Raw genomic sequence first — 105,739 nt, 5'->3', positions numbered from 1 at the left:
GTCGCCGCGAGCGGACTCCGCGGCGGGCCACTGTGCGCCGCGCCGATCCCGGCCGTGCGGCCGATCGCGGCGGCCACCTCCGCCGCCCGCACGCCGATCCCGGCTCCCCGGCTCCGATCGCCGCCCACTCCCGCCGGGACCGCGCCGACCGGGCTCGTGGCCGACCGGTTCGGACTCGGCAGCGGGCGCCAGCTCGACGACGTGCCGTATCCCATCACCGTCCACCGCGATCACCAGATCGGCGCCGGGCGTCCACCGCCGGTCCGCGATCCCGTCCAATGCCCCCGCGACCGGTTGCGGGCACCGCAGATCCGTGATCACGTCGGTGCTGCGATAGCGGTGCACGCCCGGACGTCCGCTGGCGTCGACCGCGAGGCGCACGCGGGTGCGCCACCCGCCGATCGCGTCGCCGGGCCCGATCGGCTCCACCACCACTTCCCGCTCGATCCCGGCCAGCCGCCGCAACTGTTCGGCCACCACCGTGGCCTTCAGCGCGCGCTGGGCCACCGGCGTGGCGAAGGAGAAATCGCAGCAGCCCGCGCCACCGGGGCCGGACACCGGACAGGTGGCCCGCACCCGATCCGGGGACGCCTCGAGCACCTCGACCGCGTCGGCACGGCAGAACGAGCCGCCGCGATCCTCGGTGACCCGGACCCGTACCAGCTCGCCGGGCAGGCCGTGCCGGACGAACACCACACGTCCCTCGTGCCGTGCGACACAGAAGCCGCCGTGACCCGGCGGCCCGAGCCGCACCTCGAACGTGGCGGTCGGCCGATCGCTCATCCCGAATGCTCCATGGACGTCACGTCCGATCCTCGTACCCGCGCCGCACCGCGCCCGGCGCGTTCACCACCCCCGGGGTCCGCGCCCGCGCGGACGAACTCAACTGCCACGGCACGCTGGTCACCATCACGCCCGGCACGAACAGCAGCCTGCCCTTCAACCGCAGCGCGCTCTGGTTGTGCAGCACCTGTTCCCACCAATGGCCCACCACGTACTCCGGGATGAACACGGTCACCACGTCACGCGGGGCGTCCTTGCGCACGCGCTTCACATAGTCCAGCACCGGCTTGGTGATCTCGCGATAGGGCGATTCGATCACCTTGAGCGGCACCGTGATGTCGCTGTTCTCCCACTCCCGGACCAGCGCCCTGGTGTCGGCCTCGTCGACGTTCACCGTCACCGCCTCCAGCGTGTCCGGGCGGCTGGCGCGGGCGTAGGCGAGGGCGCGGCGGGTCGGCAGATGCAGCCGGGAAACCAGCACGATGGAGTGCGAGCGGCTGGGCAGCACGCCGTCCCACTCGTGTTCGTCCAGCTCGCGCGCGACCGAATCGTAATGTCTGCGAATCATCTTCATCACGACGAAGATCGCCACCATGGTGCAGATGGCGATGTAGGCGCCCGCGAAGAACTTGGTGATCAGCACGATCACCAGCACCGCCCCGGTCGCGCTGAGGCCGACCGCGTTGATCACCCGCGAGCGCTTCATCCGCGCGCGCTGCGCCGGGTCGGTCTCGGTGCGCAGCAAGCGGGTCCAGTGCCGCAGCATGCCGGTCTGGCTGAGCACGAACGAGACGAACACGCCGACGATGTACAGCTGGATCAGCTTGGTCACCTCGGCGCCGAACAGCACCACGAACGCGATGGCCGCGCCGGACAGGAACAGGATGCCGTTACTGAACGCCAGCCGATCGCCCCTGGTGTGCAGCTGGCGCGGCAGGTAGCGGTCCTGCGCCAGGATCGAGCCGAGCACTGGGAACCCGTTGAACGCGGTGTTGGCGGCCAGCACCAGGATCAGCGCGGTCACCGTCGTAATGAAGAAGAAGCCGAGCGGGAAACCCTCGAACACGGTCTCGGCGAGCTGCGCGATCAACGTCTTCTGGTGGTAGTCCGACGGTGCGCCGGTCAGGTCCTCGACGTTGTGCGCGTACACCACCCCGATCTTCTGGGCGAGGATGATGATGCCCATCAGCAACACGATCGCGATCGTGCCCAGCATCAGCAAAGTGGTGGCGGCATTGCGCGACTTGGGTTTGCGGAACGCGGGCACACCGTTGCTGATCGCCTCCACACCGGTCAGCGCGGCACACCCGGAAGAGAACGAGCGCGCGATGAGGAAGGCGAACGCCAGCCCGTAGAGGTGCTCGTGCTCGGCGATCAATCCGAAACCGGCCGATTCGGCCCGCAACTCCTCGCCGAGTACGAAGATCCGGAACAGGCCCCAGCTCAGCATGAGGAACATGCCGATGATGAACGCGTAGGTCGGAATCGCGAATGCCGTGCCGGACTCCCGCACACCGCGCAGATTCATCGCGGTCAACACAGCGATGGCGACGACGGCGAACAGCACCTTGTGCGTCGCGACGAACGGGATGGCCGAGCCGATGTTGGACGCGGCCGAGGAGATCGACACCGCGACGGTGAGCACGTAGTCGACCAGCAGCGCGCTGCCGACGGTCAGGCCAGCGTTCGGCCCCAGATTGGTGGTGGCCACCTCGTAGTCGCCGCCGCCGGACGGGTAGGCGTGCACGTTCTGCCGGTAGCTGGCCACCACGACAGCCATGACGAAGGCGACGGCCAATCCGACCCAGGGGGCGTACAGGTAGGCCGTGACCCCGGCGGCCGAAAGAACGAGGAAGATCTCCTCGGGGGCGTAGGCGACCGATGACATGGCATCGGAAGCGAACACCGGGAGCGCGATTCGCTTCGGCAGCAGCGTGTGGCCGAGCGAGTCACTACGGAAAGGCCTGCCCAGCAGCACTCGCTTCGCTGCCGTCGTCAACTTGGACACTGGAGCGAGCATAGGCCCCCGCACGGTGGATCGCGCGCGTGGCTCGCAGGTTTGCTCGCCGGCTGGAGGGGGAACGTGGCCGGTGGAATCATTCGGCGGGTAGCGTTCGACCGAAAAGCGAAGCAGACCGAACACCACGGTTCCAGGAACGAGGTTGCACGGTGTACGTAGTGATCATGGGGTGCGGGCGCGTCGGCTCGTCGCTGGCCCATGCCCTGGTCCGCGTAGGTCACGAAGTCACCGTGATCGACCGGGACTCCAGTGCCTTTCTACGCCTGGGATCCGACTTTCCTGGCGAGCAGGTGACCGGCGTCGGTTTCGATCGAGATGTGCTGATAAAGGCGGGGATCGAACGGGCGGACGCGTTCGCGGCGGTCTCCTCCGGCGACAACTCCAACATCATCTCCGCCCGGGTGGCCCGGGAGATGTTCGGCGTGGAGCGGGTCGTCGCCCGCATCTACGACGCCAAGCGCGCCGCGGTCTACGAGCGGCTCGGCATCCCGACCATCGCCACGGTCCCGTGGACCACCGACCGCTTCCTGCGCGCGCTCGTCGGCGACACCGGCACCACCACCTGGCGCGACCCCACCGGCACTGTCGCTGTGACCCAGCTGACGCTGCACGAAGAGTGGTACGGCCGCACCGTGCGCGATCTGGAGCAGACCGTCGCCGCCCGGGTCGCGTTCATCATCCGGTTCGGCCGGGCAGTGCTCCCCGACAGCAAGACGATCATCCAGGCCGACGACATCGTCTATGTGGCCGCCGCATCCGGCGCCGTGGGCGAAACCGTCGCCCTGGCCGGGAAGCCCCCAGCGAGCGAGGACTGAACATGAAAGTGGCCATCGCCGGAGCAGGCGCCGTCGGCCGATCGATCGCCAGGGAACTCTTGCGCGGCGGGCATCGGGTCATGCTGCTCGAACGTGAACTCGAGCACATCGATGCGGCCGCGATCCCCGACGCGGTCTGGGTGCACGCCGACGCGTGCGAACTGGCTCTGCTGGAGCAGGCCGGTCTGGAGACCTACGAGGTGGTCATCGCCGCTACCGGCGACGACAAGGCGAACCTGGTGCACAGCCTGCTGGCCAAGACCGAGTTCGGGGTGCGCCGGGTGGTGGCGCGGGTCAACGATCCGCGCAACGAATGGCTCTTCGACGCTTCCTGGGGTGTGGACGTCGCGGTGTCCACACCCCGGCTGCTGGCTTCCCTGGTCGAGGAGGCGGTCTCCGTCGGAGATCTGGTGCGACTGATGACGTTGCGCCAGGGCCAGGCGAATCTGGTGGAGATGACGCTGCCCGCGGACACCGCGCTGGCCGGTAAACCGGTGCGCACGCTCATCCTGCCGCGCGACGCCGCACTGGTGACCATCCTGCGCGGCGGGCGCGTGATCGTGCCGCAGCCGGACGACGCGCTGGAGGGCGACGACGAGCTGCTGTTCGTGACTTCGGTGGAGGCCGAGGAGGACCTCCGGCTGGAACTCGCCAACCACGGCATCAGACCGTAACTCCCCGTGACACGGCCGGACGCGCGTTCTCGGCGAAGCGCTGCCGGAAGCCCTACGCGGCCAGCTTCAGCTCCGCGCGCAGCTTGTTCAGTGCGCGGTGCTGCATCACCCGCACCACACCCGGGCTGGTGCCGATGGCCTCGGCGGTCTCCGCGGCCGACCAGCCGAGCACGATGCGCATCACCAGCACCTCACGGTGCGCGGGGGCCAGCACTTTCATGAGTTCCCTTGTGGCGGCGCGGCGTTCGGAGGCCAGCGCCCATTCCTCGGGACCGGCGGCGCAGGACGCGGAGTCCGGGACGTCGGCCACCGGGTAGGCGGGGTGCTGCTGGGAGCGGCGGAACGCGTCGGCGACCTTGTTGGCCGCGATGCCGTAGACGAAGGCCAGGAACGACTTGCCCTGGTCGCGGTAGCGCGGGATGGCGTTGACAGTGGCCAGCAGGATCTCCTGGACCACGTCGTCGGCGGTGACCTGCAGATGGGCCGTGTTGCCCAGGCGGGCGCCGCAGTAACGCCGCACCAGCGGATGAACGATCCGGATGATCTCCGAGACCGCCCGGCGATCGCCCCCGGCGGCCGGACCGATCAGCTTGTCCAGCTCGGCCGAGATCCGCCGGCTCTCCGAGAGCGCGGGGTTGTGGTTGACGGGCAGTGCCGCGGTGTTGTGCTCGGTAGCCACGTCCGAGTCCTTTCTTGCCGATCAGTGCGTGTTTTTCGGTACGCATAGATCGTCTGATGAACTCGGAGGACCAACCAGGCACCCCAGGGTGGGGAAGCACCCACCTCGGCGGTGGCGATCTCCCCACCCCTGTGGTTTTCGCCGGATGGCGGCGGAAGGTTAACGGCTCAGGCCGGTTCGGTCGCGCGCACCGACTTGGCGGGCAGGTGACCGGCCCGGCGCACGGCCCAGATCGTGACGGCCAGCGCCACCGCGGTCAGCGGCCAGCCCATCGCGATGCGGGCGAAGGCGAGCCAGCCGGTGCGGTCGGTGTCGTAGAGCTGCGACTGCACCAGGTAGCGCGCCCCGAACACGAGGATCCAGGTGGTGGTGGCCAGGTCGTAGAGCCGCACCGAGCGCGGGTCGGACCGCCAGTCGGAGCCGTGGCCGTTCAGCACGCCCCAGATCACGCCGACCAGCGGCCTGCGGATCAGGATGGACGCGAGGAACACCCCGGCGTAGACGAGGCTGGTGTAGATGCCGAAGAGGAAGAACCCTTTGGCCTCGCCCATCCGGTAGGCGATGAAGGCGCAGATGCCGACGCCGAAGAAGCCCGAGATGGCGGGCTGGATGGGATCGCGCCGTACCAGGCGCCACAGGAGGATGGCGGCCGCCACCCCGAGGGCCGACCAGATCGCGGCGGCCAGCCCGGCGACACTGTTCACGGGAACGAACACGACAACGGGAAGCGTCGAGTAGATCAGGCCGCTGAAGCCGCCCAGTTGTTCGAGGAGGGTCTGCTCGGCACGTTCCTCGTCACGGTCGGGCGAGGGGAGCCCGGTGCGGTCGTCCGATCCTGCGTTGTCGTTGCTCGAAGGCATACGTCAGCTGTTCCCGCGCAATTCGTAGTAGGGGTTGAAGATCACTTTGCGGCCGTCGCGGTCGCCGACCCGGCCTCGGACGAGGATGCGCCTGCCCGGCTCGATGCCGGGAATGCGCCTGCGCCCGATCCAGACCAGCGTAATCGCGTCGGTGCCGTCGAAGAACTCGGCCTGGACGCTGGCGCCCGCCGACTTGGGACACGCTTCGACGCTACGGAGCCTACCGAGCATGGTCGCCTCGTCACCGCGCCGACACTCCGACGCGCGGCACGCGCCCGATGCCTCGGACGTCTCGGCCAGCTCTTCGGCATCCAGCTGATCGATGTCTTCGGTCAGCCTGCGGCTCAGACGTCGAAAATACCCTGAGGCTGCGGATGACATTGTGCACGCTCTCCTGCATAGAGCAGATGGCGTGGGTCGCACACCATCGTGAGGGATCCGATCCGCACGGCCTGCGGCGGCCGTACAACGCCACTGTAGATGGGCCGGGCCACCCCCGCTACGCTCGGACCGATGTTCGACTCCCCACACCCCGCTCGTGTCGTGGCACTGCCCGGCACCGGGTCCGACGCCGATTTCGCCAGGCGCGCCTTCGGTCCCGCGAGCGCCGCACGCGGCCTGGATTTCGTCGCGGTGGAACCCGACCCGCGCCGGGTGGTGGCGAGCTGCCACGCAGCGCTGGATGCGGCGGCGGATTCGGGCCCGGTGCTGGTGGCGGGCATTTCCCTGGGTGCGGCGATCGCACTGGAGTGGGCCGCCGAGCACCCCGAACGCGTCGTGGGGGTCGTGGCGGCACTGCCCGCCTGGACCGGGCCCGACACCGCGGCGTGTCCCGCCACGCTGAGCGCGGCGGCCACCGCGGCGCAGCTGCGCGTGGACGGTCTGGACACGGTGATCGATCGGATGCGGGCGAGCAGCCCGCGGTGGCTGGCCGACGCGCTGACCCAGTCCTGGCGGGCACAGTGGCCGGAACTGCCGCGGGCGCTCGAGGAGGCCGCGGACTACAAGTGGCCCGATGCCGAGCTGCTGTCGGCATTCGAGCTGCCGCTCGCGGTGGTCACCGCGGTCGACGACCCGGTGCACCCGCGTGCGGTCGCCGAGGAATGGGCGGCGCTGGCCCCACGCGCGCACCTGTACCGGATCACGCTGGACGAGCTCGGCGCCGACCCCGCGATCCTGGGACACACGGGTATCGGCGCCTTCGGGTGAGATCTTCCGCTCAGTTCAGGCCGAGTTGCTGCATGGCCGACCCGTCCGCGCCCCGGCGCGGGCCCTGCGGCATGCGCGGCACCACCGGTTGCGCACCGGTCTGCGCCGCCACCTGCGCGGCCATCGCCTGCTGCTGAGCCTCCACCTGCTGCTGATGTGCCGCGGCGAGTTGCTCGGCCAGCTCCTGCGGCAGCACCACCGGAAGCGGGTCCCGCACCGGCAGCGGGTCCTCGCCGCGCCGCACCACGGTCTCGCTCAGGATCGCCCGCGCCGCCTTGACCAGAGGGCTGCCGTCGTTCGCCGCGCCCGAGGGGCCCGCCGCGACCAGCCGCACCATCCAGCGATAGCCGTCCACGCCGATGAAACGCAGGTCCGCGCCTTCGGTCAGGGCCAGCAGTTCTCGGCCCCACGGCCCGTTCTCGACCGACACCCTGGCGCCGTCCTTGCGCAGCGAGTCGGCGAGATCCGCGGCGACCAGCCGCCACTGGCCGGAGGTCTTGGGCGCGGCGTAGGCCGCGACGGTGATCCGGCCGTGCTCCGTGGCCAGGTGCACCGCCTGCGGCTGGCCTTCCGGGGTCATCTCGACCTGCAGCTGACCGCCCGGCGGGACCGGCAACAACACCGACCCGAGATCCAGCCGCTGCTCGGACACCGAATCCAGCAGCTCGGCGACCTCGTCGTAGTCGTAGGGGCCGGGCCGGCCGTGGGGCCGGTCGACGTCCAGATCCACGCCCTCGTACGAGCGCTCGTCGGTGGGGGCGTCGTCGTAGAAATCGTCGTCGTACTCGCCCTCGTAGGCGGACTCGTAGTCGGCGTAGTCGTCCGCCTCGTCGTACCGGTCGTCCGCGGCCTTGCTCGAGTTCTTTCTCTTTCCGAACATTCCCGTCATGCCTCCTCGCCGGTAGCCCGGCCCGCCCCGTTCGTCTGTGCGGTCAAGCTCGCGTGACCGCCGCTGGAGCCATAGCCGCCCGCTCCCCTGGTGGTCTCGTCGAGCGAGTCGACCTCCACGAAATCCACCAGCTCCACCCGCTGTACCAGCAGTTGCGCGATCCGATCACCGCGCCGCAACTCGATCGGCGTGCGCGGATCGTGGTTGATCAGGCACACCTTGATCTCGCCCCGGTACCCCGCGTCGACCGTGCCGGGGGTGTTCACCACCGACAGCCCGGCCTTGGCCGCCAGACCCGAGCGCGGATGGATCAGGCCGACGGTGCCGACCGGTAGCGCGACGGCGACGCCGGTGCCGACCAGCACCCGCTCCCCCGGCTCCAGGATGACGTCTTGCGTGGTGCACAGATCCACGCCCGCGTCACCCGCATGGGCGCGCGTGGGCAGAGGGATGCCGGGGTCGAGCCGCAGCAAGGGTATGGGTGAAAGTGCGCTCACGTTGGACGAGCCTACGCGTAGGCTGTTTGCCCTCGTGACTTAGTGTTGACTCGTGTCGGACCAGCCCAACCCCATGACCGCGGACGAGAAAGCGCAGCCTGCGCACCGATACCGGGAGCGCCTGTGGGTGCCGCTGTGGTGGTGGCCGGTGGCGTTCGCCGTCACCGGATTACTCGCGGCGGAGATCCATATGGGCGCGCCGGGACTGCGTGCCTGGCTGCCCTATGTGCTGCTGTTCCCCGTGCCGGTCTGGGTGCTGCTGTGGCTGAGCCGCCACCGCGTCGAAGTGGCGCCGGACGCGAACGGCACACCGGAGTTGCTCGCCGATCGCGCGCATCTGCCGGTGAATTTCGTTGCTCGCGCGGCCGCCGTCGCCCCCACCGCGAAAAGCGCGGCGCTGGGTCGCCAGCTCGACCCCGCCGCCTATGTCCAGCATCGCCCCTGGATCGGGCCGATGGTCTTGCTCGTGCTCGACGACCCGGACGATCCGACGCCGTACTGGCTGGTCAGTACGCGGCGGCCCGAACGGGTCCTCGCCGCGCTCGGTCTACCGAGCGCGGGCTGACACTGTTGTTCGATCTCGTCGAGATCAGGCGGCGCAGTCCATGCAGATCATCTGACCGCCCTTGTCGCTGGCCAGCCTGCTCCGGTGATGGACCAGGAAACAGCTGGAACAGGTGAACTCGTCGGCCTGCTTCGGGATCACCCGAACCGTCAGCACTTCCTCGGACAGGTCGGCGCCGGGAAGCTCGAACGACTCCGCGGTATCGGATTCGTCGATATCCACGACGGCGGACTGTGCCTCGTTACGACGAGCCTTCAGCTCCTCCAGCGAATCCTCCGACACATCGTCGGATTCGGTGCGCCTCGGTGCGTCATAGTCGGTTGCCATGTCGTCTTCCCCTCGTCCTAACTCCGTATATCCCGGACCGGTCCGCTCACACCCGATTCCTGCCGGAATCGCCGCGACCGGTACCGCCCCGCCGGTGGTGCACGTCACACGTACACCGGTCGCCTATCAGGGCGGATCATGCCGATCCACTCCTGATAGCGCTGGGTAAACGCAGGACATGCCCTTCTTGTTCCCGCGACCGACCACTGATTTCCGCACCGGCGATTCGATCTGGGCCGCCAGACAATAGCGGACCCCGGAGCAAAAGTCGCAATCAAAACACAGCCGAGTCGAAAATGAGGGGCAATCGACACCGATCCTGGAACGCACCGAGACCTTGCGACGCGACCGCCCCACATTTTCGTAGAGTGTGCTGGTGGTTTCACTGATCACCGAAGGCACCGCGACGGATTCGCAAGGGCAACCGTACGTGCGCCGCCGCCCCCAGCCCTGGCTCATCATGCTCGGCGTTCTCGCCCTGATCTGCGGGATCGTCTGGGTCAAAGCCCTCACGACGCACGACACCGACCACACCGCGATGGCGTGCAATTCACCGAGTCCGGCCTCGGATCCCGGTGCGCCGCAACCGACTCCGCTCGGCCAGCGGGTCGGCGCAGGCCGGCTGCAGGACGTGGAACCCGCACCGCTGGCGGCGAGCAAGGTGCGCGTGCTGAATGCGAACAACCAGCGCGGCCAGGCCGCGCACGTCGCCGCCCAGCTCGGCGACCTCGGTTTCGCGAGCGCTCCCGGAACGCAATACGGCAACGATTCGGTATACGTCAACGGCGACCTGGAATGCACCGGGCAGGTCCGCTTCGGCGTCAACGGCCGTCCGGCCGCGGCCGCCGTACAGCTGGTCGCGCCGTGCGCCGAGCTGATCGAGGATCAGCGCGGCGACGACACCGTCGATCTCGTGCTCGGCTCGCTGTTCCGGGACATCCGCCCCAGCAACGACGCCGAGGAAGTGCTGCGTTCGCTCAAGAACCCGGCGCCGGGCAACTCCACCTCCATCGACATCAAGCTGCTCGACGCCGCACGGCAGGCCCGCTGCTGATCAGCGGTCCGGAATCGGCTCGGTAGCGCCGACCCGGGCCAGCAACTCCCCCAGCTCGTCGGCGATGCCGGGCGCGGCGGCCACCACCAGGTCGCCGTCGCTGCCCGGCGCCGTCGCGGGCGGCAGCGTCAGGCGCGCACCCGCCTCGGCGGCGATCAGCGCTCCCGCGCCCCAGTCCCAGACGTTCAAGCCGTGCTCGAAGTAGGCGTCCACGCGGCCGGCGGCGACATGACACAGATCCAGCGCCGCCGCACCGAAACGGCGGATGTCGCGCACGTGCGGCAGCACCTGCGCGATCAATTCCGCCTGCCTGCTCCTGCGGTGCCTGCCGTAGGCGAATCCGGTGGAGACCAGCGACATCGCCACCGATTCGACGGGCGTGCAACTCAAGTGCTCCACCACGCCGTCGGCGTCGACGCGCAGCGCGCCGAGTCCGAGACCCGCGCTGTAGGTGGCTGCCCGCGCCACGTCCACCACGGCGCCCGCGACCGGACGGCCGCCGCGCAGCGCGGCCACCGACACGGCGTAGCCGGGAATGCCGTAGAGGAAGTTGACGGTGCCGTCGATCGGATCAACCACCCAGTGGACGGTGTCCGCGCTCGCGTCATCGATACTGCCGCCGCCCTCCTCGCCGAGGATCGGGTCGCCGGGGCGTTGTTCGGCGAGCAATCTTCGAATCAGCTCTTCGGTCTCGGTGTCCACGATGGTGACCGGGTCGGTCTCGTGGCTCTTGGACCGCACGGCGCCTTCGGCGTGCACGCCCGCGGGCCCGAACACCTCGGGACGACGGGCACGGACATGGGCGGCGGCCGTCTCGGCGAGGTCGACCGCGACGCGGCGCAGGTCGGCTTCGTCGCCACGCGCGACGATCGAGACGAACGAGTCGGGGGTGTAGTCGGACACTGACGATGAGGTTTCCGGCACGCCCACCATCGCATCACACATCCTCGCCGAACGCCCAGCCTCGTGCTCCCATTACTCTTGTCGTGCACGACACAGCGCCGTCGTCGGGCATCCCGTTCGCACGCCCGCCATGGGCGTCCCGGGCCCCGTGCAGCGCTGTCATCACACCGGCCAGCACAGGGAGACGAGGGGTTAGTCATGTCCGCTCGGGGGCACGCATTCGGCATCGATATCGGCGGCAGCGGCGTCAAAGGCGCCACGGTCGATCTGGCCACCGGGGAGTTGGTCCACGAGCGGATCAAGATCGCGACGCCGCACCCGGCGACACCGTTCGCGGTGGCGGAGGCGGTCGCCGAACTGGTCGACCAGGCCAAGTGGACGGGGCCGGTCGGCCTCACCCTGCCCTCGGTGGTGATCGGCGGCGTGGCGCGCACCGCTGCGAACATCGACAAGTCCTGGATCGGCACCGACGCGCGGGCGCTGTTCTCCGCCGCGCTCGGCGGACGTCCGGTCACCGTGCTCAACGACGCGGACGCCGCGGGCATGGCCGAGGACCACTTCGGCGCGGCGCGCAATTTCGCGGGCTTGGTCGTGCTGCTGACCTTCGGCACCGGCATCGGCTCGGCGTTGCTCTACCACGGCACGCTGGTGCCCAACACCGAACTGGGACACCTGGAGATCCAGGGCATGGAGAGCGAGCACCGCGCGGCGGCCTCGATCAAGGAACGCGACGGCCTGAGCTACGAGCAGTGGGCAGCGCAGGTCAGCCTGGTGCTGACGGGGATGGAGAACCTGTTCTTCCCGGTCGTCTTCGTCGCGGGCGGGGGCATCAGCAGGGAAGCCGAGCAGTGGATTCCCCTGCTCACCAACCGGACTCCGGTCATCCCGGCCCGCCTGCGCAACACCGCGGGCATCGTCGGCGCCGCCATGGCGATCGCGGGGGGCGTCGCACCATGAGGCGCGCGGGAACCGCGAGGATGCCGTTCCCGGCATCGTGCCGTAGGTACCCTGGTTAGATCGTTACAATGGAACGTGCCCGGCTGAGCCGGAGAACCCCGACCGGCCCTCCGCCGGTGAAACCCGACAGATCGCTCCGCCGGAAACTCACTCTGGCGTGACGCCGCACGAGACCGTCACGAAAGGGCGTACGTGGTAGCCACGAATACCCGTCAGACCGCCGAATCGGCCGATGCCGACTCCGCAGATGTAACCGCAGCACGGCCGGTCCGTAAGGCTGCCGCGAAGAAGGCTCCGGCGAAGAAGGCCGCCGCCAAGAAGGCGCCTGCCAAGAAGGCCGCGAAGGCGGCCAAGGCTCCCGCGAAGAAGGCCACCACCAAGAAGGCGGGCCCCGACGGCGAGCCCGGCGCCGACGAGGCGATCGAGGACGAGTCGCTCGATCTCGACGATCTCGGCGATCTGGAAGTCTCCGAGGAGGACCTGGCCGACGGCGACGAACTGGTCGACGTCGCCGAGGACACCGAAACCGAGGAAGCCGAGACCGAGGCCGACGAGCCGACGGCGGCCGACAAGGCCTCCGGCGACTTCGTCTGGGACGAAGAGGAGTCCGAGGCGCTGCGCCAGGCCCGCAAGGACGCCGAGCTCACCGCCTCGGCCGACTCGGTCCGCGCCTACCTCAAGCAGATCGGTAAGGTCGCGCTGCTCAACGCCGAGGAGGAGGTCGAACTCGCCAAGCGGATCGAGGCGGGCCTCTACGCCGCGGAGAAGGTGCGCGAGTTCGCCGAGCAGGGCGAGAAGTTGCCGGTCGCCATGCGCCGCGACTTCAACTGGATCGTCCGCGACGGCAACCGGGCCAAGAACCACCTGCTCGAGGCCAACCTGCGCCTCGTCGTCTCGCTGGCCAAGCGCTACACCGGCCGCGGCATGGCTTTCCTGGACCTGATCCAAGAGGGCAACCTGGGTCTGATCCGCGCGGTGGAGAAGTTCGACTACACCAAGGGCTACAAGTTCTCCACGTACGCCACCTGGTGGATCCGGCAGGCCATCACCCGCGCCATGGCCGACCAGGCCCGCACCATCCGCATCCCGGTGCACATGGTGGAGGTCATCAACAAGCTCGGCCGCATCCAGCGCGAGCTTCTCCAGGATCTCGGCCGCGAGCCGACTCCGGAGGAGCTGGCCAAGGAAATGGACATCACGCCGGAGAAGGTGCTGGAGATCCAGCAGTACGCGCGTGAGCCCATCTCGCTGGACCAGACCATCGGCGACGAGGGCGACAGCCAGCTCGGCGATTTCATCGAGGACTCCGAGGCCGTGGTCGCGGTGGACGCGGTGAGCTTCACGCTGCTGCAGGATCAGCTGCAGTCGGTGCTGGAGACGCTGTCGGAGCGGGAGGCGGGCGTGGTCCGGCTGCGCTTCGGCCTCACCGACGGCCAGCCGCGCACCCTCGATGAGATCGGCCAGGTCTACGGGGTCACCCGCGAACGCATCCGCCAGATCGAGTCCAAGACCATGAGCAAGCTGCGCCACCCCAGTCGCTCACAGGTCCTGCGCGACTACCTCGACTAGGTCGCATCGCCTCGACGCCCGCATTCGTCGTCCGCTCGATTCCTCCAGCGGCCGGTGAATGCGGGCGTCGCGCTTTTCCGCGCCGGGCCGCAGACGCGACGGATGAAACGGCGCCACGACGGGGGCACTTCGCCGCGCTCGGCTTCCGCCCGGCAGACTTGCGGGGTGGTTGCCTCGACCTCGACTTCGAGCTGGCTGCGGTCCCCGTGGACGCAGACCGTCGACCTGCGCGCCGAGTGGCGCGACGTGCAAGCCTGGCTGCGCCGTCCCGGGCTGCCGCGACGGCTCCTGCCCGCGATCCGCGCGCACCTGGGAGCCGCCCCCGCCAGCACCGCCTACGCGTTCACGCTGTTCGTCACCTGGTGGACGCTGCGCGGGGTCGGTGACTCGGTGGAGCGCAGATTGATCTTCTCGGCGTCGACCAACCTCTACAACATGCGGCACAACCCGGTTCAGGTGCTGGTCGCCTCGGCGTTCTGGACCGACGGTGGCTTCCCCTGGACAACCATCGCCGGTTTCCTGATCGTCATGGCATATGCCGAGCGCTGGCTGGGCACCGCGCGCTGGATCCTGCTGTTCGCGACCGGGCACATCGGGGCGACACTGTTGACCGTCACCGGTATCTCACACGCCATCGACCGCGGCCTCATCCCGCTGCGGGTGGCCGTCGCCGCGGATGTCGGGACAAGCTACGGCTTTTCGGCCGTGCTGGCGGCGCTGGCATTCCGATTCCGCGGCAGGGTGCGGCTGGTGTGGGCCGGTACGCTGCTCGTGACGCTCGGCGTGGCGCTGTGGATCGAGCCGACATTCACCGACTACGGCCATCTCTGTGCCGCCGTGATCGGGCTGGCGGTCGGGGCGATCGCGAGCCTGTTCTGGCATCGGCTGGAACGGACCGCAGGCCGTAGAGCCCGCACGGCCCCGGCCTGATCAGTAGACCTGGGGCTCGCGGCGGCCGCGGTTGGTCAGCAAACCGACCATCGGCTCGACCACCCGCGCCGCGATCGGGCCCAGCACCGCCATCAGCAGGACGTAGGTCGAGGCGAGCGCCGTGAGCTGACCGTCCATCGCGCCCGCGCTCACGGCCAATCCCGCGATGACGATGGAGAATTCGCCCCGCGCGACGAGCGCCGCGCCCGCTCTGGCCCGGCCCATCTGCCGGATGCCCTCGCGCGCGGCGGCCCACCACCCGGTCGCCACCTTCGTGACGACCGTGACCGCCGCCAGCGCGATCGACCAGCCCAGCACCGGCGGGATCGCTCGCAGGTCGGTGTTCAACCCGAAGGCCACGAAGAAGATGGCCGCGAACAGGTCGCGCAGCGGTTCGAGCATCTTCGCCGCCGCGTGCGCGGTCGAGCCGGAGATCGCGATGCCGAGCAGGAACGCTCCGACCGCCGCCGAGACGCTCAGCGCCGAGGAGACGCCCGCGACCAGCAACGCCGCGCCGAGCAACGTGAGCAGGAAGACCTCACGGTCGGCGCTGGCCACGACCGCCGAGACGTACCGCCCGTAACGCAGCGCCACCACGAGCACCAGCGTGATGGTGATCAGTGCCACCGCCAGGGCGCGCAGCCCGCTGAGCCAGCTGAGCCCCGCCAGCACCGTGGTGAGGATCGGGAGGTAGACCGCCATCGCCAGGTCCTCGAATACCAGGATGGACAGGATCACCGGGGTCTCCCGGTTGCCCAGGCGTCCGAGGTCGTCGAGGACCTTCGCCACGATGCCCGACGAGGAGATGTAGGTGACGCCCGCCATCGTGATCGCGCCGTCGACACCCCAGCCCAGCATCAGCGCGACCGCCGCCCCCGGTGACGCGTTGACCACGATGTCCACCAGACCGGCCGCCCAGGAACGACGCAGGCCGGTCACCAGCTCCGCCGCCGTGTACTCCAAGCCGAGCAGCAAGAGCAGCAGCACCACCCCGATCTCGCCCGCGATATGGCCGAAGTCGTGCGCGGCCCGGAGTTCGATGAGACCACCTTGGCCGAAGGCGACACCGCCGAGCAGGTACAGCGGAATGGGCGACATACCGACACGGCCGGCGACACGCCCCAGCATGCCGAGAACGAAGAGAACCGCTCCGAGCTCGATCAGGGCGAGCGCGGTGTCCGTCACGGCTCAGCCGTGCGTCAATATCTTCGCGGCGGCATCCAAGCCCTCCGGAGTGCCGACGACCACGAGCAGGTCGCTCGCGGTGAAGGTGAAATCGGGGCCGGGCGAGGGATGCAACTGCCCGGCCCGCATGACCGCCACGATGGAGGCCTTCGTGCGGGTACGCATCTCGGTCTCACCGAGGGTGCGGCCGTCGTAGGGGGAATCGTCCCCGATCGGGAGCTGGCGCGTGGTGATCCCGGGCAGGTCGCGGTGGTCGTCGTTGAGCTTGGCGACCAGTTGCGGCGCACCGAGCAAGTTGGCCAGGACCGCGGCCTCATCGGTGGTCAGCGGGATCTGCGCGGCACAGGCGTCGGGATCGTCGAGTTTGGAGACGATCAGGTCGATATCACCATCACGGTGGGCGACCACGCCGATTCGGCGACCGGATCGCACTTCGAAGTCCTTCCGGACACCGATCCCGGGTAGTGCGGTGACGTCGACGTTCACGCCCTCCAGATTAGCCGGATCACCGCGTGCGCGAACGGATCGGTCATCACTTCGGCCGATGGCGCGTCGCGGTCGCTGTGCTGTGATGGAGGCGTGTGGCGGTGGGCGGATGTGCCGGAGCGGGCACGGGACGCGCTGGGCGCCGTGATCGCGTTCGCCGGCGGCGCGGCGCTGTACCTCGCCGGCTTGTCCACCATGACCGAGCGGGGCGAGCAGGCGTCGTTGTGGGTGCGGTGCGGTGTGCTGGCTTTACTGTGCCTGGCGACCTTCCGCCGGCGCCGGATGCCGGTCGCGGCCATGCTTGCCGGGCTCCTGCCGCTGGCCGTGGACATCTGGCTGGGCGCCACGGTGCCGGTGTGGATCGTCTATGCCGACTTGATCTACGCGGCCGTGCTCTACGCCGGGCGCCGGGCGTCGCGGATCACGGCGCTGTCCTGGTCGACGCTCTCCGTCGTCGTGGTGGTGCTGACCCTCGCCTTGACCGGCGACCTGCGCGCGGTCGCGCTGGCTCTGGTGGCGGTGTTCAGTTTCGTCGCGACGCCGATCTGGTGGGCGAACTCGGTGCGCACGCACAAGGAGGTCGCGCTCGCCGAGCGCACCCGCGCCGAGGCGCTGACCTTGGTCGCCGAACTCGACCGGCGCGCGGCCATCGCCGACGAGCGCACCACGATGGCGCGCGACCTGCACGACGTGATCGCCGGGCACCTGTCGGCCATCGCACTGCACTCGGAGGCGGCGCTCGGCGTGCTGGCCCGCCGCGACGCCGACCCGGCGGTGGCCGGCATCATGCGCTCCATCCGCGCCAACAGCGTCAGCGCACTGGAGGAGATGCGCACCATGATCGGATTGCTGCGCAGCGACGACGGCGCGGCGGAAGTAGCCGCGCCGCGCACCCTCGCGCAGCTGCCGATCCTGGTGGACGCCGCACGCGCGGCGGGGATCTCGGTACGGGTGCGCGATTCACTGGACGGCGCCGCGCTGCCCAGCGCCGTCGACCAGGCCGCCTATCGCATCGTCCAGGAGGCTTTGACCAACGCCATGAAACACGCCCCGGGACAGGAGGTCTCCATCGACGTGCGCGCGGAGCAGGAGAGACTGACCATATCCGTCCGCAACAGGACCACGCCCGGGCGGCCCCACCGGGCCGTGGACCGGGCGGGACGTCGGGGTCTGGTGAACATGCGTGAACGGTCTGCGGCACTCGGCGGAAGCTTGCGCGCCGGAACGGATTCCGGCCACTGGGAAGTTCTGGCCACCCTGCCGCTTGGCTGCGTGGGCGCCGCATGACGATTCGGGTGGTGATCGCCGACGACCACGCCGCGATCCGCGCCGGCCTGCGGATGATCCTGGACGTCGAGAACGATATCGAGGTGGTCGGCGAGGCCGCCGACGGCGATGTCGCGGTGGCACAGACCAAAGCGCTGCGGCCGCAGGTGGTGCTGATGGACGTGCGCATGCCGGGGGTGGACGGGATCACCGCGACCGAGCGGATCACCGCGGACGGCTTGGCGAAGGTGCTGATCCTCACCACGTTCGACTTGGACGAGTACGTCTTTCGCACGCTGCGTGCGGGCGCCTCCGGGTTCGTGCTGAAATCCACGTCGGGCCGGGCGCTGGTCGAGGCGGTGCGCGCCGTCGCGGCCGGGGACGGCGTGCTGGCTCCGGAGGTGACGCGTGCGGTGATCTCGGCGTTCGCCGCGTCGAATCAGATTGCCGCGCAACCGGCTCTCGCCGGATTCGGCGAACTCACCGAGCGGGAGCGCGAAGTGCTCGATTGCCTCGGCGACGGCCTGTCCAACGCGCAGATCGCGAGTCGGCTGTTCATCGGCGAGACGACCGTCAAGACACACGTGTCCCGGGTGCTGACGAAACTCGGTGTGCGGTCGCGGGTTCAGGCCGCCATCGTGGCGCGTGAGATCCGCGACCGGTAGTCACGCCGGGAGTGGGGCGAATGTCCCGTCCGCCGCGGGCAGGTACTCTACGACCCCCGTGACCGCGGCCACCGGCAAGGGGCCGTACAGGTGCGGGAAGAGCATCGACTCCGGATCGGTCGGGACGCCCGGCTCCCACTTGATCGGCGACCCGACGCGGCGGGAGTCGATCCGCAGCAACACCAGATCACGCCGTCCCGCGAACAAGCGATTCGCGGGCAGGTGCACCTGTTGCTGCGACGAGAGATGGATGAACCCCGCCTCGGCGAGGGAGGGCGCTCGGTACTCCCCCGTTTGCCGCGCGGATAACCATTCATCCAAAGTGCATAGGTGAACAAGCGTGTGAGTGTCATAGGTCACGGGTAATCTCCCGGTAGACAACTGGATCGGCCGATCGAGAGTGTGACGCAGTGCACATCCACGACAGGACCAGCGGCGTTCGCCCGTAGCGAAATCCCTGGTCGTGTTATCGAAAACACACTGCTTCATCCGCGGGAACAAAGTCCCCCGTCCCGAACGTCTGACAGAGTAGTCATACCCCTGCTGGGAAGTAGCGGTAGCGAGCTCGTGGTGAGTGACCACGGGCCCCACACCAGGTGAACGGTCGTCGGGACCGGGAGCCAGGACGGAGGAGTCATGCCAGGAACCCTGACAAGCACCCCACTGACCGCGGTCGATCGTTGCGACCGCTGCGGGGCGGCGGCCCGTGTGCGCGCCGTACTGCCCGCGGGTGGAGAGTTGCTCTTCTGCCAGCACCACGCGAACGAACACATGGATCGGCTGCGTGAGCTGGACGCCGTGATCGACACGGAGTCCGCTCCCGCGCTCTGACCCGCTCCTCGCGTCCTGACACAACAGCATCGAACAACAGAACACCGTTTCCACGGCAGCGGGCGACCCACAGGTCGCCCGCTGTCGGTGTGTCCGCGGCGCGCTCAGTCCGTGCCGAGGATGCCGTCCAGCAGTCTGGCCAGGCCGTATTCGAACGCGCCGTCCGGGTCGGCCGGCGCCTGGTACAGCTCACCCACCGCCGCCCCGACACGTGCGGCGAGTGGGAATCGGCTCGGCGGCATGACCTCGCTCAGCAGCGGACCGTGCACTTCCCACCACTGCGCGTCGCTCATTCGCGCGGTTTCGCGGGCCGCTGCCACCGCCATGCGCGCGTTTCCGGTGGCGAACTCCGACAGCACGGCGATCGCCCGGTCCATCGCCACGTCCGGCAAGCCGAGCCCGTCGATCGCGGCGAGCTGCCGCTCGTAGCGACGCATCCGCCCCGGCCCGAGCACGAGCCGCCACGGCGACACCTCGAGCAGCCAGGGGTGCGCGAGGAGTTCCGCGCGCACCTGGCGGGCCACCGCGGCGAGGCGCTCACGCGGCGGCAGATCGGCGGGAACCGGCGCGTCCTCCTCGGCCACCGCGTCGACCATGAGCACCGTCAGGGCGTCCTTGCTCGGCACGTACGTGTAGAGGCTCATCGGCCGCAGCCCCAGTTCGGCGGCGACCGTGCGGATGGAGACCTTGTCATAGCCTTGCCGGTCGGCGAGCGCGACGGCCGCGGCGACCACCGCGTCCACGCTGACCGCCTGCTTCGGACCACGCCCCGCCGGACGCGGCGGAAGTTCGTGCCGCCACAGCAAGCTCATCAGCCGCCTGGCCTCGTCGGATGTGACGTCGTCGCTCATTGGCTCCTCGGAACCGATCCGGTACGGTGTCCGTTGTCAGGTTACTCCGTACACCATACGTTGATTCAAGGGGTGCGCTCTGCCCAGCACACACGCCACTTATCTACCGGATCGGCACATGTTCGCGCTCTGGACCTGGCTCGGACACGCCACCGGTCCGGCCCCGACCGGTCCAGGTGACCGCGAGACCCTGGCGCTGGCCGTCCCGATCGGCGTGGACGGAGCCCTCGAGGTCGTCGACGTCGATGCCGCCTTGCTGGATCCCGAGACTTTCGCCGACTCGAGCCTCGAGCACCCGGGAGAGTCGGTCCTGGTCTGGCAACAGGTGGTGCGTTCCGCGCTCGGCGACCCCGCCGGGGAGCCGCCCGGCCCGGACGCCGATGCCCTGCCCATCGCCGCGCACGCCGTGCCGGACGCGTCCCGCACGGCAATCGTCTCCGCGCGACGGGCACTGGCCGTCCTGCGCGACACCGAGGCGGTCACCGCGGATCTGCGGGCCAGCCTGAAAGCCCGGCTGCGCCCCTATCAGGCCCGCGGGGTCGGCTGGCTGCGCGAAACGGTGGCCGCGCACGGCGGCGCGGTGCTCGCCGACGAGATGGGGCTGGGCAAGACCGTGCAGACCATCGGCTTCCTGCTCGACCGGGCCGAGGCCGGTCCGCAGTTGGTGGTGTGCCCGACCTCGCTGGTCGGCAACTGGGCGCACGAGATCGGCCGGTTCGCGCCGGGGCTGCGCGTGGTCGTGTGGCGAGGCGGCGCCGTCGATCCCGACGCCGCGACGATCGTCGTCGCCGGTTACCCGACGTTGCGGCTACACGGGCAGCTGCTGGCGCAGCGGAGGTGGGCGACGACCGTCTTCGACGAGGCGCAGGCGCTGAAGAATCTCCGAACCCAGGTCGCCAAGGCGGCGCGCGCGATCGACGCGGCCGCCACGGTCGCACTGACCGGCACGCCGGTGGAGAACCATCTCGATGAGTTGTGGGCCCTGCTGCACCTGGTGGCACCCCGATTGTTCGGGCACCGGACGCAGTTCCGGCGGCGCTTCGTGCGGCCCGTCCACGAGGGTTCGGCCGCCGCCGCGGCACGGTTGCGCGACACCATCGAACCGGTGGTGCTGGCCCGCACGAAACGTCAGGTCGCCGCCGCCCTGCCCGCGAAGATCCACAGCGACCTGCTCTGCGACCTCACCGCCGAACAGGAACAGCTGTACGACCAACTGCTCGACAAGGCCGTGGACGACGGATTCGGCGCGGGCATCGAGCGCCACGGCCGCGTGCTCGCGGCGCTGACCGCCCTGAAGCAGGTGTGCAACCATCCCGGCCTGATCACCGGCGAACTCGACGAGCTCGCCGGCCGGTCCGGGAAGCTCGACCTGTGCACCGACATCGTCGCCGCCAATCTCGAGACCGGCAGTCCGACGCTGATTTTCACGCAGTACCGGCAGACCGGTGACCTGCTGGTACGGCATCTCGCCGAGCAGTTCGGCGTGGATGCGCCGTTCTTCCACGGCGGCCTCTCGCAGGCCGAGCGCGCCGAAATCGTCACCCGGTTCCAGGCCGAGGACGGGCCACCGGTGCTGGTGCTCAGCCTGCGCGCGGCGGGCACCGGGCTCACGCTGACCCGCGCCGCCGACGTCGTCCACTTCGATCGCTGGTGGAACCCGGCGGTGGAGGCGCAGGCCTCCGACCGGGTGCACCGGATCGGCCAGACCCGTACGGTCACCGTCACCACGCTCACCTCCACCACCACCGTGGAGGAGCACATCGCGGGCATGCACGACCGCAAGGCGGCGCTGCGCGACCTCGGCGACGCTGCGGGTATCGCGGCGCTGGCCGCACTGGACGACGCCCAGCTGACCGAGATACTGCGCCGCAAGAGGGAGAACTGATGGCGGACAACGAATTCGGCTACACCGCGTGGGGCATGGACTGGGTCCGGCTCGCCGAGCCGCTGCGCCAGACCCGCCCGGACCCGCTGCTGCCCCGCGCGCGCAGCATCGCGCGCAACAACGGCGTGCGGGCCACCGTCGAAGGACAGCTTGTGCGGGCCACCGTCCACCGGGGCGGTCAGGCGTCGGTGACGCAGGTGGAGGTGGCCCCCCTGTCCCGGACCGCCGTTACCGCGATCGCCGGATTCGTGCCGGACCCGCCCGTACCGACCGACGATGTGCACCGCGCGATCAGCGCGGCCGGGGTCTCCCTCGCGCCCGTCCTCGCGGGTACCGACTGCTCGTGTCCCGCGCGCAAGACACGATGCGTGCACCTTCTGGCCGTCTTCTACGAGATGGCGCGGCGAGTCGACGAGGATCCGCGACTGGGCTTGGCGATCCTGGGTTATTTCGCCGCCGCGACGCAGGACTCGGACGAGTCCGCACCGGCGACGCGGTGGACGCCGATCAGTGCGCTGGACCCTCGGCGATTCTTCACCACGACGCCGCGCTGAACCGCCGAACCACCTCGCAGTATCCGGGCCACCGATCCCGGCCGCATCGTTGCCGCTGCTCTGCCACGGGCATGCCGCTCGCGCGGGTCGCGAGCCGATCGGTCCTGCGACGCCGAGCGCGTACGTCGCGGCGTTCCAGCGGGCGGTCGCGGTCCCGCGGCGGCGGCATCTCGCCGGGTTGATCAGGCGTTGGTACCGCTGTCCACGGTGAGGAACGCGCCGGTCACGCTGCGACCGGACGGCCCGGCCAGGAAGGCCACCGTCGCCGCCACATCGTCGGCGGCGCCGAAGCGCCCGAGCGCGGTCAGGGCGCGCTGCCTGCCCGCATGCGCTCCGTCGCCCGGATTCATGTCGGTGTCGGTGGAGCCAGGCTGGACGAGGTTCACCGTGATCGCGCGCGGGCCCAGTTCGCGCGCCAGCGCCTTGGTGAAGCCGTTGAGGGCGGACTTGCTGAGGTTGTAGAGCGTCACCCCGTCGAACGGCGCGTGATCGGTCAGGTTGGTCCCGATACTGATGATCCGCCCGCCGTCGGTCATGTGCGCGACCGCGGCCTGCGCGCCGACGAACGCGGCGCGCGCGTGCACACCGAGCGCGTTGTCGATCTCCGCGACGGTGAACTCCTCGAACGGCTTCGCCGGGAAGATCCCCGCGTTGTTGACCAGGATGTCCAGCCCGCCGAGCTCGGACGCCGCGCGGTCCACCGCCGTGCGCACGGCGGTGGCGTCGGCGCTGTCGGCCTGGATGGCGACGGCTCGCCGCCCGAGCGCCTCGACCTCGCCGACCACCGTCTTCGCCTGCCCCTCGGCGTGCTGGTAGGTGAGCGCCACGTCCGCGCCCGCCGCGGCGAGGCGGCGCACGACCGCCGCCCCTATCCCGCGGCTACCCCCGGTGACCAGTGCGACCTTGCCCGTCAGGTCCGGCATCGGTACTCCTCCTATTTTTGTGTCGATCAATACATAAATAGCCAAGCGCATCCGCCGCCGCGGTGTCAAGGGGTATATTTAACGATCGACACAGAAAGGTCCGGCATGGCTGAACGGGGACGACCGCGCGCCTTCGATCGCGCCGAGGCCTTGCGCCGCGCCATGGAGGTGTTCTGGGAGCACGGCTACGAGGGCGCGTCGATGAGCGACCTCACCTCCGCGATGGGGATCAACTCACCCAGCCTGTATGCCGCGTTCGGCGGCAAGGAGGCGCTGTTCCGCGCGTCCGTCGACCTCTACGGGCACACCGACGGCGGCTATACCGCCCGTGCGCTGCGCGAGGAACCCACCGCGCGGGCGGCCATCGAGGCGATGCTGCGGGACAACGCGGTGGCCTACACCGAGGAGAACAAGCCGCACGGGTGCATGGTCGTGCTCGCGGGCTCCACCTACACCACGCGCAATACCGGCATCCGCGATTTCCTGATCGAGAAGCGCCGCGCGACGACCGAAGACATCCGGCGACGACTCGAGCGCGGCGTCGCCGAGGGCGATCTGCCGCCCGGTACCGACAGCGCGGCGCTCGCCGGTTTCTACACGACGGTCCTCTACGGCTTGTCCATCCAGGCACGGGACGGCGCGGCGCTGCCGGAACTCACCGCGTCCATCGACTGCGCCATGGCCGCCTGGCCCGCCCCGGCCGGCTGAGGCGGGCTACTTCCGGCGCAGCGCGGCGATGCGCTCACCGAGTTGTTCGGCGGTGGCCAGCGCGGTCGGCGGCCCGCCGCACTCGCGGCGCAGCTCGCCGTGGATCACGCCGTGCGGTTTCCCGGTGCGATGGTGATGCATCGCCACCAAGCTGTTGAGTTCGCGCCGCAGCTCGCCGAGCCGATCGGCGGTGGCGACCCGCTCCGCGGCGCCCGCCACCTGTGGACCGGGATCGGGGACGGGCGCGGACACGCTCCGATCCGCGACCTGTCTGGCCTGCCGCTCACGCAATAGCGCGCGCATCTGCTCGGCGTCCAGCAGGCCCGGAATCCCGAGGTAGTCGGCTTCCTCGTCGCTTCCGGCGAAGGTCGCGGTACCGAAGGAGGATCCGTCGTAGATCACCTGGTCGAGCTCGGCGTCGGCGGCCAGCGCGACGAAGGACTTCTCCTGCTCGCCCGGTTCGTCCTGCTGCTTGTTCGCCTCGATCAGCAAGTCGTCGTCCAGGCCGTTCTTCTCCCGGTGCGGCTTGCCGATGACGTGGTCGCGCTGCAACTCCAGTTGCGCGGCCAGATCCAGCAGCACCGGCACCGAGGGCAGGAACACCGTCGCGGTCTCGCCGGACTTACGGGCACGCACGAATCGCCCGATCGCCTGCGCGAAATACAACGGGGTGGAGGCGCTGGTCGCGTACACCCCGACGGCGAGGCGCGGCACGTCGACGCCCTCGGACACCATGCGGACCGCGACCATCCAGGGCTGGGTGCTGTTGCTGAATTCGGCGATGCGGTTGGAGGAGGCCGGGTCGTCGGACAGCACCAGCGCCGGCTTCTCACCCGAGATGTGTTCCAGCAGTTCGGCGTAGTCGCGGGCACGGTCCTGGTCGGTGGCGATCACCAGACCGCCCGCGTCGGGCATGCCGGAGGCGCGCTTCTGGCGCAGCCGGATGTCGGCGGCGCGCAGCACGGCGGAGATCCAGTCGCCGGCCGGGTCGAGCGCGGTGCGCCAGGCACGGGCGGTCTGCTCGGCGTTCAGCGGCTCGCCGAGGCGGGCGGAATACTCCTCGCCCGCGCTGTCGCGCCAGTGCGCTTCGCCGGAGTAGGCCAGGAAGACCACCGGCCGCACCACGCCGTCGGCGAGCGCCTCGGCGTAGCCGTAGGTGTGGTCGGCGCGGGACTTCGGGAAGCCGGACTCGTCGGGTTCGTAGACGACGAACGGAATCTGGCTGTCGTCGCTGCGGAACGGGGTACCGGTCAGGGCGAGGCGGCGAGTCGCGTCGCCGAACGCCTCAGCCGTCGCGTCACCCCAGCTCTTGGCGTCTCCCGCGTGATGGATCTCATCGAGAACGACCAGCGTCCTGCGATTCTCGGTACGCACGCGGTGGCGCGAGGGATGCGCGGCGACCTGCGCGTACGTGACCACGACACCGTGATAGTCACCCGAGGTGCCACCGGTGGAGTTGGAGAACCGCGAGTCCAGCGCGATACCGGAGCGCGCCGCCGACTGTGCCCACTGGTGCTTGAGATGTTCGGTGGGCGCCACCACGGTGATCTGGTCCACGGTGCGGTCGGCCAGCAGTTCGGCGGCCACGCGCAGCGCGAAGGTGGTCTTGCCCGCGCCCGGGGTGGCCACGGCTAGGAAGTCCCGTGGTTTGGTGGCCAGGTACTTCGTCAGCGCACGTCGCTGCCAGGCGCGGAGGGAACCGCCGCTGACGGCGGGGCCGATCGCTTTCGAATCGCCCGGCGTCTCTGCCTCTCCCGCCACAGCGGCGCCACCCGACCCAGTCACGCAGACGACCCTAGCGGCCCGGCACGGTGTGTCGCCAAACCGACGCGGCGGGCGCGACGGGCATCACATGGCCACCAGCCAGGACGCTGGGAGTTCACCCGATGCCCACCGACACGTCGCGCGCACACTCCGATGCGGATCGCCGAAGTGCGCGATGCTGTAAGCACGATGACCGAGCACCACGCCATTCCGGGGGATCCACCGCGGACCGACACACCGTCGACCCGCGCCGCCGCTGCGCGCCCGCCCACTTGGGCCGACCGCGCGAGCGCGCGCACCGCGGTGTTGAGCAGACGGGCCGCCGCGCTGATCCTGCGGGTGGCGCAGAAGGCGTGGACGGATTCCATCTTCGCCAAATCGGCCGCGGCCGCGTTCTGGCAGACGCTCTCGCTGGCGCCGCTGCTGCTCGGCCTGCTCGGCAGCCTCGGTTACGTCGGCGGATGGTTCGGCCCGGACACGGTGCAGATAGTCGAGTCCAAGATCATCGCGTTCAGCCGGGAGCTGTTCAGCGCCAACGTGGTGTCCGATCTCATCGAGCCCACGGTGCAGGACGTCCTCGGGCAGGGGCGGGGAGCGGTGGTGTCGGTGGGCTTCGTGCTGTCGCTGTGGGCCGGATCGTCGGCGATGGCGACCTTCGTCGACTCGATCGTGGAGGCCCACGACCAGCAGGACGCGCGGCACCCGGTGTGGCAGCGCATCTTCGCGCTGTTGCTGTACCTGCTGTTCCTGGCGGCGTCGGTGTTCATCCTGCCGCTGGTGGCGCTGGGCCCGACGCTGATCGGGCGGGTGCTGCCCACCGCGTGGCGGGCCACCGGACTGCAACTGCTGGACTTCTTCTATTACCCGGGCGTCGGCCTGCTGCTGATCGTCGGGCTCACCACCCTGTACAAGCTGGCACTGCACACCTCGTTGCCCTGGCACCGGCTCTTCGGCGGGGCGCTGGTGGCGGGCGTGTTCTTCATGGCGGCCAGCGAAGTGCTGCGCCGCTACCTGTCGTGGGTCAGCCGCACCGGCGTCACCTACGGCGCGCTGGCGACGCCGATCGCGTTCCTGCTGTTCACGTTCTTCCTGGGCTTCGCCGTGATCCTGGGCGCGGAGTTCAACGCGGCGGTACAGGAGTTCTGGCCCGCCCGCGCGACGCGCATGGAGCAGGTCAAGGAGTGGATCGCCAATCAGGTGCGCGGCGAGAGCGGAACCGACGCGGACACGACGGATCGCGACGAGGCCGCGGCGGGTCCGGACGACGCGGACTCCGACGGCCTGCGCGCCGTGCTCGATCTGCGCGCGGCGCGGTCCTCGTCCGGCGAGTAGATCGTCGCCTCAGTCGCCCTTGCGTAGGCCGTCGTAGACCTTCTTGCACTCCGGGCACACCGGAGAGCCCGGCTTGGGCGAGCGGGTCACCGGGAAGACCTCTCCGCACAGCGCGACCACGTGGGTGCCCAGCACGGCGCTCTCGGCGATCTTGTCCTTCTTCACGTAGTGGAAGAACTTCGGGGTGTCGTCGCCCGTCGTCTCGTCGGTCGTCGTATCCGGGCGAACCATGGTGTCGGTGCTCACGCACTCCATGATGCCGCATCGCGCGACAACCCCGCTGACCATGGCCTCACCTCGGTGTCGCGTCACCGGCCCCCTCGAGCAGACCCGACCCCGTTCCGCTCTCGCGTACCGATGCCGGCTACCGCTGGAAACGCACCACCTTGCGGATGAACCACTCCGGCGTCGCCTACCTCGCCGCCATCAACGGACCCGCACTCGGCGGCGGGCACGAAATCGCGCTGGCCTGCGATCTGCGCTACGCCGCACCTCGGTGTGTGCGCGGATGGACCACGAGTGGAAGACTCGGGGTATGCAGCAGAACGGCGATTCCCCATCCGCCGACGGCCGCGACCGCGAAGAGCACCCCGACGTGACGATGCCGACGCAGCCCCGCCGTTCCTCCGGATACTTCCCAGGCACCGACGACAAGCACCCCGCGTTGATCACCGAGGCGGCCCCCTCGCTGGACGATCAACACCGGGCCCGGGTGCGCAGATACACGATCATCATGGCGTTCCGCATCCCGTGCCTGGTCCTCGCAGCGGTCGCATACAGCGCGTTCGGTAACCCGCTGCTGTCCATCCTGATCATCGTCGCGTCGATTCCGCTGCCCTGGATCGCGGTGCTGATCGCCAACGATCGCCCGCCACGCCGCAAAGACGAACCCAGCAGGTGGGACCGTCCGCGCACGGCCATCGAGTCGCGTCCGCACAACGCCATCGACGGCTGAGTCCGCCGGTAAGACCGGCTCACCGCGCCGCTGCCGGAGGCCTGCGGACGACGGCCGACATCACGGCGGCAGCGCCGCACAGAGCGCCCGCCAGGTACCAGGCGAGGTCGTAGCTGCCTTGCAGGTCACGGATCACGCCCGCCCCGGTGGCCGCCACCGCCGAGCCGATCTGGTGCGAGGCGAACACCCAGCCGAACGCGACGGGGCCGTCGGCGCCGAACAGTTCGCGGCACAACACGACCGTCGGCGGCACCGTGGCCACCCAGTCCAGGCCGTAGAAGACGATGAACACCCACAGGCTCGGTTGCGTGTCCGGACCCAGCAGCGCGGGCAGGATCAGCAACGACAGACCGCGCAGCGTGTAGTAGCCGATCAGCAGGTACCGCGGATCGATCCGGTCGGTCAGCCAGCCCGAGGCGATGGTGCCCGCGACGTCGAAGACGCCGACGACGGCCAGCAGGCTCGCCGCGGCGGTCGGCGGCATGCCGTGATCGTGCGCGGCACTGACGAAATGGGTACCGACCAGCCCGTTGGTTGACGCGCCGCACACCGCGAAACCGCCTGCGAGAAGCCAGAATCCGGGACGCCTCGCGATCGTCCCGAGCACCGTGAGCGCGCGCGACGCGCCGCCCGCGGCGGGCACGCGCAGGCCCGCCGTGCTGTCCGGCTCGGCGCCGTAGGCTCGCACGCCGAGGTCGCTCGGATAGTCCCGGATGAACAGCACCACCAACGGCGCCACGGCCAACGCCGCGCCCGCGACGATCAGTGACGGCAACCGCCAGCCGTGGGCGTGCGCCAGCGCCGACACCAACGGCAGGAAGACCAACTGTCCGGTCGCGCCCGCGGCGGTGAGCACGCCGGTGACCAGACCGCGCTGCCGCACGAACCACCGGCCGGTGATCGTGGCGACGAACGGCATGGACATCGACCCGACGCCGACACCGACCAGCAGGCCCCAGGTCAGCACGAGGTGCCACGGCCGGGACATGAGCACCGTCAGCCCGCTGCCCGCGGCGACCAGCAGCAGCGCGCAGGCCACCACCCTGCGGATGCCGAAGCGATCCATCAGTGCGGCGGCGAACGGCGAGATCAGGCCGTATAGCAGCAGATTCAGTGAAACGGCCGTCCCGATGGTGCCGTGCGACCAGCCGAACTCCTCGTGCAACGGGTCCATCAGCACGCTGGGCACGGAACGGAACGCGGCCGCGCCCAGCAGGGCGATGAAGCCCACGCCCGCGACCAGCCACGCCGGATGCAAGCGCAGGCGCGGCGCGGTAGCCAGGGAAACGGGAGTCGGCGTCTGCAGTTCGGTCACCCGATGAGCCTGCCCGAACCATGCTCACGCAACGAGTGGCTGAAATGCCACATAACATTGAATTCCTGCCAAATATGGCGGCGCCGGTATTTTCTCGACAAGGCGGGCACGCGTCCCTAGGGTCGCATGAGGCCGCACGCACCACGATCACCGGCCACGGTTTGTTGCGGGCGACAAGGACAAGACAGGAGCGAACATGATTCGGTGGATCTGGGTCTTCCTGGACCGCCCGGCGCAGCGTTTCGACGACTGCGCGAAGTTCTGGTCCACGGTCACCGGCACCGAGCTCTCGCCTCGGCGTGGCGCGAACGACGAGTTCCTCACCCTGTTGCCGGACCCGGCGCTGTTCGCCGCGGCGAGCGTCAAGATGCAAGCGGTGACCGGCCTCGGCGGCGTCCACCTCGACCTGGACGTCGACGACATCCCCTCCGCCGTGCGCACCGCGCTCGACCTCGGGGCGGAGCTGGTCGCCAACCATCCCGGCTACGCCGTGCTGCGATCCCCCGGCGGCCAGACGTTCTGCCTGACTCCCAGCGGCCGCGCCACCAGCACCCCCGCGCCCGCCGTCCGGGCTCCGGACGGCGCGCTGTCGCGCCTGGACCAGGTGTGCCTCGACATCGGCCCCGACGACCACGAGGTCGAGACCCGCTTCTGGACGCTGCTGACCGGCTGGACCCACCAACCGGGCAGGCGGCCGGAGTTCGCCCGGCTGCGCTCCGAGGAACGGCAGCTACCCGCGCAGCTGCTGTTGCAGCGCCTCGGCGAGAACCGCCCGACCAGCGCGCACGTCGATCTGGCTGCCACCGACATCGACGCCACCGCCGCGTGGCACGAGTCACTCGGTGCGACCGTGGTGGAACGTCACGAGCACTGGATCGTCCTGAGCGATCCCGGCGACGCGTTGTACTGCGTCACCGGACGCGACCCCAGCGGGGTCTGACCGACTCGGGCGACGGCCCGGGGTGGCGGCGCGGCGCCACGGAGCACAGCGGGCACCTGATCCACGCCCGGTGGTCGCGGTGGCAGAGTACCGGTGTGCCTACGAACCGATCGACGACCACCGGATCGCTGCTCGCCGCGCTGTGCCCGGATCTGCGGACCGCGCTCACCCGGGTGGGCTACGACGCCGACACCCTGCTCGAGGTGCTCGGCGACGCGCACGCGGCGCTGGGCCGGTCGGAGCCGGTGCCGGTGCGCCGCGCTGCCCGAGCGGCAGGCGAGCTGGGCACCCTCATCCGTCTGCTGCTGCTCGGCGACGCGCTGCCCGAGCGGGAGGTGGCCGCGGCGCTGGCGCCGGTCGAGATGGATCGCGCGGTCGCCGCGGGCCTGCTGGAGCGCGAGGGCGACGAGGTGCGTGCGGCGCTCGACCTGCGGCCGCTCGACACGGGCGCGGGCACCCGGTGGGTGCTGTCGGACCTCGACGACTCGATGCGCAGGCGCACACTGACCGAGGATCACGTCCTCGGCGTCGGCCACGCCTCCCTCTCGCTGCTGCGGGCCACACCCACCCGGCCGGTCGGCACGGTGCTCGACCTCGGCACCGGCTGCGGTGTGCAGGCGGTGCACGCCGCCTCCTACGCGCGGCGCGTGACCGCCACCGATGTCAATCCCCGCGCATTGTGGCTGGCCGAGGCCACCGCCGCGCTCAACGAGCTGGACATCGAACTGGTGGAAGGCTCCTGGTTCGACCCGGTGCGGGGCCGGCGCTTCGACCAGGTGGTGGCCAATCCTCCGTTCGTGGTGGGCCCGGGGCGTGTCGAGCACACCTATCGCGATTCCGGCCTCGCGCTGGACGGCGCGAGCGAGTTGGTCATCTCGCAGGCCGCCGACTTGCTGGCGCCCGGCGGTACCGCCGCGATGCTCGCCGCGTGGGTCCATGTCGACGACGAGGACTGGCGCGGGCGCGTCGCCTCCTGGTTGCCCGCGCACGGGGTGGACGCCTGGGTGGTGCAACGTGACGTGGCCGACCCAGCCCTGTACGTGGGCACCTGGTTGCGTGACGCGGGCGCGGACCCGCGCGATCCCGCCACGCAGGCCCGCGCGGAGCGCTGGCTGGACGCCTTCGAGGCAGCCGAGGTGGCGGGCATCGGGTTCGGGTTCGTATACCTGCGCGCCATCGATGGGCCGACCGAATTGCTCGCCGAGGACCTCACCCACGGCTTCGATGATCCGCTCGGCGAGGAGGCCTTCGGGTATTTCGAGCGCTCGGCCTGGTTGCGGGCCGTCGCCGGCGACGAAAATCTCGCCTGGTCTTCACGTTTCGTCGTGGACCGGGCGACGGCGCTGGAGCGGGTGTATCTGCACGACGCCGCGGGATGGGCGCCGGAGGTGGCGCGACTGCATCGCGGCGACGGCCCCCGCTGGCAGCACGAAGTGGATGAGGCGACGATCTCACTGCTGGCGGGAATGCACGCCGACGGCCTGCCGTTGTACGACCTGATCGAACTGCTGGCGCTCGCCCATGGATCCGATGCGGTGGGCGCCGAGTTCGCCGCCGACGCGTTGTCCGTGGTCACCGGCCTGGTACGGCACGGATTGATCAAGCCCGTGTGAGGCAACGGCAGCCGCGCGCCGACCGATGCAGGTCCTGGCCGGGGATCGTCCCCGCGCTGCGGCGCTTCTCAGGAACTTCTCAGACGAGAAGGGCGAAAACCGCTGCTCAGAGCGGTTTATGCCAGCCGTAACGGGGAACTTTCTCCCTGTCGGGTCCGTTTATCGGAGTGAGACACCACCGACAGGAGGCAAGTCATGACAAGCCCCGCCACCACTCGTGTGCGCACCAGCGATTCGGACCTCGACGCTCAGAGCCCTGCCGCCGACTTGGTACGTGTGTACCTGAATGGAATCGGCCGCACCGCGCTGCTCACCGCTGCCGACGAGGTCGAGCTGGCCAAGCGCATCGAGGCGGGCCTCTACGCGCAGTACCTGCTGGAAACCGGCAAGCGACTGTCGGCGTCCCGCAAGCGTGATCTCGCGATCGTCGTGCGCGACGGTCAGGCCGCCCGGTCTCACCTGCTCGAAGCCAACCTGCGCCTTGTTGTCTCGCTCGCCAAGCGGTACACCGGCCGCGGCATGCCGCTGCTCGACCTGATCCAAGAGGGCAACCTCGGGTTGATCCGTGCCATGGAGAAATTCGACTACGCCAAGGGCTTCAAGTTCTCCACCTACGCCACCTGGTGGATCCGGCAGGCCATCACTCGCGGCATGGCCGACCAGAGCCGCACCATCCGCCTGCCCGTCCACCTCGTCGAGCAGGTGAACAAGCTGGCCAGGATCAAGCGCGAACTGCATCAGCAGCTGGGCCGCGAGGCCACCGACGAGGAGCTGGCCAACGAATCCGGCATCCCGGTCGACAAGATTTCCGATCTGCTCGACCACAGCCGCGACCCGGTGAGCCTGGACATGCCGGTCGGTAACGACGAAGAGGCCCCGCTGGGCGATTTCATCGAGGACTCCGAGGCCACGTCGGCCGAGTCCGCGGTCATCGCCGGTCTGCTGCACCACGATGTGCGCAGCGTGCTCGCCACCCTGGACGAGCGCGAACAGCAGGTCATCCGGCTGCGGTTCGGCTTGGACGACGGCCAGCCGCGCACGCTGGACCAGATCGGCAAGCTCTTCGGTCTCTCCCGCGAGCGGGTGCGTCAGATCGAGCGTGAAGTCATGGCGAAGCTGCGCAAGGGTGAGCGGGCCGACCGGCTCCGCGCCTACGCCAGCTGATCGTCCGGCGCCGGCCGCCCCGAGACGGCGCCGGCGTTCGGCTCGGTGGCCCTTCCGCCGGGGTCACCTTCCCGCGCCGACCGGTATGCGCGCGCCCGTCCGCTCCGGGCGTCGCGCGGGCCGGTCGGCGGTGTCGTATCCCCTTCTCCGCGCCGCGTCGGCTCAGCTCTGGTCCACCGCGATGTCGTATTTCACGGTGTCGCCTTCCACCGAGGTCACCGTCAGCGTCACACCGAGCGTGTCCCCGGCCGCGGTGAGCGTGCAACGCATGGTGGTCCCTTCTTTGCCCGTGAGATCACCGGGGCAATCGATCGCGTCGGGTTCCTGCCCGGCCTTCTCGGTGAGCGAGTCCTTCACCGACTTCTCCAAGTCGGCCTCCTTCACCTTCGGGGTGCCGATTGTGACGGAACACGCGGTGAGCGCCGCCGCAAGCAGCGACAAGACGGCAACACTGCGAATCTTCATGGCGAGCAGGCCTTTCTGACGGACGAACGTGACATCCCCAGATCGCGGCAGAAGCGATCGTCCGTTATCGGACATTTCGCGTGTGACGTGTGCGAGCCGATGTCTCAGCCATGCCACGCGACGGGCTGGGCGTGCTGCGCGGCGCATTCGCCCGGCGGATCCGCCGAGGCTCAACCCAATCGGCGCGGACCGGTGTCGAAACGGCTGGGCTGCGGGCCGATCCGGGCGCGTGCGTACAGGATCTCCGCCGATGTCGGCGAGGCCAGCACCGGATCGAAGGACAGTTCCCGCATCTCCGGCAGGTCGTCGAACAGCGCCGAAATGCGCTGGGCCAGTTCGGCGAGGGCCGCTTTGTCCACCCGGGGACTCGCCGGCGTACCCGACAGCAACGGTGCGGCTCGCGGCGCGTCGATCAGGGCCGTCGCCTCGTCGGCGGTCAAGGGCAGCGCCCGATAGGCGCGGTCGCCGAGCAACTCGATGATCAGCCCGGACAGGCCGAATTCGATCACCGAGCCGAACGACGGGTCGTCCTGGACGCGCAGGATGCAGCCGACACCCTTGATGGCCATCTTCTGGATGTGCAGTAACGGATCACCGCACAACTCCGCCAAGTCCGCGTATCCCTGCCGCACCGCTTCAGGGCGCCACAGATCGAGCCGAACGCCGGTGAGATCCGGTCTACGCCGCCACAATTCGCCGGTCGCCTTGGCCGCTACCGGATAGCCGAGTTCTTCCGCGGCGGCGACCGCTTCCTCGGCGTTGCGTACCTCGCGGAACTCGACCACCGAGATGCCGTAGCAGGCAAGCAGTTCCACCGTTTCCAGATCGGTGAGCCACCGACCGCCCGAATCGGCCATCCAATCGGCCACCAATTGACGTGCGCGGTCGGTGTCGATGTCCTCCGGCCGCACCACCGGTGAGACCGGCCTGGTTCGCCATTCGGCGTATCGCCGCACCCGGGCCAGCGCTCGTGCCGCGCGTTCCGGATCCGGATACGACGGGATCGAGCCGTGCGCCGCGGTGGCGCCGGGACCGCGCACCGCGAGCAGGTTCGGGATTCCTTGCTCGGCGACGAACGTGGTGAGAATCGGCTTCTTCGCCTCGGGCACCGCTGCCGCCGCCGCTCGGATCGCGTCGGCGAAACCGGCGGTCGGCAGCGGCACCGGAGGTGCGAATACGACGATCAGGGCGTCCGTCTCGTCCGAGCGCAACGCCGCGACCAGGGCGTCCAGATATGCGCCCGGTGTCGCCTGCGGGCCGAGGTCGACCCGCTCGCCGACCTCGAGGCCCTCCCCCTGCGCCGCGTCGACGGCCAGCCAGTTGAGCGCCGCGCTGTTGCCGACGACCGCCAGCCGCGAGCCGCGCGGCAACGGCTGATAGCCCAGCAGAGCGGCGCAGTCGAACAGTTCGGAGATCGAGTCGACCTGGACGATTCCGGCTTGCGCGAACAGATCCCGCACGATCGACCGGTCCATGTCCCCCGCGGGCTGAGCGACCGAGCGGCCGCTGCTCACCGCGACGATCGGCTTGGTCCGGGCCACCCGGCGCGCGATCCGGGAGAACTTGCGCGGATTACCGAAGCTTTCCAGGTACAGCAGCACCACATCGGTGTCCGAGTCGCTGTCCCAGTACTGCAGCAGGTCGTTGCCGGAGACGTCGGCACGGTTACCGGCCGACACGAACGTCGACAAACCGAGATTGCGGGCGGCCGCCTCCCCGAGGATGGCCGCGCCCAAGGGCCCGGACTGGCAGAAGAAACCGATACGTCCGCGACCGGGCAACACCGGGGCGAGGGTCGCGTTCATGGCGACCGCCGGATCGGTGTTCGCGATGCCGAGCGCGCTCGGCCCGACCACGCGCATGCCGTGCCCACGAGCGGCCGCCACGAGTTCGCGTTCGGCCGCCGACCTCCCGGCGCCGGTCTCACCGAAGCCCGCGGTCAGCACGACGAGACCTTTGACCCCTTTGGCCATGCAGTCGTCGAGCACCGAGCCGATCGCCGCGGGCGGCACCGCGACCACGGCGAGATCGACCTCGTCGGGAATCTCCCGAACCGTCGCGTACGCCCGCACCCCGCGCACCGACTTGCGGTTCGGGTTCACCGGGAACACCGGCCCCTGGAACAGACCCGACAGCAGATTCGCCAGCACCGCCCCGCCGACCCGCCCGGTCGCGGGGGTGGCGCCGATCACCGCCACCGATCGCGGCGTGAGCAGATTGCCCACGCTGCGCGCCTCCGATGCGCGTTCGCGCGAATCACGCACCGACAGCAGCGCTTCGGTGGGGTCGATGGCGAACTCGAGATGCAGGACCGACCCGTCCCGGCTGCGCTCGACCTGGTAACCCGCGTCGCGGAAGACCGTCACCATGACGGTGTTCTCCGCGAGCACCTCGGCGACAAAGGTCTCGATCTTGTTCTCGGCGGCGGCGCCGGCCAGATGCTCCAGCAGGATCGAGCCGAGCCCGCGCCCTTGATGGCCGTCGGCGACCACGAACGCGACCTCCGCCGCCCGCGGCCCGTCCCGCTCCAGCAGTTCGTAGCGGCCCACCGCGACGATCGCCTCGCCGAGTTCCAGCACCAGGCCGACCCGGTCGTGATAGTCGACATGCGTGGTGCGATACAGGTCCTTCGGCGAGATCCTGGGATACGGGCCGAAATACCGCAGATACCTGGTGCGGTCCGACAGCGCGCCGTGGAACTCCTGCAGCCGCTCGGCGTCGTCGGGAGTGATCGGGCGCAGTCGTACGACGCCACCGTCGGAGGCGAGCACGTCGGCGAACCAGTGCTGCGGCGGCGGGGGCGGGATGGCGGGAGTGTCCGCGGTGTCGGGAAAGTCAGTCACGAGGATCCTCCGGGTCCAGACCCAGCAACCCGAAAGTCGCTCGGCGGGTGGCCAGCACGGCCATGTCGACGGCACGTTGGGCGCGATCGACCCGTACGTCACCGGTCTCACCGGTGCCGCCGGGGCCGTCCCATGGACGGTAGGCGACGTCACCGCCGTCGCCCATGGTGCGCGGCGGGTCCACCCGCGGCACCGCCGCGCCGATCAGGTCGATCCAGTCCTGCGGGATCGCCGTCGCGGGATCGATGGTGCGATCCAACGCGGTGGCCAGCAAGTGGGTCCAGGCCCGCGGCACCACCCGGACCAACCCGTATCCGCCACCGCCGACGGCCAGCCAGCGTCCTTCGGCATAGCGGTCGGCGAGTTCGCGCATGGCGCGGAAGGCCGCACGCTGTCCGTCGACGGTGAGTTCCAGGTCGGCCAGCGGATCTTCCCGATGGCTGTCCACCCCGCACTGGCTGACCACGATCTGCGGACGGAATGCCTCCACCGCGCCCGGGACAACGGCATGAAACCCTCGCAGCCACTGAGCGTCCCGGGTGCCCGGCAGCAATGGCAGGTTGATCGACGTGCCCTCCGCCGCGCCCACGCCGATCTCCTCCGGCCAACCGGTGTTGGGCCACAGGGTGGCCGGATGCTGGTGCAGCGAGATGGTCAGTACCCGGGGGTCGGCGTAGAAGGCCCGTTGCACGCCGTCGCCGTGGTGCACATCCACGTCGATGTAGGCGATCCGGTCGAAACCGTGGTCCAGCAGCCAGGAAATGGCCACCGCCGCGTCGTTGTACACGCAGAACCCCGCCGCCGAATCGGCCATCGCGTGGTGCATGCCGCCGCCGATGCTCACCGCCCGCTTGGTGCGGCCCTCCGCGATCTCCCTGGCCGCGGCCAGCGTGCCGCCGACGATCGTGGACGCCGCCTGGTGCATGCGCGGAAAAACCGGATTGTCCGGGGAACCGAGACCGAAGGGTGGAGCGGCAGGCGAACCCACCGGCGGCACGGCGCGTTCGACCGCGTCCAGGTAGTCGGGCGTGTGGACGCGCAGCAGATCGGGGCGTTCCGCGGCGGCGGGCTCGAGCACTTCGACGCCATCGAGCAAGCCGAGACTCTCCGCCAGCGCCATGGTGAACTTCAGGCGCGCGGGCTGCATCGGGTGCCCCGGAGTCCAGCGGTAATCCAGGAACCGCTCGGTCCAGACGACGGTTGCGGGGCGGCTCGTTCCGGGCGAAATCGGCGCCCGAGGTTCGCCGCGCGGTGCAGTGGCCATGATCGCAACGCTAGCGGGAAGCAAGGAACCCCGCGAAACGTTCCTATGCAGTACAAATACAAGAAAGTATGCTCACGGCCGCCTGCCGTGCGCCGATCACGTTCCCGCGATGCGGCCGGAGATGTCGTGCGCAGCGTGGAGCGACACGATCCGGCACACGGGGGTGCCGTCGTGCGTGGGTAGAATTCGTGCCGACGAAGGGGTAACAGGTGAAGGATCTGGTCGACACCACGGAGATGTATCTCCGTACCATCTACGACCTCGAGGAGGAGGGCGTGGTGCCCCTGCGCGCCCGGATCGCCGAGCGCCTCGAACAGAGTGGTCCCACCGTGAGCCAGACCGTCGCGCGCATGGAACGTGACGGTTTGCTGCTGGTCGCCGGCGACCGTCATCTGGAACTGACCGAGAAGGGGCGCAGCATGGCCGTCGCGGTCATGCGCAAGCACCGGCTGGCCGAACGGCTGCTGGTCGACATCATCGGCTTGGACTGGCAGAACGTGCACGCGGAGGCCTGTCGCTGGGAGCACGTGATGAGCGAGGACGTCGAGCGCCGTTTGGTCGAGGTGCTCAACCACCCCACCACCTCCCCGTACGGCAACCCCATTCCCGGCCTGGACGAACTGGGCATCATTCCGCCTGTCGCCGCCGACGAGACGCTGCTGCGCCTGTCGGATCTGCCGAACGGCCAGCAGCACGCCGTCGTCGTGCGCAGGCTCGCCGAGCACATCCAGACCGACCCCGAAGTCATCGGCCGGCTGCGGGAGGCGGGCGTGGTGCCCGACGCCCGCGTCACGGTGGAGACGAGGCAGGGTTCGGTGATCATCACCGTGCCCGGCCACGACGGCTTCGAACTGCCCGACGAGATGGCGCACGCCGTCCAGGTGAAGCTGGCCTGACACGTGAGACTTCTCGTCACTGGTGGCGCGGGCTACGTCGGCGGCGTCTGCGCCCAAGTTCTGTTGGAAGCCGGCCACGAGGTGATCGTGGTCGACGATCTGTCCACCGGCAATCCCGAGGGCGTGCCCTCCGCCGCCCGGTTCGTCCAGGGTGACGTGGCGGTCGCCGCGCCGGAACTGCTGGCCGCCGAACCCTTCGACGCTGTTCTGCATTTCGCGGCGCAGTCGCTGGTCGGCGAGTCGGTGCAGCAGCCGGAGAAGTACTGGCACGGCAACGTCGTGAAGACGTTCGAGCTGCTGGAGGCGATGCGGCGCACGGGAACGCCGCGGCTGGTCTTCTCCTCCACCGCCGCGGTCTACGGGGAACCGGAGCAGGTGCCGATCACCGAGGATGCCCCGACCCGCCCGACCAATCCGTACGGCGCGTCGAAGCTGGCCATCGACCATGCCATCACCTCCTACGCGATCGCGCACGGGCTGGCGGCGACCAGCCTGCGGTACTTCAACGTCGCAGGCGCCTATGGCGGACTGGGCGAGAACCGAGTGGTGGAAACTCATCTCATCCCGCTGGTCCTGCAAGTCGCGGCCGGGCACCGCAAGGCGATCTCGGTCTTCGGCACCGATTGGCCCACCCCCGACGGGACCGCGGTCCGCGACTACATCCACATTCGCGACCTCGCTCAGGCCCATCTGCTGGCCTTGACGACCGCCGAGCCGGGCACCCACCGGATCTACAACCTCGGCAGTGGCACCGGATTCTCCGTTCGCGAGGTGATCTCGGCCTGCGAGCGCGTCACCGGTCTGCCGATCGCCGCGCAGGACGCGCCCCGCCGTCCCGGCGACCCGGCGACGCTCATCGCGTCCAGTGAACGCGCCATCACCGAGCTGGGCTGGCGTCCCGAGCACAACGATCTCGACGAAATCGTCACCGACGCTTGGGCTTTCCTCCGATCGCTCGGCGCCCGCGCGCACAGCGCGAAATAGCCGTCCCATTACCGCCCTGGAACCACGACGCAGACCATCGGTTCTCACGGCGTCGGCTCCTCGAGGTCGACACCGAGACCAGCGGCGGTCCGGTAGCCGCTGCGCGCGAGGCGACGCAACTGTTCCGGGCGCATGCCCAGGCGCAGCGAGGTGTCGAGCAGCATCGCCATCGGATGCCCCGGATCCGCCTCCAGCGCGGCTTCCAGCGCGATGCCCGCCAGTGGTCCGTCACCGCGGACGTAGGCGCTGTAGCCGAGCAGTGCGGCGGCCTCGGCACGATCCGCGCCGGTCAGCGCGCGGGTCAGCGCGGTCCACACCGCCTCCGCCGCGTCGGCGTGGTCGCCAACGGCCAGTGCGAACATCGTGTCCCGCACCGCCCGATCGCGCAGGGCCGCGGTGATCTTCGCGAGTTCGGGCGCCATCAGCGCCGCGCCCGAGGCGGTGTTGGCGATCTGCCACAGCACATAGTCCAGCGCTTGCCTGCTGTATCCGATCGGATCGCCGCGACGCGCGGCCCGTGCGTAGCGTTCGCCCGCGCGCGCGACCGCATCCGGCAGGTGCGCCGCCACCTCGGCACCTGCGAGCGGATCGGGCGCGACCAGACCGGTGAGTTCGGAACGCGAACCGCGGATCGGCCTGCCTTCCAGCACGTGGGTCAGCGTCACCAGAGAGGCCGCCGGATCACGGAGCACTCCGCGCCGCCGCGGTCCCGTCAAGGTCCACCACTGCTGCCCGGCGGCGATCGCACGCACCGCCCATACTCCGGCCAGCGAGATATCACACGCTGCCAGCCGCCTGCCGAGCGAGCCGACCAGCGCGTCGAATCGTCCGGCCGCGCATCTCGACCGGTCGGCGTCGGGCTCCACGGCGCGTTCGTCGACGACGACGGCCATGACCTCGGCCGCCTGGTCGTGCGCGCAGATTCGCGCGACCGCGGCCGCCAGCGTCGCACCCCGCACGCGGCGGCCGCCGGGCGAATCCAGATCGAAGCGCACCACCGCGTCGACCGTCGCACCGCCGGCCGTCCCGTGCCGCAGGACGAGCACGACCACCGACCGTTCCGGGGTGAATCCGAGCATCGCGGGCACCGCGGCGATCAACTCCGCCGGATCATTCACGCACACAACATGTTCCGGAGCACCGTGGAACTGCGGAGGATCTTCGCCGCATCGAACGTGCCGAGGTCGGCCACCGGGAGTCCACGCGCCTGTTCCGTCCTCCGCCGCGCGCGAATGCGAGTGCGGGGCGGCGATCGCTGCGGGAACGGCGCGTGGCGCGGTGTCGGAGCGACCGCCGCACCTCGATGGATGGTTGCGGCCGGAATCCGGCCGCGATTCGTCGTCCATGCCTGCATGTCCGGCATCGACCGGTTCGGGGGCTCGAAACGGGTTCGCGGAAGTGGTCATGCTTCGACCATGCGACTCGGTGGCCTCCGGTCTTCGACGCCGACCTGGCGATTCCGCCGCCCTGGGGAATCCGCTTCGCGCTGTGCACGACTCGACCGACCCGACAGCGGTATCGCGATTCGTGTCGGAGGCGCCTGCTACCGTGCCGCCCGCGCTACCTTTCGCGCACCTTGCGCACCGCCGTGGCGAACAGCGCATCCAGCGCGGGGGTATCCGGTTCGCCCTCGGCGAACGACATGTAGGTCACCGAGATTCGCACGTCCCCCGCCTGCGCGACGTGCGTGCGCATGGTTTGGGTCAGCCGGGCGCCTCCCGACTCCGGCCGCACTGTCCTGCGCAGCGAGAGGGTGTCGTCGGCGTCGATCGGCGGCGGCGAGTCCAACTCGGACGTCACGGTGGTAGCGGCGCCCGCTCGGTTGACCCGCACCGATCCGCACTGCTCCAGCCGGGCGCGCAGGGCGGCCAGCGGCTCGCCGCTGCGGGTCAATTCGACGGTCAGCGTGGCGCGGGTCGCGTCGTCCGTGCCGACCGCCATCACGGTGCGATCGGGCCCGAAGTCCTGGTTCGGCGGGACGCACCGGCTGGGCTGGACGTTCGCACCGCGGCCCATGCCGTCCAGGTCGCCCGCCGCTCGAGCCACGGCGTCCTGGGGCAGCACCACCGCCGCGTACGGCGGTGGGAACTGGTTCGGATCCGGTAGCAGTGTCGGCAATTCCGCGCTGACGTGCCGGGTCACCGCGGTCGGCGCCGACGAGACCGGTCGCCCCGCTACCGTCGACCCGCATCCTGCGAGCAGCACCGCGCAGACGACGGGGGCAACCCGGCCCAGCCGCACGCGCCTCGAATCCGCCACGGTCACATCCCCACTGTGCCAAACTCCTCGTGTCCGGTCGGCGATGCCACGCCGCCGGGCCGGGAATGCGCGGCCCACCGATGCTGTTGGCTCGAAGTACGGGTCGGTGTCCGGCCGTGCGCGGCGACCGCCACGGCATGGGGGACAATGGACAGTGGTCCCCGGTTCGGACGACTGCTCGTCTCGTACCACCGGGAGTGGCGAACGATCGGGCAGGCAATCACACTGGCGCGTGAGGCACGCGTCCGGGCCGCAGGAGCCGCGCAGGAAGGAGTACGCGATGGACTACGAGTCGCGAATGTACGAACTGGAGTTCCCCGCTCCGCAGCTGTCGTCCGCCGACGGCGCGGGCCCGGTCCTGGTGCACGGACTGGAAGGCTTCACCGACGCCGGGCACGCGGTGCGGTTGGCGACCACGCACCTGCGCGAAAGCCTCGAAAGCGAACTGGTCGCCTCGTTCGACGTGGACGAGCTGCTGGACTACCGGTCGCGGCGCCCGCTCATGACGTTCAAGACCGATCATTTCTCCGATTACGCCGAGCCGGAACTCAACCTCTGGGCATTGCGCGACACCGCGGGGACCCCGTTCCTTTTGCTCGCGGGTCTGGAACCGGACCTACGCTGGGAGAAGTTCACCACCGCGGTGCGGCTGCTTGCCGACCAGCTGGGCGTGCGGCGCAGCATCGGCCTGAGCGCCATCCCGATGGCGATTCCGCACACTCGCCCGCTGGGCGTGACCGCGCACTCCTCCAACCGCGACCTGATCTCCGAGCACCAGCGGTGGCCGGGCGAGCTGCAGGTTCCTGGCAGCGCGTCGTCGCTGCTGGAATTCCGCATGGCGCAGCACGGTCACGAGTCGGTCGGCTTCTCGGTGCACGTGCCGCACTACCTGGCACAGACCGCATACCCGGAGGCCGCGCAGACGCTGCTGGAGAACGTCGCCGACAACGCGGGCCTGGAGTTCCCGCTGGCCGCGCTCGGCGAGGCCGCCGCCCGGGTACGCGAACAGGTCAACGAGCACATCGCGGGCAATGCCGAGGTGGAGACCGTCGTGCACGCGCTGGAGCGGCAGTACGACAGCTTCGTCACCGCGCAGGAACGCCAGTCGAGCCTGCTGGTCGGTGACGGCGAGTTGCCGAGCGGCGAGGAGCTGGGCGCCGAATTCGAGCGATTTCTCGCCGAGCAAGGCCGTTACACCAGCGACGACGAGGGCGAACAGGACTGATCCGCCCGGCCGCTTGGTCCCGATCGCCCCTGCAAACATGCTCACGGGCGAGGCCGTAGGGTTGTCGGAGTGGATCTGACCGAACTGCTCGACATCCCGGGGACCGACGCCGACGCGCTCTACGAGTCGTTCGGCATCTGGGCCGCCGAGCAGGGCACCCCGCTCTACCCCGCGCAGGACGAGGCGCTGCTCGAGCTGGCATCCGGATCCAACGTCATCCTCGCCACCCCAACCGGTTCCGGAAAGTCACTCGTCGCGGTCGGCGCACATCTGTTCGCCCTCACCCAGGGCCTGCGCACGTACTACACCGCTCCGATCAAGGCGCTGGTGAGCGAGAAATTCTTCGCCCTCTGCGAGGTATTCGGCGCCGAACGCGTCGGCATGGTCACCGGCGACGCCGCGGTGAATCCGGACGCGCCGATCATCTGCGCGACCGCGGAGATCCTGGCCAATCTGGCGCTGCGCGAAGGCGCGGACGCCGCGGTCGGCCAAGTGGTGATGGACGAATTCCACTTCTACGCCGACCCCGATCGGGGGTGGGCCTGGCAGGTCCCGCTGCTGGAACTTCCCCGCGCCCAGTTCCTGCTCATGTCGGCCACCCTCGGGGAGGTCGATTTTTTCGCCCGTGACCTGGAGCGCCGGACCGGCCGCTCCACCGCGATCGTCGCGGGCACCGAGCGCCCCGTGCCGCTGAGCTTCTCCTATGCCCGCACCCCGATCACCGAGACGCTCGAAGAGCTGGTCACCACCCACCAGGCTCCGGTGTACGTCGTGCACTTCACGCAGGCCGCCGCGCTCGAACGCGCGCAGGCGCTGACGAGTGTGAATTTCGCGACGCGCGCCGAGAAGGACGCGATCGCCGACGCGCTCGGCGAATTCCGGTTCGCCGCCGGATTCGGCAAGACGCTGTCGCGGCTGATCCGGCACGGCATCGGCGTACATCACGCGGGAATGCTGCCGAAGTACCGGCGACTGGTGGAGCGTCTGGCCCAGGACGGCCTGCTGAAAGTGGTCTGCGGCACCGACACCCTCGGCGTCGGCATCAACGTGCCCATCCGCACGGTGCTGCTCACCGGGCTGACCAAATTCGACGGCGTGCGCACACGCAGGCTCAAGGCGCGGGAGTTCCACCAGATCGCGGGCCGCGCGGGCCGGGCCGGTTACGACACCATGGGCACCGTCGTCGTGCAGGCTCCGGAGCACGAGGTGGAGAACACTCGGCTGCTGGCCAAGGCGGGCGACGATCCCAAAAAGCAGCGCAAGGTGCAGCGGCGCAAACCGCCGGAAGGCTTCGTCTCCTGGAGTGAGGAGACCTTCGACCGCTTGGTCGCCGCGCAGCCGGAGCCGATGGTGTCGCGTTTCACGGTCACCAACGCCATGCTGCTGAATGTGATCGCCAGGCCGGGCAACTGCTTCACCGCCATGCGCCATCTGCTCGAAGACAACCACGAGCCGCGGCCCGCCCAGCGCAGGCACATTCTGCGCGCCATCCGGCTGTACCGGGCGCTGCGCGACGCCGGGGTGGTGCAGCAACTGCCCGAACCCGACGCGCAGGGCCGCCGCGCCCGACTGACCGTCGACCTGCAGCGTGACTTCGCCCTCGACCAGCCGCTGTCGCCGTTCGCGCTGGCCGCGCTGGAGTTGCTGGACAAACAGTCCCCGAGTTATACCCTCGACGTGGTGTCGCTCATCGAATCCACGTTGGAGGATCCGCGCCAGCTGCTGATGGCCCAGCAGCACAAGGCGCGCGGCGAGGCCATCGCGGAGATGAAGGCCGACGGCATCGACTACGACGAGCGGATGGAACTGCTCGAAGAGGTGACCTGGCCCAAGCCGCTGGCCGAACTGATCGAACCGGCCTTCGAGACCTACCGCGCCGGACATCCGTGGGTGTCGGAGTTCGCGCCCGCGCCGAAGTCGGTGGTGCGCGACATGATCGAGCGCGCCATGACCTTCGCCGAGCTGATCTCCTTCTACGAGCTGGCCCGATCCGAGGGCGTGGTGCTGCGCTACCTCGCCGACGCCTATCGCGCGCTGCGGCGCACCGTGCCGGAGTCGGCGCGCACCGAAGAACTCGACGACATCACCGAGTGGCTCGGAGAGCTTGTGCGCCAAGTCGATTCGAGCCTGCTCGACGAATGGGAGCAACTGACCAACCCGGGCGCGGAGACCGACGCCGACCAGATCGCGTTCGGCGCCGAAACCGTGCGCCCGATCTCCGCCAACGAACGCGCGTTCCGGGTGATGGTCCGCAACGCGATGTTCCGCCGGGTCGAACTGGCCGCGCTGCGGCGCTGGGACGAACTGGCGGCGCTCGGTCCCGGCCCGGACTGGGCCGAGGCACTCGCGGACTACTACGCGGAATACGAGCGCATCGGCACCGGACCCGACGCCAGGGGACCGCAACTGTTCCAAATGGAACGAAGACCCGGATTCTGGCATGTGCGGCAGGTGCTGGAGGACCCGGCGGGCGACCACGGCTGGTCGATCGACGCGGTGGTCGATCTGGCCGAGTCCGACGCCGCGGGCGAGGTCGTCTTCGACGACGTCACCGTGTCCGCCGGCTGAGCCCGCATCGCCTACCGGCCCCCTGTTCCCGCAGGTCAGCAGCTCCATCGCGGCCTGATGAGCGGGTTGCGCCACCATGGGGCGAATCCAGGTTTGGACGGATTCGTTGCTGGGTAGGGGCCGCTGATACTCTCTCCCCCGCTGCCGAAGCGAAAGATCAACTATGCCCGAATCGCCGTACCTTGTCATCCATCCCGAGCGTGTCCGCCAGAATTACCGCGCGCTCGACGCCGCCCTGTCCGCAGGCACGGGCGCCGCGACGAGGATCCGTTTCGCCGTGAAGGCGAGCCCGGTGCCGGAGATCGTGCGCCTGCTGGACGAGGAAGGCGCGGAATTCGACGTAGCCAGCATCGGCGAGATCGACCTCTGCCTCGGACTCGGTGTGGCGCCGGAGCGGCTGTGCTACGGCAACCCGATCAAGAAGGTCGCGCACATCGCCCGCGCCTACGCCCTCGGGGTGCGCCGCTTCGCCTTCGACACCGAGGACGATCTGCTGCGCATCGCCGAGCACGCGCCCGGCTCCGAGGTGGAGTGCCGCTTCCTCGCCTCGGCGCCGGAATCGCGCACCCCGTTCGGCACGAAGTTCGGCTGCAGCCCCGGCGAGGCGTTCCGGCTGCTGGTCCGGGCCAGAGATCTCGGGCTGGTCGTCGCCGGACCGTACTTCCACGTCGGCTCTCAGCAACTGGATCCCACCGCGTGGCGGATCGGCATCGAGCAGGCGGGCCGGATCGCCGAGGCATTGGCCGACAAGGACATCGCGGTCGGCTCGGTGAACATCGGCGGCGGGCTGCCTATCTCCTACGCCGACCCGGCGCCCGCGCTGGGCGAGATCGCCGCGGTGGTGAACCACGCGGCGGCCGAATTCCTTTCCGGGAATACCGGATTGGTCGTCGAACCGGGCCGCGCACTGGTCGGTTCGGCGGGCACGATTCACGCCGAGGTCGTCGGCGTCCGCACCGCGCCGGACGGCCGGCGCTGGGTGTATCTCGACATCGGCCGCTACAACGGCATGGCCGAGACCGAGAACGAGTACATCGCCTACCGGTTCGTCACCGATCGCGACGGCGACCCCGTCGACGAGGCGGTGGTGGCCGGTCCGACCTGCGACGGCGACGATGTACTGTATCAACGCACGCGAGTCCTCCTACCGACCACGTTGCGAGCCGGTGATCGCGTTCGAATCCTCGACACCGGCGCCTATACCGCGAGCTATTCGTCGGTGTCCTTCAATGGTTTTCCGCCCTTGACCGTTCATGTCTCGGGCGCTGAGCGAGAGTGAGTTTGCCCATGACGGCGGAATTCACCGGTTGGCATGTGCTGGCCGAGTTCGGTGGTGTCGACGCAGCACTCTGCGACGATCTCGAACGACTCGAATCGGCGTTGCGTGAGTCTCTGATCGCGGCGGGCGTCACCATCTGCGATGTCGTACACAAGAAGTTCGAACCGCAGGGGGTGACCGTCCTCGCGCTGTTGTCGGAGTCCCACGCCTCGATTCACACCTATCCGGAGTCCGGCGACATCTTCGTCGACGTCTTCACTTGCGGCAGCATCGGCGCGGGCGCGTCGAAGGCGGTCGAGCTACTGCGGGACGCGTTGGCGCCCAAGGATGTTCGGATGCAGGTCATCCGCAGGGGACACGGTAGCCAGCGGATCGAGGAGCCGGTGGGCGCGGGCCTGACCCGTATCTGGGACCTGCACGACGTGATCGTCGACACCCACACCCCGTTCCAGCACATGATCATCGCGCGGACCGAGCAGGGCATCAGCCTGTTCTCCGACGACGACCGCCAGTCCACCGAGTTCTCCCAGGTCACCTACCACGAGGCGATGATGGTCCCCGCCTTCGTGCTGGCCGAGAAGCTGGACAAGGTGCTGATCATCGGTTCCGGGGAAGGCGTCGCCAGCCAGATGTCGGTCGCCGCGGGCGCCACCCTCGTCGACCACGTCGACATCGACCAGCTCGAGGTCGAACTGTGCGCCGAGCACCTGCCCTACGGCTACACCAGAGATGAACTGGCCGCCGCGGTCGAGGGTGAAGGGCCGATCAAGGTCCATTACGCCGACGGCTGGGACTTCCTGGCCGAGGCCGAGCGGGCGGGCACCCGGTACGACGTCATCGTGATCGACCTGCCGGACGAGCGCGTCGAGGACGCGCAGCACAACCGCCTCTACGAGGCGGAGTTCCTGTCCCGATGTCGTGCGCTGCTCGCGCCCGGCGGTGTGCTGTGCGCCCAGGCGGGCTGCGCGACGATGTGGCGCAACGAGACCCTGAAGCGGTCCTGGCAGCGTTTCCACGAGCAGTTCGGTACCGTGGTGCACTACGGCAGCGACGAACACGAGTGGTCGTTCCTGTTCGGCCTGGTCGAGGAGATCGACGACCCGGTCGGCGGGATGACCGATCGCCTGGCGCTGCTGCCCTACAAGCCCGAGACCATCGACGCCAGGGCGCTGGAGCGCGGCGCGATCGAACCGCACGCCCTGCGGGTCTAGGCGACGGCACCCGAATGCGCCGGTTCCGAATCCGGAACCGGCGCATTCGGCGTCTAGTGTCCGATCAGAGCCGCGCCGGGTCGACCGGCGGCTGGTCCCGGTTGGTTCAGGAGCGCTGCTGCGCGCGCCACTGCTCGACGTCGACTCCGCCGACGCCCCAGTTCGACAGCGCGACCTCGTCGATCACGACGTAGGTGCTCGCGGGCGATTTGCCGAGCACGTCCTGCAGCAGATCGGTGACACCCTTGATCAGCCGCGCCTTCTGTTCGCGGGTCACGCCTTCGTCGGTGACTTTGATGTTCACATAAGGCATTTCAGGCCGCCCTTCCAGAGATGAACCCGCCGTCGACGGGGAGGATGTGTCCGGTGGTGAAGGCCGCGTCGGCGAGATACAAGACCGCGGCCGTCGTTTCGGCGACTTCGCCGATGCGGTTCAACAGCGCGAGTCTGCCCGACGCAGGTTCGTCGCCGTCGCCGAACAGCGGTGTGCGAATGATGCCGGGAGCGACGGCGTTGACCCGGATACCCTCGGCGGCGACCTCAGCGGCGAGGCTGGTGGTCAACGCGTGTATGCCGCCCTTGCTCACCAAAGCCGCGGTGGCGGGCAACCCGGCGAGGGCGTGATCGATCAGCACGGTGCCGATGTTCACGATGCTGCCGCCCCTCGCTTGCGTCAGGAACTGCCGCACCACGGCCTGCGTGGTGAAGTAGGTGCCTTTGAGGTTGCCGTTCAGATAGACGTCCAGATCTTGCTCGGTCACCTCGACAAACGGCTTGGCTCCGAAAATGCCCGCGTTGTTGACCAGCACGTCCACGCCACCGAATCGCTCCACCGCGACGCGCACCAGGGTCGCTGCGGTCGTGGCGGCGCCGATATCGCCCGGTACCGTAGCCACACGCTCCGGCCCACCGAGTTCGGCGGCCACCCGGCTCAGCTTTTCCGCGTCGCGGCCGTTGAGCACCACGTTGTCGCCGCGTTCCAGGAACGCCCGTGCGATATCGCGACCGATTCCGCTCGAGGAACCGGTCACGATGACAGTCTTCACCATAGTGATCCTTTCTTCTATACGACCGGTCGTCTTGGAACGGGTAGCGAAAGACGCCGGACAGGTGCGCCCCCCTGGAATCAGGGCAGGAAGTAATCGCCCAGCAGGCGATCGAGGCACTTGTGCAGCGGCGCGAGGGTGCGCTCCATCTTCATCCTGATGACCGCCCCTTCCCAGGCTTCGAGCAGGAGATCGGCCAGTTCGACCGCCTCGATGTCGGCACGGATCGTGCCGAGGCGTTGCGCCTGCGCGAGTTGCTCGGCGACCCGATCGCGCCACGCGCGCCAGGCCGCCGACAGCGATTCCCGCAACAGCTCACTGCCTTCCAGCTCGCCCCCGAGATTCGCGATGAGGCACCCGCCGGTGAAATCCGCCGCGACGAAATCGTCCATCAGCCGTCCGAAGAACGCCCGCAAGCCGCTCACCGGGTCCGGAGCCGCGCCGAACGCCTCGGTCAGATTGCGCTGTACGCAGACCGAATGGTGCTCGATGATCGCGCGCCCGAAGCTCTCCTTGCTGTCGAAGTAGTTGTAGAACGAGCCCTTCGGCACCCCGACCTTGTCCAGGATCTGTTTGATCCCCGTGCCGTGGTAACCGTTGGCCAGAAGGCCTGCGGCGCCCTCTTCGACGAGAAGACGCCGGGTGTCCTCGCTGCGTCGCGGTCGTGCCATGCGTGAAATATACGACCGGTCGTCTTGGAATTGCAACAGCCGCACGTACGGCCTCACGCCGAGGGATCCGGCCACCCGGGTCCAGCCGAGTCCGAGAAGCTCGCGGGGTCCTGCCGCCACCGCGCGGACCGGACGGCGAAACGCGCGAGATGCTCGGCGGCGAACCGGTCCCGTTCCCAGTCCGCCGAGTCCGCCGCCACCGTCCAGACGTAGGTCCACACCGGAGCGTTCCGGCCCTCGATGCGCACTTGGCACAGGTCGTACTCGTCGTCCTCGAACGCGTCGAGAATCGTCCACTCCGTCGCGCTGAGACCAGTCAGCACGGCACCGCGGGCGCGCCCGTGCGCCGCGGCGACCAGTCCCGGATACAACCGCCGCGGCAGCGCGGCGGCGCGCCACCCGATCAGCTCGGCCGGTTCGAGCGACGGCACTCGCCCGAGCAGCGTCGTCAACACCTCGGGGAACTGCAGGGTGCCGTAGACGAACAACGCATGGTCCGATCCGGACAGGCGGCCGAGCCGCCCCTCTCCCAGTGCCGCCGACGCCAACTCGCCTCTCCTCTCACCGGTCTCCACTGTGCCCGGCCGGGGCGTTCGACGCAGCTACATCGGCCGCTGAGCACGGATGATGGCGGCCAGGTATTCGTAATCGTCGGCGCGGGCGCTGGACGTGCGAAAGACCAGGCCGATGGTGCGGCCGGGCGCGGGAGCGGAGAAGTGCGCCACGTCCAGCGTGCCGCGCGCGGTCTCCGCCGCGACCGCCATCTGCGGGATCAGCGTGACACCGAGCCCGCCCGCCACGCACTGGACCACGGTGGACAGGGACGCGGCCCTGGTGTCGCCGACGGCGGCGGGATGCACATCGGCCGAGCGGCACGCCTCCAAGGTCTGATCGCGCAGGCAGTGCCCCTCGTCCAACAGCAGCAGCGGCTGGGCGTCCAGCACCGACGCCGCCAGGTCGCCACGCCCGGCCAGTTCGTGGCCGCGCGGCGTGACCAGCACGAATTCCTCGGAGTACAGCGGAATCTCGACCAAGCCCGGCATCTCGGTGGGGACCGCGAGCAGCGCGACGTCCAGCACGCCGGTGCGCAGCCCGTCCAGCAGCCGGGCGGTCTGGTCCTCGATGATCTGCGGGCGCAGTTCGGGCAGCCGCTTGCGCAATTCCGGCAGCAACCCGGGCAGCACATAGGGGGCGACCGTCGGGATGATGCCCATCCGCAGCGTGCCGCCGAGCCCGTCACCGGTGGCCGACGCGACGAAACGGTCGGCGGCCTCCAGCGTCGCCATCGCCTTGGGCAGCAACCGCATCCCGGCGGCGGTCACCAGCACGCGCCGGGTGCTGCGTTCGATCAGCTGGAGCCCGAGCCCATGTTCCAGGGCGGCGAGCGCCTGCGATAGCGTGGGCTGACTCACACCGAGACGGGCAGCCGCGGTGCCGAAATGGCGGTATTCCGCGATCGCCACGAACGCACGCAGCTGTGACAGGGTGGGCTGATAAGTCTGATCAGTCACCCCTATCAGTGTAGTGCGACTGATCACCTTTACCTTTTACCGCCCCTTGGGCAAGATCGCCCATGAGCTTTTCACCCGCGGTGTGAGTGCTGGATCCGAGTCGGTGGCCGGCTTTCACGGCAACGGTTCGGCAATACCGCAGAACACAGTTGGCAATCAAATGACGAGGAGACGAGCATGGCCCTGCTGACCATCGGCGACCAATTCCCGGCATACAACCTCACCGCGGTCATCGGCGGTGACCTGTCGAAGGTCGACGCTCAGCAGCCCGACGACTACTTCACCCGGATCACCAGCGACGACCACGCGGGCAAGTGGCGGATCGTCTTCTTCTGGCCGAAGGACTTCACCTTCGTGTGCCCGACGGAGATCGCCGCGTTCGGCAAGCTCAACGACGAATTCGAGGACCGGGACGCCGTGGTGCTCGGTGCGTCGGTGGACAACGAGTTCGTGCACTTCCAGTGGCGCGCTCAGCACGAGGACCTCAAGACCCTCCCCTTCCCCATGCTCTCGGACCTCAAGCGGGAACTGGCCGCAGCCACCGGTGTGCTCAACGCCGACGGCGTCGCCGACCGCGCCACCTTCATCGTCGACCCGAACAACGAGGTCCAGTTCGTCTCCGTGACCGCGGGTTCGGTCGGACGCAACGTCGACGAGGTGCTGCGCGTGCTCGACGCCCTGCAGTCCGACGAGCTGTGCGCCTGCAACTGGAAGAAGGGCGACCCCACCATCGACGCGGGCGAACTCCTGTCCGCCAGCGTCTGAAAACCGCAGTCGCACCCGGACTTCCGTCCCAACCCCACACCATCGAGAACCGACCTGGTCCCGGACGGGATCGCTTCGAGTAGAGGAATCGCCGCATGAGCATTGAGAACCTGAAGAACTCCCTTCCCGAGTACGCCAAGGACCTCAAGCTCAATCTGTCATCCATCGCGCGCACCACGGTGCTGAACGAACAGCAGTTGTGGGGCACCCTGCTCGCGTCGGCGGCCGCCACCCGGTCGACGACCACGCTGCGCGAGATCGCCGAGGAAGCCGCCGACGTGCTGTCGGCGGAGGCGTACAACGCCGCGCTCGGCGCCGCCTCGATCATGGGCATGAACAACGTGTTCTACCGGGGCAAGGCGTTCCTCGGCGGTCGCTACGACGACTTGCGGGCCGGGCTGCGCATGCAGATCATCGGCACGCCTGGCGTCGACAAGGCCGACTTCGAGCTGTGGTCGTTCGCGGTCTCCTCGATCAACGGTTGCGCGCACTGCCTCGAGGCGCACGAGCACACGTTGCGCGAAGCGGGCGTATCCCGCGAGGTGATCTTCGAATCGCTGCGCGCCGCCGCCATCGTGGCCGGTGTCGGCCAGGCGGTGCAGTCGACCGAGGCCCTCACCGCGGCCGCGATCTGATCTCGCTGGGAAAGAGGCCCCTGTCCTGCGGTGGGGGCCTCTTTCGCGTTCCATTGTGGTCTGCGCTACAGCTCGCGCCCGCGGCATCCGAGTAGGCTCGGCGAGCATGAGCACACAGGTCGATGTGGTGCGAGTGTTCACCGACGCCGCCGGACGGTTCGGCAACGAGCTCGGTATCGCGCGGGCGGCCGACGTGGCCGCGGCCGATCGGCAGGCGCTGGCCGCCAAGGCCGGATACAGCGAGACCGTGGTCGTCGAGGAGCCGGTGGACAGCACCGCCGCGGTGCGGATCTACACCCCCACGATGGAACTTCCGTTCGCCGGGCACCCCTCGGTGGGGACGGCGTGGTGGTTCGCGTCGCAGGGCATTCCGGTGCGGACACTGGACGTCCCCGCGGGCCCGGTGGCCGTGGAGCTCACCGAGGGATTGACTTGGATCACCGCTCGCGGCGAGTGGGCGCCCGCGTTCACCTTCCATCAACTGGAGGACGCCGAGGAGCTGGCCACCTTGCGGCCGGAGGAGTTCCCCGGTGGTCCGCATTACTTGTGGGCATGGACCGACGAGCATCGCGCCGCCCTGCGATCGCGCATGTTCGCGCCGACCATGGGCATCGCCGAGGACGAGGCGACCGGAGCCGCGGCCGTGGCGTTGACGGCGCTGCTGCGCAAGGGACTGGTCATCACCCAGGGCAAAGGCTCGCAAATGTTCACCCGGTGGGACTCCGACGGCTGGGTGCATCTGGGCGGCCGAGTCGCCGCCGACCAGCCGGTGGAGATCTGACGCCGCTCAGGGCAGGGTCACGCCCACGATCGGGTTGCCGCTCGGTGCGTCCGAACCGCCGTCCGGTTCGACGCTCACCGCCAGCACTTCGCCGGACCGGAAACCGGTGACGAACGGCCGCTCGGCCGACGGCACGTCGCTCAGCAATCCCGCCGAGCGCGGTTGCCCGTCGGAACCGACCAGCCACACCTGATACACCCGGCCCAACGGCGGCGGAGCGACCCGATCGAAGACGACGACCGCGCGTCCGAGTTCGGGTGAGGCGTCGACGACGAGCAGCCCACCCCCGGCGAACGATCCGTTCACCGTCCGCATGTGCACCCGATCGGCGGCGGCCGGGTCCGAGTGGGAGCCGAGGAGCTGCGCGGTCACCACGCTGCCACCGATCACCAGGCACAAGACGGCTGCGAGCGGCGCCACCCAGCGCAGCGAGCGCCGCCACGATGCGATCCGCGTGCTCGACCGCTCGGCGCGCTCGTCGGGCAGCTCGGCCAGGATGCGGCGTTCCAGCTCCGGCGGCGGCGCGAGCTCACCGAGCACGGCCAGCCGCCCCATGACGTCACGCACCTGCCACACGGTGTCGGAGAACGCCTGGCGCACCTCCGGGTCCGCGGCCGCCAGACGGGCATCGATGTGCCTGCGTTCGATATCGGCGACCGCGTCCAGCGCACAGGGGTAGGCGAGGTCGATGAGGTCCGCCTCCGAGCGCGGCGAGGTGTCAACCATCGCTGCCTTCCCCGGACAAACACTGCTCCAATCGTTTCAGCCCGTCGCGGATGCGGGTCTTGATCGTGGGCAGCGGCACCGAGAGACGATCGGCGACCTCCCGGTAGGTCCACCCGCCGTAGTAGGCCAGCACGATCGCTTCGCGCTGCGTGGGTGTCAACCTCTCCAGGCAGCCCGCCACTTGTTGCTCCTCGATGCGCTGGGTGACCGATTCGGCGACGACATCGTGGGCGCGACCGAGCTGCTCGTGCGCGTAGACGAGGTCCCGGCTGGTGGCCGAACTCTCCGCGCGAACCCGGTCCACCGCCCGGCGATGGGCGAGCATCATGAGCCAGCCGACCGGACCGGCCAGCGTGGCATCGTAACGATCGGCCATCGACCAGACCTGGAGGTAGACCTCCTGGGTCACCTCCTCCGCGGCGGCATGACTGCGCAGGACTCGCACCGCGAGCCCGAACACCCGCGGACTGGTCAGCTGATAGAACTCGGTGAACGCGCCACGATCGCCCGCGCCGGCGGCGGCGAGCAGCGCCGCGAGCTCACGGCTCGCGCGGGTCGCCCCTGCTCGGTCGTAGCCGGTGGGCAGCGGGCACGCGAGCGCCGGGTCATCGGTTTCCTCGCGCGCACGCGCCGGACCGCCGGAGCGATGGGGTGAAGCAGAACCGTGTTCGTTGCTCATGGCCGAATCCCGTGCCTGCATGCACAGGGGTTCGGTATGCGCGGGAAACCGGATTGGTCACGGTCAACGAATGATCACGGCCACGAGCATGTAAGCGGTGCCCGCGTCCATCACCACATGCGGCACCGCCGCCCACGGTTTCGCGGGACCGGTGAGGGCGGCGACGCAGCCGCCGGAACGCACCAGCAGCCCCAGCGGCCCCGGCACGTGCGCCCGGGTCCAGCCGGTACAGGCGGTGAAGGTCACCAGAAGCGCGTCGAGCAGGAACAGGATGGCGAGAACGAGCGCCGGTCCGGTGGACGGACCGCCCACATGGCCGAAACCCGTATGGCCGGACATCGCGTAGAGCATCGCCGCGGCGGCGACGATGTGGTAGCCGAGCGGTACCAGCCGGTCGATCGGCAATGGCCGCCCCTGGGTGGCGTGCTCCACGGCGCGGATCGTCAGCAACCCGGCGAACACCACGGCCATCGCCATCAGCACGCCGCGCACCGCATGCGGGCTCGCGCCCGAGGGAAACACCAGCATGCCGAGCATCACCAGGCACATCACCAGGTGGGCCGCATCGGATTCGGAGTGCCCTGCCGAGGCGTCCGACGGTGGCCGTGTCTGCGCGACGGACCCGGTCGACGCCGTCGCGGCCGCCGCCACCCGCGACAGCACGATCCCCGCGGCGATCACGAACGCCGCCACCATCATCCACCGCAAGACGGCATACTCCTGCACGAACTGCGCCACACCCCACCACCTCTCAGCACGGCGACCACGGTCGTCGCCCTTCCATGCTCGCATCCCGGAGCGTTCGGGGTGTCATTTTCAAATCGCGCACCTCATGTATGACGCCGAGGGAAGCCATACCTCAGCGTTTCGATCGCATGCCCTCGTGGCCGAGCTCCGGCGCGCGCGTCGCACCGCGGATTCGGTAACCGCATGGGATGGTGCGGCCCTCGCCGGATGCGCCGCGGCGAAGCGCCGCGACGACGACGGCTCTACGCCGCCAACGGCTTCGCCACTGCGCGCCGTGCGGTGACTACCGCCCTGACCCGCACAGCGTCTTCATGAGCCTCTGACGTCAAGCATCGTTCAACGCGCGGGTGAATCCCTCGACGAGCTCGGCGACCTGGTCGTCGGTCATGACGAAGGCCGGGGAGACCTGCATTGCCCCTTGGCCCGCGGCGCGACCGGAGATGCCGTGCCTGCGCAACGTCTTGACCAGTCGCGGCCCTTCGGCGGGATCGGCGAGCTGGATGGCCGCGACGGCGCCGAATCCGCTGCGCACCTCGGCGACCCTGGGGTGTTCGGCGAGCACCGACAGCTGATCGTGCAGGCTGGATTCCAGGCGCAGAGCGGCCGCGAGCAGGTCTTCCCGCTCGACGATGTCGAGATTCGCCAACGCGGCGGCCGCCGCGCCCGCGTGGCCGCCGTAGGTGTAGCCGTGCCGCCACCAGACGCCGCCGGCGAAGAACGGCTCCGCCACGCGCGGGGCGGCGAATACCGCGCCCATCGGGAGATATCCGGAGGTCAGTCCCTTCGCGGTGGTCATCAGATCGGGTTCGAGCGCGAGCCGCGACGAGGCGAACCACGCTCCGCCGATGCGGCCGAAACCCGTGACCACTTCGTCGGCGACGAACAGGATGTCGTGGTCGCGGCAGATCCGGCGCACCTCGGCGAGGTAACCCGCCGGTGGCGGATACACGCCGCCCGCGCCGATGACGGGTTCGCAGAAGAACGCGGCGATCCGCTCGGCGCCGACCTCCTCGATGAGGGCGAGCAGTGCTTTCGCGTCGTCCCATGCCACGGTGCGCGCCGCGGGCATCAGCTCGCCGTAGCCTTCGCGGTTTCCCGGGAGGCCGCCGAGCGCGGTGCCGCCCACGTGCATGCCGTGATAGGCCATCCGCCGCCCGACCATGATCGTCTTGCCCGGCTGCCCTAGTTCGTGCCAGTAGCGGCGGGCGAGCTTGGTCGCGGTGTCGACGGAGTCGGAGCCGCCCGAGGTGAAGAAGATCTTGCTCCCGGGAACCGGCGCGAGCCCGGCGAGCCGCTCGGCGAGTTCCTGGGTGGCGGGCTCGGTGATGTCGCCGAAATTGGAGTAGTGCGCGATCGTGCGCAGCTGGGCGGCCACCGCGTCGGCGATCTCGGCGCGCCCGTGGCCCACGTTGGCGAACCACAGGCCCGCGGTGGCGTCCAGGTAGCGGTTGCCCGCCCGGTCGAAGACGTAGGCGCCCTCCCCGCGGGCGACCACGAACGCTCCGTCCCGCTCGACGGCGCCCATGTCGGCGAAGCCATGCCATAGCGCGTTCATGTCTTCCACCTTTACCGGTTCCCCGGCCACGGTCCATACCTCCGAACACCGCGGCCGCTCCGCGAACCGGACGCAAGCACCGCGCGCATCGGCGCTGAACAGCGCATATCCGGGCGGGACACCGCGCCGATCGCACCCCGCTGGCTTACTCGGCTACCGGACGCACCGCCTGGTGGAAAAATTCGCTGGCGGATTTCGCTAGGCTGGTCGATGCAATGACCAGGACAGCCGCCACCGATCTCCGCGACCTTCGCACCCGCCTGGCGAATCTCTCCCTTCGCGACGAACACCGGTTGCGGCGCAGGCTCGACAAAGCGCGCGGCGGCGACCTGGGCGAGGTGGAGACCGAGATCACAGCGGCCGAACTGCGCGTCGAAGCGCGGCGCGCCGCGGTGCCGGAGATCCGCTACCCCGAGCAGCTACCGGTCACCGCCCGTCGCGAGGACATCGCCGCGGCCATCGCCGCGCACCAGGTGGTCATCGTCGCGGGCGAGACCGGCTCCGGCAAGACCACCCAGATCCCGAAGATCTGCCTCGAACTCGGCCGCGGCATCCGTGGCACCATCGGGCACACCCAGCCCCGCAGGCTCGCCGCGCGCACCGTGGCCGAGCGCATCGCCGAGGAGCTGGGCACCGAACTCGGCGACGTGGTCGGCTACACGGTGCGGTTCACCGACCACGCCTCCGAAACCACTCTGGTCAAGTTGATGACCGACGGCATCCTGCTCGCGGAGATCCAGCGCGACCGGCTGCTGCGCCGCTACGACACGATCATCATCGACGAGGCGCACGAACGCAGTCTCAACATCGACTTCCTGCTCGGCTACCTCAAACAGCTGCTGCCCCGCAGGCCCGACCTCAAGGTGATCATCACCTCGGCGACCATTGATCCCGAGCTGTTCGCCCGGCATTTCGCGGATGAACAGGGCACGCCCGCACCTATCGTCGAGGTCTCCGGGCGCTCGTACCCGGTGGAGATCCGCTACCGGCCGCTCGCGCTGGAGCTGCCGAGCGCCGTCGAGGACGAAGACGACGAGGACACCCGCATCGTCGACCGGGACCCGGTGGACGCCATCGGTGACGCGGTGACCGAACTGTTCGCCGCGGGCGACGGCGACGTGCTGGTGTTCCTGTCCGGCGAACGCGAGATCCGCGACACCGCGGACGCGCTGCGCGATCTGAAGCTACCGCGCACCGAGATCCTTCCGCTGTACGCCCGGCTGTCCACCGCCGAGCAGCACCGCGTGTTCGCCCCGCACACCGGCCGCCGGGTGGTGCTCGCGACGAACGTCGCGGAGACCTCGCTCACGGTGCCGGGGATCCGGTACGTCGTCGACCCGGGCACCGCGCGGATCTCGCGCTATTCCATGCGCACCAAAGTGCAACGGCTGCCGATCGAACCAGTGTCCCAGGCATCGGCGCGGCAGCGATCCGGACGTTGCGGTCGCGTCGCCGACGGCATCTGCATCCGCCTGTATTCGGAAGACGACTTCGAATCCCGGCCCACCTTCACCGATCCGGAGATCCTGCGCACCAACCTCGCCGCGGTGATCCTGCAGATGACCGCGCTCGGACTCGGTGACATCGAGAACTTCCCGTTCGTGGAGGCGCCGGACCGCCGCGCCATCCGCGACGGCGTCGCCCTGCTCGAGGAGCTCGGCGCACTCGCGCGGCGCGACGGCGGGGCCGGAGCGAGTGGCGACGACGCCGCACTGTCGCTGACGCCGATCGGCCGGGAGATGGCCCAGCTCCCCGTCGATCCCCGGATGGCGCGGATGCTGGTGGAGGCGCAGCGCACCGGGTGTCTGGCCGACGTGCTGGTCATCGTCGCGGCGCTGTCGATCCAGGACGTCCGCGAGCGGCCCGCCGATCAGCAGCAGGCCGCCGACACCAAGCACGCGCGGTTCACCGTCGACGGCTCCGATTTCCTGGCCTACCTGCGATTGTGGGAATACCTCGGCGGACAGCGCAAGTCGTTGTCGTCCAATCAGTTCCGCCGTCTGTGCCGGGAGGAGTTCCTGCACTACCTGCGGATCCGGGAGTGGCAGGATCTCCACGGGCAGCTGCGCACGATCACCAGAGGCCTCGGCTGGTCGACCCGCGCGGAGCACGCGGAGGACGGCGCGAAACCGGACCGAACCGAAGCGGCGGCACCGGATCGCAAGTCCGGCAACGGGTCACGCAGGGGTCGCGGTGGCGACGGACGCGCGGGCTCCGAACGTGGCAGGTCCGCCACCGCGGCCATCGTGGACGACGGACTCCCCTGGGATGCCACAGCCATCCATCAGGCGCTGCTGGCGGGCATGCTGTCGCACATCGGCGTCCGCGAGGCCGAAACCCGGGAGTTCCTCGGCGCCCGCAACGCCAAGTTCATGATTTTCCCCGGTTCGTCGCTGGCCAAGAAGCCGCCCCGCTGGGTGATGGCCGCCGAACTGGTCGAGACCTCACGGCTGTGGGGCCGGATGGCCGCGAAGATCGAGCCCGAATGGGCCGAGCGACTGGCGGGCGACCTCGTCAAGCGCACCTACTCCGAACCACACTGGTCGGCCAAGCGAGGCGCGGCGCGCGCCTACGAACGCGTCACGTTGTACGGCATCCCGCTGGTCACCGGCAGGCCCGTGGATTACGGCCGCATCGACCCGGAGCTGTCACGCGAGTTGTTCATCCGCCATGCCCTGGTGCAGGGCGAGTGGCAGACTCGGCACGAGTTCTTCCACCGCAATCGCGCGCTGCTGGACGATGTCGCCGACCTGGAGCACCGCGCCCGCCGCCGCGACATCCTGGTCGACGACGAGGTGCTGTTCGAGTTCTACGACAAGCGCCTGCCCGCCGACATCGTCTCGGTGCGGCACTTCGACAGCTGGTGGCGCGCCGCACGCCGGGAGGACCCGGCGCAGCTGGACTTCTCCACCTCCACCGTGGTCAACGAGGGCGCGGCCGCGCTGGACCCGGCGGCGTTCCCCGACTCCTGGCGGCAGGGCGAACTCAGTTTCCCGCTCTCCTACCAGTTCGAACCGGGCAACGAGGACGACGGCGTCACCGTGCGGATACCGGTGGAACAGCTCGCCCACGTTCGCGCCGTCGGTTTCGACTGGCTGGTGCCGGGCATGCGCGACGAACTGGCCGCCGCCTTGATCAAGACGTTGCCGAAGACCTTGCGGCGCAGCGTTGTTCCCGCCCCCGATTTCGCGACCGCCGCCTTGTCGGCGCTCACCCCGCGTGCGGAGCCGCTGCGCGCCGGGCTGGCGCGCGAGCTGTCCCGGCTGGGTTCGGTGCCGATCGCCCCCACCGACTTCGACATCGCCGCGCTGCCCGACCACCTGCGCATGACCTTCGCGGCCGTCGGCGGCGACGGGGCCACGCTCGCGCGTGGCAAGAGCCTCGCCGCGCTGAAAACGCAGCTGGCCGAACAGGTCTCCGCCTCGGTCGCCCGGGCCACCGCGGGCGCCGAACGCCCTCCGGCCACGGTGTGGACCTCCGAATCGCTCGGCACCATCGCGCCGACGGTGCGGCGCGAGGTGGCGGGCCAGACCGTCACCGGATATCCCGCGCTCGTCGCCGAAGAGGACGGCGTGGCGCTCCGGGTTCTCAGCTCCCCCGCCGAGCAGGCCGCCGCCATGCGCCTCGGCACCAGAGCGTTGCTGCTGCACGCACTGCCGACGTCGGTCCGCTCGGCCACCGCGGGGCTGCCGCCCGCGGACCGCCTCGCCCTGAGTCAGAATCCGTACGGCTCGCTGGAGGCGCTGCTCGAGGACTGCCGCGCGGCCGCCGCCGACGAACTGCTCGCGGCCGCGGGCGGGCCGGTGCACGACCCGGCGGAATTCGACGCGCTCGTCGCCCGGATCCGGCCCGACTTCGCCGCTACCGTCGCTCGTTTCGTGCGCTTGGTCGTGCCGATCCTCGCCGGCGCACACCAGGTCTCCGCGGCGCTGGAGCGAACGAGCGAGCGCGACATCGCCGATGACGTCCGTCATCAGCTCGACAACCTCGTGTTCCGCGGCTTCGTCTCCGAGACGGGCGCGACGAGGCTGCGTGAGCTGCCCCGTTATCTCCAGGCCGCGGTGGCGCGACTGGAGGCGCTGCCCGGCTCCGCCGTTCGCGATCGGCAGGGCATGGCCGAACTCGATCGGGCGCTGGCCGCCTACGACCGCCTGGTCGCGTCGCTACCGGAGAACCGCAAGCATGCACCCGCGGTCACCGAGATCTGGTGGATGATCGAGGAATTCCGGGTCAGCCTGTTCGCGCAGAAGCTCGGCACCCCATTTCCGGTGTCGGCCAAGCGAATCGAGAAGGCGATCGCCGCTGTGCGACGCTGAGTCAGTCGGCGGCCGACAACGCTTCCGCACGCGCCCTGCGCATCTCCCTGATCTCGCGCTCGAAGTCGTCGGCCGAGGTGAACGATCGGTAGACCGAGGCGAAGCGCAGGTAGGCCACCTCGTCCAGATCCCGCAGCGGGCCGAGAATGGCCAAGCCCACCTCGTGACTGGGCACCTCGGGAGAACCCTTCGCCCGCACCGCGTCTTCCACCTGCTGGGCGAGCAAGTTCAGCGCGTCGTCGTCGACCTCACGGCCTTGGCAGGCCCGGCGCACGCCCCGGATGACCTTCTCACGGCTGAACGGCTCGGTGACGCCGCTACGCTTGACCACCGACAGAATGGCCGTCTCCACCGTGGTGAACCGCCGCCCACATTGCGGGCAGGCGCGACGGCGACGGATGGCCGCGCCTTCGTCGGCCTCGCGCGAATCCACCACCCGAGAGTCGGGGTGTCGGCAGTACGGGCAATGCATCCGAGAAATCCTTCGTCGATGCGCGTGCTCGCGTCCGGACCGGGCACCGATCGCGGCGATCGGTCCGGCGAGCCCGTGTACAGAGGTCTATACCCCGGCACCAGGTATTCCTCGTGCGACACGCGGAATACCTGCATAACACTTCGAGGATACCCGTCCGAGTTTCCGGTTTGTCGCACTCACCCCGGCGATCGGACGCTGCTCGGTCATCCGGAGATCTGCCAGTGCGCGGTCAGGTCCGCGAGCAGCTCCGGTAAGCGGGCGGCCAGGCGACCGCGCGCCAGCTTGTTCCAGAACGCCTCGCCGAGGACGGCGCCGGCCGAGACGGGATCGGTCTCCATATCGATGTGGCGGGGCACCAGGTCACCGGTGATGTAGTTCCATCGGGTGTCACGGTCGGCCCAGTTGAAGCCGGGCAACGGGACGCGCAGCGCGAGGCCGCGGCCTCCGACTTCGGCGCTCACCACCGTCGGGGCGAACACGCCTGGCGCGCGAACGCCCGGGACAGCGGGTTTACCCGCGATGGTGCTGACATAGGTGAGCACGCGGCCGATCGGCGCACGACCCGCCGACGTCTCATCCCACTGGTCGGCCACGACGTGGTTCTGCTCCCGATCGGTCATCCGGACCAGCGCGTCGATGTAGCCGTCCCGGGTGCCCGAGTCGATCGACCGCCAAGCGGCGTGGATGTCGTCGTCCAGCACACCGGCCGCGTACATCTCGTCGATTCCGCGCATGCCGAGCGCGACGTAGGCCTCGTGCATCGGCACCAGATCCGTGAAGATGTGCTTCTGCATGATCATCAGGCGTGTCTGGTACCAGGCGACGTCCGCCGCGGTCAGCCGAGAACCCTCGGTAGCGAGCAGCCGGATGTCCTCCGGCAGCGCAGCCGCCAGTTCCGGTGGAGTGGCGCGCAGGAGGTCGGCGCCCGTGTCGCCGAGTCGATGGATGCCGGGCAAATCCAGGAAGACGCCCGCATCGCTCATGTCGAAGAATCCGGAGGCGAACGATCCGCCCGCGATTCCGGCGAGTCCCGCCCAGAAGAACTCCGGGTGCTGGGTGGCCAGCCGCAGATAGTTGACGTACACCTGATTGAAAGTGCGTTCGTTCGGGCGCGGGCCCCGACCGGGATCCCAGGCCGCCAGGTCGATGTCGGCGTTGCGGGTGGCGACCACCAGCCAGTACTGGTGCAGCAGCGTCGCATATCTGCGCGGCGGCACTCCGTCGGCCCGTGCCTGCCGCAACGCCTCCGCCAGGTCGAATTCGCTCAGTGGGAGCAGCGGATCGAGTCCACCCGGCCCCGCACCGTCGCCATTGACGGACGGGAGATCGAGATACGCCGCGTAGGCGGGCTCCGCCCTGGCGATGGCTGCCGCGCCGAGCCCGAAGACCAGGCAGAGAGACAAGGCGGCAAGGCGGGTGAAGACGCGAACCGAGCGCCCTGCGGTAAGGAGTGTCATGTGCTGAGAAGTCCCGACATCGTTCGGGCGACGTCGCCCGGATCATGTTTTCAGCACGGTAACAACACGTTCTAGTTTTCGATCAACAATTCCGGCCGCCCAGGGTGGCCGATTTCCCTTGTGCTCAGCGCGAATTGCCGTCGATCGCCACGCTCGGGCCATCCACCACGGCCGGCACCGGCCGGCCGGACCCACCGCCCCACTCACCCGCGCGCACATGCGACAAAGCGATCAAGCCCACCACCGTCGAAGCGGTGAGCAGGGCGGCGACGGCGAGGGCGGCGAACCCGATCTGCGCCTGCTCGACCCGGCGCATGGGATGTTCGCCACGAGGACGACGCCGCGCGAAAGTGCTTACGCCGCGGTCATAAGCGAGCATGCCCGCACCGGGACGCGCGCCGGGTGGGCGCCGATCGACCGCGGATCGATGCGCGGGCGTCAGCGTGCGCGGGCGCGCACCGCCGCACAGCAGCCGCCGGGCAGTCTCGTACCCGAGATCATCCTGTGCCGGGGCCGGATCGGCGACGCGGCGCTCGGCTTCGGCCTCCGCCGCGGCGATCGAAGGGGTGACATGGCTGATCGCAGTGCTCATCGGACAAACCTCCGTAGTGGGTGCTCCGTTGCCGGTCGAGCCGTTCGAACACGCGTTCCGCGCTCATTCGCTCACATGTTCGAAGAACTGGTGTTCGATTTCTACCACGCCGCGACGACAAAGTCAGCAGGAACACCCGACATGCGTCGAACAGATGTTTGATCCAGCGGCGGTACCGGACTAGATTCGAAGGACCGAAGACACGACAGGCCGAGAAGACACATGCCGGGCGCGGACCGGCCTGGCACAGCAGGAAAGGGCGGTTGCGGTGAGGCAGACGGACGACACGGGTGACGAGACCGAGAGCGGCGCCGACGCGGCGGGTAGCGGGGCGGATCTCACCGTGCGTCAGCGCAAAGTGCTCGAGGTGATCCGCACCTCGGTGAGCGAGCGCGGCTACCCGCCGAGCATCCGGGAGATCGGTGACGCCGTCGGCCTCACGTCCACCTCGTCGGTCGCGCATCAGCTGCGCGCCCTGGAACGCAAGGGCTACCTGCGCCGGGACCCGAATCGCCCGCGTGCCGTGGACGTCAGGGGCCTGGACGAAGTGGTGCGGTCGGTGACCAGCTTGCCGGTCGCCGCGGTCGACGACGGTGAGATCACCGTCGACGTCGACCGTCCCGTCCCCACCTTCGTTCCGGTGCTCGGCCGCATCGCCGCCGGTGGCCCGATCCTGGCCGAGCAGGCCGTGGAGGACGTCTTCCCGCTGCCGCGCGAGCTGGTCGGCGACGGTTCGCTGTTCCTGCTGAAGGTCGTCGGTCAATCCATGATCGACGCGGCGATCTGCGACGGCGACTGGGTGGTCGTGCGGCAGCAGAACGTCGCCGAGAACGGCGACATCGTCGCGGCGATGATCGACGGTGAGGCCACGGTGAAGACCTTCAAGCGCACCGGCAAGGACGTGTGGCTGATGCCGCACAACCCGGTCTTCGAGCCGATCCCCGGCAACGATGCCCAGATCCTGGGCAAGGTCGTCACGGTCATCCGCAAGATCTGACGGCCCCGGCGCGACGATCCACCGGCCGGCGGGCCGCGTGCCCGTCGGCCGGTGAACGTCCGGTACTCACAGCTGATTGCCAGGATGCGCGCAGGAGATTCACCAGGACGCTTGCGAGACTCCTGCGGTGACAACGATGCCCGCCGAGGCCGCCCTGCCCGATGCGAATCCGATTGCCACCCGTCCCGGGCCGGGCGGATTACCGCCCGCGCGGCTATGGGAGCGCGCAGGGCTGGCGGCATTGCTGCTCGGGACCGCGGCCGCGTACTTGTGGCACATCACGGTCAACGGCATGGGCAACGGCTTCTACGCCGCGGCGGCCTGGTCGGGTGCGCGGGACTGGAAAGCGGTGCTGTTCGGTTCTCTCGACCCGGGCAACTTCATCACGGTGGACAAGCCGCCGGTGTCGCAATGGGTGATGGGTGTTTCGGGGCAGCTGTTCGGATTCGGCAGCGCGAGCATGCTGGTGCCGCAGGCGCTGATGGCTGTCGCCGCGGTGGCATTGATGTACGCGATGGTCGCCGGGGCGACGACCAGCCGGGCCGCCGGACTGCTCGCCGGAGCCACGCTGGCGGCAACGCCGGTGGTGGCGTTGATGTTCCGGTTCAACAATCCGGATGCCGTGATGGTGCTGCTGATGACCGCGGGCGCGTACTGCACGCTTCGGTCGGCGCGGCAGGCGAGCGCGCGCTGGCTGATGCTGGCGGGCGTCGCGCTCGGGTTCGCGTTCCTGGCGAAGATGCTCGAAGGTCTCATGGTGTTGCCCGCCTTGGCGCTCACCTATCTGATCGTCGCGCCTACCTCGGTGCGAAACCGGTTGCTGCACTTGTCGGCCGCCGCGGCGGCACTGGTCGTCTCGTCCGGCTGGTATGTGCTGCTGACGGCGCTGTGGCCCGCCACTGCGCGGCCGTACCTGGCAGGCTCGACGGACAACACGTTCATGGATCTGGTGCTCGGCTACAACGGGTTCGCTCGCTTCCTGGGACAGAACCACCACGGCGGCAACAGATTCGCGCTGCCTCCGGGGTACGAGATGCCTGCCTCCGCCGGGCACACCGGCGGCGGGTTCGGCGGCTTCAGCGGACCAGGCCCGGCTCGCCTGTTCACCGGTGAGATCGGTTTCGAGATCTCCTGGCTGCTTCCGGCCGCCCTGCTCGCCTTCGCACTGGTGCTCGTCTCCCGTCGGGGTGCGCCACGAACGGACCCGGTTCGTGCGGCCGCGCTGGCGTTCGGGCTGTGGCTGGTCGTCGACGGCGTCGCCTTCACCGTGATGCGCGGCGGCATGCACGCCTACTACACGTTGGCGATCGGTCCGGCCGTGGCCGGGATGTTCGCGGTCGGGGTGGCCGAGGCGTGGCGGCGCCGGTCGGAGGCGTTCGGTCGCATCGGCGCCGCCGCACTGGCGCTGACGTCGGGACTGTGGGCGTTCGTGCTACTGAACCGCAATCCCGGGTGGCTGCCGCCGCTGCGCTGGACGCTCGTGGCGATCTCGCTGGCGGTGGCGCTCGGACTGGTCGCCGCCGCGATCCCGGCCGGGGCGCGACGGGTGCGAGCCAGGGCCGTATCGGTGCTCGTCGCCGTGGGCGTGCTCGCCGGGATCGGCGGATCGACGGCATACGCCGCGGCCACTCTGCCCCAGGCGCACACGGGCGGCAGTCCTACCGTGGGCCCGGCACGGCCCACGACGGCGGATCCGTCGAACGACATGCGCCGCGAGGTGACCGCGTTCGTCGACGGGGAGGTCGAACCCCAACTCGCCACGCTGTTGCGCGACACCGCCACCCCCTGGTCGGCCGTCGTGGACCGGTCCTCGGTCGCCGCGTCGCTGGAACTCGCCACCCACACCTCGGTCGTCGCGATCGGCGGCTTCACTTCCGACGATCCGGTGCCCACCCTCGATGAGTTCCAGACCATGGTGCGCACCCATCAGGTGACGTACTACCTCGCGCAGGAGGTGCGGCTGCCCGATTCGTGGCGGGTGCGCGACCAGCCCGCCGGGGCCGGCCGGACCGACGCCCCGGACAACGGATGGTGGCGGCCGGCCGGGCACAAAGACATCGCCGACTGGGTGTCGGCGCACTACAGCGCGGTACACATCGGCAACGTCGCGGTCTACGACCTCACTGCCCCGGCCTGCGACAGTACACAACCCTCGCCGCCCGCGGCCTGCGCGAAATGACTGGCTACCCTCGCCGGCGCGGCCACCCACCGGTGGTGCTCGGCGGGGACGAGAGGTCAGCTGCCGACGCCGAGCGCGGTCAGGAACACCAGCACGACGGTCGTCACCGCGAAGACGCCGTGAGCCGCGACGACGGCAACGGGAAAGTGCCCTTCGGGCGGTTCGGCCGTTCCCGTGGCGGAGCGGCGTTCGACCGTTCCCGCGGCGGAACGCGCTCGATAGGCGGGAATCCAGCGCACCAACATCGTGAATCCGAGCAACGCGACCGGGATCAGCAGCACGAAGGCGATCCATGCCCACGCCGTGTTGTCGACGACGAGGTACACGATCCACACGATCAGTCCGGCCACGGCGAGCAGGAAGTGCCCGAACAACACCGGCGCGGGCAGCTGGGTCGAATTCGGCTGGCGCGTGCCGCCCTTGGCGATCCAGGTGCCGAGCAGGAAGAAACCGCCGCCCGCGGTGAGCAGCCAGAAGATCAATGCGGCGATGCCCATGGTGTGCCTCCTGACGTTGGGAAGGGATTCAGCGCTTGAAGCCGCTCGCCTGGGTGGCCTCGTCGGCGACACGTACGCCGTACCGGTAGGCGAGCTTGCCCCCGAGATACCCCGACATCGCCAATGCCACCAGGGCCGCCACCGACAACGCCAAGGGCCCGGCCGGAACCGCGCGTGTGGTGTCTGCGCCCCGCCGCCAGACGAATCCGACCGCGTAGGCGACGGTCACCAGCAGATTGAGGGCCAGGTGCAGCAAGCCGGTGCGGAAGGCGGGCGTACCGGTCGGAATCGCGAGCAGGTCGAGGAACCCGATCGTCGCGGCGGCCAAGGCGCCGAGCACGCCGATCGCGATCAGCCACAACGACCCCTTGACCAGGAACTCCGGATCGTCCACCACTCGGGATGCGAGGTCGAACACCAGACTGGCGACCCATGCGCCGATCGGGACGGTGACCAGGATCGGATGGAAAGGGTGCCCGTACGGGCCGGCCAGCGCGGCGCTCACCGGCCGCTTCGCCTGCCGCGGATCCACGGTCATGGCGCACCTCCATCGAGGTCGATCGCCTTCGCATCCGCCGACCGGCCGCGGGGCCGAAGCTCGGCCACGGTCCGCCGAGTCATTTCACTCCGCCCGCGCAGATGGCCGGCGGATTCCACTCTCTTGTCTACGGGAATATCGCATCGAATACGGTAGGCCACAAAGGGGATGTACCACCGTACGAAAATTGCACACCTCGTTCGGAAAAGCCGCACCCATCGCCTCGACGCAGAATTGTCGGACGCCTGCACAACTGCGGTTTTCCGGCTTGTGGGACGGCTACTACATCATCGGAAGCATCGGCATCGGCATGCCCGGGAACATGCTGTTCCACATGTCGCGAATCATCCCCATCATCTGATCCAACACTGTAGTTCACCTCCCTTCGGGTGTCCGGAACGCGGATCAGCCCGTCGGGCACGATGGCGGAGGACGCGCCGACACACCGGACGAATCATCCGGGAATAGTTCGGAGTTTCGCCGGACGACTATCGGTGAAATACACGTGTCGCTCCCCGAGATCGGGCTCGACAGCTATATACAGGATACGCGCACCTAGGTGAGCCAAACACGCCTCGCAGGTCTGCCGAATTCGCGAACCGTCGAGTTCGCCACGATTGACGGGGATCGAAACTTTCTCATCGGCAACCGCCGCGGCATATCGGCGCAGTAAGCAAGCAGCCCGCCGCCTCGGTGTCGGGCGTGGACGACCGGCAACTCACGTGCTCGTCAGCTGATCGCTGGGCTCCCTTGTGCGGCCAGTCGTCGGTTGGTGAGCTCCAATTGACGCACCGTGCCCACCTCCAGAGCACTCACCTGGGCGTCGTCCAAGCGCCCGCACAGCCGCCCCCAGTGCACCGCGACCCGCTCCCCGACCGCGACGTCCGGCAGCGCCGCGTACCCGTCCACCCGGATCGGCACCGACCGCGCCGTCTCCGCCGACAACGCGAGACGTTCGCCGTCCCAGCTCAGCGCGCGGCAGCGCAACACGACCTCGCCGCCGGCGCGGTCGAGCACCGTTCCCCAGCTGATCCGGCAGTTGTCGAGCACGTGCAGGGGATGTTCGTTGCCGTGTCCGAGCAGCCGCGACCAGGGGTACACACCGAAGACGTGGAAGCAGTGGTTGGCGGCCGCCTCCTCGGCCAGCCGTGGCGTCAGGTACGTCCAATACCCGCCCGCGACCGGGCCGAGCAGATCCAGCAGTTCGGCGGTGAACTCGCGGGCATCCAGTTCCGCGCCGACGCCGCCGCCCAGCCAGTAGGCCTCGACGAGCCTGCGGTCCAGCGGGTCCGCTATGCCGGTCATGCGCGCCATCACGCGCAGGTACGGCCACGCTCCGGTGAACCGGCGCGCCACCGCCCGCACCTGCTCGTCCGAGCCGTCGCGCAGGGCCGCGGCATCGGGCGGCCCGCAGTGGCCGAGCCGATTGGGCGCGTAGGCGTACCGGGCGAACATCTCCGCTCCGCTGCCCGCCATCAGCACGGCCCTCCGCCCGCCCGGCCGGGAGACCACCGCTGCTCGATCCGGCCGAATCGCCACACTCCGACGGCGACCGCCCAGGTGAGCAGGAACAGTCCGGCGATCACGAAGCCCATGGCCCCCAGATCCAGCCCGCCGACCCACGCGAGCGGTCCGTCGGCGATGCCGAATTCGTCGGCCAGCAAGGAGATCATCTCCTGCGCGCCGATCAGCAGCGCCACGGCCACCGACAGACCGGTGACGACGATGTTGTAGTAGACGGTACGCAGCGGTCCGGCGAACGCCCATCCGTAGGCGTAGTTCATGAACGCGCCGTCCAGCGCGTCGAACAGCGTCATGCCCGCCGAGAACAGCACGGGCAGCACGAGGATCGCGTACCACGGCAGGTCGGTCGCCGCCGCGCCGCCCGCGATCACCAGCAAGCTCACCTCGGTGACGGTGTCGAAGCCGAGGCCGAACAGCAGCCCGACGAGGTACATCTGCCACGGCGCGCGCACCGCCCGGGTCAGCGGCCCGGTCACCCGCTGCAACGCGCCGCGGTCGTGCAGCCGCTGCCGCAACGCGGCCTCGTCGTAGCTCCCACGGCGCATCGAACGGAACACCCGCCAGATGCCGATCAGCGAGACCAGGTTCAACGCCCCGATGGCGAGCAGGAAAGTGCCGGAGATGCCGGTGCCGAAGAGGCCGGTCCAGCGTTGCAACCCGGAGTGCTCGTCGCGCAGGTTGCCCGCCAGCGCCTTGACGCCGAATGCCAGCAGCGCGACGAGGGCGAACACGATGGTGGAGTGCCCGAGGGAGAACCAGAATCCGACCGAAAGCGGCTTGCGGCCGTCCGCGACCAGTTTGCGGGTGGTGTTGTCGATCGCGGCGATGTGATCGGCGTCGAACGCGTGCCGCATGCCGAGCGTGTAGGCGGTGACGCCGAGGCCGACGCCGAACACCGCACCGTCCACCACGTATCCACCGGGGACAACGAGCAGCAGCAGCGCCGACCACCCGAGGACGTGCAGGACGACCACGACCGACGCCATCCCCGCGACGCCGCGCCGCTGCCGTCCGTCCAGCGGGGCACGCGACGCCGCAGGCGTCTCGGCGATCCGAACGATGATCCACACCTCGCCTTCTGGCTCGGGACCGATATCGGTCCCCCGTCAGCAGATCCGCGGCAGTTGCTCGCCCGCGGGCAGATCCACCACCCGCGTACCGCCGAGTGCAGTGCGGGCGACCACCATGCCGGGATGCTCGGCGACGCATCGGCCGATCACGGCGGCCTGCGCGCCCAACGGGTGCTCCCGCATCGCCGCCAGCACGCGTTCGGCGTCCTCGGGCGCGACGAACGCCAGCAGCTTGCCCTCATTGGCCACGTACATCGGGTCGAGGCCGAGCAGCCCGCACGCGTCGCGCACGCCGTCCGGCACGGGAAGCTGCCGCTCGTCCAGGGCCACGCCGACTTTCGCGGCACGGGCGATCTCGTTGAGCGAGGCCGCGACGCCGCCGCGGGTGGGGTCGCGCAGCACGTGCAGGTCGGCGCCGGTGGCCAGCATCGCCGCGACCAGACCGTGCAGCGGCGCGGTGTCGCTGAGCACGGTGGTACCGAACTCCAGGCCCTCGCGGCAACTGAGCACCGCGACACCGTGCACCCCGATCTCGCCGCTGACCAGCACGACGTCCCCAGGGGTCGCGCGTTGCGGCCGGATGTCCACCTCGGGGGGCACCACGCCGATGCCCGCGGTGTTGATGTAGATCCCGTCACCGTGCCCGGCGTCGACCACCTTGGTGTCCCCGGTGACCAGCTGGACTTCGGCCGCCAGCGCGGCGGTCCCGACCGCCTGCGCGATGCGTGCGATGTCGGCCAGCGCGGTGCCCTCCTCCAGGATGAACGCGGTGGACAGCACCATCGGACGCGCACCGGACATGGCCAGATCGTTCACCGTGCCGTTGACCGCGAGCTCACCGATGGTGCCGCCCGGGAAGACGAGCGGCTTCACCACGAACGAATCGGTGGAGAAGGCCAGCCGCGCGCCATCGAGCGTGACGACCGCGGAATCGGTCAGGTCCGCGTTCGCGGCGGAGCCGAAGGCGGGCAGGAACAGATGCTCGATCAGCTCGCCGGACATCGCGCCACCGCCGCCGTGGCCCATCACGATGTTCGGCGAATCCCGCAGCGGCATCGGGCAGACCCAGCCCTCATCGATCGTCACGGGCGCGGCGCCTTCATCACGCATGAGCCACCTCCGCGGGCAGATCCAAGCGCCGGTACAGGTAGTAGGCGGCGCACGCGCCTTCGGAGGACACCATGGTGGCGCCCAGAGGATTCCGCGGCGTGCACTGCTTGCCGAAAGCGGCGCACTCGTTCGGTTTGATCAGCCCTTGCAGCACCTCTCCGGAGCGGCAGATGGTCGATTCTTCGGTGTGCAGGTCGCCCACGGCGAAGCGGTGCTCGGCGTCGAACTCGCGATAGCGCTCCGACAGCCGCCAGCCGCTGCGCGGGATGACGCCGATGCCGCGCCAGGCCCGGTCGGTGACCTCGAAGACGTCCTGCAGCATGGCCTTCGCCGCGGGATTGCCCGCAGCGGCCACCGCGCGCGGGTAGGCGTTCTCCAGTTCGTGCCTGCCGGACTCCAGTTGCAGCACGGTGCGGCGGATGCCCTCCAGGATGTCCAGCGGCTCGAATCCGGTGACCACCATCGGCACCCGGTACTGCTCGGCCAGCGGCGGGTACTCGTCGGTGCCCATCACGGTGCAGACGTGCCCGGCGGCGAGGAACCCTTGCACCCGACAGGTCGGGGACTCCATGATGGCGGCGATGGCGGGCGGGACCAGCACGTGCGACACCAGCAGCGAGAAGTTCCTGATCCCCAGCCGCTTCGCCTGGTAGACCGTCATGGCGTTGGCCGGAGCCGTGGTCTCGAATCCGATGCCGAAGAACACGACCTCGCGGTCGGGATTCTCCTTGGCCAGGTTCAGCGCGTCCAGCGGCGAGTACACCACTCGGACGTCACCGCCCTCGCTCTTCACCCGGAACAGGTCCTTGGAACTGCCCGGCACGCGCAGCATGTCACCGAACGAACAGAAGATCACGCCCGGTCGCGCGGCGATCTCCAGCGCCTTGTCGATCACCTCCAGCGGGGTGACGCAGACCGGGCAGCCGGGGCCGTGGATCATCTCGATCTGGTCGGGCAACAGTTGGTCTATGCCGTGGCGGATGATCGAATGCGTCTGTCCGCCACAAACTTCCATGATCGCCCAGCGGCGGCTGGTCGCGGCGCGGATTCGATCGAGCAGGTGCCGGGCCAGCTCGGGGTTGCTGAACTCGTCCAGATATTTCATGACTTCGCCTCCGGTTCCTCGCGGGACGGCTCGGCGGCGGGATTGTCCAGGCCCGCCTGCTTCGCGGCGATGGCGAAACCGTCGCCGAATTCCTCGTTCAGTACGCCGAGATGCTCGAACTCGGCCAGGGTCCGCAGCGCGGACTCCTCGTCCAGACGCTGGATCGCGAAACCGACGTGGACCACGACGTAGTCGCCGATCGCCGCGTCCGGGATGTATTGCAGGCACACGTCCTTGTGCACGCCGCCGAAGTCGACGACCGACATCAGCGTGCCGTCCCGCTCGTGCAGGCTGAGCACTTTGCCTGGTACCGCAAGACACATCGTTGCTCTCCTTCGCTCATCCCTCGCTGCACGCGAGGAGTTGCCCGAACGCGAGGCCGCCGTCGTTGGGCGGCAGCCGGTGGTGGGTGATCACGGGGAACCCGTTGTCGCGCAGCAGCGCACAGGTTCGCGCGAGCAGCAGGGCGTTCTGGAACACGCCGCCGGACAGGGCGACGACCGTCCCCGGTGCGGCGTACCGCGCCGCGAGGTCGAGCACCAACCGAGCGACGGCGGCGTGGAAGCGCGCGCCCACCACCTGCGGGGGCGCGCCCGCGCGAACGTCGGCGACCACGTCCGCGATCACCGGCGCGGCATCGATCCCGGCGGGATCGCCGTCCGGGAGTGGGAATCGGTAGGCGGCGTCGCCTTCGGCCCCCGCGCGTGAGAGCCCTTCCAGTTCGATCGCCGCCTGGGCTTCGTAGTCGACGACGTGCCGCACGCCGCACAGCGAGGACACCGCGTCGAACAACCGGCCCATGCTGGACGTGGGCGCGCAGCCCAGTCCGGTCCGGAACTGGTGGGCCAGCACCGAACGCTCGGCGGGCGGACACGCCGCGACCGCGGGAATGTCCTCCGACCAGTCGATCCCGGCCGCGCGCAGATGAGCCAGCGCCATGCGGTAGGGCCTGCGCACGGCGAGATCGCCGCCCGCGAGCGGCACGTACTTCAGGTGCGCCAGACGCCGGTAGCCCTTGTAGCCCGCCAGCAGCACCTCACCGCCCCACACCGCCGCGTCCGGTCCGTAACCGGTGCCGTCGAAGGCGATGCCGACCACCTGCTCGGTGGCGCCGAGCCCGTGCTCGCCCATGACGGCGGCGATGTGCGCGTGATGGTGCTGGACGGTGTAGACCGCTCGCTCGCCCGCGTGCCTGCGCGCCCAGGCGGTGGAGCGGTAGCCGGGGTGCGCGTCGGCGACCAGCTGCGCGGGACGGACGCCGGTGAGTTCTCCGAGGTGGCGCTGTGCGGCGTCGAAGGAGCGCAGCGTCGCCAGGTCGTCCATGTCGCCGATGTGCTGGCTCAACCAGGCGTAGCGGCCGTCGGCCATCGCGCAGGTGTTCTTGAGGTCCGCGCCGACGGCGAGCGTCGGCGGCAGCGGCACCGGAAGCAACAGCGGCAGCGGCGCGTAGCCGCGCGAGCGGCGGACCGGCAGTTCGCGGCCGTCGAGCGAGCGCACCACCGAGTCGTCGCAGGGCACCAGGATGCGCCGGTTGTGCGACAGCCAGCCGTCGGCGAGCCCGGCCAGGCGGGTGCGGGCGTCGTCGTCCTGGTAGCAGATCGGCTCGCCGCCGAGATTGCCCGAGGTCATCACGAGCACCTGCGGGCCGGGCGGGTCGCCGGGCAGACCGAACAGCAGCAGGTGCAGCGGGGTGTAGGCGAGCATGACCCCCAGGTCCGGATTGCCGGGCGCCACCGATGGCGAGACCGCCGGGCCGTCGTTCGAAGGGGGCTCCTCGGGCGAGGATCGGCGAGCGAGCAACACGATGGGGCGAGCCGGGCTGGTCAGCAGCGTCGCACCGGCGTCGTCTACGGCGACGATGGCCCGTGCCGTGGCCAGATCCGGCACCATCACGGCGAAAGGTTTGTCACCACGGCGTTTGCGGCGCCGAAGTTCCGCGACGGCCGCCTCGTTCGTGGCGTCACAGGCGAGGTGGTATCCGCCGATGCCTTTGACCGCCAGGATTCCGCCCGCGCGCAGCAGTTGCCGCGCGGCCGTCAGCGGCGCACCGGCTCCTGGTCCCGTATAGGCGAGCGTGGGGCCGCAGTCGGGGCAGGCGATCGGCTGCGCGTGGAAGCGCCGATCGGCGGGATCCGCGTATTCCCGCGCGCACCGCTCGCACATGGCGAAGTCGGCCATCGATGTGCGCTCGCGGTCGTAGGGCAGGCTCGCGATGATGGTGAAACGCGGACCGCAGTTGGTGCAGTTGACGAACGGATGGCGATAACGGCGATCGCGCGGATCGCGCAACTCGCGTTCGCAGTCGGCGCAGATCGCGACATCGGGTGAGGCGAGCGTGCGACCGCCGCCCTCGCGGGTGGTGCCCGCGATGTGGAATCCGGTGCCGCCGCGCGCCGGGATGTCGGCCTGCTCGACCGACTCGATCACCGCCAGCGGCGGCGGTCGCAGGCGCAGCCGCCGGGCGAACTCGTCCAGGTCTTCGGCCGCTCCCTCGATCTCGACGATCACGCCGTTGCTGTTGTTGCTCACGCTGCCGGACAGAGCCAGTTCGGCGGCGGTGGTGTAGACGAACGGCCGGAATCCGACGCCTTGGACCACACCGCGCACCAGCAGACGCCGCCGCAGCCGCACGGTGCTCATGACTGGTCCCCGCGTTGCAGCAGACGCAGCCCCTGCAGCGCCGCCTCGGCTCCCGCCGCGTCGGTCTTCTCCACCGCGAAGCCCATGTGGATGATCACCCAGTCACCCGGCCGGGCCGGATCGGCGTCGAGCAGCCCGATGTTCACCTTCCGCTGCTCGCCGGAGACGTCGACCAAGGCGATCTGATCGTGGTAGCCGTCAGGGATCGCCAGCACCTGTCCCGGGATGCCCAGACACATCGGTCAGTCCTCCTGTCGCGCTGTGGCCCGCGGAAGCGGGGAGCCATCGGATGTCCCGGCGGGCAGGAACGCGGCGAGCACCTCGCCGACGGCGTCGACCGCCGCCGGCACCGCCGCCGCGACCGGCGCGGACAGGCCGATGCCCTCCTCCACGCAGGCGACCTGGCAGCCGATCACGACCGTGGGCGGCAACACGCCGCCCAGCGCGCGTACCCCGGCGAAGACGGCGTCCGGGCTCATCGCGTGGGCGTCGAGCTGGGCGCCGGTGTCCTCCGGCTCGGCGCCGAACACCTCGACCCGGCCGGGCGAGCCGCGGTCGGGCAGCGCGTCGATCAGCAGCAGCGCCGCCCAGGCGTCGAGCAGGTCGTAGGCGAGGTGCATGCCGCGGATGCCGTAGTCCACCGCGCGCACATCGGGGTCGGGGTGGCGCGGCAGCCTGCGCACCACCTCGGGTCCGAATCCGTCGTCGCCGAGGAAGATGTTGCCGATCCCGGCGATCAGCACCGCGGCCGTCGAGTCACCTCTCTTTCTCGGTGGGTGCCGTCGCGCCGCCCACTCGCGCGTCGTCGACCTTTCCGGTCGCCGTCTCCGCGGGGGCGTTGGCGGTGTCCTTGCGCTCGTCGTACGGAGGTACCGCCGCTTCGGTGCTGGTCGGGGCTTCCGAGGTGAACTCGGTGCTCTTCTTGGCGTCTTCCGGATGCACGGAGGTAATCTCCTCGTGACCGATGTGGCCCGGTTCCCGGTCCGCCGGGCCGCCGGCCGCGACGCCCGTGCCCGCGTCGCGCGACCCCGGCGCGCCACGTGCCGATTGCGGCTCTTCACGATGCTCACCCATGATGCTCCTTTCCGGTGTCCCGCTACATGTGCCGGATCTTCAGGTATCGCCGCAGATCCGGGATCGACCGCACGCCGAGATACAACCCCGCCGCCACCAGCACGGCGACGACGGTCGTCGAGACCACTCCCACGGTTTCCATAGCGGACTTCCTTTCATTCCTCGGTGCCGTCGAGCGGCTCCAGTTCGTCGGGCGCGAAATACAGGTAGCGCCCGTACCATTCGTGCAGCTCGGCTGCCGGATCGGCGTCCAGCACCACCCCGACGTGCGCCTGCCCGTCCACGTCCTCGTGGACCGAGACGACCCGGGCGCACTGCCCGTCGAAGAACAGATCCTGGGCGTCGGCCCGGCGCGCCGGATGCAGCCGGACGCGGCTGCCCTTGCGCACCAGCGCCCCAGCGACCGGCACGGCGTCGACATCCGGGCGAACGGCGCCGTCGGCCAGCGGGTCCCACCAATCGATGCCCTCGGGGATCTCCGGGATCAACCCGGGCCCCTCGGCGTGCGGGTCGCGCAACACCCCGTGCAACTGCCGCATCGCGTCGGGCGACATGGCCTCGCAGCGGTCGATGATCTCCGCCGCGCGCGGGTCGGTGGCTCGGGCGCGCGCCTTCTCCGCATCGGTCATGGTGAGTATGCGCAGCGTGAGGATCTCGTCGATCTCGGTGGAGTCGAACAGCGCTCCTTCGCTCTGCTCCGCGATCTCCGGGTGGTCGTAGAGGATGATCGGCGAGATGAGCAGCACGCTGTAGTCGCCGGGCGGCCCCGCGAGCACCGGGAAGCACCGGTACCGATCGCAGCGGGCGGCCACGGCGGTGGCGTCGGGCGGCGGTTCCAGCAGGGAGACGAACTGTCCGCCGGTGATCTCCGCGATGATGTGCGCGCCGATCAGCGAGCGGGCGATGGCGTCGCGCTTGTCGGTCGCGGGTGCGCCCACGTTGCGCAGGACGACCGTGAGCCGCACGAAGCCGTCGTCCCGGTCGGCGGCGAGTTCCAGCTCACCCGTCAGCGGCAGCCGGGTCCGCACGAACGTGCCCGGCCCGGCGACGGCGGCGGTGGCTATCTGCTCGGCGTCGGAGCCGCCCGGGGTGTCCAGCGGCACGACCATACGGGCGGGCGGGACGGGGCCGACGGTGATCTCCTGCTCGACCGCCTCGTCCCAGGACAGCCACGACCGCGCGCCATCGGTCAGCTCCGGGACGGGCGTACCGTCCCCGTCCACCACTTGACGGCGCTGGAGCTGGAGGAACCGCACGGTGAGGGTGAGTTCGGGATTCTCGCCCGGTTCGATCAGGCACTGCGCCGACAGCGTCGACTCCTCGCCGAGTCCCGCCGCGGCGGCCTCGCGCGGCCCCAGCACGCCGAACTGCCAGCGCGACTGGTTCTTTCGCGCGTCGGCGCGGTAGGGGTAGAGCAGGTAGCCCTCGTAGAGCACCGCGTCGGCCACGGCGCGGGCACGGGCACGGGCTTCGGCGGTCGTCACGGCGTCTCCTCGGTGCTGGTCAGCAGGCGGGTCACCGCGTCGTCGAAGCCGTGCAGGCCGTGGCTGGATTTGTAGGTGGCCAGCGCCCGCAGGGTGTCGTTGTGCAGCCGCACCCACCCGGTATTCGGGAAGTACGCGTCGATCAGGCCCTGCCACACCGACACGGGCATCTCGAACTTGTCCTCGCGATCCCACGGAATCTGCTGGATGGCGAATCCGGTCGTGCCACGGATGAAGACCGTCCCGCTGAACAGGAACAGCAGCGGCACCACACCCTCGCGCAACGCGTGCAGGTATTTCGAGCCGGTCACCTCGAAGTCGTAGGTGCACGGCATCGGCAGGTCCACTTGGGCGCCGCCGGTGAAACTCGGAACCATGGTGGCGCAGTGCATCCAGAGAAACGAGCGCTGGGTCTCGTGCCACCGTTCGCGCGGGCCGAACAGATCGACCAGCCCCGCGGCCTCCTCGTCGGAGTAGCCGCGGCGGAACGGCTCGATGCGCACCTGCGCGCGCAGGGCGATGGCGTGCACGGGTTCCTCCGCGAGCGCGGCGATGCCGACGCGCGCGGACAGGATCGGCGCGACGGCGTACGGCTCGGGTTTGATCTCGAGCACGGCGAACGTCGTCGAGTACACCGGGCTCATGCCGCACCGCCGGTTTTCGCGCGCGCCGACGCCTCGGCGAAGAACTGCTCCAGGTATCGGTGCACGTCCTGGCCGCCGTCGAATCCGTGCCAGAGCAGCCGCATCCGGCCGACGAACTCGTAGCAGGCGTCGATGGGCAGCAGCAGGCAGGCCGCCCGCTCGGTGCGGCGGTCGGGCACCCGGATGAGCAGCGCTTCCACATCCGGGGCGAGCACGTCCAGCTCGGGATGCCGGTGGAGGATCGAATTCCATTGCTCCAGAGGTAATTCCGACTCCGTCGCGCCGGCGGGTCCGGGATAGAACGCCACCGTCCGGTCCAGTGCGGAATTGCGGAAGAAGAACGCCAGATTCACCGGGATGTCCAGTGCCTCCCATTCGGCCCGGCTGATCGTGAAATCCGGGAACGTCAGATACCGGTCCGGCACCGCTCGATACCGCAGCTCCGCGCTCTGGTCTACGAACAGCAAGTAGCAGCCGCGGCATACGCACATCAGCTGCCTGCCTTCGACGTTCACCACGTGCTGGTGCCGGTCGGCGATCGGCTCCGCGCACATCTCGCACCGCTCGCCGGGCCGGGGGGCGGGCCCGCGATCGGCGGCGATCCGCTGGAGCGCGCGAAACGGTGTGCTCACCCGTGGACCTCCACCGGCACCGCCACCGACAGTTCGCCGGAGCGCACGAGCACGGGGAGCGGTTCGAGGTGACCGTCACCGTCGACCCGGGCGCCCGCGTGCACCACGTCGTAGTGCGCCCGGCAGGTCGGGCACCGCAGCACCGCGTCACCGGCCGGGAACCCCACCCGCCGCTCCAGCGCCGCACCCGCGAGCGAGCGGTCGCATCCGGGGCAGTGGTCGCGATAGGCGTACAGCTCCGATCCCACTCGGCAGGCGAGCACCGTCAGCCCGGCGACGTCGAAGCCGCCCACCTCGCCCGCGTCGAGTTCGGCCAGTTCGGGGACCGCGACCCAGTTGCCGGACCGCGCGCCGTCCGCGCGCACGCGCGAGAACAGCGAGTCGGCGGAGATCACCCCCGCCGACTCGGTCTGCGCGGCGACGACTTCGATGGACTCGATCTCCGGCGCGGCCGCCCGCACCGCGTCCTCGACGGCCAGTTCGAGCGTCACCGACGAGGACGGACAGCTCTTGCAACTGCCCGCCAGTTCCAGGCGCACCACGCCGTCGACGATGTCCACCAGGTGGACGTCGCCGCCGTGGGAACCGAGATACGGACGCACGCTGTCCAGCGCGTTCCCTACGCGGGTGGCCACATCGTGCGGATGCAACCCGTGCACGAGCAGCAGGCTCGCGACCAGATCGTCGCGGGTCAACCGCTCGACCGCCGCGTCGTCGAGCAGCTCGACCACGCGGGTCAGCGCCGCGCCGTAGAGTCCGACCAGTTCGCGCACGAGTTGCTCCGCGCGTTCGCGGGCGAGCGCCCCGCCCGCCGAACTCGCTTCCAGCAAGGTCTCGATGCGATCACCGGCTTCGCGCCACCGGGAGTCGTCGAGCGTCGCGTCGTCCCGGTCGTCCGGGCGATCCTCCACCGTCACCTCCGGGTCGTTTCGCCCGACGCGGACTCACTCGGGAGTGAGCGTCTGCGTCGGTGAGTGCAGCTTCTCCAGCGTCTTGCCCTTGCCCAGATACATGTGCACGCCACACGGCAGGCACGGATCGAAACTGCGCACGGTGCGCATGACGTCGATGCCCTTGAAGTGCTCGCGGTCGTTCTCCTCGAAGATCGGCTGGCCCTGCACCGCGTCCTCGTAGGGACCCGGCGTGCCGAAGCTGTCGCGCGGGCTGGCGTTCCACGGCGTCGGCGGGTACGGGTGGTAGTTCGCGATCTTGCCGTCCCGGATCACCATGTGATGCGACAGCACGCCGCGCACGGCCTCGGTGAAGCCGCAGCCGATGCTTTCTTCCGGCACCTCGAACTTCTCCCAGGTCTTGGTGTGGCCGGCTCGGATCTCCGCCATCGCCTTCTCCGCGAAGTGCAGCGCGCAGGCCGCCGCGTACGCCTGGAAATAGGTGCGCGCGCGGTTGCGCTCGAGGGTGTTGCTGCCGTGCACCGGCACCTTCCACTCCAGCGTGACCGGCCCCTTGAGCGCGGTCTTGGGCAGATTGATCTGCACGCTGTGCCCGGTGGCCTTCACGTAGCCGATGTCGATGAGGTTGGCCAGCGCCGTCGACCACAGCCGGGCCAACGGCCCGCCGCCGGTGTCCAGGGGGAGGTGATCGGTGCCGTCGAACCATCGCGGCGACATGACCCAGCTGTACTTCTCGTCCAGGTCGCGTTTCTGCGGCCGGGGGTTGGTGTGCTGGTTCCAGGGATGGCGGCGGTCCACCGGGTTGCCCAGCGGATCGGTCTTGACGAACATCTCCTGATCGGTCCAGTCCTCGTAGTACGAACTGCCCAGCAGGATCCGCAGTCCCAAGTTGATGTCGACCAGGGAGGTGGTCAGCAGTTTGCCATCGACCACGACGCCGGGGGTCACGTACATCTTGCGGCCCCAGTCCGCCATGTCCTTGTACTCGAAGTTGCAGACCTCCGGGTCCTGGAACGAGCCCCAGCAACCCAGCAGCGTGCGCCGCAGACCGACCTTCTCGTAGCCAGGCAGCGCCTCGTAGAAGAAGTCGAACAGATCGTCGTGCATCGGCACGACCTTCTTCATGAACTCCACGTAGCGCATCAGCCGGGACATGTAGTCGGTCATCAACTGGATCGTCGCGACCGTGCCAGGTCCGCCGGGATACAGCGTGGACGGATGGACGTGCCTGCCCTCCATCAGGCAGAACATCTCGCGCGTGATCCGGCTGACCTGCAACGCCTCCCGGTAGAACTCACCGGTGAACGGGTTGAGCGCCCGCATGATGTCGGCGATGGTGCGATACCCGTGGTCGCCCGCGTGCGGCGCCTCGGTGTTCTCGGCCCTGGCCAGCACGCCCGGATTGGTCTCGGAGACCATCTTCTCGCAGTAGTCGACGCCGACCAGGTTCTCCTGGAAGATGTTGTGGTCGAACATGTACTCGGCGGCCTCGCCCAGGTTGACGATCCACTCGCCGAGGTGCGGCGGGCGCACGCCGTAGGCCATGTTCTGGCAGTAGCACGAACAGGTGGCGTGGTTGTCGCCGCAGATGCCGCAGATGCGGCTGGTGATGAAGTGCGCGTCGCGCGGGTCCTTGCCCTTCATGAAGATCGAGTAGCCGCGGAAGATGGACGAGGTGCTGTGGCACTCGACCACTTCCCGATTCTCGAAGTCGATTTTGGTGTAGATGCCGAGGCTGCCGACGATACGAGTGATCGGATCCCACGCCATCTCGACGAGGCGGTCCGGCTCGATCGTCTTGTGCGACGGCTCCGGGATGATCTGGGTCATCAGAGAACCTCCTACCAGGTGCGGGTCGCGCCGGTCTCCAGCTTCCGGCCCCGGTGCCGCCAGTGCGGCTCCTTGTCGACCGTGCGTCCGGTGATATGACGGAGGCTGCGGATCACCGATCCGTAGAGCCCCGATGCGGTGGACGAGAACTTCCCGCCGGGTGGTTCGTCCATGAACGGCATGAACTTGTCCGGGAATCCCGGCATGGTGCAGCCGATGCAGATGCCGCCGACATTCGGGCAGCCGCCCAAGCCGTTCATCCAGCCGCGCTTGGGCACGTTGCACTTGACCACGGGTCCCCAGCAGCCGAGTTTCACAATGCATTTCGGCGAGCCGTACTCGGTGGCGAACTCACCCTGCTCGTAGTAGCCCGCGCGGTCGCAACCTTCGTGCACGGTCGCACCGAACAGCCACTTGGGCCGCAACGCCTCGTCGAGTGGGATCATCGGCGCCTGACCGGTCGCCATGTAGAGCAGATAGGTCAGCGTCTCCGACAGGTTGTCCGGCTGGATCGGGCAGCCCGGCACGCAGACGATCGGAATACCCGCCTTGCTCTTCCAGTCCCAGCCGAGATAGTCCGGCACGCCCATCGCGCCGGTGGGGTTGCCCGCCATGGCGTGGATGCCACCGTAGGTCGCGCAGGTGCCCGCCGCCACGATGGCCGTGGCTTTCGGCGCGAGACGGTCGAGCCATTCGCTGGTCGTCATGGGCTGGCCGGTGGCGGGATTGTTGCCGAACCCGCACCAGTAGCCCTCCTCTTTGATCTGCTCGTTAGGAATCGAGCCCTCGACCACCAGCACGAACGGTTCGAGTTCCCCGCGGTCGGCTTTGAAGAACCACTCCAGGAAGTCGTCCGCACCGCCGTTGGGGCCGCACTCGTAGTCGATCAGCGGCCAATGCACGGCTATCTTGGGCAGACCGGGAAGCGCGCCGAGGGCGATCTCTTCGACGCTCGGCTGCGTGGCCGCCGTCAGGGCGACCGAATCACCGTCACAACTGAGTCCCGCGTTGATCCACAGAACGTGGATCAGCGTCTCTTCGGCTCGTACTGCTTCCTGAGTGGGCATTTCTCGCCACCTTCCGCAGCGGACCACGGGGGCCGAATCTCGCCTTTCTCGAAGAAGGGGTCACCCGTAGATGTGATCCTGATCACTTCACTTTAAGCGCGCCCGGCGGCTTCCTCAAGAGCCGCCGGACCGGCCGCGCGACGCTGCTCGGCCAGCCAGTCATACCAGGTAGACAGGCCTTCTCCGCTGCTCACCGACAGCGGAAGGACCTCGACGCCGGGGTGTATCGAATGGATGTATTCCCGGCATCGGTCCAGGTCGAAATCGACATACGGCAGCAGGTCGGTCTTGTTCACCAGCACCAGACCCGCCGCCTGGAACATGTGCGGATACTTCAGCGGTTTGTCGGTCCCCTCGGTCACCGAGATGACGACCACCTTCTCCCGCTCCCCCAGATCGAACAGCGCCGGGCAGACCAGGTTGCCGACGTTCTCGACGAACAGCAGCGTGCCCGGCGCGGGGTCGAGCGTCTCCAGCGCGCGATACATCATCTCCGCGTCGAGATGACATCCCGCGCCGGTGTTGACCTGCACCACAGGGCACCCCGTCGCCTTGATCCGGTCGGCATCGAGCAATGTCGCCTGGTCCCCTTCGATCACCGCGATCGGGGCCTGACCGGACTCGCGAATGGTGCGTTCCAGCAGCGTGGTCTTACCGGCGCCCGGCGAACTCGTCATATTGAGCGCGAGGATGCCGCGCTCGGCCAGCCAGTCCCGGTTGCGCTGCGCCAGTTCGTCGTTCTTGGCGAGGACCTTCAGCTCCAAGGTGACCGTCTCGGTGGCGGGCACGTGGACGTGGTCGGCGCCGGGACCGTGCTCGTGTGGATGGTGGTCCTGGTGGGTGTGCTCATGGTCCGCATGGGCGTGGTCGTGCCCGTCGGCGTGCTGGTGATCGCGCGGGACGCGAATCAGCGCGGCGTCGTCGCCGCACCCGCAGGTTGCGCACATGCCTCACTCACCTCCATGGATCGGATACGCAGCTCGCGCCCGGCGCGGATCTCGACATCGGCGCTGCCGCAGGGACACAGCAGGATCGGGTCCGGCAGCCGGAACTCGGCGCCGCAGGTGCGGCATGCCGCCACGCCCGGGATCTCCACCAGGACCAGTTCCGCGCCCTCGGCGACCGTCGCCTCGGCCGCGACTTCGAAACAGAACCGCATGGCATCGGGCACGACGGCGCACAGCGCGCCGACCTCGACGGTGACGGAGTGGACCCGCCGGCCCGCCGCGTGCTCACAGACGGCGTCGATGACGCTGCGCGTGATGGCCATCTCGTGCATCCGGACCTCGATTCCTCGAGTGGACAACTTGAGGCTACTCCCGGGCAAACCTTCTACGTGGCAAATCTCCGATGCTCGGCGAACACGTCCTCGGGGCGGCACACAATACGTCGGCCACGGGCCACGGGTACCGGCGAAGCCGCGGCCGGAATCCCCCTCCGGATCCCTGCCGCCCGGCAGCAAACACCTCGTGCTTACCCCTGCACCGACCCGTCACACCTGCGTCCGCCGACGCGATCAGTCGTGGTCGACCACGGTGTGGACCTGGCCGCTGCCGGCATCGATCGTCACGTCGTGCTCCACGCCTGCCGGAGTGGTGAGCTCCACCTCCCACACCGCGACGCCCCGGTCGGTGTCGAGCTGGATGGACGTGACCCGTCCGCCCGGCACGGCCGCCAGGGCCTTGTCGATGGCCTGCTGCCTGCTGATCCCGGTGTCGGCCACCAGCGACCGGTCCGCCGCGACCGAGCGGAACGCGACGGTGTGATCGTCCGGACCGCCGGTGGCCACCGCGGACAGGACCGCACTCAGACCGACGACGGCGGCCGCGACGGCCGTGCCGACGAGCAGCCAGCGAAGACCGGCGTAAGCACGGCGGAATACGGTTGTCATGGGAAACCTCCTGCGCGAGTGATGATCTCGAATGCGTTCACAGTGGCGAACCGAGCTGAAGGCGAGCTGAAGTCACCTGAAGACGGTTTCAGGATCCGTCTGCCACTCTTGGGGGATGCGTCTGCTGATCGTCGAAGACGAGAAACGTCTGGCTCGCGCGCTGGCAAAAGGGTTGTCCGCCGAGGGATTTGCCGTGGATGTGGTGCACGACGGCGCCGAGGGCCTGCACCTGGCGACGACAACCGACTACGACTTGATCATCCTCGACATCATGCTGCCCGGCATGAACGGCTACCGCGTCTGCGCCGCGCTGCGCGCCGGTGGCCACGAGACGCCTGTGCTCATGCTCACCGCGAAAGACGGCGAATACGATGAGGCCGAGGGCCTGGACACCGGCGCCGACGATTACCTCAGCAAGCCGTTCTCCTACCTGGTGCTGCTGGCCCGCATCCGTGCGCTGTTGCGCCGCCGGACCCGCGGCGGCGCGCGCGTGCTGCGCGTCGGCGACCTGATCGTGGACCCGGGCACCCGGACCTGCCGCCGCGGCACGCGGGACGTGACGCTGACCGCCAAGGAGTTCGCCGTGCTCGAGCACCTGGCCGTCCGCGCCGGGGAGGTGGTGGCGAAAGCCGATATCCTGGAACATGTCTGGGATTTCGCCTACGACGGCGACCCGAACATCGTCGAGGTCTACATCAGCACGTTGCGCCGCAAGATCGACGCACCGTTCGGACGCCGATCGATCACCACCGTTCGCGGCGCGGGCTACCGGCTGACGGCAGATCGTGCCTGAGCGGGCCGGGCGGGCCTGGTGGCGCTCGGTCCGCGTGCGCACCACGGTCGCGGCGACAGTCGTGGTCGCGGTGGCGCTCACCGCGGCCGGGCTCGCGGTGCTGGCCGTGCTGCGGCACAATCTGGTACACAGCGCCCAGATGCGGGCGGAGGCCACCGCGCAAGACGTCGCGAACCAGCTCGCGACGGGCACGGACCTCACCCGATTGCGGCTTCCTGACGCCGAAAACGCACCGGTGCAAGTCGTTTCACTCGACCGCCGCGTGCTCGCGGCCGACGACGACCTCGCGGGCAAACCACCCATGGCCGACTTCGGGCCGTACTCCAAGTTGTCCGAGGACGAGGAGGAGGGCGACGACGAACATGAGGACGAGCACGAAGACGAAGACGACGAAGAGAACGGGGACGGCGACGAAACCTCGTCGCGCTCTCCGGATCCCACGACGGCCGACGCCGAATTCGGTGACGTACGACTGACGGTGGACGAGGACGACGGACCGCATCCCTTCCGAGTCGCCGCCCTCGCGGTGCCCCTCCGGGGCGGACAGCCCGCCACCGTCTACGCGGGCTCCTCGTTGGAGACCGCCGACAGCGCGGTGGCGGACGCACGGCAAGCGATGCTGATCGGCCTGCCTCCGCTACTCCTGGTGGTAGCCCTGGTGACCTGGCTGGTCACCCGGCGCGCCCTGCGCCCGGTGGAGGCGATCCGCAGGCAGCTCGCCGAGATCATGGACGGCGATCTCTCCCGGCGCGTACCGGAACCGGGCTCCCGCGACGAGATCGGCAGGCTGGCGAGCACCACCAACGCCACGCTCGCCGCGCTGGAGGAGTCCACGGAGCGCCAGCGCCGGTTCATCGCCGACGCCGCACACGAGTTGCGCAGCCCCATCGCGAGCCTGCGCACCCAACTCGAGGTGGCCCAAGCGCATCCCGACCTGCTGGAACCGGACGGACTGATCGGCGACACCATCCGGCTGGAACATCTGGCGGCCGACCTCCTGCTCCTGGCCCGGCTGGACGCCGGTGAGCAACCGCGTGCGGATCGAGTGGACCTGACCGTCCTGGTTCGCGAGGAGTTGGAGCACCGTGTCCGTGATCGGGTCGCCGTGCGGATCGCGACACCGAAGGAGCCCGTCGCGGTCACCGGAAGCCGTACTCAGCTCGCCCGCGTCCTGGGCAACCTGGTCGACAACGCGCAGCGGCATGCCGCGAACACCGTTGACGTCGCCGTGGAGCACGACGCCGACGGGCGGGTGGTGCTGTCGGTCACCGACGACGGACCGGGTGTGCCGACCGCCGACCGCGACCGGATCTTCCAGCGATTCGTCCGCCTGGACGACGCGCGCAGCCGCGACGAGGGCGGCGCGGGCCTCGGCCTGGCCATCGTCCGCGACGTCGTGGAACGCCACGGAGGCGCCATTCACGTCACCGACGGCGCGCCCGGTGCCCGTTTCGTGGTCACGCTGCCCGCAGCCGGTGGGTGAGCCCGGCAAGTCCGCACCCGCGGAGTGCTGATCGGCGGCGAGGTCCTGCCGCCGTCATCCCGGGCTTGCGCGCATATCCGGCTCGATTGCACGATTCGTCCGGCACCGAACTGTCGCTCAACCGGCGAGCGCGCTACGCAGACTTTCGATGACGACCCGACGCGCGGCACGCCCTTCCGGGGTCGGGGTCAGCGGATAGACATGTGGCAGGCCGGGTGCCTCGTGGTAGTCCACCACGACCCCCGCGCCGCGAGCCGCGTCGACCAACAGCCGGGTGTCCGGGTGCAGGATGTCGTCGGTGCCGCAGAAGACCGTCAGCGGGCCGAGCCCGCGCGGATCGGCAGCCAGGGGACTGACGCGCGGGTCGCCGAGTTCGAGATCGCCCCGCCAGTGCTCGATGAACACCCGCGAGCCCGCGACGCCCAGCCACGGGTCACGCGGCTGCACGACGGCGATCTCCGGGTTGGTCAGCGAGAGATCGAGCGCGGGCGCGATCAGCACGGTGCCGGGCAGCCGCACGTCATGGTCGTCGCGTAGCACCACGGCGGACGACAGCGCGATCTGCCCACCGGCGGAATCCCCTGCGAGGCAGACATTTCCATAGGTTTTCCGATTGGCGAGCACCAGCTCCACGAAGCCGGCGACGACCTGTCCGGTCGTCCCGAACGGAATCAGTGGATAGATCGGAATCGTCACGGCGGCACCGGCTTCCGTGGCGATCGCGGCACAGAGCGCCCAGTGCTGCGGCGCGATCTCGTGCACCCACCCGCCGCCGTGCGCGTACACGACATTCCCCCGGGGCGGGCGTCCGCGCGGAGTGAGGGTGTAGACCGGCCAGCCGCCGCGACGCTCCACCGCTATCGTCACATCCGCGCGCAGCCGGCGCGGCGGGGCGTAGTTGCGCGGCCGCACGCTCCGATCGAGAACCCGCTTGCGCGCGGCCTCGGCATCGATGAACACGCGATTGGCCCGCGTCGCCTTCAGGTACCCGCGCACCACCCGGTTGGCCAGACTCGGCATCGCATCTCCTCCACTCCGGCGACCGGCGAACGGCGAGTTCGCCATCACCTCGGAAGGCGATTGTGCCGCAACCCGGGCCGACGGCAGCCGTCGGCCCGAGCCGGAATTCGTGCGATCAGGACAGCTTCAGGCTGCGTCCGATGATCTCTTTCATGATCTCGGTGGTGCCGCCATAGATCGTCTGGATGCGGGCGTCCATGTAGGCCTTGGCGATCGGGTATTCCTTCATGTAGCCGTATCCGCCGTGCAGCTGCAGGCAGCGGTTGATCAGGTCGAGCTGCTCCTCGGTGCTCCACCACTTCGCCATCGCCGCGTCCTCCGCGGTCAGCTTGCCCTCGTTGAGCAGCTCGATGAACTTGTCGACCATCAGCCGCACCGCGGTGGTCTTGGTGGCCAGTTCGGCGAGCACGAAGCGGGTGTTCTGCAGCGCGCCGATCGGCTTGCCGAACGCCTTGCGGTCGCGGACGTACTGCACGGTCATGTCCAGGCAGGACTCCATCGCCGCCGCGGCCATGACGGCGATCGACAGGCGTTCCTGGGGCAGGTTGTGCATGAGGTGGATGAAGCCCATCCCCTCGGTGCCGAGCAGGTTCTTGCCGGGCACGCGCACGTCGGTGAAGCTCAGCTCGGCGGTGTCCTGGGCCTTGAGGCCGAGCTTGTCCAGGTTGCGGCCGCGCTCGAAGCCGGGCATGCCGCGCTCGACCACGAACAGGCTGAAGCCCATGGCCCCCTTCTCGGGGTCGGTCTGCGCCACCACGATCACGATGTCGGAGTTGATGCCGTTGGTGATGAAGGTCTTGGCGCCGTTGAGGATCCAGTCGTCCCCGTCCCGCACCGCGCGGGTCTTGATGCCCTGCAGATCCGAACCGGTACCCGGTTCGGTCATCGCGATCGCGGTGATGATCTCGCCCGCGCAGAAGCCGGGCAACCAGCGCTGTTTCTGCTCCTCGTTGGCCAGCTCGAGCAGATATGGCGCGATCACATCGTTGTGCAGCGAGAAGCCGAGGCCGGAGTACTGGCCGCGCACCGACTCCTCCGAGACGATGGCGTTGTAGCGGAAGTCCTGCACCCCGCCGCCGCCGTACTGCTCCGGCATGGCCATGCCGAGGAAGCCCTGCTTGCCCGCCTCGAGCCAGACCGCCCGGTCGACGATGCCCTGCTCCTCCCACTTCGCGTGATTGGGCGCGACGTGCTGATCGAGAAACTTGCGGAACGACTCCCGGAACAGTTCGTGCTCGGGTTCGAACAGTGTGCGTTCCACGCCAACCTCCTAGTGACCACACCGGCCGGTCCACACCGACCAGTCGTTGCCCCATACCGTACCCGGAGCGAGAATCCCTGTTCACTTCTGGGGCCGGAACCATGGTCTCACCAGGAGCGGCGGATCGGGTCGAGATCAGCGGACGAGATTCCCGGCAAACGATCGACGGCTGGAGGCGATCCGGAGCGACCACCGGCGGGCATAGCTGACGAAGACCTACGATTCGCGGGTCGGACAATCGGCCGGGCCGTCGGCGGCGGGCATTTCCGGCGGCCTTCGAGCAGGCAGCCGCCCGGGCTCGATACCCGATCGGCGCGCTCGCCAGTCGTCGATCGATGATGACGATCGGGTCGGCCACAGACAAGCGAAGAACAACACCGACAGGCGCGTGACGCCGCTCGCGGACATGACCGTCGGCCGGATCCCCGGTATGTCCTACCCACGCCGGAGGCCAGAATTCGCCGTCACCGATCTGCCCTACGTCTCGATCCGCCGGAGTTGCGCCACTCCGCCTGGCGCAGGATCGTCGCCCGAGCGCCGACGCTACAGCGATGCGTCCGGCCAGACCCATGCGGTGGAAGGCGTCGACCGAGCGCGGAAACGATCGAGCCCCACTCACCGACGGCAGCAACCGGCGCTACGCGCACCGCTCCAGCCGTTCGCAGGCCGCCGCTATCGGAAATCGCCCCTCGCGACGAGCGCCGGAGCCCTCAGCGCGTCAGCCAGCCCCGCAAGCGGCCCACCAAAGTGCGCCCTTCGTCGCGCGCCCGTTCGGCGAAGAGGAAGTTCATCTCCTCCTCCAGCGCTTTGCGCACCACGTCCCGGAATTCCGTGGCGGCGGCATGCATGTCGCCCGCGTTGCGCCAGGGCGCCGGGTCGATGGGGGCGCCCGCGGAGAAATAGAAGCGCTCCGGACGCGGGATGACGGTGGGACCGACGCCGCGGATGAGTGGCGGGGTGAGGTCGCGGCTGAGCCCGAGCGCTTCCACGGTCCAGCGCAGGGGACGCAGGATCGGATGGTCGCCGTCGACCAGGATGTCGTAGGCGTCGTCGACGCCGATCATCGCGACCGGGACGATGGGCGCGCCCGCCTCGATCGCCATGCGCGCGAAACCGCTGCGCCCCTCCCACTTCAGCAGGTACTTCTCGTTCTTGCGGCGGACCGCCTCCCGGCCACCGCCAGGGAACACCATCACGGCCTCGCCGCGCCGGAGCAGGGCCAGGCAGTTGGACCGAGTGCCGCGCACCGCGCCGTAGTGGTGCAGCAGGTGCCGGACACCGGGAACGTTGATCAGCACGTTCTCGGCGAGACCGCGGATCAAGCGGCCGCGGCGGCGCAGCACCTCGGGCAGCAGCATGGGGGCGTCGATGCCGCCCAGCAGGTTGTGGTTACCGACCAGCAGCACCGGGCCGTCGGCCGGAATGTTCTCCAAGCCGTAGAAGCGCGGGCTGGTCCACGCGCGCAGCGGCGCGAGCAGGGTGTCGATCACCCGCAGATCGGTGCCGGTCAGCGAAACCGACAGCGGCGCACCGTCGCTGAGCGCCGGATCGGCGCTGTTCGCGGCGCCGGAGCGCCGGGTGCGGGAATCGGAGCGGGCGTCCGACATGAACCCTCCTGGTGTCGATTCGATGACGATAGCGCAACGAAATCGACTGCGTCGCACCGGATGTACGCGTCGCATCGGACACGCCTGATCCGGTCGATCGACCAGCTCGTTCGCCGTCCCGGCAAGCCCATCGCGAACTCGCACTTCAGAGGCGGTCCCCGCGCACGGATACGCCGCGAGCCAGCGCGCGGAAAGACAGAGTCACATCTCAGGAAATGAGATGCTCGACCTAATCCCGCGTACCGGCTGTGCCCGCGTGCGCGTACTCCGACAAGGCGGCGGCGAGAGCATGCGGGACGCGCGCGCGGACGCGGGTTCCGCCCTCTTCGTGATCCGAACCGAGGATGCGGCCATCGGCGTGGATGCGGGCGAGCAGGTCACCGCGCGTGTACGGCAGCAGCACGCTGATCTCCACGTCCAAGTCCCCGAGCAGCTCGGCGAGCCGCTCGCGCAGCCCATCGATCCCGCGGCCGCTGCGCGCCGACACGAACGATGCGTCGGGCAGCAGCGCACGCAGGTTGGTGAGCTCGGTCGGCCCCATCGCGTCGGTCTTGTTCACCACCAGCAGTTCGGGCGGGGCGGGCGTACCGGATTCCTTGATCACGTCCGTGATCACCTCGCGGACCGCCTTGATCTGCTCGGCGGGCAGCGCGTCGGAGCCGTCCACCACGTGCACCAGCAGGTCGGCGCCGGTCACCTCCTCCAAGGTGGAGCGGAAGGCCTCGACCAGCTGGGTCGGCAGGTGCCGCACGAAGCCGACGGTGTCGGTGAAGACGACCTCGCGCCCGTCGTCCAGCTCGGCCCGGCGGGTGGTCGGATCGAGGGTGGCGAACAGGGCGTCCTGGACCAGCACACCGGAGCCGGTGAGCTTGTTCATCAGGCTCGACTTGCCCGCGTTGGTGTAGCCGACGATCGCGACGGACGGGATGCCACTGGACGTGCGGCGCGACCGCATGGTGTCGCGCGCGGTCTTCATCTCGCGGATCTCCCGGCGCAGTTTGGCCATGCGCTCACGGATGCGACGACGATCGGTCTCGATCTTGGTCTCACCGGGACCGCGCAGACCCACGCCGCCGTTGCTACCGGCGCGGCCACCGGCCTGCCGGGACATCGACTCACCCCAGCCGCGCAGCCGGGGCAGCATGTACTCCATCTGGGCCAGCGAGACCTGCGCCTTGCCCTCCCGGGAGGTGGCGTGCTGAGCGAAGATGTCCAAAATCAACGCGGTCCGGTCGACCACCTTGACCTTGACCACCTTCTCCAGGGCGGTCAGCTGAGCGGGGGTCAGCTCACCGTCACAGATGACGGTGTCCGCGCCGGTCTCCAGCACCACGGAGCGCAGCTCGTCGGCCTTGCCGGAGCCGATGTAGGTGGCCGGATCCGGCCGGTCGCGGCGCTGGATCAACGCTTCGAGCACCTCGGAGCCCGCGGTCTCGGCGAGCGCGGCGAGCTCGGCCATGCTGGCCTCGGCCTGCGTGGCGGTCCCAGTGGTCCAGACCCCGACCAGCACGACGCGCTCCAGGCGCAGCTGCCGGTACTCGACCTCGGTGATGTCGGTGAGCTCGGTGGACAGGCCCGCCACACGGCGCAGCGAACTGCGGTCCTCCAACTGCAGTTCACCGGTGGTCGGATCGGCCGACCAACCCGATCGCCGCATCCGCGCCCGGTGCTCGGCGACGACGTCGCCGGTCACCGCGTCTTCGCCGGACACCGCGTCGTCGGCCGCATCGGCGGCGCGATCGTTCGCGTCCGCCGGAGTGAATTCATACGTCTCTGACTTCCTCATACATCTTCCATGCTGCCACGACATCACCGCAGCACGCACCCGGTTATCGGGGGCGATGCCGCTATCGACCGTCCCACCAGTCCCCGGCGAGGCGACCCGAGGCCAGCAGGACCGACGGCCCGCGCAGCCATGCCGAGCCGCGCTCGAGCCCGACGGTCAGTTCGCCGCCGGGCACCCGGACCGTCACCTGACCGGAGTCGGCGCCGATCCGGAAGCCGTCGGCGGCCAGCGCCGCGGCGGCGGCGGCGACGGTTCCCGTTCCGCAGGAACGGGTTTCGCCCACACCGCGCTCGTAGACCCGCATGTCGACCGACCTCTCGGTGTCCAGCGCCGTGACGATCTCGACGTTCACCCCGTGTGGGAACAGGTCCGGATCGAAGCCGGGCGGCACGGTCAGGTCGAGCTTGCCGAGCGCGTCCACGGACATGCCCGGATCGACGCAGGCCAGATGCGGATTGCCGACATCGATGCCGATCCCGGGCAGCGCCCAGCCCGCGATGGTCGCGGTGGACGGGCCGAGTTCGCGCACCCGGCCCATGCCGACGGTGACGTCCCCGGTGACCGAATTCCCGGCATGCACGGTGACCGGGCGCGCCCCGGCGCGGCTGCCGACGACGAAGCTGTCGCGGGTCTCCAGTCCCGCCGCGTGCAGGTAATGCGCGAACACGCGCACGCCGTTGCCGCACATCTCCGCGATCGAGCCGTCGGCGTTGCGGTAGTCCATGAACCAGTCGTCGGCGCCCACGTCCTCCGGAAGCGCCGCCAGCACACCGGTGGCCTGCAACGCACCGGCCCGCGCGACCCGCAGCACGCCGTCCGCGCCGAGCCCGCGCCTGCGATCACACAGCGCGCCGACCTGCTCTGCCGTCAGCGCGAGGCATGCCTGCGGGTCGGGCAGTACCACGAAATCGTTCTGGGTGCCGTGGCCCTTGGTGAACTCGATATCCGGCACGTGCGATGTCTCCCTGTCTCGTCGTCACTTGGCAAACGTCCGGCGCTGCCGGGATATTTCGTACAGCGCCACCGCGGCCGCCGAGGGCGCCCCCAGCGAGCTGGCCGTCCCACCCATCGGGATGTGCACCATGTCGTCGCAGGCCGCCTCCCACGCGGCGCTCATACCGCTGGTCTCGTTGCCGATGACGAGGATGGTCGCGTCGGTGAAGTCATAGTCGTAGACGGCGTGGCTGCCGTGCTCGTCGGTGCCCACGATGCGGGTCGGAATGCCGCGGCGGATCTGCCGGTTGCGGAACTCCAGCACCTGCGCGGGCCCGGCGGCGCGGATCACCGGCACGGCGAACAGCGAACCGGTCGAGGCGCGCACCGCCTGCGGGTCGAACTGGTCGGCGCCATGTCCGGTGACGATGACGCCGCTGGCGCCGAACGCGTCGGCCGAGCGGATCAGCGTGCCCAGGTTGCCCGGCGAGTTGGGCCGGTCGAACACCACGACCACCGGCGCGTCCTCCCCCGGCTCACCCGGCTCGAAGGCCTCCAGTTCGGGCTGCCGCGACTCCGCGACCGCCACCAGTTCCGGTATTCCGGCGGCCTTTTCGCCGAGTTCGGCCATCAGCTCGGGCACCAGGCCGACCTGGGGCACACCGCTGGTATCCAGCACTTCGCGCGCCCAGCTGGACAGCTCGGGGCCGCCGAGCCGGTACAGCAGCGTCTCCAGCGGCCAGTCGTTGGCCATGGCCTGTGTGATCGGACGCACGCCCTGCACCAGGAAACGGCCGTCGCGATGACGCTTGGTGCGGTTGTTGAGGTAGGCCTGCCATACCTGGACGGAGGCGTTGCGCGTGCTCACACGTCGGGTCACTGCGGAGTCCGTTCTTTCTCGTCGAGCAGGGCCAGCGCCGTCGCGGCCGGATCAGGGGCGGCGCCGTCCACCCACCGCACCCGGGGATCGCGCCGGAACCAGGAGCGTTGCCTGCGCACGTAGCGCCGCGTGCCGATCAGGGTGCGTTCCTGAGCGTGGTTCAGGTCGTATTCGTTGTCCAAATAGGCGAGGACTTGTGCGTAGCCGATGGCCCGCCGGGCCGTGACGCCCTCGCGCAGGCCGCACTCGATCAGGCCGCGTACCTCCTCGACCAGCCCGCCTTCGAACATCGCGGCGGTGCGCCGCTCGATGCGCGCGTCCAGGGCCCCGGTCTCGCGGTCGACGCCGATGACGACCGTGCCCCAGCGCGGCTGCCCGATGGTCGGCGCCGAGGCGGCGAACGGCTGTCCGGTGAGTTCCACGACCTCGAGCGCACGCACTATACGGCGCCCATCGGTGGGCAGGATGGTGGCAGCGGCCACCGGATCGGCCGCGCGCAGCGCCGCGTGGACGGCCGCGACGCCCCGCTCGGCGAGCACCGCCTCCCAGCGCGCCCGCACGGCCGGATCGGTGGCCGGGAACTCCCATTGGTCCAACAGCGCCTGGACGTACATCATCGAGCCGCCCACGATCACGGGCACCCGGCCGCGCCCCATGATCGCGACGACGTCCGCGCTCGCCGCCGCCTGATACGCGGCCACGGACGCGGTGTCGGTCACGTCGAGCACGTCGAGCTGGTGGTGCGGGATGCCCCGGCGCTGCGCGACGGGCAGCTTCGCGGTGCCGATGTCCATGCCGCGGTACAGCTGCATGGCGTCGATGTTCACGATCTCGCCGCCGAGTTGTTCGGCCAGGTCGAGAGCCAGATCGGATTTGCCGGTGGCGGTGGGGCCGACGACCGCGATCGGAGTGATGCCGGAATCCGTCACGGCGCGTCGTCTCCCGCGGGCCGCCAGAGGCTCACGTGGTAGCCGACTCCGAACGGGGCGTCGCGGTAGCGCGTCTCGACCAGCGGATCGGCGCGGAACAGCCCGGCCAGCACCTGATAGGCCGGGCGGCCCGTCACGCCCAGTTCGGCACACAGTCCGGGGTCGAGTGCCCGCAACGCGGCGCGATCACCCGTGCTCAGCGCTTCGTCCAGCCGGTCCTGCACCGGACGGGCCCGTTCGTCGAGGTAACCGGGCGCCTTGACCGACAGCGTCGCCGCGCCGTCGGCGACGACCAGCACACCGCGCGGCCCGCCGTCGCTGTCCAGCTCGGCACGCAGCTTCGTCCCGGTCTCCCGGCAATGCTCCGCGGGCGCGTCCGCGGCGACGACACTCGCCTCGGCGACCGCGTCGGGGGCGACCTGCCCGCGTAACCACCCGCCGATCAGTACGGCCAGCGGCAACCCGGCATCGGCCGGCCGCGCTCCGGCGACCGCGGCACTCGAGAGGCCGGCCCGCACGTCGACGCCGAAGCCGCGGAACGTGCCGACGGTCTCCGGACCGAACGTGCGGTCGTCACCCGCATCGACGCCGATCACCGTCCAGTGGTCTGTCAGGGCCGCGAAGGCGCGCACGGTGTCGAACACGGCCGACCGCAGCACCGCGCGCGGATCCGAATCCCCTGCTCCCGCCGTGTCCGCCGCACCACCGCACAACTCGGGGACCAGCACTGGCGGCGACGGAACGAGGGCGGCGACGGAGAACACGTCGTAACCGTAGTCGTTGCGGGGACCACCGGTACCGCCCGGCTTCGAGTGTCTCTGCCGGAAATACCGCCGGGATTGATAGTGTTCGAGGAGCTACAACCCAGGTCATCAGGGGTTGGAATCCGCGGGATTCCTCCGTGGGAAGGCATGGATCGATGGTCACAAGGGCTCGGACCGGGTTGAATGGAATGAGCTAGGGCGTAACCAGGCAGCCGTGACGCGCGGCAGGGACGAGGAAAAATGACCGACAGCAACGGAACCGCGAAAGCCGGCCCCGGCAAGATGCCCCGTTCTTCCGGTGCTCCGAAACCGGGCCGCTCGATTCAACCGCCCAAACCGCACGCGGTCAAACCCGCCCCGGGCCCGGCCCAGCAGCATCCCCATCCCGTCGTCGTGCCCACCGTCTCCGATCCGAGCCTGTGGGGCCGGGTCGACGAAGACGGCACCGCCTGGGTGAAGACGGCCGAAGGCGAACGCCAGATCGGCTCGTGGCAGGCCGGTGACGCCGCGGAGGGCCTGGCCCACTTCGGCCGCCGGTTCGACGATCTGGCCACCGAGGTCGCGCTGCTGGAGGCCAGGTTGGCCGCGGGCGCGGACGCGCGCAAGACCAAGGCCGCCGCCGTCACACTGGCCGAGTCGCTGCCGACCGCCGCCGTCATCGGCGACATCGAAGGCCTGGCCCGGCGCCTGCAGGCCATCGCCGAGCACTCCGAAGAGGCCGCCGCGCACGCCAAGGAAGAGAAGGAACGCGCCAGGCACGAGCACACCGAACGCAAGGAGGCGCTGGCCGCCGAGGCGGAGAAGATCGCCGCCGAGTCCACGCAGTGGAAGGCCGCGGGCGATCGGTTGCGCGAGATCCTCGACGAGTGGAAGTCCATCCGGGGCGTGGACCGCAAGGTCGACGACGCGCTGTGGAAGCGCTACTCCAAGGCGCGTGAGGCGTTCAACCGCCGCCGCGGCGCGCACTTCGCCGAGCTGGATCGCGAACGCGCCGCCGCGAAGGCGCGCAAGGAAGAACTGTGCGTGCAGGCCGAGGAACTGTCCGGCTCCACAGAGTGGGTGGCCACCGCGGGCATCTTCCGCGATCTGCTCACCGAGTGGAAAGCCGCCGGTCGCGCGCCGCGCGAGGCCGACGAGGCGCTGTGGCGGCGCTTCAAGAGCGCACAGGATGTCTTCTTCGCCGCGCGCAACGCCGCGGTCTCCGAGCGCGACGCCGAGTTCGAGCACAACGCGGCCGCCAAAGAGGAACTGCTGAACGACTACGCCTACATCGATCCGTCCGCCGACCTGGAAGCGGCCCGCGGCGCGCTGCGCGAACTCCAGGACAAGTGGGACGCCATCGGCAAGGTTCCGCGCGAGCGCATGCAGGAACTGGAAGGCAAGCTGCGGGCTATCGAGAAGCGTGTGCGCGACGCCGTCGACGCGCAGTGGCGGCGCACCGACCCCGAGGCGATGGCCCGCGCCGCCCAGTTCCGCGAGCGCGTGGCGCAGTTCGAGGAGCAGGCCGCGAAGGCGCAGGCCGCGGGCAAGGCTCGCGACGCGGAGAAGGCGCTGGAACAGGCCAAGCAGTGGCGAGAGTGGGCCGAGGCCGCCGAGGGCGCCGTCAGCAACCGCTGAGATATCGGCCCGATCGAATCGAACAGCGGCCCCTCCCGGCTGGGACGGGCCGCTGTCGTGCGGAAAGAGCCGGTCAGGAATCGCCCATGAGCCGACGACGGTCGCGCTCCTCCGCCGCCGCGGCGGCGTTGCGGCGCTGCTCCTCGGCGGCCAAGTGCAGCGCGGTACGGCTCCACACCACCCGGATCCAGTGGAAAGTGAGCACGACGGTCACGATCGCGCCGAGGATCAGGCCGATGCCGGGGCCCGCGCCGACATAGTTGCCGAGCCCGGGCGTCTGGCGGTGCCAGATGGACAGCACGCCGAACACGCCCGCCACGGCACTGCCCGCGACCGCGATCCAAGCCAGCACCCAGCGGCGGGTCATCAGCGCCAGCATCGAGAAGCCGATGCCGAACACCACGACGAACCACACGAAGATCCGCGAGGGCAGCCCGATGTGCTCGGCCCGCGCCACGTCGGTGTTCAGCAGCACATCGAAGCCGCGTGCCGCGCCGGCGTGCGGCAGCACCAGCGAGGCCAGCAGCAGGAACACCGCGCCCGCCACGACCATCGCGCGGACGCCGGGATCGATCTCACCGGCGATCTTGCGCTCGACCGCGTCGAGATCGTCGCGGAACTGTTCGAAATCGGCGGTGCTCTCGACCGAGCTCACGGAATCCTCGTTTCGTTCGTCTGCGTCGGGGCTCGCGGGCTCGCGCCCCTGGTCGGCCGCGGACGCGCCGCGCTGGTCGCCGCCGGACGCGGGGACAGCTCCATCGGCGCCACGGGTGGCGTCGTCGTTGTCCTGCGGGCTCGTGGTCATGCGTCGCAGCCGGTCGAGCAGCTCGCGGCCGCGGGTTCCGGGGCGGGTGCGCCGATGCGAGGCAGTCCGAGTCCGACGCCGATCGGCGCGGTCTTCGGGGTGACACCGCGCTCGTGCGCGTCACCGGCGCGGGTACGGCGGTGGGTCTTGATCGCGGCATCGGCGACCAAGTGGTGCGGCGCCGCGGCGGTGATGTCCACCGTGATCAGATCGCCGGGGCGGATCGGCTCGGCCGTACCGCCCGGGCGGAAGTGCACCAGCCTGCCGTCACGGGCGCGGCCGCTCATGCGCGCGGTGGCGGCGTTCTTCTTGCCCGCGCCCTCGGCTACCAGCAATTCCACCTCGGTGCCGACCAGCTCTCGATTGGCTGCCAAGGAGATCTCCTCCTGCAACGCGATGAGCCGGTCGTAGCGCTCCTGGACCACGGCCTTGGGCAGCTGATCGGGCATGTCGGCGGCGGGCGTACCGGGCCGCTTGGAGTACTGGAAGGTGAACGCGCTGGTGAAACGCGCCTGCCGGACCACGTCCAGGGTCTCCTGGAAATCCTCCTCGGTCTCGCCGGGGAAGCCGACGATGATGTCGGTGGTGATCGCGGCGTGCGGCATCGCGGCGCGCACCTTGTCGATGATGCCCAGGTAGCGCGCCTTGCGGTAGGAGCGGCGCATCGCCTTGAGCACCCGGTCCGAACCCGACTGCAGCGGCATGTGCAGCTGCGGGCAGATGTTCGGGGTCTCGGCCATGGCCTCGATCACGTCGTCGGTGAACTCAGCCGGGTGCGGCGAGGTGAACCGGACCCGCTCCAAGCCGTCGATGTGCCCGCACGCGCGCAGCAGCTTGGCGAACGCGCCGCGGTCGCGTGGTTCGTCCGGGTCGGCGAACGAGGCGCCGTAGGAGTTCACGTTCTGGCCGAGCAGCGTCACCTCGAGCACGCCCTGATCCACCAGCGCCCGCACCTCGGCGAGCACGTCACCGGGGCGGCGGTCGACCTCCTTGCCGCGCAGCGACGGCACGATACAGAAGGTGCAGGTGTTGTTGCAGCCGACCGAGATGGAAACCCAGCCCGCGTAGGCGGATTCGCGCTTGGCGGGCAGGGTGGACGGGAACGCCTCCAGCGACTCCAGGATCTCCACCTGGGCTTCCCTGTTGTGCCGCGCCCGCTCCAGCAGCACCGGCAGCGAACCGATGTTGTGGGTGCCGAAGACCACATCCACCCACGGCGCCTTGCGCACCACGACGTCGCGGTCCTTCTGCGCCAGGCAGCCACCCACGGCGATCTGCATGCCCGGGTGGCCCGCCTTGATCGGCGCGAGGTGCCCGAGCGTGCCGTAGAGCTTGTTGTCGGCGTTCTCGCGCACCGCACAGGTGTTGAAGACGACGAGGTCGGCCGTCGCGCCGGGCGCGGCCTTCACGTAGCCCGCGTCCTCCAGCAAACCCGACAAGCGTTCGGAATCGTGCACGTTCATCTGGCAACCGAAGGTGCGGACCTCGTAACTGCGTGCTGTGCCCTCGGCGGGCGCGGGAGACAACACTGCCTGTCCGATCGAATCCACCCGTCCAGGGTACGGGGCGGCCTCCGGTGGCTTTCGCGGGCATCGACGCAGGCTCGGGGCGATCCACCGCCGACGACGGAGGAACCGCGAAGTTACGCGCACATGTCGAATCGGCGTGGCGAGAGGGTGTGTCGCCAAAAGTCGGGCAAATTTCCGATTTTTGCCTAAGGTCATGACCATGACCGACGACGACGCCGCGCCCGCCACGACCGGGGACGCCTCTGCCGGGGCCGTCAACGCCGCCACGAGCAGCCCACCGATGATCTTGATGCGCAAAGTGGACAAACACTTCGGCGACCTGCACGTACTCAAGGACATCAACCTCGAGGTCCCCAAAGGGCAGGTCGTCATCGTGCTGGGCCCCTCGGGATCCGGCAAGTCGACGCTGTGTCGCACCATCAACCGGCTGGAGCCGATCGATTCCGGCGACATCGCCATCGACGGCGTCCCGCTGCCCGCCGAGGGCCGCGCGCTGGCCGCGCTCCGCGCCGACGTCGGCATGGTCTTCCAATCCTTCAATCTCTTCGCGCACAAGACGATCCTCGAGAACGTCGCGCTCGCGCCGGTCAAGGTCCGCAAGATCAAGAAGGACGCCGCCCGGACCCGCGCCATGGAGCTGCTCGACCGGGTCGGCATCGCCGATCAGGCCGACAAGTACCCGGCGCAGCTGTCCGGCGGCCAGCAGCAGCGCGTCGCCATCGCCAGGGCACTGGCGATGAACCCGAAGGTGATGCTGTTCGACGAGCCGACCTCCGCGCTGGACCCCGAGATGGTCAACGAGGTGCTCGAGGTCATGGTGTCGCTGGCCAAGGACGGGATGACGATGCTGGTCGTCACCCACGAGATGGGCTTCGCGCGCCGCGCGGGGAATCGGGTGCTGTTCATGGCCGACGGCCAGGTGGTGGAGGACGCGGCGCCGGACGCCTTCTTCACCGCCCCGAAGTCCGAGCGAGCGAAGGACTTCCTGGGCAAGATCTTGAGCCACTGACCTGCCGGACACAGCGGCCAGCACACCCACTGGATAGGGAGAAGGAACTCGATGAGGATCAATCGCGCTCTGCGCATCGGTGTCGGAGCGATCGCCCTGACACTCGCCGCCGCGACCGCCACCGCGTGTGGCGGCGGCGGCGACAAGTCCGCCCTGGATCACGCCAAGGACGGCAAGCTCACCATCGGCATCAAGTTCGACCAGCCGGGCCTGGGCCTGCGGAACAAGGACGGGTCCTACAGCGGCTTCGACGTCGAGGTGGCCAAGTACGTCGCCGGGAAACTGGGCGTGCAGCCGAACGACATCACGTTCAAGGAAGCGCCGTCGCCGCAGCGTGAGACTTTGATCGAGAACGGACAGGTCGACTACATCGTCGCCACCTACTCGATCAACGACAAGCGCAAGGAGAAGGTCGACTTCGCCGGGCCGTACTACGTCGCGGGACAGTCGCTGCTGGTGCGCGCCGACAACACCGACATCAACGGCCCGGACAACTTGAAGGGCAAGAAGGTCTGCTCGGTGAAGGGCTCCACCCCGGCCCAGAACATCGAGAAGAACTTCCCCGACACCCAGTTGCAGACCAACGACACCTACTCGCTCTGCCTCGAGGGGCTGCGCGCCGGATCCTGGGACGCGGTGACCACCGACGACATCATCCTGGCCGGTTACGCGGCGCAGAGCAGCGGCGCGTTCAAGGTGGTCGGCAAGCCGTTCACCACCGAGAACTACGGCATCGGGTCGAAGAAGGGCGACAAGGAACTGCGCGACAAGATCAACGACGCGATCGAGGCGATGATCGCCGACGGTTCCTGGAAGAAGGCGTTCGACTCGACCGTCGGCGTCTCGGGCTACCAGGCCCCGCAGCCGCCGACGGTGAACCGGTACTGAGCGTCCGCACCGTTCGCCTCAGCACGGGTGGCCCGTCCCCGACCGGGCCGGGCCACCCGCCGCACCTCCCCTGACCATCGAGACCCGATCGGAGGAACGCGTCCGCCGTGTTCGACCTGATCTCGAGGTACGACAGCCAAATCCTCGAAGCCTTCTGGGTGACCATCCAGCTGACCGTGCTGTCGGCGGTCGGCGCGCTGATCCTCGGCACCGTCGTCGCGGCGCTGCGTGTGTCCCCCGTGCCGGTCGCCCGCTGGGTCGGCACCACCTACGTCACCATCTTCCGCAATACTCCGCTCACGCTGATCATCGTGTTCATGTCGCTGGGCCTCTACACGACGATGGGCTGGCGCCTCGCCGGTGAGGGCCCGAACTCGCTGGCCCAGAACAACTTCCGCTTCGCGGTCGTCGGCCTGAGCATCTACACCGCCTCCTTCGTCTGCGAGTCGCTGCGCGCGGGGATCAACACCGTGCCGATGGGCCAGTCCGAGGCGGGCCGCTCGCTCGGGTTCGGCTTCCTGCAGAATCTGCGGCTGATCGTGCTGCCGCAGGCGTTCCGCTCGGTGATCGCCCCGCTGGGCAGCGTGCTGATCGCGCTGACCAAGAACTCCACCATCGCCTCGGCGATCGGCGTCGCCGAAGCGGCGACCCTGATGGCGGAGATGACCGAGACCGAGGCCGCGGTGCTGGCGATCGGCGCGATCTTCGCGCTCGGCTTCGTGATCCTGACCCTGCCGACCGGCCTGTTCTTCGGCTGGCTGGCCAAGAAATACGAGGTGTCCCGATGAGCGCAGGCGCTTCGGTCCTGTTCGACGCGCCGGGCCCGAAGGCGAGGCTGCGCAACAACGTCTACTCGCTGCTGGTCGTGGTCGCCGTGGCCGCGACAGGCTGGGTGCTCTATCGCGGTTTCGCCGACAAGGGGCAGTTCACCGCGGAGAAGTGGAAGCCGTTCCTGGAGGCGGAGGTCTGGTCGACCTATCTGCTGCCCGGTCTGCGCGGCACCGTCGTCGCCGCGCTGCTGTCCATCGTGTTCGCGCTGATCATCGGCATGATCTTCGGCGTCCTGCGGCTGTCGGACCATCGCGTCGTGCGCTGGGTCGCGGGAACCGTCGTCGAGGTGGCGCGCGCCATCCCCGTGCTGATCCTGATGATCTTCCTGTTCGCGGTGTACTCCCAGTACGACGTGTTCCAGTCCGAGGATCTTGCACTCGCCGCGGTGGTCACGGCGCTGACCGTCTACAACGGCTCGGTCATCGCGGAGATCGTGCGCGCGGGCATCCGCTCGCTGCCGAAGGGGCAGACCGAGGCGGCCGTCGCGCTGGGCATGCGCAAGAACCAGCTGATGCGGTTGATCCTGCTGCCGCAGGCGATCACGGCCATGCTGCCCGCGCTGGTCTCACAGATGGTGGTCGCGCTCAAGGACTCGGCGCTGGGCTACCAGATCACCTACGTCGAAATCGTGCGCTCCGGCCAGCAACTCGGCGCGGCCGAACAGAACACGGTTCCGGCGCTGATCGTCATCGCGATCGTCATGATCGCGCTCAACAGCGCGCTGACGCTGGTGGCGACCAGGCTGGAACGGCGGCTGCGGGCGCGCAAGCGCGGAAAGGGCGGCGGCGCGGTGGTCGCCGCGGACTCGGTCATCACCGACGCCGCGCCCGGCGTCGACCTCGGCCAGAAGCCCTGAACCGGGCTGGAAACGTTGCCGCGCAAGCGAACTGGCTAGCGCGCGGCAATACCGCACGGGTGCCCGAGTTTTGTGCTCGAGCTGAGCGCAACACTCGTGCCCTCGGCGGCGTCCCGTCAATCTCGTAGGCATACGCCGATCCCCGGTATTCGACCGGTGGGACGGTCATCAGCGCGTCATACCTGCGGGAGTTGATCGATGACCAGCCGTACCTCCGACCTTCTCTTCGACGAGTCTTTTTCCTTTCCCGGCGAACTGCGCCATCCCGGGAACGCTGGCCCCGCACGGGTCGCGGTGGTCGGCGCGGGCGCGAGCGGTCTGGCCGCCGCCTACGAACTGCAACGCCACGGTCTGGACGTGACCGTCTATGAGCGCACGGCACGTCCCGGTGGGCGGGTCCGCACCTGGCGGTTCTGGGACGGTACCCACGGTGAGCTCGGGGCGATGCGGATCCCGGGCAACCATCACTGCACCTTGCACTATGTCGATGAGTTCGACTTGGCCACGAGGCCTTTCGTCAACGCGAACCCGGATGCCTACTATCTGCTGCGTGGCCGTCGAGTGCGCAGGTCGCAGGTGGAACAGGTGCTGCCCGCCTACCAGCTGAACGAGGCCGAGCGCACCGACCCGCTGCTGGTGCTCGAGCGGCTGCTGCGCGCCGCCTGGCAGGGCCTCGGCGACCACCGGCGCAAGGCCCTGCTGGCCGGTGACGTGGCCGACCCGGAGCTGGACCGGCTCGCGGCGACCTCGCTGTGGAAGTTCACCCGGCAACGCCTCTCGCCGGACGCCTGGGATCTGATCGGGCATGCCAGCGGACTGCTGCACTACGAGCACGCCTCGCTGCTGGAAGTGCTCGTGGACTACTTCGGGTTGTTCAATGTCGACCAACTGGAGCTGGTGGACGGCACCGATGCGCTCATTCGCGGTTTCACCGACGCGCTGCGCCCAGGCAGCCTGCGGCTGGCCACCCGCATCACCGAACTGCACGTCACCGGCGAGGGCGTGCGGTTGCGCGGCGAGCGGCACGGCGCGGCGTTCACCGACGAAGTCGACTTCGTGATCTGCGCGGTACCCGCGCCCGGCCTGGATCAGATCGACATCTCCCCCGCGCTGCCCGCGCCCCAGCGGCAGGCGATCCGCGGCATCAGTTACGCCAGCAGCACGAAGACCCTCGTCCACGTCCGTGAGCGGCACTGGGAGCACGTCGACGGGATCTTCGGCGGCGGCAGCTTCACCGATCTGCCGATCCAGCAGGTGTGGTATCCGTCCGACAACGCCCGGCTCGCCCCCGAGTCGGCCCGCTGGAGTTCGGCGGATCCCGAGCGCTCGCACGCACCGGCCGTGCTCACCGCGGCCTACCTGTGGGAGAACAACGCCCGGCGGTTCGCGGCGTTGCCCGAGAGCGACCGCACCAGAATCGTGCTCGCCTCGCTCGAA

Annotated in this window: 106 protein-coding genes (1 of these 106 cut by a window edge); 41 read left to right on the top strand and 65 right to left on the bottom strand. The window is 69.4% G+C overall.

The window, feature by feature from the left end; all coding sequences use genetic code 11:
* The coding region (locus ACWEH3_RS12145; protein WP_452358311.1) for a TRAM domain-containing protein at nt 1-783 on the bottom strand (783 nt) is incomplete at its 3' end.
* 19 nt (nt 784-802) lie between these two features.
* Nucleotides 803-2,791, bottom strand: a complete 1,989-nt coding sequence (locus tag ACWEH3_RS12140) for an APC family permease (RefSeq protein ID WP_450016721.1) — start codon at nt 2,789-2,791, stop codon at nt 803-805.
* A gap of 161 nt (nt 2,792-2,952) precedes the next feature.
* Here ACWEH3_RS12140 and ACWEH3_RS12135 point away from each other — a divergent pair, with 161 nt between their 5' ends.
* Both ACWEH3_RS12135 and ACWEH3_RS12130 read left to right on the top strand, forming a co-directional pair.
* Nucleotides 2,953-3,618 (top strand): potassium channel family protein, encoded by a 666-nt coding sequence (locus ACWEH3_RS12135; protein WP_450016719.1) that lies wholly within the window; start codon nt 2,953-2,955, stop codon nt 3,616-3,618.
* Nucleotides 3,619-3,620: 2 nt separating this feature from the next.
* A complete protein-coding gene (locus ACWEH3_RS12130) occupies nt 3,621-4,292 on the top strand; it encodes a potassium channel family protein (protein ID WP_450016717.1) in 672 nt (223 codons plus the stop codon).
* A gap of 52 nt (nt 4,293-4,344) precedes the next feature.
* Here ACWEH3_RS12130 and ACWEH3_RS12125 read toward each other — a convergent pair whose 3' ends face one another.
* The 3 genes from ACWEH3_RS12125 to ACWEH3_RS12115 all read right to left on the bottom strand — a co-directional run bounded on the left by ACWEH3_RS12125 (nt 4,345) and on the right by ACWEH3_RS12115 (nt 6,212).
* Nucleotides 4,345-4,971, bottom strand: coding sequence for a sigma-70 family RNA polymerase sigma factor (locus ACWEH3_RS12125; RefSeq protein WP_450016715.1), 627 nt, complete (start codon nt 4,969-4,971; stop codon nt 4,345-4,347).
* 167 nt (nt 4,972-5,138) lie between these two features.
* The gene (locus ACWEH3_RS12120) at nt 5,139-5,831 is read right to left on the bottom strand and encodes a DUF3159 domain-containing protein (protein WP_450016713.1); all 693 of its coding nucleotides are present in this window, start codon (nt 5,829-5,831) and stop codon (nt 5,139-5,141) included.
* A gap of 3 nt (nt 5,832-5,834) precedes the next feature.
* Nucleotides 5,835-6,212 (bottom strand): OB-fold nucleic acid binding domain-containing protein, encoded by a 378-nt coding sequence (locus tag ACWEH3_RS12115; RefSeq protein ID WP_450016711.1) that lies wholly within the window; start codon nt 6,210-6,212, stop codon nt 5,835-5,837.
* Between the two features lie 132 nt (nt 6,213-6,344).
* Here ACWEH3_RS12115 and ACWEH3_RS12110 point away from each other — a divergent pair, with 132 nt between their 5' ends.
* Nucleotides 6,345-7,040, top strand: coding sequence for an alpha/beta fold hydrolase (locus ACWEH3_RS12110; protein WP_450016709.1), 696 nt, complete (start codon nt 6,345-6,347; stop codon nt 7,038-7,040).
* Nucleotides 7,041-7,050: 10 nt separating this feature from the next.
* Here the strand turns inward: ACWEH3_RS12110 and ACWEH3_RS12105 are convergent, their stop codons facing one another.
* On the bottom strand, nt 7,051-7,920 hold the full coding sequence (locus tag ACWEH3_RS12105; RefSeq protein ID WP_450016707.1) for a DUF3710 domain-containing protein: 870 nt from the start codon (nt 7,918-7,920) through the stop codon (nt 7,051-7,053).
* Between the two features lie 5 nt (nt 7,921-7,925).
* Nucleotides 7,926-8,426 (bottom strand): dUTP diphosphatase, encoded by a 501-nt coding sequence (gene dut / locus ACWEH3_RS12100; protein WP_450016705.1) that lies wholly within the window; start codon nt 8,424-8,426, stop codon nt 7,926-7,928.
* A 73-nt stretch (nt 8,427-8,499) separates the two neighbouring features.
* Here dut and ACWEH3_RS12095 point away from each other — a divergent pair, with 73 nt between their 5' ends.
* The gene (locus tag ACWEH3_RS12095; protein WP_450016747.1) at nt 8,500-8,991 is read left to right on the top strand and encodes a DUF3093 domain-containing protein; all 492 of its coding nucleotides are present in this window, start codon (nt 8,500-8,502) and stop codon (nt 8,989-8,991) included.
* Between the two features lie 24 nt (nt 8,992-9,015).
* On the opposite strand, the gene ACWEH3_RS12090 is transcribed toward ACWEH3_RS12095, so the two are convergent.
* On the bottom strand, nt 9,016-9,318 hold the full coding sequence (locus ACWEH3_RS12090) for a DUF4193 domain-containing protein (protein ID WP_014351871.1): 303 nt from the start codon (nt 9,316-9,318) through the stop codon (nt 9,016-9,018).
* A gap of 376 nt (nt 9,319-9,694) precedes the next feature.
* On the opposite strand from ACWEH3_RS12090, the gene cei reads away from it, so the two are divergent.
* Nucleotides 9,695-10,372: an envelope integrity protein Cei gene (gene cei, locus ACWEH3_RS12085; RefSeq protein WP_356961577.1), complete on the top strand. Its 678-nt coding sequence runs from the start codon at nt 9,695-9,697 to the stop codon at nt 10,370-10,372.
* On the opposite strand, the gene ACWEH3_RS12080 is transcribed toward cei, so the two are convergent.
* On the bottom strand, nt 10,373-11,317 hold the full coding sequence (locus tag ACWEH3_RS12080; protein WP_450016701.1) for an inositol monophosphatase family protein: 945 nt from the start codon (nt 11,315-11,317) through the stop codon (nt 10,373-10,375).
* 156 nt (nt 11,318-11,473) lie between these two features.
* Between ACWEH3_RS12080 and ppgK the strand changes: the two genes are divergently transcribed.
* From ppgK to ACWEH3_RS12065, 3 genes are all read left to right on the top strand, one after another.
* Nucleotides 11,474-12,232, top strand: a complete 759-nt coding sequence (ppgK, locus tag ACWEH3_RS12075) for a polyphosphate--glucose phosphotransferase (RefSeq protein ID WP_450016699.1) — start codon at nt 11,474-11,476, stop codon at nt 12,230-12,232.
* A 192-nt stretch (nt 12,233-12,424) separates the two neighbouring features.
* A complete protein-coding gene (locus ACWEH3_RS12070; RefSeq protein ID WP_450016697.1) occupies nt 12,425-13,801 on the top strand; it encodes an RNA polymerase sigma factor in 1,377 nt (458 codons plus the stop codon).
* A gap of 165 nt (nt 13,802-13,966) precedes the next feature.
* Nucleotides 13,967-14,731, top strand: a complete 765-nt coding sequence (locus tag ACWEH3_RS12065; RefSeq protein ID WP_450016695.1) for a rhomboid-like protein — start codon at nt 13,967-13,969, stop codon at nt 14,729-14,731.
* On the opposite strand, the gene ACWEH3_RS12060 is transcribed toward ACWEH3_RS12065, so the two are convergent.
* Nucleotides 14,732-15,916, bottom strand: a complete 1,185-nt coding sequence (locus ACWEH3_RS12060) for a cation:proton antiporter (RefSeq protein ID WP_450016693.1) — start codon at nt 15,914-15,916, stop codon at nt 14,732-14,734.
* Nucleotides 15,917-15,919: 3 nt separating this feature from the next.
* Nucleotides 15,920-16,402: a cation:proton antiporter regulatory subunit gene (locus ACWEH3_RS12055; RefSeq protein WP_355070361.1), complete on the bottom strand. Its 483-nt coding sequence runs from the start codon at nt 16,400-16,402 to the stop codon at nt 15,920-15,922.
* Between the two features lie 111 nt (nt 16,403-16,513).
* On the opposite strand from ACWEH3_RS12055, the gene ACWEH3_RS12050 reads away from it, so the two are divergent.
* Together ACWEH3_RS12050 and ACWEH3_RS12045 are read left to right on the top strand one after the other, a co-directional pair.
* Nucleotides 16,514-17,689: a sensor histidine kinase gene (locus ACWEH3_RS12050; RefSeq protein ID WP_450016691.1), complete on the top strand. Its 1,176-nt coding sequence runs from the start codon at nt 16,514-16,516 to the stop codon at nt 17,687-17,689.
* The gene (locus ACWEH3_RS12045) at nt 17,686-18,333 is read left to right on the top strand and encodes a response regulator (protein WP_450016689.1); all 648 of its coding nucleotides are present in this window, start codon (nt 17,686-17,688) and stop codon (nt 18,331-18,333) included. The genes ACWEH3_RS12050 and ACWEH3_RS12045 overlap by 4 nt, the downstream gene beginning before the upstream one ends.
* Here the strand turns inward: ACWEH3_RS12045 and ACWEH3_RS12040 are convergent, their stop codons facing one another.
* A complete protein-coding gene (locus ACWEH3_RS12040; RefSeq protein WP_450016687.1) occupies nt 18,334-18,693 on the bottom strand; it encodes a DUF952 domain-containing protein in 360 nt (119 codons plus the stop codon).
* 276 nt (nt 18,694-18,969) lie between these two features.
* Between ACWEH3_RS12040 and ACWEH3_RS12035 the strand changes: the two genes are divergently transcribed.
* Nucleotides 18,970-19,164 carry a DUF7455 domain-containing protein gene (locus tag ACWEH3_RS12035; RefSeq protein ID WP_036538000.1) on the top strand — a complete coding sequence of 65 codons (195 nt, stop codon included), beginning with the start codon at nt 18,970-18,972 and terminating at the stop codon, nt 19,162-19,164.
* Nucleotides 19,165-19,268: 104 nt separating this feature from the next.
* Here the strand turns inward: ACWEH3_RS12035 and ACWEH3_RS12030 are convergent, their stop codons facing one another.
* Entirely contained in the window at nt 19,269-20,015 is a 747-nt protein-coding gene (locus ACWEH3_RS12030; protein ID WP_450016685.1) for a TetR/AcrR family transcriptional regulator, read from the bottom strand.
* 118 nt (nt 20,016-20,133) lie between these two features.
* Here ACWEH3_RS12030 and ACWEH3_RS12025 point away from each other — a divergent pair, with 118 nt between their 5' ends.
* Together ACWEH3_RS12025 and ACWEH3_RS12020 are read left to right on the top strand one after the other, a co-directional pair.
* Complete coding sequence (locus ACWEH3_RS12025) at nt 20,134-21,900, top strand: DEAD/DEAH box helicase (RefSeq protein WP_450016683.1); 1,767 nt, start codon at nt 20,134-20,136, stop codon at nt 21,898-21,900.
* The gene (locus ACWEH3_RS12020) at nt 21,900-22,454 is read left to right on the top strand and encodes an SWIM zinc finger family protein (protein WP_450016681.1); all 555 of its coding nucleotides are present in this window, start codon (nt 21,900-21,902) and stop codon (nt 22,452-22,454) included. The genes ACWEH3_RS12025 and ACWEH3_RS12020 overlap by 1 nt, the downstream gene beginning before the upstream one ends.
* 182 nt (nt 22,455-22,636) lie before the next feature.
* Here the strand turns inward: ACWEH3_RS12020 and ACWEH3_RS12015 are convergent, their stop codons facing one another.
* Entirely contained in the window at nt 22,637-23,377 is a 741-nt protein-coding gene (locus ACWEH3_RS12015) for an SDR family NAD(P)-dependent oxidoreductase (protein ID WP_450016679.1), read from the bottom strand.
* A 105-nt stretch (nt 23,378-23,482) separates the two neighbouring features.
* Here ACWEH3_RS12015 and ACWEH3_RS12010 point away from each other — a divergent pair, with 105 nt between their 5' ends.
* Nucleotides 23,483-24,085, top strand: coding sequence for a TetR/AcrR family transcriptional regulator (locus tag ACWEH3_RS12010; RefSeq protein WP_450016677.1), 603 nt, complete (start codon nt 23,483-23,485; stop codon nt 24,083-24,085).
* A gap of 6 nt (nt 24,086-24,091) precedes the next feature.
* On the opposite strand, the gene ACWEH3_RS12005 is transcribed toward ACWEH3_RS12010, so the two are convergent.
* Nucleotides 24,092-25,846, bottom strand: a complete 1,755-nt coding sequence (locus tag ACWEH3_RS12005; RefSeq protein WP_450016745.1) for a DEAD/DEAH box helicase — start codon at nt 25,844-25,846, stop codon at nt 24,092-24,094.
* Nucleotides 25,847-26,038: 192 nt separating this feature from the next.
* On the opposite strand from ACWEH3_RS12005, the gene ACWEH3_RS12000 reads away from it, so the two are divergent.
* Nucleotides 26,039-27,181 carry a YihY/virulence factor BrkB family protein gene (locus ACWEH3_RS12000; RefSeq protein ID WP_450016675.1) on the top strand — a complete coding sequence of 381 codons (1,143 nt, stop codon included), beginning with the start codon at nt 26,039-26,041 and terminating at the stop codon, nt 27,179-27,181.
* Nucleotides 27,182-27,190: 9 nt separating this feature from the next.
* On the opposite strand, the gene ACWEH3_RS11995 is transcribed toward ACWEH3_RS12000, so the two are convergent.
* Nucleotides 27,191-27,427 (bottom strand): DUF3039 domain-containing protein, encoded by a 237-nt coding sequence (locus ACWEH3_RS11995; RefSeq protein WP_039799212.1) that lies wholly within the window; start codon nt 27,425-27,427, stop codon nt 27,191-27,193.
* Between the two features lie 146 nt (nt 27,428-27,573).
* Between ACWEH3_RS11995 and ACWEH3_RS11990 the strand changes: the two genes are divergently transcribed.
* On the top strand, nt 27,574-27,780 hold the full coding sequence (locus tag ACWEH3_RS11990) for an enoyl-CoA hydratase-related protein (protein WP_450016673.1): 207 nt from the start codon (nt 27,574-27,576) through the stop codon (nt 27,778-27,780).
* 2 nt (nt 27,781-27,782) lie between these two features.
* Nucleotides 27,783-28,136 (top strand): DUF3099 domain-containing protein, encoded by a 354-nt coding sequence (locus ACWEH3_RS11985; protein ID WP_450016743.1) that lies wholly within the window; start codon nt 27,783-27,785, stop codon nt 28,134-28,136.
* A 19-nt stretch (nt 28,137-28,155) separates the two neighbouring features.
* Here the strand turns inward: ACWEH3_RS11985 and ACWEH3_RS11980 are convergent, their stop codons facing one another.
* The gene (locus tag ACWEH3_RS11980; RefSeq protein WP_450016671.1) at nt 28,156-29,451 is read right to left on the bottom strand and encodes an MFS transporter; all 1,296 of its coding nucleotides are present in this window, start codon (nt 29,449-29,451) and stop codon (nt 28,156-28,158) included.
* Between the two features lie 196 nt (nt 29,452-29,647).
* Between ACWEH3_RS11980 and ACWEH3_RS11975 the strand changes: the two genes are divergently transcribed.
* From ACWEH3_RS11975 to ACWEH3_RS11965, 3 genes are all read left to right on the top strand, one after another.
* The gene (locus ACWEH3_RS11975) at nt 29,648-30,391 is read left to right on the top strand and encodes a VOC family protein (RefSeq protein ID WP_450016669.1); all 744 of its coding nucleotides are present in this window, start codon (nt 29,648-29,650) and stop codon (nt 30,389-30,391) included.
* Between the two features lie 95 nt (nt 30,392-30,486).
* On the top strand, nt 30,487-32,004 hold the full coding sequence (locus ACWEH3_RS11970; RefSeq protein ID WP_450016667.1) for a DUF7782 domain-containing protein: 1,518 nt from the start codon (nt 30,487-30,489) through the stop codon (nt 32,002-32,004).
* A gap of 195 nt (nt 32,005-32,199) precedes the next feature.
* The gene (locus ACWEH3_RS11965; protein WP_450016665.1) at nt 32,200-33,168 is read left to right on the top strand and encodes a sigma-70 family RNA polymerase sigma factor; all 969 of its coding nucleotides are present in this window, start codon (nt 32,200-32,202) and stop codon (nt 33,166-33,168) included.
* Nucleotides 33,169-33,330: 162 nt separating this feature from the next.
* Here the strand turns inward: ACWEH3_RS11965 and ACWEH3_RS11960 are convergent, their stop codons facing one another.
* The 3 genes from ACWEH3_RS11960 to ACWEH3_RS11950 form a co-directional block, all read right to left on the bottom strand.
* A complete protein-coding gene (locus ACWEH3_RS11960) occupies nt 33,331-33,633 on the bottom strand; it encodes a DUF4333 domain-containing protein (protein WP_450016663.1) in 303 nt (100 codons plus the stop codon).
* A 170-nt stretch (nt 33,634-33,803) separates the two neighbouring features.
* Complete coding sequence (locus ACWEH3_RS11955; RefSeq protein WP_450016661.1) at nt 33,804-36,476, bottom strand: bifunctional acetate--CoA ligase family protein/GNAT family N-acetyltransferase; 2,673 nt, start codon at nt 36,474-36,476, stop codon at nt 33,804-33,806.
* Nucleotides 36,469-37,740, bottom strand: a complete 1,272-nt coding sequence (locus ACWEH3_RS11950; protein WP_450016659.1) for an acetoin utilization protein AcuC — start codon at nt 37,738-37,740, stop codon at nt 36,469-36,471. Before ACWEH3_RS11950 ends, ACWEH3_RS11955 begins: the two co-directional genes overlap by 8 nt.
* Before the next feature lie 209 nt (nt 37,741-37,949).
* Here ACWEH3_RS11950 and ACWEH3_RS11945 point away from each other — a divergent pair, with 209 nt between their 5' ends.
* Both ACWEH3_RS11945 and galE read left to right on the top strand, forming a co-directional pair.
* Complete coding sequence (locus ACWEH3_RS11945) at nt 37,950-38,636, top strand: metal-dependent transcriptional regulator (protein ID WP_379251182.1); 687 nt, start codon at nt 37,950-37,952, stop codon at nt 38,634-38,636.
* Between the two features lie 3 nt (nt 38,637-38,639).
* On the top strand, nt 38,640-39,620 hold the full coding sequence (gene galE, locus ACWEH3_RS11940) for a UDP-glucose 4-epimerase GalE (RefSeq protein WP_450016657.1): 981 nt from the start codon (nt 38,640-38,642) through the stop codon (nt 39,618-39,620).
* 44 nt (nt 39,621-39,664) lie between these two features.
* On the opposite strand, the gene ACWEH3_RS11935 is transcribed toward galE, so the two are convergent.
* Together ACWEH3_RS11935 and ACWEH3_RS11930 are read right to left on the bottom strand one after the other, a co-directional pair.
* Entirely contained in the window at nt 39,665-40,738 is a 1,074-nt protein-coding gene (locus ACWEH3_RS11935; RefSeq protein ID WP_450016655.1) for a DUF4192 domain-containing protein, read from the bottom strand.
* 442 nt (nt 40,739-41,180) lie between these two features.
* On the bottom strand, nt 41,181-41,879 hold the full coding sequence (locus ACWEH3_RS11930; protein ID WP_450016653.1) for a sensor domain-containing protein: 699 nt from the start codon (nt 41,877-41,879) through the stop codon (nt 41,181-41,183).
* Between the two features lie 280 nt (nt 41,880-42,159).
* Here ACWEH3_RS11930 and ACWEH3_RS11925 point away from each other — a divergent pair, with 280 nt between their 5' ends.
* The 4 genes from ACWEH3_RS11925 to speD all read left to right on the top strand — a co-directional run bounded on the left by ACWEH3_RS11925 (nt 42,160) and on the right by speD (nt 48,162).
* Nucleotides 42,160-43,104: a proteasome assembly chaperone family protein gene (locus tag ACWEH3_RS11925; RefSeq protein WP_450016651.1), complete on the top strand. Its 945-nt coding sequence runs from the start codon at nt 42,160-42,162 to the stop codon at nt 43,102-43,104.
* Between the two features lie 69 nt (nt 43,105-43,173).
* Complete coding sequence (locus ACWEH3_RS11920) at nt 43,174-45,672, top strand: DEAD/DEAH box helicase (protein ID WP_450016649.1); 2,499 nt, start codon at nt 43,174-43,176, stop codon at nt 45,670-45,672.
* Nucleotides 45,673-45,835: 163 nt separating this feature from the next.
* On the top strand, nt 45,836-46,951 hold the full coding sequence (locus tag ACWEH3_RS11915; protein ID WP_450016647.1) for a type III PLP-dependent enzyme: 1,116 nt from the start codon (nt 45,836-45,838) through the stop codon (nt 46,949-46,951).
* Between the two features lie 8 nt (nt 46,952-46,959).
* Nucleotides 46,960-48,162 (top strand): adenosylmethionine decarboxylase, encoded by a 1,203-nt coding sequence (gene speD / locus ACWEH3_RS11910; RefSeq protein WP_450016645.1) that lies wholly within the window; start codon nt 46,960-46,962, stop codon nt 48,160-48,162.
* A gap of 106 nt (nt 48,163-48,268) precedes the next feature.
* On the opposite strand, the gene ACWEH3_RS11905 is transcribed toward speD, so the two are convergent.
* The 5 genes from ACWEH3_RS11905 to ACWEH3_RS11885 all read right to left on the bottom strand — a co-directional run bounded on the left by ACWEH3_RS11905 (nt 48,269) and on the right by ACWEH3_RS11885 (nt 51,390).
* Nucleotides 48,269-48,475 carry a tautomerase family protein gene (locus ACWEH3_RS11905; RefSeq protein ID WP_355070321.1) on the bottom strand — a complete coding sequence of 69 codons (207 nt, stop codon included), beginning with the start codon at nt 48,473-48,475 and terminating at the stop codon, nt 48,269-48,271.
* 1 nt (nt 48,476) lies between these two features.
* Nucleotides 48,477-49,211 (bottom strand): SDR family NAD(P)-dependent oxidoreductase, encoded by a 735-nt coding sequence (locus tag ACWEH3_RS11900; protein ID WP_450016643.1) that lies wholly within the window; start codon nt 49,209-49,211, stop codon nt 48,477-48,479.
* Nucleotides 49,212-49,288: 77 nt separating this feature from the next.
* The gene (locus ACWEH3_RS11895; protein WP_450016641.1) at nt 49,289-49,879 is read right to left on the bottom strand and encodes a TetR family transcriptional regulator C-terminal domain-containing protein; all 591 of its coding nucleotides are present in this window, start codon (nt 49,877-49,879) and stop codon (nt 49,289-49,291) included.
* 53 nt (nt 49,880-49,932) lie between these two features.
* Nucleotides 49,933-50,427 carry a gamma-glutamylcyclotransferase family protein gene (locus tag ACWEH3_RS11890; RefSeq protein ID WP_450016639.1) on the bottom strand — a complete coding sequence of 165 codons (495 nt, stop codon included), beginning with the start codon at nt 50,425-50,427 and terminating at the stop codon, nt 49,933-49,935.
* A 54-nt stretch (nt 50,428-50,481) separates the two neighbouring features.
* Nucleotides 50,482-51,390 (bottom strand): hydrogen peroxide-inducible genes activator, encoded by a 909-nt coding sequence (locus tag ACWEH3_RS11885; RefSeq protein ID WP_450016637.1) that lies wholly within the window; start codon nt 51,388-51,390, stop codon nt 50,482-50,484.
* Between the two features lie 177 nt (nt 51,391-51,567).
* Between ACWEH3_RS11885 and ACWEH3_RS11880 the strand changes: the two genes are divergently transcribed.
* The 3 genes from ACWEH3_RS11880 (at nt 51,568) to ACWEH3_RS11870 (ending at nt 53,571) form a co-directional block, all read left to right on the top strand.
* Nucleotides 51,568-52,155: a peroxiredoxin gene (locus tag ACWEH3_RS11880; RefSeq protein WP_397076725.1), complete on the top strand. Its 588-nt coding sequence runs from the start codon at nt 51,568-51,570 to the stop codon at nt 52,153-52,155.
* Nucleotides 52,156-52,250: 95 nt separating this feature from the next.
* Entirely contained in the window at nt 52,251-52,790 is a 540-nt protein-coding gene (locus ACWEH3_RS11875) for a carboxymuconolactone decarboxylase family protein (RefSeq protein WP_039799200.1), read from the top strand.
* Between the two features lie 106 nt (nt 52,791-52,896).
* Nucleotides 52,897-53,571, top strand: coding sequence for a PhzF family phenazine biosynthesis protein (locus ACWEH3_RS11870; RefSeq protein ID WP_450016634.1), 675 nt, complete (start codon nt 52,897-52,899; stop codon nt 53,569-53,571).
* A gap of 6 nt (nt 53,572-53,577) precedes the next feature.
* On the opposite strand, the gene ACWEH3_RS11865 is transcribed toward ACWEH3_RS11870, so the two are convergent.
* The 4 genes from ACWEH3_RS11865 to ACWEH3_RS11850 form a co-directional block, all read right to left on the bottom strand.
* Entirely contained in the window at nt 53,578-54,297 is a 720-nt protein-coding gene (locus ACWEH3_RS11865; RefSeq protein ID WP_450016632.1) for an anti-sigma factor, read from the bottom strand.
* Entirely contained in the window at nt 54,290-54,976 is a 687-nt protein-coding gene (sigK, locus tag ACWEH3_RS11860) for an ECF RNA polymerase sigma factor SigK (protein ID WP_450016630.1), read from the bottom strand. The genes ACWEH3_RS11865 and sigK overlap by 8 nt, the downstream gene beginning before the upstream one ends.
* 63 nt (nt 54,977-55,039) lie before the next feature.
* Complete coding sequence (locus ACWEH3_RS11855; protein WP_450016628.1) at nt 55,040-55,714, bottom strand: DUF5134 domain-containing protein; 675 nt, start codon at nt 55,712-55,714, stop codon at nt 55,040-55,042.
* 334 nt (nt 55,715-56,048) lie between these two features.
* The gene (locus ACWEH3_RS11850; RefSeq protein WP_450016626.1) at nt 56,049-57,278 is read right to left on the bottom strand and encodes an aminotransferase family protein; all 1,230 of its coding nucleotides are present in this window, start codon (nt 57,276-57,278) and stop codon (nt 56,049-56,051) included.
* A gap of 215 nt (nt 57,279-57,493) precedes the next feature.
* Here ACWEH3_RS11850 and hrpA point away from each other — a divergent pair, with 215 nt between their 5' ends.
* Complete coding sequence (gene hrpA / locus ACWEH3_RS11845) at nt 57,494-61,594, top strand: ATP-dependent RNA helicase HrpA (protein ID WP_450016624.1); 4,101 nt, start codon at nt 57,494-57,496, stop codon at nt 61,592-61,594.
* A 1-nt stretch (nt 61,595) separates the two neighbouring features.
* Here the strand turns inward: hrpA and nrdR are convergent, their stop codons facing one another.
* The 3 genes from nrdR to ACWEH3_RS11830 all read right to left on the bottom strand — a co-directional run bounded on the left by nrdR (nt 61,596) and on the right by ACWEH3_RS11830 (nt 64,118).
* Entirely contained in the window at nt 61,596-62,066 is a 471-nt protein-coding gene (nrdR, locus tag ACWEH3_RS11840; RefSeq protein WP_355070293.1) for a transcriptional regulator NrdR, read from the bottom strand.
* 206 nt (nt 62,067-62,272) lie between these two features.
* Nucleotides 62,273-63,526 (bottom strand): hypothetical protein, encoded by a 1,254-nt coding sequence (locus ACWEH3_RS11835; RefSeq protein WP_450016622.1) that lies wholly within the window; start codon nt 63,524-63,526, stop codon nt 62,273-62,275.
* A 124-nt stretch (nt 63,527-63,650) separates the two neighbouring features.
* Nucleotides 63,651-64,118 carry a hypothetical protein gene (locus ACWEH3_RS11830; protein ID WP_450016620.1) on the bottom strand — a complete coding sequence of 156 codons (468 nt, stop codon included), beginning with the start codon at nt 64,116-64,118 and terminating at the stop codon, nt 63,651-63,653.
* 268 nt (nt 64,119-64,386) lie between these two features.
* Here ACWEH3_RS11830 and lexA point away from each other — a divergent pair, with 268 nt between their 5' ends.
* On the top strand, nt 64,387-65,115 hold the full coding sequence (gene lexA, locus ACWEH3_RS11825; protein ID WP_379251220.1) for a transcriptional repressor LexA: 729 nt from the start codon (nt 64,387-64,389) through the stop codon (nt 65,113-65,115).
* Nucleotides 65,116-65,251: 136 nt separating this feature from the next.
* A complete protein-coding gene (locus ACWEH3_RS11820; protein WP_450016741.1) occupies nt 65,252-67,294 on the top strand; it encodes a glycosyltransferase family 39 protein in 2,043 nt (680 codons plus the stop codon).
* A gap of 56 nt (nt 67,295-67,350) precedes the next feature.
* Here ACWEH3_RS11820 and ACWEH3_RS11815 read toward each other — a convergent pair whose 3' ends face one another.
* Nucleotides 67,351-67,791, bottom strand: a complete 441-nt coding sequence (locus ACWEH3_RS11815) for a hypothetical protein (protein WP_450016618.1) — start codon at nt 67,789-67,791, stop codon at nt 67,351-67,353.
* Nucleotides 67,792-67,819: 28 nt separating this feature from the next.
* Nucleotides 67,820-68,329, bottom strand: a complete 510-nt coding sequence (locus ACWEH3_RS11810; protein ID WP_450016616.1) for a DUF2231 domain-containing protein — start codon at nt 68,327-68,329, stop codon at nt 67,820-67,822.
* A 187-nt stretch (nt 68,330-68,516) separates the two neighbouring features.
* On the opposite strand from ACWEH3_RS11810, the gene ACWEH3_RS11805 reads away from it, so the two are divergent.
* Complete coding sequence (locus tag ACWEH3_RS11805; RefSeq protein ID WP_450016614.1) at nt 68,517-68,690, top strand: hypothetical protein; 174 nt, start codon at nt 68,517-68,519, stop codon at nt 68,688-68,690.
* 368 nt (nt 68,691-69,058) lie between these two features.
* Here the strand turns inward: ACWEH3_RS11805 and ACWEH3_RS11800 are convergent, their stop codons facing one another.
* From ACWEH3_RS11800 to ACWEH3_RS11710, 19 genes are all read right to left on the bottom strand, one after another.
* Nucleotides 69,059-69,805, bottom strand: coding sequence for a DUF6390 family protein (locus tag ACWEH3_RS11800; protein WP_450016612.1), 747 nt, complete (start codon nt 69,803-69,805; stop codon nt 69,059-69,061).
* Complete coding sequence (locus ACWEH3_RS11795; protein ID WP_450016739.1) at nt 69,805-70,872, bottom strand: Nickel transporter NicT; 1,068 nt, start codon at nt 70,870-70,872, stop codon at nt 69,805-69,807. The genes ACWEH3_RS11800 and ACWEH3_RS11795 overlap by 1 nt, the downstream gene beginning before the upstream one ends.
* 87 nt (nt 70,873-70,959) lie before the next feature.
* Nucleotides 70,960-72,033, bottom strand: a complete 1,074-nt coding sequence (gene hypE, locus ACWEH3_RS11790) for a hydrogenase expression/formation protein HypE (RefSeq protein WP_450016610.1) — start codon at nt 72,031-72,033, stop codon at nt 70,960-70,962.
* Entirely contained in the window at nt 72,026-73,138 is a 1,113-nt protein-coding gene (gene hypD / locus ACWEH3_RS11785; protein WP_379251234.1) for a hydrogenase formation protein HypD, read from the bottom strand. The genes hypE and hypD overlap by 8 nt, the downstream gene beginning before the upstream one ends.
* A complete protein-coding gene (locus ACWEH3_RS11780; RefSeq protein WP_356961521.1) occupies nt 73,135-73,461 on the bottom strand; it encodes a HypC/HybG/HupF family hydrogenase formation chaperone in 327 nt (108 codons plus the stop codon). Before ACWEH3_RS11780 ends, hypD begins: the two co-directional genes overlap by 4 nt.
* 16 nt (nt 73,462-73,477) lie before the next feature.
* On the bottom strand, nt 73,478-75,778 hold the full coding sequence (gene hypF, locus ACWEH3_RS11775; protein ID WP_450016607.1) for a carbamoyltransferase HypF: 2,301 nt from the start codon (nt 75,776-75,778) through the stop codon (nt 73,478-73,480).
* Nucleotides 75,775-76,017: a HypC/HybG/HupF family hydrogenase formation chaperone gene (locus tag ACWEH3_RS11770; RefSeq protein WP_450016605.1), complete on the bottom strand. Its 243-nt coding sequence runs from the start codon at nt 76,015-76,017 to the stop codon at nt 75,775-75,777. The genes hypF and ACWEH3_RS11770 overlap by 4 nt, the downstream gene beginning before the upstream one ends.
* A gap of 3 nt (nt 76,018-76,020) precedes the next feature.
* Nucleotides 76,021-76,521, bottom strand: a complete 501-nt coding sequence (locus tag ACWEH3_RS11765; RefSeq protein WP_450016603.1) for a hydrogenase maturation protease — start codon at nt 76,519-76,521, stop codon at nt 76,021-76,023.
* Nucleotides 76,522-76,534: 13 nt separating this feature from the next.
* Nucleotides 76,535-76,852: a hypothetical protein gene (locus ACWEH3_RS11760; protein WP_450016601.1), complete on the bottom strand. Its 318-nt coding sequence runs from the start codon at nt 76,850-76,852 to the stop codon at nt 76,535-76,537.
* Nucleotides 76,853-76,874: 22 nt separating this feature from the next.
* On the bottom strand, nt 76,875-76,994 hold the full coding sequence (locus ACWEH3_RS11755; protein ID WP_086006670.1) for a DUF6893 family small protein: 120 nt from the start codon (nt 76,992-76,994) through the stop codon (nt 76,875-76,877).
* A 13-nt stretch (nt 76,995-77,007) separates the two neighbouring features.
* Nucleotides 77,008-78,336, bottom strand: coding sequence for a hypothetical protein (locus ACWEH3_RS11750; RefSeq protein ID WP_450016599.1), 1,329 nt, complete (start codon nt 78,334-78,336; stop codon nt 77,008-77,010).
* Entirely contained in the window at nt 78,333-78,980 is a 648-nt protein-coding gene (locus tag ACWEH3_RS11745; protein WP_450016597.1) for a DUF6084 family protein, read from the bottom strand. Before ACWEH3_RS11745 ends, ACWEH3_RS11750 begins: the two co-directional genes overlap by 4 nt.
* Nucleotides 78,977-79,612, bottom strand: coding sequence for a DUF5947 family protein (locus tag ACWEH3_RS11740; protein ID WP_450016595.1), 636 nt, complete (start codon nt 79,610-79,612; stop codon nt 78,977-78,979). The genes ACWEH3_RS11745 and ACWEH3_RS11740 overlap by 4 nt, the downstream gene beginning before the upstream one ends.
* On the bottom strand, nt 79,609-80,523 hold the full coding sequence (locus ACWEH3_RS11735) for a NifU family protein (RefSeq protein ID WP_450016737.1): 915 nt from the start codon (nt 80,521-80,523) through the stop codon (nt 79,609-79,611). The genes ACWEH3_RS11740 and ACWEH3_RS11735 overlap by 4 nt, the downstream gene beginning before the upstream one ends.
* Nucleotides 80,524-80,556: 33 nt before the next feature.
* Nucleotides 80,557-82,353 (bottom strand): nickel-dependent hydrogenase large subunit, encoded by a 1,797-nt coding sequence (locus ACWEH3_RS11730; protein ID WP_450016593.1) that lies wholly within the window; start codon nt 82,351-82,353, stop codon nt 80,557-80,559.
* A gap of 11 nt (nt 82,354-82,364) precedes the next feature.
* Nucleotides 82,365-83,420 carry an NADH-quinone oxidoreductase subunit B family protein gene (locus ACWEH3_RS11725; RefSeq protein ID WP_450016591.1) on the bottom strand — a complete coding sequence of 352 codons (1,056 nt, stop codon included), beginning with the start codon at nt 83,418-83,420 and terminating at the stop codon, nt 82,365-82,367.
* A 92-nt stretch (nt 83,421-83,512) separates the two neighbouring features.
* Nucleotides 83,513-84,367, bottom strand: coding sequence for a hydrogenase nickel incorporation protein HypB (hypB, locus tag ACWEH3_RS11720; RefSeq protein WP_450016589.1), 855 nt, complete (start codon nt 84,365-84,367; stop codon nt 83,513-83,515).
* Nucleotides 84,328-84,699 carry a hydrogenase maturation nickel metallochaperone HypA gene (gene hypA / locus ACWEH3_RS11715; protein WP_450016735.1) on the bottom strand — a complete coding sequence of 124 codons (372 nt, stop codon included), beginning with the start codon at nt 84,697-84,699 and terminating at the stop codon, nt 84,328-84,330. The genes hypB and hypA overlap by 40 nt, the downstream gene beginning before the upstream one ends.
* Nucleotides 84,700-84,936: 237 nt before the next feature.
* Complete coding sequence (locus tag ACWEH3_RS11710; protein ID WP_450016587.1) at nt 84,937-85,311, bottom strand: PepSY domain-containing protein; 375 nt, start codon at nt 85,309-85,311, stop codon at nt 84,937-84,939.
* Nucleotides 85,312-85,426: 115 nt separating this feature from the next.
* Between ACWEH3_RS11710 and ACWEH3_RS11705 the strand changes: the two genes are divergently transcribed.
* Nucleotides 85,427-86,104, top strand: a complete 678-nt coding sequence (locus ACWEH3_RS11705) for a response regulator (protein WP_450016585.1) — start codon at nt 85,427-85,429, stop codon at nt 86,102-86,104.
* Nucleotides 86,097-87,587 (top strand): sensor histidine kinase, encoded by a 1,491-nt coding sequence (locus tag ACWEH3_RS11700; protein WP_450016583.1) that lies wholly within the window; start codon nt 86,097-86,099, stop codon nt 87,585-87,587. The genes ACWEH3_RS11705 and ACWEH3_RS11700 overlap by 8 nt, the downstream gene beginning before the upstream one ends.
* Before the next feature lie 117 nt (nt 87,588-87,704).
* Here ACWEH3_RS11700 and ACWEH3_RS11695 read toward each other — a convergent pair whose 3' ends face one another.
* From ACWEH3_RS11695 to ACWEH3_RS11660, 8 genes are all read right to left on the bottom strand, one after another.
* Nucleotides 87,705-88,607 (bottom strand): alpha/beta hydrolase fold domain-containing protein, encoded by a 903-nt coding sequence (locus ACWEH3_RS11695; protein ID WP_450016581.1) that lies wholly within the window; start codon nt 88,605-88,607, stop codon nt 87,705-87,707.
* Nucleotides 88,608-88,722: 115 nt separating this feature from the next.
* Nucleotides 88,723-89,868, bottom strand: a complete 1,146-nt coding sequence (locus ACWEH3_RS11690) for an acyl-CoA dehydrogenase family protein (protein WP_450016579.1) — start codon at nt 89,866-89,868, stop codon at nt 88,723-88,725.
* Between the two features lie 710 nt (nt 89,869-90,578).
* Entirely contained in the window at nt 90,579-91,475 is an 897-nt protein-coding gene (locus ACWEH3_RS11685) for a lysophospholipid acyltransferase family protein (protein ID WP_450016577.1), read from the bottom strand.
* Nucleotides 91,476-91,704: 229 nt separating this feature from the next.
* Nucleotides 91,705-93,132, bottom strand: a complete 1,428-nt coding sequence (gene hflX, locus ACWEH3_RS11680) for a GTPase HflX (RefSeq protein WP_450016733.1) — start codon at nt 93,130-93,132, stop codon at nt 91,705-91,707.
* Nucleotides 93,133-93,322: 190 nt separating this feature from the next.
* Entirely contained in the window at nt 93,323-94,204 is an 882-nt protein-coding gene (gene dapF, locus ACWEH3_RS11675; protein ID WP_450016731.1) for a diaminopimelate epimerase, read from the bottom strand.
* A 33-nt stretch (nt 94,205-94,237) separates the two neighbouring features.
* On the bottom strand, nt 94,238-95,074 hold the full coding sequence (locus ACWEH3_RS11670) for a TrmH family RNA methyltransferase (protein WP_450016575.1): 837 nt from the start codon (nt 95,072-95,074) through the stop codon (nt 94,238-94,240).
* Nucleotides 95,071-96,003: a tRNA (adenosine(37)-N6)-dimethylallyltransferase MiaA gene (gene miaA, locus ACWEH3_RS11665; RefSeq protein WP_450016573.1), complete on the bottom strand. Its 933-nt coding sequence runs from the start codon at nt 96,001-96,003 to the stop codon at nt 95,071-95,073. The genes ACWEH3_RS11670 and miaA overlap by 4 nt, the downstream gene beginning before the upstream one ends.
* Nucleotides 96,000-96,767 carry a hypothetical protein gene (locus ACWEH3_RS11660; RefSeq protein ID WP_450016571.1) on the bottom strand — a complete coding sequence of 256 codons (768 nt, stop codon included), beginning with the start codon at nt 96,765-96,767 and terminating at the stop codon, nt 96,000-96,002. Before ACWEH3_RS11660 ends, miaA begins: the two co-directional genes overlap by 4 nt.
* Before the next feature lie 240 nt (nt 96,768-97,007).
* Between ACWEH3_RS11660 and ACWEH3_RS11655 the strand changes: the two genes are divergently transcribed.
* A complete protein-coding gene (locus ACWEH3_RS11655; RefSeq protein WP_450016569.1) occupies nt 97,008-98,384 on the top strand; it encodes a DUF349 domain-containing protein in 1,377 nt (458 codons plus the stop codon).
* Nucleotides 98,385-98,457: 73 nt separating this feature from the next.
* On the opposite strand, the gene ACWEH3_RS11650 is transcribed toward ACWEH3_RS11655, so the two are convergent.
* Complete coding sequence (locus ACWEH3_RS11650; RefSeq protein ID WP_450016567.1) at nt 98,458-99,189, bottom strand: Rv2732c family membrane protein; 732 nt, start codon at nt 99,187-99,189, stop codon at nt 98,458-98,460.
* Nucleotides 99,186-100,739, bottom strand: coding sequence for a tRNA (N6-isopentenyl adenosine(37)-C2)-methylthiotransferase MiaB (miaB, locus tag ACWEH3_RS11645; RefSeq protein ID WP_356961491.1), 1,554 nt, complete (start codon nt 100,737-100,739; stop codon nt 99,186-99,188). Before miaB ends, ACWEH3_RS11650 begins: the two co-directional genes overlap by 4 nt.
* A gap of 259 nt (nt 100,740-100,998) precedes the next feature.
* Here miaB and ACWEH3_RS11640 point away from each other — a divergent pair, with 259 nt between their 5' ends.
* From ACWEH3_RS11640 to ACWEH3_RS11620, 5 genes are all read left to right on the top strand, one after another.
* On the top strand, nt 100,999-101,727 hold the full coding sequence (locus ACWEH3_RS11640; protein ID WP_450016729.1) for an amino acid ABC transporter ATP-binding protein: 729 nt from the start codon (nt 100,999-101,001) through the stop codon (nt 101,725-101,727).
* A gap of 51 nt (nt 101,728-101,778) precedes the next feature.
* Nucleotides 101,779-102,615, top strand: a complete 837-nt coding sequence (locus tag ACWEH3_RS11635; protein ID WP_450016565.1) for a glutamate ABC transporter substrate-binding protein — start codon at nt 101,779-101,781, stop codon at nt 102,613-102,615.
* A 107-nt stretch (nt 102,616-102,722) separates the two neighbouring features.
* Nucleotides 102,723-103,403, top strand: a complete 681-nt coding sequence (locus ACWEH3_RS11630) for an amino acid ABC transporter permease (protein WP_450016563.1) — start codon at nt 102,723-102,725, stop codon at nt 103,401-103,403.
* Nucleotides 103,400-104,302 (top strand): amino acid ABC transporter permease, encoded by a 903-nt coding sequence (locus ACWEH3_RS11625; RefSeq protein ID WP_450016561.1) that lies wholly within the window; start codon nt 103,400-103,402, stop codon nt 104,300-104,302. The genes ACWEH3_RS11630 and ACWEH3_RS11625 overlap by 4 nt, the downstream gene beginning before the upstream one ends.
* A gap of 198 nt (nt 104,303-104,500) precedes the next feature.
* On the top strand, nt 104,501-105,739 hold the 5' portion of the coding sequence (locus ACWEH3_RS11620) for a flavin monoamine oxidase family protein (RefSeq protein WP_450016559.1). Its footprint extends 282 nt past the window's final position; the window shows 1,239 of its 1,521 coding nt (coding positions 1-1,239); the start codon lies at nt 104,501-104,503; its stop codon lies off the right edge, out of view.

It is taken from the genome of Nocardia sp. NPDC004718, assembly GCF_053601535.1.
Note: the sequence above shows the minus strand (reverse complement) of the source record. Positions and strands in the feature narration are given on the sequence as shown.

Bases quoted from the DNA above. Each gene is read 5' to 3' on its own strand.
- ACWEH3_RS11770 (WP_450016605.1), bottom strand. From the start codon at position 76,017: ATGTGTCTGGGCATCCCGGGACAGGTGCTGGCGATCCCTGACGGCTAC.
- ACWEH3_RS12010 (WP_450016677.1), top strand. From the start codon at position 23,483: ATGGCTGAACGGGGACGACCGCGCGCCTTCGATCGCGCCGAGGCCTTG.
- ACWEH3_RS11655 (WP_450016569.1), top strand. From the start codon at position 97,008: ATGACCGACAGCAACGGAACCGCGAAAGCCGGCCCCGGCAAGATGCCC.
- ACWEH3_RS11745 (WP_450016597.1), bottom strand. From the start codon at position 78,980: ATGAGCCCGGTGTACTCGACGACGTTCGCCGTGCTCGAGATCAAACCC.
- ACWEH3_RS12080 (WP_450016701.1), bottom strand. From the start codon at position 11,317: ATGTGTGATGCGATGGTGGGCGTGCCGGAAACCTCATCGTCAGTGTCC.
- ACWEH3_RS11695 (WP_450016581.1), bottom strand. From the start codon at position 88,607: ATGCCGAGTCTGGCCAACCGGGTGGTGCGCGGGTACCTGAAGGCGACG.
- ACWEH3_RS11950 (WP_450016659.1), bottom strand. From the start codon at position 37,740: ATGGCCACTGCACCGCGCGGCGAACCTCGGGCGCCGATTTCGCCCGGA.
- sigK (WP_450016630.1), bottom strand. From the start codon at position 54,976: ATGAGCAACGAACACGGTTCTGCTTCACCCCATCGCTCCGGCGGTCCG.
- ACWEH3_RS12015 (WP_450016679.1), bottom strand. From the start codon at position 23,377: ATGCCGGACCTGACGGGCAAGGTCGCACTGGTCACCGGGGGTAGCCGC.
- ACWEH3_RS12105 (WP_450016707.1), bottom strand. From the start codon at position 7,920: ATGTTCGGAAAGAGAAAGAACTCGAGCAAGGCCGCGGACGACCGGTAC.
- ACWEH3_RS11830 (WP_450016620.1), bottom strand. From the start codon at position 64,118: ATGAGCACTGCGATCAGCCATGTCACCCCTTCGATCGCCGCGGCGGAG.
- ACWEH3_RS11755 (WP_086006670.1), bottom strand. From the start codon at position 76,994: ATGGAAACCGTGGGAGTGGTCTCGACGACCGTCGTCGCCGTGCTGGTG.
- ACWEH3_RS11800 (WP_450016612.1), bottom strand. From the start codon at position 69,805: ATGGCGGGCAGCGGAGCGGAGATGTTCGCCCGGTACGCCTACGCGCCC.
- hypB (WP_450016589.1), bottom strand. From the start codon at position 84,367: ATGTGCGCAACCTGCGGGTGCGGCGACGACGCCGCGCTGATTCGCGTC.
- ACWEH3_RS11685 (WP_450016577.1), bottom strand. From the start codon at position 91,475: ATGTCGGACGCCCGCTCCGATTCCCGCACCCGGCGCTCCGGCGCCGCG.
- ACWEH3_RS11850 (WP_450016626.1), bottom strand. From the start codon at position 57,278: ATGAACGCGCTATGGCATGGCTTCGCCGACATGGGCGCCGTCGAGCGG.
- ACWEH3_RS11900 (WP_450016643.1), bottom strand. From the start codon at position 49,211: ATGGTGAAGACTGTCATCGTGACCGGTTCCTCGAGCGGAATCGGTCGC.
- hypF (WP_450016607.1), bottom strand. From the start codon at position 75,778: ATGAGCACCGTGCGGCTGCGGCGGCGTCTGCTGGTGCGCGGTGTGGTC.
- speD (WP_450016645.1), top strand. From the start codon at position 46,960: ATGACGGCGGAATTCACCGGTTGGCATGTGCTGGCCGAGTTCGGTGGT.
- ACWEH3_RS11730 (WP_450016593.1), bottom strand. From the start codon at position 82,353: ATGACCCAGATCATCCCGGAGCCGTCGCACAAGACGATCGAGCCGGAC.
- hrpA (WP_450016624.1), top strand. From the start codon at position 57,494: ATGACCAGGACAGCCGCCACCGATCTCCGCGACCTTCGCACCCGCCTG.
- ACWEH3_RS12130 (WP_450016717.1), top strand. From the start codon at position 3,621: ATGAAAGTGGCCATCGCCGGAGCAGGCGCCGTCGGCCGATCGATCGCC.
- ACWEH3_RS11815 (WP_450016618.1), bottom strand. From the start codon at position 67,791: ATGGGCATCGCCGCATTGATCTTCTGGCTGCTCACCGCGGGCGGCGGT.
- ACWEH3_RS11835 (WP_450016622.1), bottom strand. From the start codon at position 63,526: ATGACACTCCTTACCGCAGGGCGCTCGGTTCGCGTCTTCACCCGCCTT.
- ACWEH3_RS11705 (WP_450016585.1), top strand. From the start codon at position 85,427: ATGCGTCTGCTGATCGTCGAAGACGAGAAACGTCTGGCTCGCGCGCTG.
- ACWEH3_RS12020 (WP_450016681.1), top strand. From the start codon at position 21,900: ATGGCGGACAACGAATTCGGCTACACCGCGTGGGGCATGGACTGGGTC.
- ACWEH3_RS12115 (WP_450016711.1), bottom strand. From the start codon at position 6,212: ATGTCATCCGCAGCCTCAGGGTATTTTCGACGTCTGAGCCGCAGGCTG.
- ACWEH3_RS11965 (WP_450016665.1), top strand. From the start codon at position 32,200: ATGACAAGCCCCGCCACCACTCGTGTGCGCACCAGCGATTCGGACCTC.
- ACWEH3_RS12090 (WP_014351871.1), bottom strand. From the start codon at position 9,318: ATGGCAACCGACTATGACGCACCGAGGCGCACCGAATCCGACGATGTG.
- ACWEH3_RS12035 (WP_036538000.1), top strand. From the start codon at position 18,970: ATGCCAGGAACCCTGACAAGCACCCCACTGACCGCGGTCGATCGTTGC.
- ACWEH3_RS11870 (WP_450016634.1), top strand. From the start codon at position 52,897: ATGAGCACACAGGTCGATGTGGTGCGAGTGTTCACCGACGCCGCCGGA.
- hflX (WP_450016733.1), bottom strand. From the start codon at position 93,132: ATGCGGCGATCGGGTTGGTCGGCCGATCCGACCACCGGTGAACTGCAG.
- ACWEH3_RS11650 (WP_450016567.1), bottom strand. From the start codon at position 99,189: ATGACCACGAGCCCGCAGGACAACGACGACGCCACCCGTGGCGCCGAT.
- hypD (WP_379251234.1), bottom strand. From the start codon at position 73,138: ATGAAATATCTGGACGAGTTCAGCAACCCCGAGCTGGCCCGGCACCTG.
- hypA (WP_450016735.1), bottom strand. From the start codon at position 84,699: ATGCACGAGATGGCCATCACGCGCAGCGTCATCGACGCCGTCTGTGAG.
- ACWEH3_RS12025 (WP_450016683.1), top strand. From the start codon at position 20,134: ATGTTCGCGCTCTGGACCTGGCTCGGACACGCCACCGGTCCGGCCCCG.
- ACWEH3_RS11875 (WP_039799200.1), top strand. From the start codon at position 52,251: ATGAGCATTGAGAACCTGAAGAACTCCCTTCCCGAGTACGCCAAGGAC.
- ACWEH3_RS11725 (WP_450016591.1), bottom strand. From the start codon at position 83,420: ATGCCCACTCAGGAAGCAGTACGAGCCGAAGAGACGCTGATCCACGTT.
- ACWEH3_RS11975 (WP_450016669.1), top strand. From the start codon at position 29,648: ATGATTCGGTGGATCTGGGTCTTCCTGGACCGCCCGGCGCAGCGTTTC.
- nrdR (WP_355070293.1), bottom strand. From the start codon at position 62,066: ATGCATTGCCCGTACTGCCGACACCCCGACTCTCGGGTGGTGGATTCG.
- ACWEH3_RS11865 (WP_450016632.1), bottom strand. From the start codon at position 54,297: ATGGTTGACACCTCGCCGCGCTCGGAGGCGGACCTCATCGACCTCGCC.
- ACWEH3_RS12045 (WP_450016689.1), top strand. From the start codon at position 17,686: ATGACGATTCGGGTGGTGATCGCCGACGACCACGCCGCGATCCGCGCC.
- ACWEH3_RS11635 (WP_450016565.1), top strand. From the start codon at position 101,779: ATGAGGATCAATCGCGCTCTGCGCATCGGTGTCGGAGCGATCGCCCTG.
- ACWEH3_RS11760 (WP_450016601.1), bottom strand. From the start codon at position 76,852: ATGGGTGAGCATCGTGAAGAGCCGCAATCGGCACGTGGCGCGCCGGGG.
- ACWEH3_RS12000 (WP_450016675.1), top strand. From the start codon at position 26,039: ATGACCGAGCACCACGCCATTCCGGGGGATCCACCGCGGACCGACACA.
- ACWEH3_RS11905 (WP_355070321.1), bottom strand. From the start codon at position 48,475: ATGCCTTATGTGAACATCAAAGTCACCGACGAAGGCGTGACCCGCGAA.
- ACWEH3_RS11820 (WP_450016741.1), top strand. From the start codon at position 65,252: ATGCCCGCCGAGGCCGCCCTGCCCGATGCGAATCCGATTGCCACCCGT.
- ACWEH3_RS11925 (WP_450016651.1), top strand. From the start codon at position 42,160: ATGGACTACGAGTCGCGAATGTACGAACTGGAGTTCCCCGCTCCGCAG.
- ACWEH3_RS11810 (WP_450016616.1), bottom strand. From the start codon at position 68,329: ATGACCGTGGATCCGCGGCAGGCGAAGCGGCCGGTGAGCGCCGCGCTG.
- ACWEH3_RS11640 (WP_450016729.1), top strand. From the start codon at position 100,999: ATGATCTTGATGCGCAAAGTGGACAAACACTTCGGCGACCTGCACGTA.
- ppgK (WP_450016699.1), top strand. From the start codon at position 11,474: ATGTCCGCTCGGGGGCACGCATTCGGCATCGATATCGGCGGCAGCGGC.
- ACWEH3_RS11710 (WP_450016587.1), bottom strand. From the start codon at position 85,311: ATGACAACCGTATTCCGCCGTGCTTACGCCGGTCTTCGCTGGCTGCTC.
- hypE (WP_450016610.1), bottom strand. From the start codon at position 72,033: ATGCGTGATGAAGGCGCCGCGCCCGTGACGATCGATGAGGGCTGGGTC.
- ACWEH3_RS11780 (WP_356961521.1), bottom strand. From the start codon at position 73,461: ATGTGTCTTGCGGTACCAGGCAAAGTGCTCAGCCTGCACGAGCGGGAC.
- ACWEH3_RS12120 (WP_450016713.1), bottom strand. From the start codon at position 5,831: ATGCCTTCGAGCAACGACAACGCAGGATCGGACGACCGCACCGGGCTC.
- ACWEH3_RS11915 (WP_450016647.1), top strand. From the start codon at position 45,836: ATGCCCGAATCGCCGTACCTTGTCATCCATCCCGAGCGTGTCCGCCAG.
- ACWEH3_RS12030 (WP_450016685.1), bottom strand. From the start codon at position 20,015: ATGAGCGACGACGTCACATCCGACGAGGCCAGGCGGCTGATGAGCTTG.
- ACWEH3_RS11895 (WP_450016641.1), bottom strand. From the start codon at position 49,879: ATGGCACGACCGCGACGCAGCGAGGACACCCGGCGTCTTCTCGTCGAA.
- ACWEH3_RS11990 (WP_450016673.1), top strand. From the start codon at position 27,574: ATGAACCACTCCGGCGTCGCCTACCTCGCCGCCATCAACGGACCCGCA.
- ACWEH3_RS11880 (WP_397076725.1), top strand. From the start codon at position 51,568: ATGGCCCTGCTGACCATCGGCGACCAATTCCCGGCATACAACCTCACC.
- ACWEH3_RS12110 (WP_450016709.1), top strand. From the start codon at position 6,345: ATGTTCGACTCCCCACACCCCGCTCGTGTCGTGGCACTGCCCGGCACC.
- ACWEH3_RS11985 (WP_450016743.1), top strand. From the start codon at position 27,783: ATGCCGACGCAGCCCCGCCGTTCCTCCGGATACTTCCCAGGCACCGAC.
- ACWEH3_RS12095 (WP_450016747.1), top strand. From the start codon at position 8,500: ATGACCGCGGACGAGAAAGCGCAGCCTGCGCACCGATACCGGGAGCGC.
- ACWEH3_RS11960 (WP_450016663.1), bottom strand. From the start codon at position 33,633: ATGAAGATTCGCAGTGTTGCCGTCTTGTCGCTGCTTGCGGCGGCGCTC.
- ACWEH3_RS11625 (WP_450016561.1), top strand. From the start codon at position 103,400: ATGAGCGCAGGCGCTTCGGTCCTGTTCGACGCGCCGGGCCCGAAGGCG.